Genomic DNA, 113,726 nt, shown 5'->3' on the forward strand with positions numbered 1-113,726 from the left:
GCGGGGCCGCGGCGGCCGGGTTCGCGGGCGCCCGGGGCGTGGGGGCCGGGGTGGCGCCCGGGTTGGCCGGCATGTTGAGCCGCAGGGGCTCGCGGGTATAGGCAGGCGGAGGTGGCTGCGCGGGCGGCGGCATGGCCGCGGCCACGCTGGGCGGCAGCGAGGGCGAGCCGAGCGGCGGCGTCTTCTTCGCGTCCAGGGGCAGGGGCTCCGAGGCCACCGAGCGCGCCAGCCGCTCCACCATGGAGGCGGTGAGCGCCGCCTCCTCGTCCATCGCCTCCGCGGGGGGCGGGGGCGGCGCCGGCGCGGCCGAGGCGGGGCGGTTGTTGAGCGAGGCCATCAGCTGCGCGAAGCGCGGGGACAGCGGCTGCTTGTAGACGGCGGAGATCCACTCCCGGACGCGCAGCTCGGTGGCCACCCACAGCTCCAGGGGCTTGCCGAGCAGAAACCCCACCTCGTCCAGCTCCTTGCGGGGAACCGGGTAGCCGCAGGCCACGTGCAGCGAGTTGCCGTCCAGCGACAGGGGCACCACGCACAGCCGGTCGGCGATTTTCGGGGGGATGAAGGTGGCGACGTCCGAGTTGGGCTCGAAGTCCGCCAGGTTCACGGGCCGGTAGCCGGACACCTCACCCAGCAGCTCGAGCAGGCTGGCCTCGTTGCCGACCCCCAGCTCCAGCAGCGCCGTGTCGATCGCGCCGCCCCGGGTTTGCTGCTGACGCAAGGCGGCTTCCGCCGTCTCCTGGGGGAGAAGGCCGCGCGCGACCAGGAATTGAGCGAGTCGGGCTGGCATGGGGGTCGCGGCATCTTACGGCCATGCGCGCAAGGTACAATGCTGCTTTGGGTCAACTCGGTTGAACGACAAACGTCGAAGTGAGTTTGTCATGAAGGGTTTGGCCGCGCTTGTCGAACAGGGCCATCCAGAATCCACCCAGGAACAGTCCAAAAGAGACCGCCGAGAGCATCGCCCGGACGATGGCGCGGCCGGGCGCGGGCGCCAGGCCGTGGGTGTCCACCAGCCGAAGCCCCAGCACGAGCCGCCCCAGGGTGCGTCCGTTCCACAGGAACGCCGCCACCGCGCAGTAGACGAGCGCCAGCACCAAGAGGAGGAAGAAGCCGGGCACCAGCACCGACTGGAGCGCGTGCATCCACGCCGCCAGGGTGTCCATCTCGGTGAGCCCCTGGGACGAGGGGGCCTTCACGCCGGTGATGGAGGAGGCCAGGGTGATGTAGAGCGCGGCCACCCCCACGATGGCGGCCGTGTCGATGCCGAAGGACAGCAGCCGCCGCCAGAGCGACGCGGGACGGGCGTGGATTTCCTGGACGCCCGGCGTGGCCTGAGGCGCGGCCGGGGCGGCCGGGGCCCGGGCGGCGCGCGGGACGGAGGCCTCCGCGGGCGGGGGCATCACCGGCAGACCCGGGGACGCATGGCGCGGCGTCGGCTCCTCGCCAGCGGCGGCGGCCGGAGCAGGGCGGGCCGTGGGCGCGAAGGTGACGACCGAGATGGGCGCCGGGGTGGGCCGCACGGAGGGCATCGCGGGAGTGGAGGGCGGCCGGGCCACCGGGGTGGGCAGGGGCGCGTCCTTGAGCGTCTCCGGCTCCTCGTCCAGGGGGGTGAAGCGGGAGGCGGGGGCCTGCGGGGCGGGGCCTCGCGGCAGATCCGAGAAGCCCGGCACGCTGGGCTGGGAGCCCGACGGGCTGCGCTCGGGGGTGCGGCGGTCAATCCGGATGTCCTTGTCGAGCAACGGAGGACGGGCCGGAGGAGACTGCCTCACCGTCACCGCACAGGCGACACATTCTCCGATGGAGGGCAGATCGTAACCGCATTTCAGGCACTTGGACAACGGAGCCTCCCGGTGGCACAGAGGGGTGCTACATGTAAGGACGTCCTTGCACCGGGAGCAAGAAAAGCGCGAGCCCCCGATGGTTCCTCGCTTGAGGAACCGTCAGGGGCTCGGCACCGGAACCCCTCCGTTTCCGGAAGGTGCCGGTCCCTTCACGGCCGGGTTAGGCGTGAATGCGGCGCCGTCCCGCGGCGCCCACCAGCAAGAGCACCACGATGGAGCCGATGACGGACATCAGGATACCCGTCGGGTGGATGTCAAAGAGCCGCCCGTCCCGCGCGAAGAGCGAGCCGACGAGGCCGCCCACCAGCGAGCCGACCATGCCCAGCAGCGTGGTGGCGATGAGCCCCATGCTCTGGCGGCCCGGAAGGATGGCACGTGCAATGAGACCCGCGATGAGACCGATGATGATGAATGCGATGATTCCCATGGAAAGCGCTCCTCTTGGAGAAGGGGCCCCCTCGGCCCGGATGTGAGGAAAGTAGGATCGCCGATGTAGGTGTGGCACCTCGGGGCCAGAGGTGGCTTGCCTCCCTGGCTGCTACCCGAGCGTGCCGTCCAGGTGGCCCATCACCGCGAGCGCCGCCAGCGCCGCCGTCTCCGTGCGGAGGATGAGCGCCCCGAGCGTCACCCCGCGCGCCCCCAGCGCCCGGAGCGCGGAGACTTCCTCGCGCGTCAGTCCTCCCTCGGGCCCGACGACGAGCGCGACCGGGGCCCCGGCGGGGCACGCGCGAAAGGCCTCGCCCAGCGGCACCGCCGTCTCCTCCTCGTCCAGCACCAGGAGCTGGGTGCCGGGGGCCAGCGCCCGCGCGGCCTCCAGCAGGGGCACGGGCGGGTGGACCCGGGGCACGTCATTGCGCCGGCACTGGCGCGCGGCCTCCTCGACGATTTTCTCCCAGCGCACGGTGCGCTCCCCGGCGCGCTTGGGCTCGAGCTTCACCACGCTGCGCGCGGTGGCCACGGGGTGGAAGGCCGCCGCCCCCAGCTCCGTGCCCTTCTGGAGCACCCACTCCAGCTTGTCCCCCTTGGGCAGCCCCTGCAGCACGCTGAGCGCGCGGCGCGCGGGGGTGCTCCGGGCGGGCCCCAGCGTGAGGCGTGCCTCGCGCGCGTCCACGGCGGCCACGCGCGCGTCGAAGGCGCGGCCCGTGCCGTCGAAGACCTCCAGGGAGGCCCCCTCGCTCAGCCGCAGGACATGAAGCAGGTAGTGGTGGCGGTCTCCGGAGAGCGTCACCTCGGTGGGCGGGTGCTCCGGAAGGGGAACGAAGAGGCGAACCAAGGGCGGGTCTGCTCCGGCAAGGGCGGGAAAAGCGCCCCCGGATTCAACAGGGAGCGCCGCCCCGTGTCTCTAGCCACGCGCGGCCCCGCGCCCCGCGCCCCACGCCCCGGCTCAGGCGCGGGAGGCGGAGGGCGCCGGGTGCCGCGGCTTGACGGCGTAGTCGCCCAGCAGCACGGCCACGAAGAACAGGGGGCCCACCAGGGCGTGCACCAGGTTGGTGAAGAAGGAGGGCGACTTCTTCTCCCACACGGCATGGCCCGCGAGCTGGATGAGCCAGCCGCCAATGGCGATGGCCACCACGGCCCAGACGGGCAGGAGCCGGCCCAGCGGGAAGCACAGCGCGGTGGCCAGCGACACGATGAGGCCCAGCTTCAGGTCGGCCCGCAGGTACCAGAGCGTGGCCAGCGCCCAGGCCACCATGCCCAGCGTCAGCGTGCCTCCGGGCAGCACCGGCACGGCCACCAGCCGCACCCAGTCCAGCATGGCGACGATGTGCAGGACGATGAGGGGGATGGCCACCTTGTGCGTCAGGCGGTTGGTGGGGTGCTGGTGCGACGAGGCGTAGTCGTCGAAGAGGGCCAGGAGGCGAGGGCTGAGCATGTGGGAATCCTCCAAGGGTTCAACCCCGGCAGGCTAAGGAAACTTCACGCCCCTGTCCTGGCCCGGTGCGTCAAGGCACCGGGTGCTCCGGAATTTCCCATCCAGGGGTGAAACCCCGGCCGAAAGAACCGCCGTCACGGTGAGCCGGAAGCGCGGCCGCGGGCGCCGACGAATGGCTTGACTACGGTTGTAGTCAGCCGTACCTTTTGCGCGACTACAGTTGTCGTCACTCGGGTGGTGCATGACGAAGAAGCCGGTGGGAGAGCAGGAGCTGGCGGTGCTGCGGTACGTGGCGGAGCACGGCCCGGCCACGGTGGGGGAGGTGGCCGAGCGCTTCGGCGAGCCGCAGGGGCTGGCGCGCTCCACCATCCTGACGGTGATGGAGCGGCTGCGGCTCAAGGGGTACCTGACGCGGCGCAAGGTGGAGGGGGTGTTCCAGTACGCCTCGCCGGTGGCGCCGGACGAGCTGCTGCGGGGCGTGGTGGATGCCTTCGTGCAGCGGACGCTCTCCGGCTCGCTGTCGCCGTTCGTCACGTACCTGGCCGAGGCGGAGGACGTGTCCGACGAGGAGCTGAAGCAGCTTCAGGATGCCGTGGCGCGGCTGCGCCAGAAGCGGCGGAAGGAGTAAGCGCGATGGGACCGCTGGCGCTGCAGGACATGGGACCGTGGTTGTCCTCGTGGGGAGAGGGGCTGTGGCGGGCCACCTGGCAGGGCGCCCTGGCCACGCTGGCCGTGTGGGCCCTGGTGAAGGCGCTGCCGCGCCTGCCGGCCTCGGTGAAGGCGGGGCTCTGGTGGGCGGTGGCCCTCAAGTGCGTGCTGGCCCTGGGCTGGCCGCGCCCCGTGCCCTTGCCGCTGCTGGCCGCGGAGCCCGCGCGGAGCGTGCTCGCCGTGCCGCCAGCGCCCTTGCCGCGTGCCCAGGTGGCTTTCCCGCCGGAGGACGTCACGCCCGGGGTCCAGGCCCCCGCGCCGGAGGGAGGTGGCTGGGAGGCCGTGCTGGGATGGGGGGCCCTGCTCCTGTTCGCCGGGTGGGCGTCAGGGGTGGCCTGGCAGCTTCACGGCCACGTGCGCTCGTGGCGGCAGATCCGGGGCATGCGCGAGCGCGCGCGTCCGCTCGCCCATCCGGAGCTGGAGGAGGAGCTGGAGTTCCTCGCCGCGGAGGCGGGGCTTCGCCATCCGCCGAAGCTGCTCGTGTCCAGCGAGGTGGCCAGTCCGCTCGCCACGGGCCTGCTGTCCCCGGTGGTGGTGCTGCCCGTGAAGGCGGTGGAGGGGATGCCGGTGGAGGCGCTGCGCATGGCGCTGGCCCACGAGGTGGCCCACCTGCGGCGAGGGGATTTGTGGATGGGCTGGACGCCCGCCTTCGCGGAGACGGTGCTCTTCTTTCATCCCCTCGTGCGCCAGGCCGCGCGCGAGTACGCGCTGGCCCGGGAGGAGGCGTGTGACGCCGAGGCGCTTCGCCTCACCGGCGCCGAGCCCGCGGACTACGGCGAGCTGCTCATCGCCTTCGGAATCATCCGGGCGCCCGGCACGGCCGCGGCCCTGGGCGCATCCGCTCACCTTCACGCACTGCACAGGAGGCTTCGCATGTTGGAATCCGTCGATGTCATGTCCCCCCGTCCCCGCCGGTGGCTGAAGGGCGCGCTGTGCCTGCTCGGGGTGGTGGGCCTCGTTCCCTTCCAGGTCGTCGCGCAGGATGCGCCCCCGGCCCCCGCCGCCAAGGCCGCCGTGCCTGCCACGCCCGCCACCGAAGCGAGCCCCCCGGCGGCGCGCAAGGTCCCGGCCGTGCCGCCCGCGCCGCCTCCATCGGGGGCCTTCAGGGCGCCGCCCATGCCGCCCATGCCGCCCATGCCGCCCATGCCGCCCATGCCGCCCGTGGGGGGGCCCCGGGTGCCGCCCATGCCGCCCATGCCGCCCATGCCTCTTGTGCCCCCCGTGGACGATGGGGACAGCTTCGTGCTGGTCACGGATGGCTCGGTCACGATGTCGGGCAGCTCGGGGGATCTGCACCTGGCGCGCACCCTCAAGCAGAAGGGCAAGGACCTGCTGTACGTGCGCCGGGGAGACAAGCCCTTCCTCATCCGTGACGCGAAGACCCTGGAGCAGATCCGCGCGCTGATGAAGGAGCCCCAGTCCATGGGCAACGCGCAGCGGGAGCTGGGCATGAAGCAGGGCGAACTGGGAAAGAAGCAGGGGGAGCTGGGCGTGAAGCAGGGGGAGCTGGGCATGAAGCAGGCCCAACTCGGGATGAAGCACGCGGAGCTGGCGCAGAAGCGCGCCATGCTGGCGATGGAGCACTCCCGGCTGGAGTCCGTCCGGGACGAGGCGGAGCGGGCCCGGCTCGAGGCGGAGGTGGAGAAGAAGGAGGCGCAGCTCGAGAAGGAGGAGTCCGGGATGGAGAAGGAGCAGGAGGCCCTCAGCCGCCAGCAGGAGGCCCTCGGCGAGCAGCAGGAGGCCCTCGGCGAGCAGCAGGAGAAGCTGGGCGAGGAGCAGGAGAAGCTGAGCCATCAGCACGAGAAGCAGATGCGCGAGGTGAACACGAAGGTGCGCTCCGTCATCGACAGCGCGCTGAAGCAGGGGCTGGGCGAGCCGCTGCCGTCCTGAGCCCCCCGCCGGGCGCTACGGCTGGGGCGGCGGGGTGACGCGCACGGTGAGGGTCCGCTCCTCGGGAGGGCTCGAATCGTCCGTCACCCAGACGTGGAGCAGGAACAGGGTCTCCTCGCTCACGGTGGGCGCCGTCCAGGACATCGTGGCGTGCTCCTCCTCCTCGGGCCCCCCGAGGGGGGCGAAGTGCCCCAGCGGAGCGGCCGGCAGGAGCTGGCCCCAGGTGAACCAGAGCACGTCCTCCTCGGGATCCTCCGCCTCCACCGTGTAGAGCCCCTGCTGTCCGGACTCCAGCGTGGTGGGCCCCGTGAGCTCGCCCACGACGGGGGCGCCATCCCGCCAGAAGACGATGACGTAGATGGCCCCCTTGGCGATGGCGCCCCGTCCGTCCGAGACGGTGACGCTGAGCATGTACTCCCGGTCCCACCGGTGGATGTCAGGGGCGGTCCAGGTGGGGTTGGGCACCCCGGTGTCACTGAAGGTGCCTGGCATGGCCTGGCCCATGTCCGTCAGGTCCTTCCACTCCCAGGTATAGGTGAGCCGGTCATTGTCGGGATCCGAGGCCTCGACGGACAGGCGGATGGAGGTCTGTTCGTCCAGGTCCGTGGCGGAGGCCGTGGGGACGGCGGTGAAGACGGGCGGCCGGTTGGCCACCCCCGGGGTCTCCGCCGCCGTTCCCAACAGTCCCATGAACGCCAACGGCACAAGGGATGACAGAAGGTAAGGGCGCACGGGAGAACCTCGGGAAGGGGAGAGACGGAGGTTCAGAGAAGATAAGAAGCGGCGATTTCCGGGCGCGGGGGCCTCCAGTCGGAGCGCACTGTTCAGCGGTGGAAGTCCAGCCGCACCCATTCGCCCTGGGCCGCGCCGGGCTCCGCGATGAGCCCCTGGGCGCGGTAGGCCGCCTCCACCTCCTCCTTCTGATGGGCGAGGACTCCCGCCAGCACGAGCCGCTCCTTCACCTTGGGCGCGATGAGCGGGGCCAGAGCGATGAGCGTGTTGGCCAGGATGTTGGCCACCACCAGGTCGAACGCGCCCGGCACCTGCTCCAGCCCCTTGCCGGACAGCTCCACGTCCGGCGTGCCGTTGACGGCGGCGTTCTCCAGGGAGAGCTCCACCGAGGTGGGATCATTGTCGGTGCCCACCACGCGCCCGGCGCCCAGCTTCTTCGCCGCGATGGCGAGCACGCCCGTGCCCGTGCCCACGTCCAGCACGCTCGCCCCGGGGTGCGTGGCCATGTACGTGTCGATGGCGGCCAGGCACAGGGAGGTGGTCGGGTGGTCTCCGGTGCCGAAGGCCATCTTCGGCTCGATGACGATGCGCGTGCGGTCCTGGGGCGCGTTGGCGGCTTCCCACGGCGGGCCGACCCACAGGCGCCCCACCTGCACGGACTTGATGAGCGCCTTCCACTCGTTGCTCCAGTCCTGCTGGGGCTTCTCCTCCAGGAGGAGGCGGGCCTCGGAGAAGTCCTCGGCCACCTGGTCGCGGGCGGCCTCGGCGGTCTCCGCGTCCTCGAAGTAGGCGATGACGATGGCCTCGCCGGGGTTGGGGCCGCGCACGCCGGGCATGGGAGAGTCCTCCCGGTCTCGCACCTCGAGGCCCGTGGCCCCCGCCTCGTGGAGCACATCCTGGACGGACTCGGACTGGGCCTCCGGCAACTCCACGGTGAGCGACAAATAGGTCTGGGACATGGGGGCCCTTTATCCCTGGTGTGGCTATGGTGGAAGGGCCATGAGATTGCTCGCCCTGGGGGCGCTTGCCCTGGTGTTCGCCTGCGGGGGGCCGCCCGCGCCCGATGCCGCGCTCTGCCGGGATGTGCTCGCCCGGGTGTGCCTGGCGCGGAGCTGTCCTGCCGTGGGCGAGCCGCTCGGGCTCGGCACCGGGGTGTGCCAGGCCACGCTGGAGGCGCGCACCGGGTGTGGCGAGGAGGCGTTCGTCCTCTCGGAGCCCTCGCGCGAGCGGCTCCTGTTCTGCCGCCAGCCCCTGGTCCGGCGCGGCACGGATCCCGGCAAGGCGCCCACCTGCGGCGAGGTGGCAGAAGCCTTCCGGGACTGTCCGGACCTGGCCGCCTTCCTCCAGGGGGCGCCTCCATGAGGTGGAAGGGTGGGGTGGCCGTGGGGCTGGCGCTGATGGCGGGGTGCGCGCCGATTCCGTTGGAGCGCCGGGTGGAGCGGGGGCCTCTGCTGCGCACCTATACACAGGAGGTGGAACTCGGGGAGCGGACGCTGGCGGCGGAGGTGGAGGCGCGCTGGCCCCAGCTCACCTTCCGGTTTCTCGCCGCGGAGGTGTGCCGCACCGAGCAGCACGAGGAGTTCATCGAGAACGTCATCACCGAGCAGTACGACGCCTCCGCGGCCCCCGCCCTCAGTGCTGGGGCAGTGAACACGGCGGTGGGCGGCATCCTGTTGCTGGCCCGGCCGCTGTTCTCGAATGCACCGGACCGGGAGGAGATCGACCGGGAGGGCCGCTATGGGCCCTCGGCCCGGAAGAAGGCCACGATGTGGGGCGGGGCCTTGGTGGTGCTCGGGGTGCCGTCACTGGTGACGGGCATCGTCCAGACCCTGCGCTCTGGGTCGCGGACGGAGACGCGCAAGGGCGACACCGTGGTGAGCCTGCGCGAGGCCCCGTGCCGCGTGACGCCCGCGAATGGCACGGTGGAGTTCGCGGGCGGGGTGGGGGCGCCACCGGCTCCCCGGGAGACGGCGGACGGGGCCCTGACGCTCACGGCGGAGGAGTTCCGGGGCATGCACTTCGCGGGAATGCTTCTCGACGGGGTGCCCGCGCTCCTCTCCAGCGAGGCACAGGAACGGGTGACGAACTTCCGGGTCTGTGCCCGTTTGTTGACGGAACCGGTGCCTGCGGCGGAGTGGGCACGCGCGGGTGTGGGGCAGCTTCACGCCCTGCGCCAGCAGGTGGCGGGCTGTGAAGGGATTCCCGAAGCCCCAGTGGCCGAGCGGCTGCGCGCACTCGACGAAGCGCTCGCGGCGCAGGCATACCGTGCGGAGGAGCCGGGAACGCCTCGTGTGGGCTCGTTCGAGGACGCGCTGGCAGCCTACAGGCCCTCGCTGCACCTGACACCGGACAGCGCGGCGCTGTCGCGGCTGGAGGAGCCGGAAGCGCTCCAGGGCCAGTCGCTGGTGCTGCGCGGCGTGCTGGAGCGCTACGAGGGGCAGAACATCGCAGTGGTGCAGGTGGGGCCCACGCGCGTGCTGGTCTTCCTGGAGGAGAACCCACCCTGGGGCACGGGCGTGCCCCGGGGCTCACGGGTGGAACTGGTCGGCGTGGTGATGGGCCGCCAGCGGCTCGGGACACTGGAGTCTCCCCTGGTGCGCGCGGTGTGGATGCGCACCGCGCTCTGAACTCAGCAGTTATAGTGGGATTGCACTCAGGCCGTGCATTGCGGACAAATACGAACAAGGCGATAGGTTTATACGAACAAGGCGATAGGTTTATACGAACAAGGCGATAGGTTTAATTGAAATTTACGGTTCTGGTTTCGTATGAAAATTCAGCTAGACACTAGCAGCGTTAGTGAAGTGATGAAGACAGATGAGGCGCTTGACTTGTTCGTTGCAATGGTAAGGAAAAAGCGCTGGAAAGTCTCGATATCAAGACTTGTCTTGGAAGAGCTGCTTAGTTGTTCTGCAGAGAAGCAAATAGCGGCATGTGGACAGCTTTTTAGGCTGGCCGAACGCTTGAGGGACGTATTCTTGGTTGCATGTTCGGCACGGCAGTTGTGGCCGCTTGAGTTAGATCAATGCATTTCAGCAGTTCTTCCTGCTCCAGATTTCTCAACGGCTATGTCGCAGATTCAGCACGTAGCGTTAACGGGCAAAATTGAGGGAACAGACCTGTCCCAGATTGCGCATACCGTGAAGGGGTGGAAGCAGGATAGGGAAGAGAAATCTGTACTGGAACGAGTTCAAGGGCGTGCGTTTTTTGAACAGCAGGGGATGTCTGCACGTGGCCTTGGAATTGAGCTTGGGAAGTATGGGCCTAGGAGTATTCCTGAGTGGTTTCTTGAAAGTGCACTCAGAGAATTGGCAGGCCGTCCTAGTTTCTTTGTGAAACGCTTCTATCGAGAGCGAGATAGATTCCTATCGCTCCGTGCATGGGCCGCCCTGAGCCATATGGTGATGTTTTCTGACTCGATTCCCCCTGATTGGCGAAATCAACATCCGATCACAAGCTGGATGAAGTCCGATCGCAATAACTGGTTTGATGCAGGGGTAGCAGCATCCGCTGCTTACGTGGACGCATTTGTCACGCAGGATGCTAATTTGACAAAGCGCTGCCGGTGGCTCCGCAAGCGCGAGTGTCTGACGTTCGAAACACTGACACTTGAGCAGCTTTACGCTCGGCGAGGATGACTGGGTTTTTGTATGCTGCTGTAGGTGTTGGGGCGTTCCCTTCCCTTCTATGGGGACTATCCTGAGCCCGGCAACCAGCAGGTGGGTGGCCATCACCACGGAGAACTCCCATGAATCAGGCGGGAATGGCGGTTCTATTGGTGCTCCTCACCGGATGCGCCACAACTCCAGGGACGGGAGGCTCTGGCCCTTTGTCTTCGTCAGGAGGCCAGCCTGCGGCGAAGAAAGAACTCCCCTGGCTCTCAGTGCCGGGCGGGCGGATGAAGACGACCCTCTTCTATGGTCCCTGGCAATGCCGCCAAGAATTCATGAACGGGTGCCGGAAGAAGTGCGTCAGTGAAGGCTTCACCCTCATGGGTTGTATCTGGCTGGCCGACCTCAAATTTGATTGGGAGGGAAGCCTTCTCTTTTTGCCTGTGCCAGTGAAGGCCGGGAGCCGCTACGGCGTTCATCACTGCTGCTGCAACTATTCCACGTTGGCGAAGGCGGAGAACGATGCTGCGCGCCAGGAATGGAAGAGCGCGATGAAGTCCTTTCGAAAAGATTGGAGTCAGCGGTTTGGAGAGTGGCCCTCAGCCGATGGCGTGTCATGGCCGGGGCACCACATCTGGGACCTTTGGCATGGGGGTGATCCCGTGGATCCCAACAATGTCTTCCCCGCGCAACCGGGCGTTCACGATCTCTACACCCGAGCTTACCCTGCCTGCTACGCAGGTCAGCCGCCCTGGAATACAGTGGGACCTGCTCTGCCCTACATGGACAATTGAAAATGGCCACATCTATGAGCAACCTGCTCGAAGAGGTCTCCCGTAGCCACTTTCCGTACCCGCCCTCCTCAATCGAGGAAATTGAGGCGTTCGAGCAGCGGGTGGGCTGGCGGTTGGATCCTGACCTGAGGGCTTTTTATCTGCACTGCAATGGGGCGGAGTTGATTGAGCGGTTACCGGATACCCCTTACCGTATCCTTCCTTTGTCGAAGATTGTCCGGGCGCGGATTGCCATCTACGGCGAGGATGACGACAAGTGGGGGCCACCCGCAGTGTATACCCTCTGCGACGTACAGGACGGGGACTTCGTCCTGATAGATGTGAGTCGACAAGAGAATGGCCGGTATCCTTTGATGGATGGCTACCACGAGGCGTGGCCGAACCCGGAATACTGCGGGCCTATCGCCAATTCCTTCGCGGAGTTTTTGGAGGCGGCGATGCTCGCTCGCCGCCCTGTGTATTGGTTGGGGAAAAGGTGATTCAACCCATGGTTCTGAGTTCGCGTTTCGCACTTTTTAGGTGACTCCGGCCGCAGCGACCCGAAGGGTATCGGGGAGCAGGACCAAGAGGTTTTGACGCCCCTGGTGCGCCGCCGGGGTCGCCGAAAGTGCAGGCTTCAAACAAGCCAGACGAAGCGTGGCCAACATGTCGGCAAAGGAAGGGCGGACCTTGTGGCGGTACCAAGGGCGAGCCACGGGGGTGTAGAGCCGATGGCCGTGCTGGGCAAACCAGAGCACCGTGAGACTGTAGAGGAGCATGGCCAAGGGAGCGGTTCTTCGGACCGCCAGGCGGCTCCAGCCCTGGGGCTCCTCGAAGCCCAAGTGGCTCTTGCTGCCTTGAAAGGCTTCCTCAATCGACCAGCGGCCCGCGTACTCGGCCAGCACCTGCTCCGCGGACAGCGCGAGGTCCGTGGAATAGAAGGCCTGAAGAGGACGCCCTCCCGTCAAGGGCTCCACGACCACGATTTTGAGAGGACGGTGAGGGACGCCATACCAATAGGCCACGGTTTCCACCCAACGCACCGTGTCCTGTCGGCCGTAGAGGTGGAGCGTCACTCGGCGGGCGCGTTGCTGCGCGAGCATTTGCTGCGGGGAAGGCAGGCGCAGGCCACGCTTGCGAGGCCGCCCTTGGGTTCCTGGCTTGCGCGCGGGAGGTGGGGCGAACAAGCGCGCATCCAAAGGCAATCGGCTGAGCAAATCACAATTCTCTGGCAGGTGCCCCAAGACGCTCTGGCCCCCGTAGGTGGAGTCCGCCGCGACGCGAAAGCGGCGCTCCGTCAACGCCGTGCAGAGGAACTGGAGCAACTCCACCGCCAACTCCGGCCGTGTGCGGTACTTCAGGTGCCATCGGGCAGCGGCCTTCTGGTTGAGGTAGAGCCGGAAGAGCACCGGCAGGCTGAAGAATCGGTCTGGACAGCAGGGTACCTGCACCCGTACCGCCAGCACCACCCAGCTATGGCCCCAACTCGTCACCGCATACCGGCGGCTGCTGGCCAACGGGTCATGGTGCATGCCCGCGCCGAATACCTTCAGGCCTCGCTTGCGCGCCAGCGTGTCATCCAACGTCAACGGCACGGGCCCTTCGCCCAGCAGCGGCAGCGCCAGGCGCACCACTGCCAATCCCACCTGGTCCAAGCTCCAGCGCGCCGTCGCAAACAGCCGGTAGTAGGCCGAGAAGTGCTTCGAGGTGCTGCCTGCGGCGGCCACCAACACCCCGGTGAGGGTCCGCCGTCCAGCGAACACCCAGCCCTGCACCACCGTGACCAGTGAGAGCAGGCTCGGCAGCGTCATGCTGGCCCCCATCGAGGCGAGCAATTGAAGAAACGTGCTTGGCAGTCCCATGACATCCCCCGTTGGCAGGAGGACGCTTCGCACGGAGTTCTTCTCTGGGCCGTCCTCCCCGCCGGATAGGCTCTCTGCTAAGAGACCTAACAGGTCCGACGTCCTCATGCAGAGAGCTTCTGTCCCCTGGCCCACCTCCAAGCAGCCCGCTCAGCCCTGCGGCGCATGCCTCCCCTCGGACGAGCCCCCTCTCAAAAGTGCGAAACTCGAACTGAGAAGGCGCTCACATGAAGGAGCGCTTTCATGGACTCCCATTGGTTAATGGAAAGAGAAAGCTACCAACCCGGATGGCATGCAAAGGGGGATTCTGGCCATGGCTGCTGGCACTGGAAGCCCTCTGCGCAGACGGGGGTAGTCTGTGGATCGCAAGCGGGTATGCATTTCCAGCCATCGCAGACCTTCCCAGCGGAGCAATGAGAATCCTTGCCGCACCGCTCGATGATCATCCGTGGCGCACTGGCTGTCGGTGCAGTACGAGTGCCGATACCGGGAGGCATATAACATCGGGCTCATGCGTCCCCCGTAGGAGCCCCAGGACCGGTTTCGGGTTGAATCAGTCGCCCCAGTATCAGCACGAGCGGCAGTGGCAGGAGCACAGCTGCACAGAGACTGAAGAGCGTGCGCCACGTCATCCACCGCAGTCGCGACATTTCTTGGCATCGAGGAGGGGCGCGCCCGGCCGTGTCCTGGCTCCGGGCGGCCCTTCCGTTCAGTTGTTACGGCCCGACGATGGCGAGCGCGCTCCGGTCGAAGTTGATGACCCGGCGCGCAGCCTCCCGGACATCCTCGGCCGTCACCGCCGCCACCCGCTCCGCGTAGTGCAGGAAGTTCTCCTGGCCCAGGCCGTAGCAGGCATCCAGGGCGATGATCGCCGCGCGGGCCCCGTTGCGCTGCAGGCCGATCTCGTGCGTGCCGATGAGGTGCTGCTTGGCGCTCGCCAGCTCCGCCTCGGGCACGGGCTCATCCCGCACACGCTCCAGCTCCGTGCGGATGCCCGCCAGCGCCGCGTCCAGCTTCTCGGGGCTCGTGCCCATGTAGACCGCGAAGTAGCCCGGATCCACGCCCTCCACCGAGAAGCTGCTAACGCTGTACGCCATGGAGCGCTTGTCGCGCAGCTCGATGAAGAGCCGCCCGCCCTGGCCCGACAGCAGCGTGGAGAGCACCTCCAGCGAGTGCCGCCACGGATCCGTGATGCGCGCTCCCGGGAAGCCCAGCACGAGGTGCGCCTGCGCCCGCGCCAGCACCCGCTTGTCCTGGCGTGCCGACTCGGGCGCCGCCTCCAAGGGCACCTGTGGCGCCGCGGCCGCCCGGCCCTTCGAGGTGCCGAAGCACTCCCGCGCCAGCGCCACCACCTCGTCCGCCTTCACGTCGCCCACCACGCTCAGCGTGAGCTGGGACGGATCCATGTGCGCCGCGTGCCAGGCGCTCAGCGCCTCGGGCCCCAGCTTCTCCACCGAACCCGTCTCGCCCTGCGAGGGCATGCGGTAGGGGTGCGTGCGGAACAGCGTCTTATTGAAGAGCTCGAAGGCCAGGCTCGACGGCTTGTCCTCGCGCGTGAGGATGTCCTGCAAGAGCAGGCCGCGCTCGCGCTTCACCTCGGCCTCCGGGAAGGCCGGGTTCAGCAAGCAGTCGGCGAAGAGCCGGAACGCAGGCTCGAAGTGCTTCGACAGGAACTCGCCCCGCAGGCCCACCGAGTTGCGCCCGCCCTGTCCGGAGAGCGAGCCCGCGTACGCGTCGATGAGGTGGGAAATCTCCTCCGCGTCATGGGTGGGCGTGCCCCGGGTGAGGGTGCGTCCCAGGAGCGTGGTGATGCCGTTGTCCGCTGCCGTCTCGTAGCGCAAGCCGCCCGGGAACACCGCGCGCACGGCGAACAGGGGCACGGCGCGCTCCTCGCGGATGAGCAGGCGCGCCCCCGAGGGCAGCCGCTCCTCCACCACCTTCGCCGCGCTCACCGCCGAGGCCCGTCCCAGCCGCATGGGCTGCTCGGACACCGCCGCCTTGGGCGTGCGGCGCTCCGTTCTCGGCGCGGGCGCTTCGTGCTGCGCCCGGTCGAGAATGGCCTGGGCCTGGGCCTCATCGAAGGCCGTGCCTTGTGGCAACAGCCCCGTGAGCACCGCGTTCTCGAAGCGCAGGTAGCGCTCGGCCACGGCCCGGATGTCCTCCGGGGTGAGCCGGGCCACCGCCTCGTAGTAGCGCGCCTCCGCTTCCAGCCCGTCCATGCTGGACTGGTAGTAGCCCAGCTTGCGCGCCAGGCCCTGCACCGTCTCGCGCTGGTAGACGGCCTCCGCCTCGATGAGCGCCTTCACCGTGGCGAGCTCCTCCGCGGCCACCGGCTGCGTGCGAAGTCCGGCCAGCACCCGCGCCGTCTCCTCCAGGGCGCCGGCCAGGTTCGCAGGCGGCAGGGTGAGCGACGCGGTGAACAGGCCCGCGTCCCGCGGCGTGTACGCCGAGGCGTGGATGTCGTTGACGAGGCTCCGCTTGCGTTTGACTTCCAGCGCCAGCCGGGACGAGTCCCCCTGGCCCGCCAGCATCGCCAGCACGTCCAGGGCGGGCACATCCGGGTGGCTCGCCTGGGGGATGGCGAAGCCCAGGTGCAGGTAGGCCTCCTTCACCTCATCCTGGCGCAGCAGCAGGCGTCGGCCGGTGGCGGCGGGCTCGGCCGCCCGGGGCTTGAGCCCCTCGAAGGGCCGGCCCCAGTCCCCGCCGAAAATCTCGTCCACCCACTGCCGCAGCTCCGCTTCCTTCATGTCTCCCACCACCGAGAGCACCAGGTTCTTCGGCGAGTAGTACCGGTTGTAGAACTCCAGCACCTTCTCGCGCGTGAAGCTGCGCACGCTCTCCTCGGTACCGATGACGGGGTGCCGGTACGGGTGGACCGCATAGGCGGTGGAGAACAAGTCCCGCGAGGCGCGCCGGGACGGGGTGTCCTGGCTGCGCTTGATTTCCTCGCACACCACCTCGCGCTCGCGCGACAGCTCCTCCGCGTCGAACGCGGAGCTGCGCACCGCGTCCCCCAGGATGTCCAACCCCATCCGGGCGAACTGGCTGGCGATGACGATGTGGTAGACCGTCTGGTCGAAGGACGTCCAGGCGTTGATTTCGCCGCCATGGGCCTCCACGTCCCGGGCAATCTCCCCCGGCCCCCGGCGCGCCGTGCCCTTGAAGAGCATGTGCTCATGCAGGTGGGCGAGGCCCGCCTGGTCCGGCCGCTCGTCAGCGCTGCCGACCTTCACCCAAACCTGGAAGGCCGCGACCTTGGCGGCATGCTGCTCCTCGAAGACGACGGTGAGCCCGTTGGGGAGGGTGTAGCGCAGGGGCATGGAAAGCGTCCAAAGCGGGACCCCACCTGTACGGAACCCAGGCAGGGTGTGGGTTTTGCCTTACTGAGTAACGCTTGGGCCGCCCCCTGGCGAGCCCGAAGCACGTCTGGAACCCCTCCAGCAGGCCATGCGTCCGATATCGGCCTGTGTAGTTGGAGAACACCCCGGACGGGGGCTAACCTGTGATTCTCATGGCGTCACCCATGGAAGAGGGGGATCCCCTCGCGGATCTGCGCGAAAGCCTGCTGGAGGGGGAAGTGTCCCTGGCGGCCTCTCCTTCCATGCACCCAGCGCCGCCCTCCATGACCCCTCCTCCTCTGCCTCCCAAGAAGGCGGTCCCCGTCTCCGCGTCCGTCCCCGCCACCTCCCCGGCCAGCCGGGCTTCGGGCAGCGTGCCCTCGGTGGCCCCGGCCAAGGCCCCCCGCCCCACGGGAACGGATCCCTTTGGCGAGCCCCCCGAGCCCCGGATGACCATGGGCGCGGCGCCCGAGGAGAAGCTCGAGTTCTTCCGCCAGGTGCTCAAGCAGAAGACCGAGACGCTGGCGCGTGCCCGCTCCCTCTATGAGGAGAAGGAGACGGAGCTGTTCTCGCTGCGCCAGTCGGTGAACCTCCTCCAGAAGGACGTCACCACCGCCAAGAAGGAGGCCCTGGACACCAAGGGCCAGCTGGGCGGCCTCAAGGACTTGCCGCAGAAGCTCACCGAGGCGAAGGAGTCCCTGGCCAAGCAGGAGAAGCGCGCCATCACGGCGGAGCTGCGCGTGGCGGAGCTGGAGATGGAGCTCCAGGGGGTGGAGGCGGACCGGAAGGACCTGTCGCGGGCCCTGGCGGACGTCGAGTCGGACATGCCCACCCTCCAGGACGAGCTGCGCCTGGAGCGCGAGGCCCGCGCGTCCCTCGCCGAGGAGCTCATCGGCGCCAAGGAGGCCCTGTCGCTGGCGCAGGACCGGGTGGCGGACCTGGCCGCGGAGAAGTCCGAGGCCCAGGGCACCATGGAGGCCGTGCAGGAGCAGTACCAGGCGGCCCTCGCGGACCTGGAGCGGATGACGGGCGAGCTGCAGGTGGCCACCGCCGAGCGCGAGGAGCTGTCGCTGCGCACCGGGCAGCTGGAGGCGGCGCTGGCCGAGGCCACCGGCTCGCTGAGCGCGCTGGAGAGCGAGAGCGAGTGGTCCCGCAGCTCGCTGGAGGAGGCCCAGGGGCGCGCCCAGCTCTCGGAGGTGGAGCGGGACGAGGCCCGGGCGGAGGCCACCGCGCTGCGCCAGCAGCTGGAGGCGGCGGAGGCGGCCCAGGCCACGCTCCAGAAGCGCGTCGCCGAGCTGGAGCGCAACCTCGCCTTCAAGGACGCGGACCTGGTGGGGGTGCGCGCGGCGCTGTCGGCCCGCACGGCGGAGGCGGGCTCGCTCATTGGCCGGGCGGAGACGGCCGAGTCCCAGATCGCTTCGCTCAAGGAGCAGAAGCAGGCGCTGGAGGCCGAGGTGAGCGCGGCCACCGAGCGGGCGCAGGCGGCCGAGGTGGAGGTGGCCTCGCTCAAGGGCGCGCTGGAGGCCAGCGAAGTAGAGCAGGCGATGCTGCGCGACCGGATGGATTCGGAAGGCGCGGCCCTGACCGACGCGGCGCAGGCCGCCGAGCAGCAGGTGGAGGAGCTGTCCACCGCGCTGGAGGAGGTCCGCGCCGAGCGCGAGGCCTCCGCGGCCCAGGTGGCCGCGCTCCAGGCGGAGCGGGATGCGCTGAGCGAGCGGGTGGCCACGCTGGAGGCGGGCGGGGCCGAGCAGGGCTCGCAGGTGGAGGCGCTCAACACGGCGCTGGAGGTGGTGCGGGCGCAGTCCGAGGACTCGGTGCAGCGGCTGAACCAGCGGGTGAAGATGCTGGAAGGGGCGCTGGAGGCGGCCCGGGGCGAGGCGGCGGCGGCGGCGAAGAAGGCCTCCTCCGAGAGCCAGGCCTTCGAGAACACGGCGCGCACGCTCCGCAAGAAGGAGGAGGAGGCCACGAGGGCCCGCGCGGAGCTGGAGAAGAAGCTGGCCCAGGCGGAGGCGAAGCTCCAGGGCACCAAGTCCGAGAGCACCGGGCTGGAGTTGAAGGTGGCCGAGCTGGAGCAGGCGCTCCAGGCGGAGCAGTCGGGCCGCGCGGCGCTGGAGCAGCAGCTCGTCGAGGCGCAGAGCGTCGCCCCGGCGGCGGGCCCAGCGTCCGAGGAGCTGCTGGCCGAGCGCGACAAGCTCAAGGCGGACCTCGCGGCGATGAAGCGCAAGCTGGTACAGGCGGAGTCCGCGCTGGAGATGGCGGCCAGCTACAAGGCGAAGGTGGCCCGGCTGGAAGCGCAGCTGAAGGCAGCCGGTAAATAGACGACGGATGCCGTTCACCTCTCCGATCGACGTGTACACCGGGATGCCGGCGGCCCGCTTCGGGCTGTACCTGCACTTCCCGTACTGCCTGGCGAAGTGCCCGTACTGCGACTTCGCGGTGGCGGTGGCGCGCCAGGTGCCAGAGGAGCGCTACGCGCACGCGGTGCTCGCGGAGCTGGAGGCGCGGCTGGCGGCCACGCCGTCGCTGCGCGAGCGGCCCCTGGAGTCGATCTTCCTGGGCGGAGGCACCCCCTCGCTGTGGCACCCGCGGTGGGTGGCGCACGTGCTGGAGGGCATCGCGGCGAGGATGAAGGTGGTGCCCGGGGCGGAGGTGTCCCTGGAGGCCAACCCGGAGGCGGCGGACGCGGAGCGCTTCGCGGGCTTCCAGGCAGCGGGGGTGAACCGGCTGTCGCTCGGGGTGCAGTCCTTCCAGCCGGAGACGCTGAAGGCGCTGGGCCGCGCCCACGACGCGGCGGCGGTGGAGGCGGCCTTCCGGGCGGCACGGCGGGCGCGGTTCACGGGGGTGTCCATGGACTTCATCTATGGGGCCCACGGCCAGACGCGGGCCCAGGTGGAGGCGGACGCACGGCAGGCGGTGGCGCTGGAGCCCGAGCACCTGTCCACCTACGCGCTGACGCTGGAGCGCGAGGAGCTGGCGGAGGACACGCCGCTGGCCAAGCGCCTGGCGCGAGGCGAGGTGGCACTGCCCCCGGACGAGGAGGTGGTGGGCATGGCCGCCACGGTGCGCGAGGTGTACGGGGCGCACGGCCTGCACCGCTATGAAATCTCCAACCACGCGCGGGCGGGGCACAGCTCCCGGCACAACACCCTGTACTGGACGGGGGGCGAGTACCTGGCGCTCGGCGTGGGGGCCACGGGCATGCTGCATGCGCCCTCGCCGCACCGCTACGTGAACCTCCGGAGCACGGAGGCCTACCTGCGCGCGGCGGAGCAGGGCGCCCTGCCGGAGGCGAGCCGCGAGCCCCTGTCCCCGGAGGATCTCTTCGCGGAGCGGCTGTCCATGGGCCTGCGGTTGCGCTCGGGTGTGGACTGGGAGGCCCTGTGCCAGGCCTACGGCCAGGACGCGGCCCCCCGCCGCACGGAAGTGGCGCGGCTGGTGAAGCATGGGCTGGCCGAACTCCGGGAGCAGCGGCTGGTGCTCACGGACGCGGGCGCGGACCTGCACAGCGCCATCTGCGCGAAGCTCCTCTGAAGACCACGAAGACTGTTCACTCGCGGAAGCGTCTGCTTGGCTGGCCCCTCCCTGATTTCACGGCGCGGACTCACCTACGGAGCATTGCCGGAGGGGAGGGGTCATGCGAACCGCAGGTTGGTGGATGCTGGGTTGGACGCTCGTGGCGTGTACCGATACGTCTTCCTTTGAGACCGTGACAGCACAGCGGCTCGAAGCCCTGCAGGAGCGTCCCTCCTGGCTTCCCGAGGGGAGACTGTGTGGCATGCCCCAGGCCTGCCGGGCTTGGGTGGGCGATTCATGCGGCTTGGCCACTGCCCCGGAGGGCATGGCCTGCTCCGTGTCCTCCTCGCTGCCCGCGGGCACGTGCGACGCGCAAGGCACGTGCGTCATTCCCCATGCGCCCTCCTTCTCCTGGGGCTGGCGGCCCCCTCGGCATCTCTCCCGGCTCGTGGGCCTCACCTCCCGGGGGAACCTGCTGATCGCGGGCGAGGCCTCCCCTGAAGATGAGCAGCTCGATGCGCCCTACACGGGCTGTCTGCTCACGGACTTCTCCATGAAAGGAGGCTCTCCGAGGCAGTTCCGGATGAACGCGGGCGAGGCCCCCTGTCAGCCCTGGGTGCTTCACCGGCGCTTCGTGGTGGGCAAGCGCAGCGTGCCAGAGTGGAACCCCTGGGAGGACAACCTCGGGCCCGTCCAGCACGTCTGGAGTGTGTTGGACCTGATGGGCGACACGCTTCCCCAGGACTTTGATCTGGATCAATTGATGACCGCCCGGCTCACGGCGGAGGGCGTCTCGGCGGCCCCTGCCCCGCTGCAGTGGGTCCAGGGCGCTCCCGGTCAGCTCGTCATCGTGCAGCGGCTGGAGGGCGGCAAGGTGTGGCTCGGAGGGCTGCTGCTTGAACAGCGCGTGTTCAAGTGGACGCGCCAGCTCGAGGGAACCCTGGCGGCCCCCGCCATCGCTGACGAACTCGGGCGGCTGTATGTGGCCCTGGCCCCCTCGACGGAGGAGCCGGGCCGCGTGGTGGCGCTCTCCCCGGAAGGCGCCAGCCGGTGGACGCAGCCCGGCACCGGCAAGCCCCTGGCCGTCTTCCAGGAGACGCTCTTCCTGGATGACACGAGCGTCCTCTCCACGGAGGACGGCCAGTCCCGGTACACGGGCACGGGTACGGCCCCACAGTCGTATGTCCTGCTGAGCCAGACGCATGCCGCGACGGTGACGCCCTGCCCGGGCATGGCCGCCTGCACACGGGTGGTGCTGATGAAGCGCGATACGGGCCAGGTGCTCGCCAGTGAGTCGCTGCTGGGCGTGGCTCCGTGGCTGGGCCAGGAGCCCGCGGCCTCGCTGACTGCCCAGGGCTCGGTGCTCCTGGTGCAGCGCGTGCCCTATCCGGACCTGGCCTCCCCCCTCTTCTCCCCGGTGGAGGGGTTGCGAAGCCACCTGGTGGAAGCCGGGCAGAGCCCACGCGTGCTGGGAGAGGCGCTGCTGCCGGGCGGAGAGTCCATCCAGGGCAGCCTCCTGTGGCGGGACGCCTGGGTGGGGCTCAAGCGGGACGCCTTCAACAGCGCCCCCTCGCCCGGCCTGTCCTTCGTGGGGCTGTCCCACGAGGCGCTGTCGGCTCCCGAGCGAGGGTGGCTGAGGCCCCGGGGCAACCTGGCGGGAGGCTACTCGCCGGAGTAGGCCGCTGGGGCGGCCGGGGCGGGGAAGTTGCGGCAGGCCGCCTCGTAATCGGCCCACCAGCTCTCCAGGGACTTCATGTCCGTGGCCCGGGGCTCATCCCCCGGGCCCGCCATCTTCAGGTACGCGTGCAGGAGCGGCCGGAAGTGCGGGTGCGCGCAGCGGTCGATGATGTCGATGGCCCGCCGCTTCGGCGAGCGGATGTCCATGTTGAGCGCGTAGCCCTGCTCGGTGACGACGCACTTGATGTCATGCTCCGTGTGGTCGATGTGCCGCACGTACGGCATGACGCAGCTCACCGTCCGCCCATCCCGCAGCCGCCGGGTGGAGGGCGTGTGGACGATGCTCAGGTAGGCATTGCGGAAGAAGTCTCCCGAGCCGCCCAGGCCGTTGACGATGCGCGAGCCGTCGATGTGGGTGGAGTTGACGTGCCCATACATGTCCACCTCGATGGGCGTGTTCATCGCGATGACGAACAGGCGGGAGATGATCTCGGGGCTGTTGGACAGCCACATGGGCCGGAGCACCAGCCGGTCCCGGCACCGGTCGAACAGGTGCTGGAAGCGCTGGCGCCCCTCGGCCGAGAAGGACACGGCGGTGGACGAGGCACACTCGAACTTCGCGTCGTCCTCGATGTAGCGCAGCATTCCGTCCTGGAACACCTCGGTCCAGAAGCGGATTTTCTGGAAGGGCGAGTCATACAGCTCGCCGATGATGGCGTTGGCCACGTTGCCCACCCCCGACTGGATGGGCGGCAGGCGCTTGCCCCAGTCGAACTGCTCCTTGCACTGGAGCAGGAAGGCGATGACGTTCTGCGCGATGCGCTTGTCCGTGGCGTCCGCGGCCTTGAAGGGCACCGGGTGGTCCGGCGTGCGGGACTCCACCACCGCCACCACCTTCTGGATGTCGAACTCCACGTAGGGCGTGCCGATGCGGTCGCGCACGTTCACCAGCGGCAGCGGCCAGCCCACCTTCGGGTGCACCGTGGGCAGGACGATGTCGTGGAAGCCCGTGTAGTTGGGCACCGCGGTGTTGACCTCCAGGATGATCTTCTTGGCGCGCGCGAGCGCCTCCACGCTCACGCCCACCGAGGAGGTGAGGATGATGCTGCCATCCGGCCGGATGCGCGACACCTCCACCACCGCCACGTCGATCTCCCCATAAAAGCCATACATGAGGTTGCGCGCGAAGGCGGACAGGTGCACGTCCGTGAAGTCCATCTCCCCGGTGTGGATGCGCTTGCGCGACGCGGCGGAGGACATGTACGGCCCGCGCTTGCTGATGTAGGGGGCGAGCGGCCCCTCCACGTCCTCCGACAGGGAGGCGCCCGACAGCAGGGTGATGCGCGAGTCCGGAGCCGTCTGGGAGAAGTGGTAGGCCAGGGCGGGGAGCACCGTCTTGGGCTCACCCGACTTGGTGAAACCGCTGATGGCGATGGTGTGGCCATCGGCGATGTGCTTCACCGCCTCTTCCACCGGAACCACCTTCGAGCGGAGAAAGGGGTTCTCGATGCGCTCCTGGAGCGTGCTCGTCACGGGCGGGGCCTCCTGAAAAAGAAAACGGCGGGGAAGGTCCGGTCGCCGGACCCGCCCCGCCGTGAAAACTCACCCTACTACTGCCACTGGTAGACGCGCACCCAGTCGATCTCGAACACCTGCGGCGTGCGGGTGATGAGGTCCGCCGTGGCCTGCGGCACGCCGTAGAACGGCGTGGTCGCCCCGTTGACGCCGGCCGGGTAGCCGCCGCCCACCGCCAGGTTCAGGATGATGTACTGGGGCTTGTCGTACTGCCACGCGCCGTAGCGGGTGACCTCCGCCTTCGTCACCGTGCGGTAGAGGTTGCCGTCCACGAACCACTTGATGTCGTTGGGCGAGTACTCGACGCGGTAGTTGTGCCAGCCGGCGACCGACTGCCCCGACGGGAAGGTGTAGCGCCCGTTGATGGGGGTGTTGCCCGAGTAGCCCGGGCCGTGCAGCGCCATGGAGACCCAGTCGCCGTAGCCGACGTTCTCCATGATGTCGAGCTCGCCGCAGTTGGGCCAGCCCACCGAGCCGATGTCATGGCCCAGCATCCAGAAGGCCGGCCACAGGCCCGGGCCCACCGGCATCTTCAGCCGCGCCTCGACGGCGCCATGGGTGAACTGACGCTTGCCTGCGGTCTCCAGACGGCCGGAGGTGAAGGGGTAGCCGTTGTTGTTCTCGCGGCGGGCGATGAGCTTCAGCGTGCCGTTGCTCACCTGCACGTTGTTGGCGGAGGTGGTGTACTGCTGCTGCTCGTTGTTGACGTGGATGTCGGTGATGTAGCTCCAGTTGGCGGTGTTCACGCTGGTGCCATCGAACTCCTCGCTCCAGATCTGCTTCCAGCTGCCCGTGCCGCCACCGCCGCCCACCACGCCGATGGAGAACGCCTCCCAGCAGCCCGTGGTGGTGCGGTCCGCGAACAGGGGCGCGTTGGCACCGCGGTTCGTGTCGGCCGCCACGTACTTGCCCGTGCTCTTGGCCAGCAGGCCGATGTTGCCGTCGGCGAACTCCACCCACGTGAAGCGCTCCCAGTCACCGACGCTGGTGCGGTCCGCGACGAGCCGGCCGCCCAGGTTCGTGTCGGCCGAGACATACTTGCCCGTCTCGGAGACGCGCAGCGCGATGGTGCCGCTGCCGGCGTCCACCACCTGGAAGTGCTCCCAGCCGGCCGTGGCGGCGCGGTCGGCGACCAGCGGCGCGTTGGCGCCGAGGTTGCCATCCGCCGAGACGTACTTCCCGGTGAGGCAGGACTTGAGCCAAATCGTCTGCCCGATGGGGGCCTTGATGCCTTGCTGCGCCTCCGCCGTGGGGGCGGGAGCAACTTCCGCCTCGGGCGTGCAAGCAGGGGCGCCCATCAGCAGCCCCCCGACGCCCATCATCATCACCCAACGGCTTCCCATCGCCTTCTTGAAGTTCAAAGCCATCCGACTCTCCTGAGGTGCAGTGCGCGCCCAGCCCGATACATGTGCCGTGACACATGCGCGGATACACCATGAAGGGCGTTTTTTCCAGCTTTTCGTGTTGTCTGATTTTGGCGGGTTTTGCCGCACCTCGCCATGGAGACTCACTTCAGTTTTTCGCCAGTCTTCTTCTCGTACCAACGTGTCGGCTGAAGAATCTGAATGTCGGTGCCCTGGGCTCCCGCCTCCACGCCCACGGCGAGCAGCCCCATCTTCACGAGCAGCACCGCCTGGGGCGGGCCGCCGGTGCTCTCGGCCTGGCCGCGCAGCTCCAGGCCCTCTCCGCGGGCATGCATCTGGTGCAGCTTCGCGCTGCGCTCTCCCAGGTCCACGGCCCCCGAGAGCTCCAGGTTCTTCGCGGTGAGCAGCGGCGAGAGCCAGCCGGGCAGGGCGCCCTGGTGGGTGAGCAGCGCCACGAAGGGCGAGGCATTGGAGAACTTGCCGGCGAAGCGGCCCTCGAAGGCGGGCGGGGCCAGGGTGAGGGTGGCCTCGGGAAAGGCCAGGGTGCCCTCCCAGTCCCGCGTCTGGTCTTCCTTCGTGTGCACGGAGATGTCTTGCAATTGCAGCTCACTGCCGTGGAACACGAGCGTGTCCCGGCGGCGGAAGGCCAGCTTGCGCGCGTCGACATTCAAGAGGACACGTCCCCGCATCGTCGCGCCAGCCCACTCGGCGTGCAGGGGCGCGGTGCGGACATCCAGGTGCACATCCGGCAGCGGCTCGTCCAGCCGGGGGGAGCGGGCGCCCAGCAGGACGAGCACCTCCGGCGTCTTCATGGACAGGGCTTTGCCCGCTTCGACTTGCACGGGGGCCAGCGTGAGCTTCAACCCGAACCGGTCCGCGCCGCCCTCCCGGGGGTACACGTCCGCGTGGAGCGTCCACGGGGCCGTCACGTTCACGGGGCCCGAGCTGACGGTGACGGGCTTGCCCGCGCCCTTCAGCAGGGTTCCCGGGGCCAGGCGGCCCTCCTTCACCTGGACCTTGGCCTCCAGGCTGCCCGCGCCCCCGCGCAGCCGCACGTCGGTGATGCGCGAGAGCAGGGGCTGTAGCTCCTCCAGGGCGCGCACCGTGGCGTTGAATTGGAGGTGGCCTTCGCGCATGCCGCCGGTGAGATCAAACCCGCCTTCCGGCTCCTGGCGGGGCGCTTCGATGCCAAAGCCCGCCGAGCCCTGCTGCACGTCCGCCACGGCCTCGCCCTGCAGGCGCAGCTGGCCAGGGCCCAGGCGCACCTTCACGTCCCGGGCGGAGACACGGTGGCCGGGCACCAGCTCCAGGTTCCCGGTGGCCTCCTGGATGCCGGTGAGCTGCACGCTCTTCCAGTTCAGCTCCCGCACGTCCTGGATGTGCACGTCATACAGCAGCACCTGCCACGGGTCTGGCGAGGGCGGGCGCGCGGGCTTCCGGGCCTCTTCCGGCACGGGAGGGGCGGGCGCGATGCGCACGTGCAGCCCGCGGACCTCCAGGGACTCCGCCTCCAGGCGCCGCCGCAGGAGCGACACGAGCGACAGGTCCACCGTCACATCCTCCAGGTCGAGCTGCCAGAAGCCGCCCCGGTCATCCTCTTTCCGCAGCGTCAGGTTCCGGACGTAGACATCCCCCGGCACCAGGCTCCAGGCGCGGGTCCAGCCGATGGTGGGGCTCCCGTGCGTCGCATGGTTGAGGAACGTGGCCAGCAGGCCCGTGAGGAGCACGCCGTTGTAGAGCAGCTCCAGGAGGACGAGCCCTCCGAGCCCCCACAGCCACGGGCGGTGCCATCGTCCCCTGGGACGGGAGGGCTGTGGAGAGGGCGTCATACAGGGCTTCTGGCAGGAGGCCCCCCACGCTCGCAAGCCGGGTGGGGACAGAACCCCCCGGTGGGGTGGGCGAGTGTTGCCACGCTGACCTTCCTGCACGGTGCCCTGGACAACGGACGGAGGCCATCTACCTTCCGGCGCGCAACCGGCTCCTGCGATGGACGGAGCCACTCGACACGGAGAAGCACATGACGAACAAGGCACTGCTGGCCGCTGCGCTGCTGGGCACCCTGGTGATGGGCGCGGGCTGCCACCGCAACACCAAGGAGAGCGCGAAGAACGACGTGGAGAAGGCTGCGGACAAGACCGAGGAGGCCGCGGACGACGCCGGCGACAAGATCAAGGACACCGCCGAGGACGCAGGCGACAAGATCGAGGACGCGACCGACAAGTAGCCGCCGGTGCATGCACCGCCTGGGGGGAGCGTGGCTCCCCTGGGCGGTGGTGCGGGCCCCTGGAAAGGCCCGCCAGAAGCTCAGCTCACGGGCGGAATGCGTGACAGGGGCAGCTCGCGCACGCGCGTGCCGGTGAGCGCGAAGAGGGCGTTGGCGATGGCGGGGGCCACGGGTGGCACCCCAGGCTCGCCGATGCCGCCGGGCAAGCCCTCGCTGGGGACGATCTCCACGTGAATCTTGCGCGGCGCTTCCCCGATGCGCACCAGCCGGTAGTCGTGGAAGTTGGACTGCTCCACGGCCCCGTCCTTCATCGTGATGGCGCCATACATCGCCACGCTCATGCCGAAGATGATGGAGCCCTCCATCTGCGCGCGCGCGCGGTCCGGGTTGATGACCGTGCCGGCGTCGACGACGAGCCAGGCCTCATCCACCGCGGGCTTTCCGCCCGGGCCCCGGACCAGCGACACCACCACCGCCACGTAGCTGAGGAAGCTGCGGTGCGCGGCGAGCCCCAGCGCCCGGCCGTCCTGCTTGCGCGCCTTCCACCGGGACAGCTCCGTGACGCGCTCGATGACGTGGCGCATGCGGCCCACGTCGATGGGATGCTCCTCCAGGGACCGGCCGTAGTTGCGCAGGCTCTTGACGCCCAGCGCCTCCACGGTGTTCACCACGCGCGGCGGGCCGTACAGCTCCAGCAGCACGTCCCGGGTGTCCTCGCCCCGGGCGTGGGCGATCTCGTCGATGAACGAGTTGACCGAGAACGCGTGGAAGATGTTGTACACGGACCGCATCCAGCCGATGCGCACGTGGGGGTTGGCCTCGCACGCCTCCGCGCGCAGGTTGGGCACCGCCAGCGCCAGGTCCAGCACGCCCTGCTGGAGGTCTCCCTCGGCCGGACGGTTGACGGGCCCGAAGATGGAGCCGATGGGCGGGAACGCCGTGCGGTGCCGCCAGGCGATGACCTTGCCCTGCGCGTCCATCCCCGCGCTCAGGCGCTGGGTGCTGACGGCGTGGTAGTAGTCGTGGCGGAGGTCGTCCTCGCGCGTCCACTGCACGCGCACGGGCACCCCGGCCTCCCGGGCGATCAGCACCGCCTCGGAGATGAAGTCCGCCTTGGACTTGCGCCCAAAGCCGCCGCCCAGGAACGTCACGTGGACGGTGACCTTCTCCTCGGGCAGCCCCAGCGCGCGCGCTGCTTCCGTGCGCGCCGCCTGCGGGTGCTGCGTGGGCGCCCACACCTCGCAGGTGCCGTTCTCGACGCGCGCCACGACGACGGGCGGCTCCATCGGCGCGTGGCACAAGTGGGGCACGTGGTACTCGGCCTCCAGCACACGCGCGGCCCCGGCGAGCGCACCCTCGGCATCGCCCACGTTGCGCACCACGGTGCCCGGGGCCCGCACGGACGCGAGCAGCTCCTCGCGGTACTTCGTGGAGTCGTACGTGACGTTCTCCCCGTGCTCCCAGGTGATGTCGAGCGCGCCGCGGCCCTTCATCGCCGCCCAGGTGTTCTCCGCCAGCACGGCCACCCCGCCCCAGGACTGGAAATGGTAGGGCTTCTTGGGCTCGGGCAGCTCGAGGACGCGCTTCACCCCGGGCACCTCGAGCGCGCGCGCGGCGTCGTACCGCACCACCCGGCCCCCCACCACGGGCGGACGGGCCACCATCGCGGTGAGCATGCCGGGCAGCCGCAGGTCGGCGCCGAACACCGCCGTGCCGTTGACATAGGCGGGCCCATCGAGGAGCGGCAGGTGCTTGCCCACCCGGCGCAGCTCGTTCCTCGGCCGCAGCGGCACCTGCTCGCCCTTGGGCACGCGCTGCTTGCCCGCCTCGAGCGCCAGCTCGCCGAAGCCCAGGGTGCGGTTGCTGCCCCGGTGGAACACCGCGTGGTCCCTCGCCTCGCACGCGTCCGGGGACACCTTCCAGCGCTTGGCCGCGGTGGCGATGAGCATCACCCGCGCGGTGGCTCCCACGCGGCGCATGTCCGTGTAGAGGCCGCGCACGCTGTTGGAGCCGTCGGTGTTCTGGTCGCCGTAGATCTTGTCGCCATCGGCCTGGACGATCTTCACCCGGGCCATGTCGGCCCCCAGCTCGTCGGCGATGAGCACGGGCAGCGAGCTGCGGATGCCCTGGCCCATCTCGGAGCGGTGGCAGACGATGGTGACCTGGCCGTCGGGGGCCACGTGAACGAAGGCGTTCGGGTTCAGGCCCGGGGCGGACTTCTCCTGGGCCTCGGAGCCCGTCTTGGGCTTGGCGCCCAGCTTGCCCGAGGGCTCGGCCGCGAGGGCCTCGTCGGGAAACAGGCCCAGGGCCAGGCCGCCCACGGACAGGTTCAGCGCCGCCAGGAAGGACCGGCGGGTGATGATCTGCGGCTGCTTGCTCATCGTGTCCTCACCCTTCCTCGGGCAGGCCCGCGGCCTTCTTCACGGCCGCGCGGATGCGCGTGTACGTGCCGCACCGGCACAGGTTGCCCGCCAGCGACTGGTCGATCTCCGCGTCGGTGGGCTTGGGCTTCGCGGCGAGCAGCGCCGCCGCGGTCATGATCTGCCCTGCCTGGCAGAAGCCACACTGGGGGACGCCCAGGTCCACCCAGGCGCGCTGCAGCGGGTGGCTGCCGTCCTGGGAGAGCCCTTCGATGGTGGTGACCGAGCGGCCCTCCGCGCGGCGCGCGGGCGTCACGCAGGCGCGCACCACCTGGCCGTCCAGGTGGATGGTGCACGCGCCGCACAGCGCCTGGCCGCAGCCGTACTTGGTGCCGGTGAGGCCCAGCACATCGCGCAGGGCCCAGAGCAGGGGCATCTCGGGATCGACGTCCAGTTCCTTCTCGACACCGTTGATACGGACTCGAATGCTCATGGCCTTGCCTCTTCGCTCGGGCACTCCGCGCCCGTGTTGACCCACGCCTCGATGATGGCCCCGAAACGCTCCTGGGTGCCCGGGGCGGGCTCGCGCCCCGAGCCCGGGCGCCAGCCCCAGCCCACGAGCTCGTCGTGCTTGTTGTGCTCGATGAGCTGCGCGAGCGTCTTGCCGCCGTTGCGGTCCTTGTCCTTCATCTGCTCGCAGATGGCGTGCGGGCTGCGGCCCACCCACGCCATCTCCTTGGGCGCCACGTGCCAGTTGGGCGCGCCGGGCACCCGCGAGAACTCCAGGTTCCGGTCCTGGTGGCACCCGGTGCACTGCAGGCCCACCACGCCCTTGTCCTCCGGGCCCCGCGTGACGGGCGGGTAGTGCGGCTGGCCCTGCATGCCCTGCAGGGGCGTGTCCCCGGCGGGGTGGCAGTTGGCGCACCGGGGGTGGAGCAGCACGCGGCTCGCCTCCAGGAAGAGCGCCCGGGAGCGCTCCTTCTCGTCCGGGATGACGCCGAACGCCTCGGGCGCCCGCAGTTCGCTGGGCGCCACCGGCGGAAGGGCATCGGTGGGGCGGGTGCCCGCCTCGGGTTGGCGCCGGCCACACCCGGCCGCCAGCAGCACCAGGACGGCCGTCCGCAGGGGGGCCGTGAACAGATAATGGGATGTCCAACGAACCATGGTTCCCCCTATACGCCGTCCGCGGGGGGCATGGGGGCCTTCCCAAAGGCGCTGCCCAGAAGTGGACCGATGGGGGCGCAAGGAATTTTTCCAACGCTTCCGGGGGTTTGAGAGGACCAGGGGAAAGCCCCCCTGCTTGCCCTTGGGGGGCGAGAGGCCGCATGCGAGAACCCCGGACATGAGCAAGGTGTTGCTGTGGATGATGCTGACCGCCTTCACGGGAAGGCCGCTGCTGTCGCTGGGGCTGCTCGTGGTGGGCATCTGGGTGCTGGACCGGTTCACCCTCCGCTTCCTGCCGAGCCCCGCGCGGTGGCTGGCCCGCTGGCACCGGGGCGGCGAGCTGGCACGCACCATCCTCGTCAACCCGCATGACCGGCGCGCGCGTGCGGAGCTGGCCGAGATGCGGATCAGCCAGGGGCGCCACGCGGAGGCGGTGGATCTGCTCACGCCCAACCTGGAGGCGGGAGACGAGGACGTGGACACGCTCTTCCTGCTGGGCGTGGCGTACCTGGGCATGGGGGAGCGGGCCAAGGGGGAGCTGCTCCTGGACGAGGCGGCGAAGCTCGACGAGGACTTCCGCATGGGCGCCATCGACCTGGAGCGCGGGCGGCTGCGGCTGAAGCACGGGGATGCGAAGGGCGCGCTGGCGGCGCTGGAGCGCTTCGTGAAGGGCCGGCACGGCACGGTGGAGGGGCGGGTGCTGCTGGCCCGGGCGCTGCGCCAGTCCGGCCGGGACGCGGACGCGGCGCTGATGCGCGACGAGGCCTGGGCGGAGTACGTGTCGGCGCCGCGGTTCCAGCGCCGGCGTGAGCGGATGTGGGCCTGGCGGGCCCGGCCCAGCCGCCCGCTGGCCTACGCGGCGATCGCGCTGGTGGCCATGGCGCTCGGCTTCCAGGTGATGCGCCAGTTGCCCGGGGCGCTGGGCGGCCCCGAGCACATGTATCCCCCCGATGCGTACACCGCGGGCGAGGACGAGACGTTCGAGTAGAAGCCTCGGATTTCGCGCCTCGCGGATTGTTTCATTCCAGTCAGGTTTCATACACTCCCGGTCTCCATCCCCGACGAGGCCCCGCGATGTTCCCCGCCCCATCCCACGTGCTGCGTCAGCGAGAGGGAACACTGGCCGACGTGCCGTTTCCGCTGCTCTTGAATGCGCTGGCGGCGGAGGAGCGCACGTGCACGCTGGAGCTGAAGGTGCGCCAGCGCGAGAAGCGCATCACCTTCGAGGATGGGGCCCCGGTGGCCTGTGTCTCGAACCTGCTGCACGAGACGCTGGGCAAGTTCCTCGTGGAGAAGGGCAAGCTTGGCGAGGCGGACTACCAGAAGGCGCTCTCCGAGAGCATCCAGACGGGGCAGGCCATCGGGACGTTGCTTGTGCAGAAGGGGCTGTTGAGCCCCTTCGACTTGTACAAGCAGCTCCAGGCGAACCTGGGGCTGAGCCTGCTGGACTGCTTCCGGTGGACGGACGCGCGCTACCGGCTCATCGCCGACGCGGAGCCGCCGGACACCAGCGTGCGGACGAACACCTCGCAGCTCATCCTCACCGGGGTGGCCAGCGTGATGCCCTCCGAGTCCGTGGCCACGCACTTCAAGTTCACGGAGACGCAGCGCTTTGCCCAGGTGCCCGGCGGCGAGGGGCCCAAGCTGTCGGCGAAGGACGCGCGGCTGCTGCAGGCGCTGCGGCTGCGGCCCACGTTCCCGGAGCTGGTGGAGCGCACGGGCCTGGACATGGACTCGGCGATGCGCCGGCTCTTCGCGCTGTGTGTCATCGGCGTGGCGGACTTCGCGGAGGCGGTGGATTCGCGGCCTGCCCCCGCCGTGGCCGTGGCGCCGGTGGTGGTGGAGCCCGAGCCGGTGGTGCCTGCGGGCCCCACGGGCACGCCCTTCTCGGATGAGGACGAGGCGGTGCGCGACGGGCTGATCAGCGCCTTCCTGGCGCACCGCAGCCAGGATCCGTTCACGCTCCTGGGGGTGCCCGAGGACGCGCAGCCGCTGACGCTGCGCAAGGCGTTCCTGACGCTGGCGGACCGCTTCAACCCGCTGCGCTTCCAGACGGTGGAGCTGAAGGAGAAGGCGGAGGTGCTGCTGGCCGCCTACGCCCGGGCGTTCGGCGTGCTGTCGGAGCCGGACCTGGCGGCGCTGTGGCGCAAGCGCCGGGCGGCCTCGCGCGAGAAGGAGCGGGCCTCGGCGCGGCCGACGACGGCGGAGCAATTCCGCATCAAGACGGACATGCTGGATGGGCGCACGCAGTTCGCCCAGGGCAAGGCGCGGCTGGAGGCGCAGAACTTCCCCGGGGCCTTCGAGTACTTCGAGTACGCGTGTGACATCGAGCCCCGGCCGCTGCACCTGGCCTACCGGGCCTGGGCGCGCTACCTGATGAAGCCGGAGGCCCACGGCGCGCAGGTGCTGCAGGAGCTCCGGGACGTGCTGCGCCAGGAGCCAGGGCTTGAGGAGGCCTGGTACTTCCTGGGCGAGGTGAGCCGGGGCGAGGCCCAGTGGGAGCAGGCGGAGGATGCCTACCGCAAGGCCTTCAAGCTCAACCCGAAGAACCGGCGCTACGCGGACCTCGTGCAGGAAACCATGAAGCGCACGAAGCGCTGAGGGGGAGCCCCGCCCCCGCGCCCTGCCGGCGCGAGGACGGGCCCCTGGCAGGCTTTAGCCGACGTAGCCGACGAGCTCGTCGCGATCGAGGAACTCACCCTTGGAGGTGTAGGGCGAGTACCACGAGGTGTTCTTGGTGCCGGCCTTGTCGTACTGCATGTGGGTGTGCGCGCCCGTGGCGTTGCCCGTGCCGCCCTCGTTGCCCACCTGGCAGCGGTTACAGGTCCGGTCGTACGAGTCGCTGGTCTTGATGAAGTGCCACTGCCGGAACGTGTAGCCGTTGGAGAAGGTGTGCTTGGCCTCGTTCTGGTTGCCGCTGCCGTTGCCGTTGCAGACGACGCCCGAGGTGTTGATGGTCACGTTCCAGGACAGCGAGGCCTGGACGGCCGTCTCGACGCCCCAGTAGTTGCACCGGCCGCTGGAGATGTCCACCGCGCCGTGGAACGTGCCGCTCGAGTAGTTGGTGGTGGCCGTCACCGTGCCGGGGAAGGGCGAGCCGACCGTGTAGGCGGCCGCGGCCGCGGGGATGAGCGCCAGGGACGCCAGCGCCGTCAGGGTGGTCTTCAGGGGGGTACGCATCGTTGTTCCTCGTTGTTCGTGTCGGACCGGTGAACCGGCCTCCGGGTGAACCGCTTCTCATCGAGCCTGCTGCAGCCGCTGCTTCTCCCTCAGGATCAGGCTCCACTCCTGGTGGTCCATGCCGAGCACGTGAATCCACGCGTCGATTTCGGGAGCGAGGCTGGGGTCCACGCCTCGCAACCGTTGGAGTTCGGGCACCGCGCTGGAGAAACCCAGCCGGGCGATGCTCTGGAGGATGGCCTTGCGCACGGTGGGCTCCGGCTCGCCGCGGTACATGCCGAGCAGGGCCTCGCGCGCGCTGCCCATCTCCGCGGCGGGGACACCGCCCAGGGCCTTGGCCGCCGCCCCGCGCACCTCGGAGGTGTCATGGCGTAAGAGCTGCTCCATCGAGCGCGCGGAGCCGGCGCTGATCGCCTGGGTCTCCAGCTGGCCCAGGATGTGCGCGGCCACCTTGGGGTCCGAGGTGGTGGAGGCCGCCGTCACCGCGGCATCCGCCGCCCGGCCGTCCCGTCCCCCGTACACCGCGTGGTTGTCCTCCACGAGGTTGCGCGCGGCCTCCAGGCGGACCTCGGGGGCGCCGTCCCGGACCAGGCGCTCGTACATGTCTCCGGTCCGCTCCAGCGCGCCGGTGCGCCGCAGGGCCCGCACCGTGGCGGCGCGCACCTCCGGGTTCGCATCTCCCAGGGCCCGCCGCGTCACCGCCTCCATCGCGGAGGGCTCCAGCCCCCGCTCGGTCCGCGCCACGAGCGCCGCCGCCAGGTGCTCGGCCATGACGGGGTTCGTCTCCCGCTCGAAGGCTGCCTGGAGCTCGGCCGCGGGCAGGAGCACGGCGGACTCGCTCAGGAGCTCGCGCAGGTAGCTCTTGTACGCCTCGGACGTCGAGCCGAGACCGCGGCGGATCTGCGTCATCAGTCCTTCCACCGAGCAGCTCTCGCCCAGGAGCCGGGGGGCGGCGCCCGGTGCCGTGGGCCCTGCCACGGCCGGCACCGCCGGTCCGAGGAGGCACAGGGTGAGCAGCCAGGAGGAGAACGGTTTCATTCGCGGGAAGCGGGTGCGGTTCATGGAGGGCTCCGGGCTTCAGTCCGTGTGCTCGAGACAGCCGTGGGGATTGTCGGTAGGCAGGCTGGCCCAGATCCGCTCGAAGTCGACGATGCCGCTGGCGTAGAGGCGCTCGAAGTCGCGGTAGTCCGCGAGGAAGCGGGAGTCCTGCTGGGCCATGTGCGCCATGACGGGCAGCGCGTTGCGGCCCGCGGTGCGCGCGGCGAAGCGGAAGAGGGCCCAGCGCACGCACAGCTCCGTCTCGGTGGTGAACGCCTGGGCGTAGATGTCGAGCGCCCGCGTCTTGTCCTCGGCCAGGGACAGCTCGTGGGCGGCGATCTGCCGCACATCCCCACTGCCCTCGGTGGCGAGGATCTTCTCCAGCCGGGCGGTGGCCTGGGCGTCGATGGGTGCGTCGGCGTGCATCCCCATCTCCAGGGCGAGGTAGCGCACGGGCATCTCCAGCGACTCGGCGCCCAGGGAGAGGAGGCGGTCGACATAGGGCTTGGCGTTGCCGGTGCGGGAGAGGTCCTCCTTCATCACCCGGCCCAGGGTCCGGGTGGCGATCCATCCTGCCTCGCCCGAGGCGGGGTCCTGGGCGAAGCGGGCGAGCCGGTCCATCGCGGCGGGCTCGAACCGGTGCTGCGTCTCCAGCGCGGCCAGCAGGCCCGCGCGCCGCCCGAGCTCCAGCTCCCCGTCGAGCCCCATCTCCAGGAGCTGCGCGGCGACCTGGGGCCGGTGGAGGGCCTGCGAACCCTTGAGCCCGCCCATGAAGACCTTGAACTCCTTGGCGGGGGCTCCGCGCACCCAGCCGAGCACCTCGCTGGCCCGCGCGGGGTCATCCCCGATGAGCTCGGCCAGCCGGCCCCGGAGGTAGTCCAGGACGAGCGGATCTCCCGAGGCCAGCAGCGGGGCCGCCCAATCCCGGAAGGTCTCGAAGGTCACCGCCTCGTTGAAGCGCTCCAGGTCCTGCCAGCAGGTGGTGCCCTCGAAGTGGCGCTGGCCCGGGGAGGCTTCCTCGGGCGGGGCCGGCTGGGCGGGGCCGGAGGGGCCTCCTCGCCGCACGGAGCCGCCTGGGGCGCTCCCGGAGGGGGCGTGCGCGTGCCCGGACGAAGCCTCTTCCTCGGCGTGTCCCTGGGCGAGAGAGCCCCGCGCGAGCAGGGCGAGCAGGGTCAGGACGCCAAGGGCGGCGGCCACCTGCGCCACGCGGCGGCGGGGGGACGGGGGCGGGGGAGCAGCGGGGCGCGGAGCAGGATCAGAGGTCATGTCGGGTGGCACCAGGCGGAGGTCCCACTGAGAAGAGGGCCCGGGCGCGCTGCCATCCCAAAAAAATCTGCGGGACGCGTAACCCCTGGAAATCACGAAGCTCTCCTGGGGGTTCCTGCTGGATTCTCCAAATTGTGATAAAGCTGTAAAATGGGCAAGATCGCTCCTGGGATGGCATGTCCGAGCGAGACGACCCTGAGCGACCTTCTCGGGGGGGGACTCCCAGAGGGACGCAGGGAGCAGGTGCTGGCCCACGTGGAGCAGTGTGTGGGCTGCCAGCGCGCCCTGGCCGCGGGCGCCAGCTCCCGGCCGGACCTTTTGACGGAGGCGGAGCCCGGGGAGGAGTTGATGCCCGGGGCCACGGTGTCGCGCTACGTGGTGCTGGAGCGGATTGGCCAGGGCGCCATGGGCGTCGTGTACGCGGCGAGGGATCCGCACCTGGCCCGGCGCGTGGCCCTCAAGGTGCTGCGCCCGGAAGGGCACCGGGTGGAGGCGCTGCAGCGGCGGCTCCTGCGGGAGGCGCAGGCGCTGGCCCGGCTCTCGGATCCCCATGTCATCGCGGTGCATGACGTGGGCACGAGCGGGGACCGCGTCTTCCTGGCGATGGATCTGGTGGAGGGCTGCACGCTGGCGGAGTGGCTGCGGGAGCCCCGCGACTGGAGGGAGGTGCTGCGCGTCTTCCGGGAGGCGGGGCAGGGGCTGGCCGCCGCGCACGCCGCGGGGCTGGTGCACCGGGACTTCAAGCCCGCCAACGTCCTCATCGGGCGGGATGGGCGCGTGCGGGTGACCGACTTCGGCCTGGCCCTCTGCCAGGAGGCGCCGGGGCCGTGGGAGGGGGGCGGGTCCGGGGAGGACTCGGGCCTGGCGCTCACCCGCACGGGGGCGCTGCTGGGCACGCCGGCCTACATGGCCCCGGAGCTGCTGGAGGGCCGGTTCGCGGATGCCCTCTCGGATCAATTCGGCTTCTGCGTGGCCCTGTACGAGGCCCTCTACGGCCAGCGGCCCTTCGAAGGGCACAGTCTGGAGGAGCTGGGCCAGTCCGCCCGCGCGGGCCGGGTGGGGCGGAGCGTGCGGGGCTCGCAGGTGCCCGCCTGGGTCCGGCGCGTGGTGCTCCAGGGGCTGAGCCCCCAGCCCGGGCAGCGCTTCGCCTCCATGGAGGCCTTGCTGGAGGCGTTGCGGAAAGGGCGCTCCCGGCACACGCGGCTCTGGGCGATGGGGGCGCTCACGCTGGCGGGCCTGCTGGGCATGGGGGTGGAGCACAAGGTGCACCAGCGGGAGGCGCGCTGCCGCCAGGAGGTGGAGCGGCTTGGCGCGGCGTGGAACCCCGAGCGGCGGGCGCGGGCGCGCGAGGCCTTCCTGGCGGTGGGCACGCCCTATGCCCTCGCGGCCTGGCAACACGCGTCCACGCAACTGGAGGCCTATGCCTCGCGCTGGCGCACGCTGCGTGCCGAGGCGTGCCTCCAGGAGGAGCGTGGCGCCACGGGCCCGTCCCAGTCCGCCGTGTGCCTCGATGCCCGGCTCTGGCGGCTCGCCTCCGTGACGGGGGTGCTGGAGCGGGCGGACGCGCGGACGGCGCAGAACGCGCAGCAACTGGTGGCCTCGCTGGAGGACCTCTCGGAGTGCGCGGACGCACCGGCGCGGCCCGGGCCCCCCCTGCCCCCGGAGGGAATCCGGCCCCAGGTGGACGCGGCGCGGCGGACGCTGACCGAAGCCCAGGCGCTGCTGGACGCGGGCCGGTACGCCGAAGGGCTCGCGGTGACGGAGGCCCTGCTTCAGCTCCTGCCTGGGCTGGACTACCGCCCGCTGGAGGCGGAGGTACGCCTTGTTCACGGCCGGCTTCAGGGCCTGGAGGGCGCGCTCCCGAAGGCCGAGGAGAGCCTCTACCGGGCCCTGTGGGCCGCCGAGGCCGGCCGGGACGAGGTGCTGGCCGCGCGCGCGTGGATCTTCCTCCTCTGGACGGTGGGAGAGCAGGGCGGGCGGACGGGCGACGCGGAGAAGCTGGTACAGCATGCGCGCGCTGCGGTGGAGGGGCTGGGGCGCGAGCGCTTCCCGGCCATCGCCACGGACCTGAACCTGCGCCTGGGCATCCTGCGGCTGAACCAGGGGTTGCTGGAGCAGGCGGACAAGGAGCTCCACCAGGGGCTGACGCTCTCGCGGGAAGCGCTGGGCTCGGACAACCTGCTCACCTCCTATCTGGTCTCCAGCCTGGGCCGGGTCCGCTCCCGCCAGGGCCGCCACGCGGAAGCCCTGGCGCTGTACCGGGAGGCCTGGGAGATGCGGGAGCGCCTCTGGGGGAGCGAGCACCCCGTCCTGGCCCTCCACCTCAACAACATCGCCATCGCGCTGCTGGCGCTGGGGCAGCGCGAGGAGGCGGTTGCCACCTGGCGCCGCTCCTTGAGGCTCCTGGAGGCGAACCGTCCGCCTGGGCACCCCAGCTTCGTGGCGCCGCTGACGAACCTCGCCTCGGTGCAGCGGAGCCTGGGACAGCTCGAAGAGGCGCGGCAGAGCCTGGAACGGGCGCTGCACATCGCCGAGCGCAGCAAGGGGCAGGACCATCCGCTCACGGCGAGCGTGCTCAGCGAGCTGGGCAAGGTGGCCCAGGACTCCCACCGCCTGGACGAGGCGCTGACTTATCACCAGGATGCCGTGCGGCGCGTTCAGCGGGCGCTGGGACCGGACACGCCCCGCGCCGCGGCGCCGCAGACGGCCCTGGGCGAGGCGTACCTCCAGGCGGGCAATCCCCGGGAGGCGCGGCGGGAACTCACGCGCGCCTTGCGGCTCTGGGAAGCGGAGACCGGCACGGAAGGGGCCTCCGTCTCCGTCGCGCTGCGGCCCCTGGCGGAGCTGGAGCGGGGCCAGGGGGCGTTTCGCCGGGCGCTCGAACACTGTGCGCGGGCGCTGGAGGTGGATGAGCGGGTGCAGGGCCGTGAGGCGCCGGATGTGGCGTTGGACCTCGCCTGTCTGGCGGAAGTGCATCTAGCCGAAGGGGAGTCCGCACGGGCCCTGCCGCTGTTGGAGCGGGCCCTCATGCTTCACACGCGCGCGCCGAAGGATCCCTTGGAGGAGGGCTGGACTTCCTTCCTGCTGGCCCGCGCCCTCTGGGCGCAGCGCGGGGAGGCGGAGCGGGCCCGGGCCCGCGCACTGGCGGAAGCGGCCCGGAGCCAGATGGAAGGGTTGGGCCTCCGGGCCCGGGAGCGAGCCCGCCAGGTCGTGGCCTGGCAGCGGCAGGTGGAGGCACGGTGAGCGAGGCAAGCAACGTGGGTTCTTTCTCGGCGCTGTTGATGGCGCATGCGGTGCCGCAGCGGCGCGCCGCGCTGGAGCAGGTGCCCGCGCTGGAGGCGCTGCTGGCGCCGCACTGCGCGGCGGCACGGGCCCAGTGGCCCGGCTTCTCCTGGAGCGCGGAGCGCTTTCTGCGCCACCTGGCCCGCCATCTGCCGGAGCAGCCCGGCGAGATGCTGCGCCAGCTCCACGCGGCGGACCTGTACCTGGCATGCGCGTGCGCGGAAGGGGAGCGGCTGGCGCTCCACGCCTTCGAGCAGCACATCCTCCAGCGGGTGCCCTCGCGGCTGGGCGCGCTGCCGGCGGCCACCGTGGATGAGGTGTTGCAGGTGCTCCGGGCGCGGCTGCTGCTGGGGCGTGGGGAGGCCCCAGCCCGCATCGCCGACTACTCGGGACGGGGGCCGCTCCTGGCGTGGGTGCGCATCATCGCCACCCGCGTGGCCGCCGAGCTGGTGAGCCAGCAGGGCCGCCAGGAGCTCTTCGATGAGCCGCCCGAGACGCTGGCCCGGATGCTGGCGGCGGATGATCCGGAGCGCGCGTTGCTCCGGGAGGACTCGCGCCGCGTGCTCCTGGAGGCCCTGCGGCAGGCCCTGGGGGCCCTGCCAGAGCGCGAGCGGACCCTGCTGCGCCTGCACCACCTGCATGGCCTCACCATGGACCGGCTCTCGGCGATGTATGGCGAGTCCCGCTCGGGCGTGGCCCGCCGCGTGGCCCATGCGCGGGAGCGGCTGTTGGCCCTCACGCACGCGGAGCTGGCGGGGCGGTTGAAATTGGCGGGTTCCGAACTGCAGAGCCTGCTGGGCCTGGTGCGGAGCCGGTTGGACTTCAACCTGCACCACCTGATGGAAGGGGTCTGAAGCGGAGGGCGGGGTGTCTTTCAGCGGATAGCCCCCCGGCGCTCCGGGAGGATGGTCCGTGTCTCCTCCTGCCGGCTACGTGCTGCGCCTCTTCAATGGGGGGAGACGCCATGGCAGTACCCGGAACGCAGGGCCGCCGCATCCGTCGGACGCACACTTCGCAAACCTTCATCCACCCCGGACCGGACCCTTTGGAAGGGGTCCGAGGGCTTTGCTTCCTGCTGCTGATAGGCCTGATGCCGGTCCCTGCCTGGGCACAGGAGCAGGCCGGAGTGTCCCCGCCTCCCGCGGAGCCCGAGGAGCAACTGGTCTTTCTGGTTCCGGTGGAGCCTGCGGCGGCGCCGGAGGAACCTGCGGCGGTGCCAGCAGAGCCCGCGGCCGTGCCGGCCGAAGCCCCGGTCATGCCCGCGGAACCTCCGGCTCCGGCCGTGGAGCCGCAGCCTCCTGTCCTGGCCCGGGGAACCCCGCTCCTGACGTGTGAGGCGGGCAGTCAGCAGGGGGTCTACAACCCGCCCCTGAAGCTGTCGCTCCAGGAGACTGTCCTCAGCGCGACAGGCCAGTTCCCGTCCTGTGTGTCATGGGACGCGGGCGGACCGGTCTCGGGCCAGTACACCGTGAGCGGCACGGGCCCGGCGAGTTGTTTGAGTGCCAGCCTTGCCACCCGGTCCCACATTACCTGGAGCGATGGGAGCACCAGCACGCTCGAGTTTGGCAAGGGCATGGATGCGAAGCAGGGCGGTGAGGCCATCACCGTCCTCGTCGGGCTCGTCATCGAGGGCCGCTACGCGGGCTCCCTGGCGGTGGGAGGCTTTGTGCTGGAGGCGGCCCCGAGCGCGCTGCACTGCCTGAGCGAAGGGGTCTCCAGCGCCAGCGGACTGTCCTTCCTCAAGATCGTCCAGCAGTGAGGAGGGGCGGAGGGCGGAATCCCTCACGTCTGGAGAATGGGGGCGGCCTGTGTTTCTCTGCGCCGCCATGTTCACTCGACCCCTGAGACGCATGGAATCCGCCCGGCGGTTTGGACTTCTGGGCGTGCTGGTCCTTCTGCTCGCGTGCCTGGGCTGGCCCTCCGAGGCCCAGGCGCAGGCCTGGTCGCTGAGCCAGGACCAACGCCGGGCCTTTCTCCATTACTACGCTCCAATTGTCTTCAAGCGGGCCAACGGCAACAAGGACCGCCATGGCTACGATTGGATCACGAACTTCAACTTCGATCAGGACAACGACTTTTCGAACAACAAGCTCCACTGGAAGAACATCCACCAGTATGTGAATGCGGCGGCCAGCGGCTCGGGCGCCTACGGCCATTGGCGCATCCGTCCCACCCTCTACACCTCGATCATCGAGTTCATGGACGGTGGGAAGAACCTCGTCCTGATCTATCACATCTATCACGCGCTCGATAAGAACGCCGCGGGCGACTACCAGCTCCATGACTGGGAGCGCGTGGAGATGCTCGTCAAGAACGTGACGGGCTCGCCCAGGGGCGGTGAGTACGTCGCGTATGCCGTGGTGACCCAGCACAAGCGCAACGTGGTCCGGCAGTATGGCAGCCCGGATCTCAACTTCATGCCCACCGCCACCGGCCAGCACCTGATGATCTGGCAAGCGGAGTGGTCCGACAAGCTGCTGGCGGCCCACGGCCAGGAACTGCGGTTCGTGACGAATCCGGCCGCCTGGGTTTCAAGTCAGATGAGCGCCGGGAGCGCCAAGGCCGAGGTGGGCGTGAACAACGACGGCAAGAAGAACGTGCACTACGCGTTCGTGCCCGAAGGCTCGCCCGGCGCGGTGTCCCAGTTCGCCGCTCAGTCCATCTCCTACTCGACGGCCTCCCAGCTCGCGAGCCGCTCCGACAACGGCAGCTCCGTCACCTGGCCCTCCGTCAAGCGCGTGACGTACGAGCTTCAAGACATCGCGGACATCTGGCCGTCGCACTGGCAATACGGTGGCTATCAGACGCACTGGCTGAGCGAGTCGCCCCGTGACTTCCTGCTGGAGAGCCCCATCGTCAACGAGGCCGGCCAGGTCGAGGTCAGCCCGGGCTTGCAGCGCTTCTATGCGAAGACCCGGGACATCGAGAACGAGGACGACCGCGACGGGTATCCCACGAAGAAGTGGCTCCTCGGTACCTACGAGCTGAACGCCAGCGCTTCGGACACGGGGGGCGGGGGCTCCAGCGAGTTCCATGACAACGCATGGGCCAGCACGGGGGTGGACTCCCGCGGCCGGACGCGCGCCAGCGCGAGTGGGTACACCGGCTCGCCCAACGCCTACTGGTGGCAGCACGACTACTTCGTCCACGCGGGCTCCACCGATTCGAACGATGGGGTGGAGGCGGGCTTCTGGCTGCCGGGGCCCTGGTACCTGGAAGCGAACGGCGGCTTCGACGGACGGTGGGTGCAACTGTTCGACGACAAGCCGGGACAGTAGTCCGGCCGCTCAGTCCAGCAGCTCCATCAGATCCGCCCGGGTGATGGCGGTGGCCCCCGAGGCCCCGCCAAGCGCTGCCTCGAAGAGGGCCCGCTTCTTCTCCTGCAGGGTCAGGATCTTCTCCTCCACCGTGCCCTGGGACACCAGCCGGTACACCATGACGGGCCGCTGCTGGCCAATGCGGTGCGCGCGGTCGGCGGCCTGCGCCTCCACGGACGGGTTCCACCACGGGTCCACGAGGAAGACGTGGTCCGCCGCCGTGAGGTTGAGCCCCGTGGCGCCCGCCTTGAGCGAGATCAGCATCACCGGTGGACCCTCCGGGGCCTGGAAGGAGGCGGCCACGCCGCCACGGTTCGCCGTGCTCCCATCCAGCCGGATGAAGGCGATGCCCGCCTCCCGCAGCGCAGGCTCGATGAGATCCAACAGCGAGGTCCACTGTGAGAAGACGAGCGCCTTGTGCCCGTCCTCCACGGCGGTGCCGAGCGCCTCCACCAGCGCCTGCACCTTGGAGGACGTCTTCGCCTGCTGGCCCGGCACGAGCGCGGGATGGCACGCCGCCTGGCGCAGCCGCAGGAGCGCCTCCAGCGCCTTCAGCACGCTGCCGCCCTCTTCGAGCTGGGAGACCACCTCCTCGCGCGTGGCGGCATACACCGTGTCGTAGACGGCCCGCTCCTGCTCGGTGAGGGTGACGTGCCGCACGGACTCGGTGCGCGGCGGAAGCTCGGGGGCCACGTCCCGCTTGAGCCGGCGCAGCACGAAGGGGCGGATGCGTGCGCGCAGTTGCTCGGCGGCGCCCTTCTGGTTGTCCGCGACGGGCCGCGCCCACCGCTCCTCGAACTCCTTCCGCCCCCCGAGCAGCCCCTGGTTGGTGAAGTGCATGAGGCTCCAGAGCTCCTCCAGCCGGTTCTCGATGGGGGTGCCGCTCAGGGCCACCCGGAAGGCGGCCTGTAGCCCGTAGGCTGCGCGCGCCACCTGGCTGTCCGGGTTCTTGATGGCTTGGGCCTCGTCCAGCACCACCGTGTCCCACGCCTTTGCTCCGAGCACCTCCGCGTCCAGACGCAGCAGCGCATAGGTGGTGAGCGTCACGTCGGCCGCCTCATCCAGCGAGCGCCCGGGGCCGTGGTAGACGGAGACCTTCAGCGAGGGACGGAAGCGCTTCAGCTCCGCCTCCCAGTTGGGCAGTACGCTCGTGGGCGCCACCACCAATGTGCCAGGCCCCAGCGTGCAGATGGTCTGCAGCGTCTTGCCCAGGCCCATGTCGTCGGCGAGCACGCCTCCGAGGCCTGCCTGCCGCAGGAAGGTGAGCCAGCTCACGCCCTGCACCTGGTAGGGGCGCAGCGAGGCGGTGAGGTCCTCCGGCAGCCGCGCCTCCGGCAGCCTCTCGAAGCCCTTCACCAGCGGCGCCAGCCGTTCGAGCCCGGGCGGAGGCGGATGCTCCAGCGCGTCACACAGGCCGGTGAGCTGGGGGAGTGCGTGGTTGGCGAGCCGTCCGTCCTTCCCGCGTGCCGACAGCAGGTCCGCCACGCGCTGGCCGTGTGTCTTCAGCCATGCGGTGGGCAGGGGGGCCCACCCACCTCCTTCCAGCGGCACCAGCCCCAGCCCTTCCTCCCAGGCGCGCATCACCGCGCCCGCGTCCACGGTGCGCGGCGCTCCGGGGTCGGCCCCCTCCACCTGGAAGTCGAAGGAGAAACCCACCTGGGGCACACCGGACGGGGAAGCGCCGGATTCCACCGAGAGGGTGGGGCGTAGCTGCACATGGGGGCTCACCACGCGCGCCGCGTCTCCGGTGAGGCCGCCGCGCCAGCGCCGCAGCTTGTCGGCGAGCTGCACGGCCTCCTTGCCCTGCACCGTCACGCGCCGGCCGGGCACCATGTTCAGCTCGTCGCGCAGCTCGTGGATGAGCTTCTGCTCGGCGGCCTCGTCGCGCACGGGCACCGCGCCCTTCAGGTACACCATGCGCCCGTTGTCGATGCGCACCGTGGGCGGCGAGCCGTACACCAGCGTTGGCAGCACCGAGAGGCCGGAGTCGAGCTGGTTGAGTTCCACGGAGATGCGGGGCTTGAGCGTGCGGTCGATGGGCGGCAGCCGCTGGCTCTTCACATCCACCGGCATGCGCCGCGCGAAGTCCGGCAGCACCTTGCCGGTGAGGTCTCCCATCTGCGCGGGCGAGAAGACGCGCTCCTGGGGCAGGTGCTCCAACCGGGCCCCCGTGAGGGGTTGCTCGCCGAGCCGGCACAGCGCGCCGCCGCACACCACCACCCCGGGGCACACCACCTCGGTGATGCGCGGATCCTTCTCCACCTTGAGCACCGTCTGCTCGCCCCGGTCCTCCACGGTGACACGCGGCAGCAGGGGCTCGCTGGAGACGGACACCAGCGCCCCCTCGAAGAGCACAGTGCGCGCCGGCTCCAGCACACGCAGCAGCGCCTCCAGGCGTTCGGGAGGGAGCGCGCCCCTCGTGGGCCGCGCGAGCAGCTTGTCCGCGAGCAGGTCGCACTTCTCCACCTGAATCCGCGCCGCCTCCACGGGGTTCTGCAGCAGCGAGGCCAGGCTGCGCGCCAGCAGCCGCGCCGTGTTGTCGGGGCGCACCAACAGGCGTTCGAGCTGCAACCCGCCGTCCATGCGCTTGAAGCGGTACACCATGCGCTCCGGCTTGGGCGCGGCTCCCGGGCGGGCCGGGGCCGCAGGTGCCGCAGGCCGTGACGCGGCGGGGGCACGGGGGGCACGCTGGGAGACGGAGTGGTGGAGCACGAGGGCCGCCGCCACCACGTGCTCGCACGGGTCTACCCGGCCCTTGCAGTCACACTCCCAGATGTCGTCCTCCGGGTAGAGCACGGTGGTGACGGGGGCAGGGCGGCCCGCGGCGCGCACCTTCAGGACGGCCTCTTCCGCGCCGATGGCCTGCACCGAGACGGCGCCCGAGCGGGCCAGGGCCATTCCAGCAGACCAGGTGTCCGGGCGGGCTTCTTCCCGGACGGCTTCGAGTAGCTCCGCGGTCACAGACATGCGCGGCCCACCCCTAGCCCCGCGGCGGCTGCCGCGCAACCACACCGCTGGGTTTTGAACGGGAGGTCCGGGCTGAGAATGTCCGCCCGTGTGGTCCGTGCTAGACCGCGCCGCATGCACTTCCGCCACCTGGGCAGCAGTGGTCTGATGGTCAGTGAAATCTCCTACGGCAACTGGTTGACCCATGGGTCCCAGGTCGAGGAGGCCGCGGCGGTCGCCTGTGTGCGGGCCGCGCTGGATGAAGGCATCACCACCTTCGATACCGCGGACGTCTACGCGGGGACCCGTGCCGAGGAGGTACTGGGCCGCGCCCTCCAAGGCCAGCGCCGGGAGGGGCTGGAGATCTTCACCAAGGTGTACTGGCCCACGGGGCCGGGCCCCAATGACCGCGGCCTGTCGCGCAAGCATATCCTGGAGTCCATCCACGGCTCGCTGCGGCGGCTGAAGACGGACTACGTGGATCTCTACCAGGCGCACCGCTACGACACGGAGACGCCGCTGGAGGAGACGATGCAGGCCTTCGCCGATGTGGTGCGTCAGGGCAAGGCGCACTACATCGGGGTGTCCGAGTGGACGGCGGACCAGATACGGGAGGGCGTGAAGCTGGCCCGGCAGCTGGGCTTTCAGCTCGTCTCCAGCCAGCCGCAATACTCCATGTTGTGGCGCATCATCGAGGCCGAGGTGGTGCCCACCTCCCAGGAGCTGGGCGTGGGGCAGATCGTCTGGTCTCCCATCGCGCAGGGCGTGCTTACCGGCAAGTACCGTCCGGGGCAGAAGCCGCCCGAGGGCAGCCGCGCCACGGACGAGAAGGGCGGGGCCAACTTCATCCAGCGCTTCCTCAACGACGACGTGCTCACGCGCGTGCAGCAGCTCACCCCCGTGGCCCAGGAGGCCGGGCTGTCGCTGGCCCAGCTCGCCGTGGCGTGGGTGCTGCAGAACCCCAATGTCTCCTCGGCCATCATCGGCGCCTCGCGGCCCGAGCAGGTGAAGGAGAACGTCAAGGCCGCGGGCGTGAAGCTGAGCCAGGACGCGATGCGCCGCATCGACGCCATCCTCGGCCCCGTCGTCGAGCGCGACCCGAAGAAAACCCTGGAGAACAGTCCCAAGAAGCGGCCGTGAGTCACTTCCAGCCGCTGAGGGCCACCAGCAGCGGGTTGTCCTGGTAGTCCTTCCAGAAGTCTGCGCCGAACTTCGTCAGCGCTTCGGGAGGAATCTCGAAGTGCCGCCATTCCAGGCGCTGGAAACCGGCTTGCTTCATCGCCTCCTTATAGGTGGCGGCGGACCAGCGGAAATATTCGAGCGCCGCGGGCGGGTCGGTGAGGAAGCGCGCCTGGGCCACGTGGCGTCCGTCCTCGAAGCGCTCGCTCACCACCTCGAAGCCGTATTTCGCCCAGTTCGACTTCGCTAGCTCGAAGCCCGGCTCGATGGTGAAGGCGATGAAGCGTCCGCCCGCCACCAGGTTGCGGTGGGCGCTCTGGCACATGCTCGTGAGTTCCTCCCGGGTCCGCGCGTAGTTGAGCAGGTAGATGGCTGTCACCAGGTCGAACGCCCCCAATTCGGGCAGGTGCGTGGCGTCGGACACCTGGTAGCGGATGCCCCGGGGCTGCTCCTGCTCGCGCTTCTGGGCCACGGCCACCATCTCCGGGGAGATGTCCACGCCCAGCACCTCGCTGGCGCCCTGCTGCTTCAGCAGCCGCGAGTAGTGGCCTCCGCCGCACGCCAGGTCCAGCACCCGCTTGCCCTGCAAGGTGCCCACCATCTTCAAGAACGTGTGCTGCTCCGGGACGGGCAGGGCCGCCGTGTTCTTGAACTGCTCGTACTTGCCGCCGATGTTGTCGTACTGCGCCATGGCTCGCTCTCCCAGGGAGCACCCCGGCAAGGGGCGTCTCCGTGGGCGGCATTGTGCGCCGGAAACGCCCGGCCCGGGGGAGGGCATGTCACAGCCTTTTCCGGTGATTCGTCTGGAGGGGGAAGTCTTTCCCGATGCCCCGAATGGAGCCCCGCCATGAAGCCCAGACTCGACCCCTACGCCGCCGCACCGCAAGTCCTCCAGGCCATGCTCGAGCTGAGCAAGAAGGTCCATGACAGTGGTCTCGAAGCGAGCCTGATGGAGCTGGTGAAGATTCGTGCCTCGCAGCTCAACGGCTGTGCCTTCTGCCTCCACATGCACACACGGGAGGCCCGTGCGCAGGGGGAGACCGAGGAGCGCCTCTACTTGCTGAGCGCCTGGCACGAGTCGCCGCTCTACACCGGCCGGGAGCGCGCGGCGCTGGCGTGGACCGAGGCGCTGACGCTCGTGGCCCAGACACATGCGCCGGATGCGGACTACGCTGTGCTACGGGAGCACTTCTCCGAGGCGGAATGCGTGAACCTGACGTTGCTCATTGGGGTGATCAACACCTGGAACCGGATCGCCGTGGGCTTCCGGTCCGTCCATCCGGTGGCGCAGCGCCGTGATGCCGCCTGAGGGCCCTCCCGAGGACGTGTTCAACCTCCTCCGCCCGCGCCTGCTCCGCATCGCTTACCGGATGCTGGGCACGATGGCGGAGGCGGAGGACGTGGTGCAGGAGGCTTATCTGCGCTGGCACCAGACGGACCCCGCCACCGTGCGCAATGCCGAGGCGTTCCTGGTGAGGACGGTGACACGGCTGTGTCTGGATGTCCTCAAGTCCGCCCGGGTCCAGCGCGTGGAGTACGTGGGGACCTGGCTGCCGGAGCCCATCGTCGAGCAGGTGGAGGGAGACGACTTGACGCTGACCTTGATGATGGCCCTGGAGCGCCTGTCCCCGCTGGAGCGGGCCGCGTTCCTGCTGCATGACGTGTTCGGCATGGACTTCGACGAGGTGGCGAAGGCCATCGGCCGGGAGCCCGCCGCGTGCCGGCAACTCGCCAGCCGGGCGCGGGCCCACGTGCGCGAGGCCCGGCCCCGCTTCCCGGTGCCGGAGGAGCAGGGGCGTGAGATTGCCTCTGCGTTCTACGCGGCGTCTCGCAGCGGGGACATGCATGCACTCCAGGAACTGCTCGCCCAGGACGTCGTCACGTACTCCGATGGCGGCGGCCGGGTCCGCGCGGCCCTCAACCCCATTCAGGGGCGCGAGAAGACCGTGCGCTTCTTCGACGGCTTGCACCGGCGTGGGTGGATGGAGGGGGCCCAGCAGGTGTACGCGGGGCTCATCGACGGGCTGCCGGCGTTCGTCACCGTCGATGCCGACGGCACGTGGCAGACCATGTCGTTCGCCCTGGAGGCGGGCCGCATCGTGGCCGTCTACATCACGCGCAATCCCGACAAGCTGCAAGCCCTCCGCCAGAAGCTGAGTTAGGGAGGCCCCCTATGACCAGGGTCCCAAACGTACTCCTCGGTGGGGACGGCCTTCATGTTCGTGAAGCCGTGCCGCTTGACGAATTGGGCGAATCGTTCAGAGACGAGGATGCGGCCTTGGAGACCACGGGGGCGGAAGACATCCTCGCCCTTCCAGGTGCCTGCCTCTAGGACGAAGCCGTGAATGGTGTCCCTTCCGGGGTTGCGGCACTCGGGACAGGTCACCGGTTCGTCGCGGCGGACACGGCTGCGGGTGTCATCGATAGCCCCGTGACTGAAACAGACGTTCATCGCCAAGTAGCGGGGCACGGCGTGGGGCTTGGGGCCCTTGTGCTTTCTCCGCACACGTAACACTTCGACGGTGTGAAAACCGCTCAGTCCGGTCAGCGCTTCCGCGCGAAGTGCGTCCGCCACGCGTTCTGAGAGGAGAACCTCATAGCCGGGGCCTTCGACGAAGTCGCCCAAGTCTTGGCCGTGAAGTTCCAACTCCACGCGGTAGGGGGGGCGCCATGTCAGCATGCCGGTTGCCTCATGGCACCGTGGGCAATGGGGCGCATCACCCCGGTTGACAGGCTCTTGCGGATTGAAGTGGGTATCGTGCGGCCCCCATTCATCAGCCTCAAGCACGAAGAACCGCGCGTCAGTGGGCAGGTTCGAAGCCATTGGGAAACCTCTTGAGCATGTCCTGACGGGCGTAGATCTCGCGCAACTTCGCCATGAACTGCTTCCGTCTGCCGACTCGCAGCACTTGCCCGGTTCGCCGTGGAGTGCGTTCCCGTGGAACACCCCACGATGAGGCTCATGAGCGTGGCTGACAGGAAGACAAGGCGCGCGTGGCCCGTCTGGTTCGTTGGACTCATGAGGGAACCTCTCGCTTCACGGGCTCTGGTCTGGCTTCTGAGCGGTCCATCCCGTTCGCGGCCCGGGCCAGGCGCTCGGACAGGCGGCGCAGGTGCTCGGCGAGTTCCTTCGGCTCATGCACCTCGAAATCGAACCCCATCCACCCCAGATGGAAGGCGAGGGTTTCGAGGCTGTCGCCGCCGGTGTGGACAAGGCAGCGCTCGCCCTCCAACGGCTCGATGCGGGCGGCCACGCCCGACAGCTGCTCGGAGACGGTGTGGGCGGGGGCATGCACCGTCACGCGGGCGCGGAAGCGGTAGGCCTCCGTCGAGACGGCTTGAGAGACGTAGGCGGCCACGTCTTCGGCGGGCAGCGGCCGGGCTTTGAACGCGCGTCCCGTCTCCAGCCCCTCGCGGATGCGGTCGATGCGGAACGTGCGCCATCCTTCCCGTTCCATGTCATACGCCAGGAGGTACCACCGGTGGCTGGTGTGTACGAGGCGGTAGGGCTCGACCGAGCGTTGGCTGGCCGTTCCATCGCGGCTGCCGTAGCCGAACCGGAGAAGCTCGCCATCGCGGCAGGCGTTGGCGATCAACGCCAGCATCCCGGCATCGACCGTGGGCCCCGCATCGCCGAGCCGCACGCTCACGGCCTGGAGCGCGTTCACCCGGCGCCGCAGCCGCTTCGGGAGCACCTGCTCCAGCTTGCCGAGGGCCCGCACTGCGGCCTCCTCCAGGCCCTTCACCGGTCCGGCCGCCGCCGTGCGCAAGCCCACCGCGACGGCCACCGCCTCGTCGTCTTCCAAGGGCAGCGGGGGCAACTCCTTTCCGGCACCGAGCTGGTAGCCGCCCCCGACGCCCGCCGTCGCGTGGACCGGATAGCCGAGGGTCCTCAGCCGGTCCATGTCCCGGCGGACGCTGCGCTCGGTGACGCCCAATTCCTGCGCCAGGTCTCCGCCCGCCCAGAAGCGCCGGGACTGCAACAGGGACAGCACCCGGAGCAGCCGGGCCGAGGTCTGGACCATGGGAAGGCGCCTCTCGATCGCCGGTCAGCCGGCCTTCCGGGCCCAGGCCCCGAACACCATCTCCCAGAGGCAGGTGCCGTTCGTCTCCCGCCGCTCCGTGGTGAGCCGCTCGTCGAGCGTGCCGGCTGCGAGCTCTTCCACCGTCGCGACCCCTTTCTCGACGATGCGGCCCTGCATCGCGCGGACAATCATGCCGATGTGATGCGTCTGGTCCGGCGTCAACACGGTCGCCTCGGCGCGGACCCGCTCCACCGTGAACCCGGCCTGTACCAGCGCCGGGGCAAGGTGAAGGCCCATGTGGATGTCGGCGCCCTCGCGCGCGACCGTCTTCCACATCCAGCCACTCACCTGCTCGTGCAGTGGCATCGCGGGCCGGCAGATGGGCATCGCGGTCGAGTCGTGCTCCTGGAGGACGATCAGGCCGCCGGGCACCAGCAGGCTGGCAAGACGCCTGAGGCAGGCGACGGCATCCGGCTGGTACATCAGCACGCGCCGGCAGGTGATGGCGTCGAAGGGGCCCAGCTCCGCGGGCGGTGAGGCCAGATCGGCTTGCACGAAGCGGACATTCGCCAGGCCGAGCTCACGGGCGCGCTCACGTCCGGCCTGGAGCGGCGCCTCCTCTCGGTCAACGCCTGTGACGTGTCCCTGTGCGCCCACGAGCTGAGCCGCCAGGAAGGCCACATCGCCGCGCCCACAGCCGATGTCGAGCACGCGCATGCCCTCGCGCACGCCTGCGTCGGTGAGCAGCCGCCGCGTCCATTCTTCCGGATGGTTCATAGGTTGTCGCGCTCTTTATCGAGGACCGAACCTGTCCGCAATCGCTCCTACGGTGGCTGCATCCACCGGGCAGGCCCCCAAGGGGACCGCCCTCACCCTGGAGTGCTCACCATGAACGCCTCTTCCTCTTCTCGCGCGGGTCTTCAGACGTACAAGGGCAGCTGTCACTGTGGGGCCGTGCGCCTGGAGGTCACCTTCGATGCGAGCGCCGGGACGAGCCGGTGCAACTGTACCTTCTGCACCAAGGGTGCGTGGTGGGGCATCCACGTGAAGCCGGATGCCTTCCGCTTGCTGTCAGGTCAGGAGGTGTTGCGTACCTACTCGCGCTCGGCGCAAGGGGTGAGCCCCCGGTTCTGCGGGGTCTGCGGCAACGGGCTCTTCGGGTACGGCGACGTTCCAGAGCTGGGAGGGGCGTTCTGCGCGGTGAACCTCCACTGTCTGGATGACGTGGATTTCACCGGCATCCAGGTGACGTACCTGGACGGACGCCATGACACCTGGGCGACGCTCGCCGTGGCGCCCTACGTGAGCCCATTCTCCGCATGAAAAGCAGGGGGCTCCCCCGGGAAGAGGCCCGGGGGACGCCACCGTCCGGAATCAGAGATCCCAGAGATACGCTTCGAGCGCCTTGCGGTCGGCCAGGGACAGGCCCTTGTAGAGGTTCACCGCGGTTTGCGCCTCCCCGCCGTGCCAGAGGATGGCCTCGGCGAGGCTCTCGGCGCGCCCATCGTGCAGGAACTGGATGCGGTTCTGATCCGCCGCGGCGTGAGCGTTCTGCCAGAGCAGGTTGATGTTGCCCGGAGGGAAGTCCCGGACGTGCGAGTCCGTGGCATGCTTCACGTTCTTCAGGCCCCAGAGTGCGGGGGTCCGCCACTTCTGGCCAAAGCCGTCCGGGGAACCATCCGAGAGCCCCGTGCCCATGTCATGCAGCAGCAGGTCCGTGAACGGCTGGATGGTTTGCTGCGACAGCTCGGGGAACGGCGCGGTTCCGGTGACCATGCTCTTCACGTGGCAGCGCTGGCAGCCGAGCCGGTCGAACACGGCCTCGCCCTTGACCACCTCTGGGCCCTTCGTTCCGGACGCGCTCGTGGGGTACATGCGCGGAGGGACGCCGAGCAGCGAGAGGTACGCTTCCATGTCCGCGATGGCCTGAGCGGACAGCTGGCCCTTGCCGGCCGTGCAGCGCCCGCCGCAGTCGTTCGACGGGAAGCGCGAGCTGAGGACGCCTAGGTCGTTGTTGAGCGCGGCCTGAATCTGGTGGGAGAGGGTCGCCTGGTCGGCCTTCCAGCCGAAGCGGCCCATCTTCCCGTCGATGGTCCGGTAGGTGCCGCCGTTCTGCTGCGCGAACTGCTTGAGGGTCGCCTCGGGAACGGCCGCGAGCAGGCCGAGCCCGATCATCGCCTGGGGACGGCGAGGGGAAAGGCCCAGGTAGCTCTGGGAGAGGGAAGAGTTCACGGCGAAGCGCGGCTTCTTCAGCACCACCTCGGTCCCGTCGGCCAGGCGCTCCACGCGGGTCTCATACGAGGCGACGGTGAGGGTGCCCTCGGAGTGGGCGCCCTGGGTCTGGAGCTGCTTGCCAAAGACTCCGTGGGGACTGCCGGTGCGGGTGTCGAAGGTCCGGGCGACGGTGTGGTGGACGGGCGTATTGGTGCCGGGAAGCAGGCTCGTGCCATTGTTGATGTGGCAGGCGCTGCAGCTCCGGACGTTGTAGGCGCTTGACGCGTGGTTGCTGCGGCTCACGCGGTCCGCATCGAAGAAGATGGTGGGCTTGTCATCCGCCTCGTCGGTCGCGTGCTCGCCCGAGACAAAGTCGGTGTGGAACCAGGTGCGGCCCGTCATGAACCGTTGCGAGTTCGAGGGCAGTATGTTGTTCGCTTGTTGCTGGAGGGCCCGCCAGGGCTCCACGCGGGTGGTGGGCGTCGTCGTCCAGCCACCGGCGTAACGCTGGGTCGCGGGAACCGCGTTGGGGTTGAGCGGGTCATCGATGAAGAGCCCCCCCTGGCCGATGCGGATCCGGAGGAACTCCGAGTAGTAGGCCGAGATGTTGTGCGGGTTCTTGGCCTTTTGCGCCGCCCACCCGCTGAAGCTCTCGCTCAGGAAGAAGCGGAACTCGAAGGTGAGGATCTGCCCGGGCTGCATCTGGTTCGCGAACGCCGCGAACTCGCCGGGGCCCAGGGTGGCCTCGAAGACGCGGGCATCCCGCACGTGGGTCATGCGGATGTTGAGCGCGAACTTGCTGCGCTCCGTCTCGGAGGAGGCGCTGGGGTTGCCAATGTAGATGGCGGAGAAGTCGGGGCCGCGCGTGGGGATGTAGTCCTGCGGCCACTCGGTGGTGAGGGTGAACTTGATGCGCTTCTCGCCGGTGGGCGTGAAGTCCTCCACCTTGAAGCTCGACTGGCGGCCTTCCCAATAGAAGGGATTGTACTTGGAGAAGTCCTGATCGTTTTCGTGGCGGCGGCGAGGGCGGCTCGACCCTTCCGTGACGATGACGGAGCCGAGCGATTGGGTATTCGCGCGGACGCCCACTTCATCGAACTCCGCGTCCGCGGAGTCCTGGGAGAAGGGGGCGTCCGAACACGCCAGAAGGCCAGACGTGAAGAAACACAGGGCATACGTCCGAAGCAAAGCCACCTCCAGGGGATGGGAAGGCGGCAAGCTTAGGTAAGGACGTGTTTATTGCAATCCAGGGGAGACAACAAAAACAGTCGAAACGTTACTTCTGCTGTGCGTCAAAGAGATCCGCGTCCGGGCCCTCACCGCCCGGGAGTCCGTCGGCACCCCGGCTCCAGACCACGGGACGTTCTCCGCGGAGCTCATACCCGTAGGGGTTGCCCCAGGGGTCGCGCGGAAGCTGCTCCAGGTGCTGGTTGTCCACCAGTGGGCGGAGGCCCTCCTCCGTGGAGGGAAAGCGCTGATGCTCCGCGTGATAGGCCCTCAAGGCCCGGTGGATGGCCGCCAGGTCCAGGCGTGCGACGTCTGGCTTCCGTCCGGCCTCTTGCCTGTGCGCGCTCAGCAACTGGCAGCCAGCGGTCAGCAGGCCCGAGCCCAGGACGATGCCCAGGCAGGTCAGGGTCCAGAGCAGCAAATCGCGCAGCAAAGCCTTGGCGTTCAGCTTCGGATGCGGCGGGGGAGGAGCGGACATGCGCGGGGACCTTTCAAACCGCGGGCCTGCTCCGATCGCCGGGCAAGTCCTCATCTCCACAGGCTCGGGCCGGCGCTGCTCGTCTCATCTGTCCGCAGGGCCTTGTGCCCAAGAGACATTCTGACAGCGCTTCGGTCACGGCCCAGGGAGTCGAACCCCATCGAGGAATCGTCTACGCTGTCGTCACGTGCTGTAGGGGCTCTGGGGGGAGCAGCCGGGCAGTCAAGAGTCTCCCGAGGCCCAGGAGATTTCCGCCATGCAACCTGTCTCGTGGACATGCGTTGTTCTCGCTGTGCTGCTCCTGGCTCTTCCTGCTTCGGCACAACGGCCACCGTTGCCCTGGACGGAAGGGGAGGACACCGCCGTGGGCGAGTTGTTCACCTACGCCTCGGGCCAACTGGTGCGCGCAGGCCTCCCTGTCCGCAAGGGCTCGGGCGCCCTCACTCCGGACTCCGGACGCTCCTGGGCCCCGGCGGCCGAGCCCGTGGATGGCTATGACTTCGCCGTGATTTCAGGCCGAGGCCCCGTTCCGGCATCACCCTTCGCGTGTGTCCTCACCACGTCACCCGCATCGCTGACGGTTCATTTTGGGATCCTGGGCTGCTTCAGTCCTCCCATGGGCCTGCTCTCCGTGCGCATGTCTCCGGACGGAGCCGAGTTCTCGGGAACGCTTCCGTCACGGCGGCCAGGCGTACCCGAAACCTTGAAGTTCGGGCCGAGGGTCTACTCGCCCGAGGAGGGCGAGCGCCTCGTCCGTGCGCTTTGGGAGGCGGCAACCCGTCAGAAGACGCAGATCGATTGCGGCTCGACGTCCGCACACACGGTCATCATCGAGTGGTCCTGTCCTTCAGGGCCCATCCAGGAGGGAAAGATGAGCCTGCGGTCATCTGTCTGTTCGCCGTTCGGGCACGAGGGCTACGCGCGTGCCCGGGGCGTCCATGACACTGCCTTGGAGGCGCTCAAGGCTACGGCGTCACCGTGGTGACGAACTTCGTCTTGCCGCCCTCGACCTTGAGCACCACCGCCTGCTTCTCCGCGTCGCGCTGGGCGTTGAGGGTGATTTTGCCCGCCACGCCCGGGAAGTCCTTCGTCGCGGCGATGGCATCGCGCAGCGCCGGGCCGGACAGGTCCGGTGCCCGCTTCATCGCATCCACCGCCACCAGGGTCGCGTCGTAGGCCAGCGCCGCCACGGTGTCCGGAACGGAGCCATAGGCCTTCTGGTACTTCTCGATGAACACCTTGAGCACCGGGTCCGGGTTGTCCGCCGCGTAGTGGTTGGAGAAGTAGCTGCCTTCCACCGCCGAGCCGCCCAGCTCGAAGAGCTTGTCGGAATCCCAGCCATCTCCGCCCAGCAGCGGCACCTTCATGCCCAGCTCCCGCGCCTGGCGCGCGATGATGCCCACGTCCGTGTAGTACCCCGGCACGAACACCGCATCGGGCTTGCTGCGCTTCATGGCCGTGAGCTGTGCCCGGAAGTCCGTGTCCCCCTTCGAGTAGCTCTCCGTGCCGGTAATCTCGCCGCCCATCTCCTTGAACTTCGCGGAGAACACATCGGCCAGGCCCAGCGAGTATGCGCTCTTGTTGTCCGTGAGGATGGCCACCTTGGACACCTTCAGGTTCTCCTTGGCGAACTTCGCCATCACCAGCCCCTGGAACGGATCGATGAAGCACACGCGGAAGATGTAGTCGCCCTTCTGCGTCACCTCGGGCGCCGTGGAGGAGTAGGAGATCATCGGCACCTGGGCCGGCTGGGCCTTCTCCGCCATGGCCAGCGACACGGAGGACGCCGCCTCGCCGATGATGACCGCCACCTTGTCCTGGGCGATGAGCCGGGTGACGGCCTGGGCGGCCTCCTCGGGCTTGCCCTGGCTGTCGTACACCCGCACCGCCAGCTTCTTGCCCTTCACCCCACCCGCGGCGTTCGCCTCCTGGATGGCCATCTCGATGCCGCTCCGGGCCGAGATGCCGAAGGTGGCCTCGTTGCCAGTGAGGCTGCCCACCCCGCCGATGAGAATGGTGTCGGACGTGGACGGGGGAGCCTCCGGGGCCTTGGCCGCCGCGCCGCCTTCAGAGGGGGAGGGGGTGGGCTGGCTCTTCTTCTCGCACGCGATGAACGCGAGGGCGAGGGTTGCGAGGAGCAGCGGGAGTTGCCTGCGCATGGTCGGTCTTCCTCCAAGGGGAAGCCCCCTCTTCACCACGTCATCCGGACCGCTTCAACCCTGGACTCCTTGGAGAGGGAGCCAGCAGACAGGGGATGTTGGCGATATAATGTGGACCGTTTTAGTCCTGTTTAGATAAAGAGTCCCCCCAGCGAGGGAACCGATGTTTCGAATGAGCAAGATGACCGATTACGGCCTGGTGTTGCTGACCGAGCTGGCGCGCGAGGCCGGTACGTGCACGGCACGCGAGCTGGCCGAGCGCACGCGCGTGCCGCTGCCGTCGGTGAGCAAGGTGCTCAAGGGGTTGCAGAGCGCCGGCGTGCTGGTGTCTCACCGGGGCGCCATGGGCGGCTACGGTCTGGCGCGGCCCGCGGCGGCCATCCCGCTGACGCAGGTCATCTCCGCGCTGGAGGGGCCGGTGGCCGTCACCGCCTGCGTGCAGCACACGGACGGGGAGCCCTCGTGCGAGCTGGAGTCGGTGTGCCGCATCCGCGGCCACTGGCGCGTCATCAACCAGGCCATCCAGGAGGCGCTCGGGCGGTTGACGCTCGCGGACCTGTGCGCCCCGGAGCTGCGCGTCGAGCGGCTGGTGGGGCTGAACCTGCCGGTGCGCACGGACGCGGGAGGAGCGTCATGAGCACTGAAGCCCTTCAGGAACTCACCCGCCGCCCCTACGAGGCGGGCTTCATCACCGCCGTGGAGTCGGACACGCTGCCCCCGGGGCTCAATGAGGACGTCATTCGCCTCATCTCCTCGAAGAAGGGCGAGCCGGCGTTCCTGCTCGAGTGGCGGCTCAAGGCGTACCGGCACTGGCTCACCCTGAAAGAGCCCACCTGGCAGAGCGTGCGCTACCACCCCATCGACTACCAGGCCATCCGCTACTACTCGGCGCCCCGGCAGAAGCCGAAGCTCGACAACCTGGACCAGGTGGATCCGGAGATCCTGCGCACCTACGAGAAGCTGGGGATTCCCCTGGAGGAGCAGAAGCGCCTGCAGAACGTGGCGGTGGACGCCGTGTTCGACTCCGTCTCGGTGGCCACCACCTTCAAGGACAAGCTGGCCAAGGCGGGCGTCATCTTCTGCTCGTTCTCGGAGGCCGTGCGCGAGCACCCGGAGCTCATCCAGCGCTACCTGGGCTCGGTGGTGCCGTACTCGGACAACTACTTCGCGGCGCTCAACTCCGCGGTCTTCAGCGACGGCTCGTTCTGCTACGTGCCCAAGGGCGTGCGCTGCCCCATGGAGCTGTCCACCTACTTCCGCATCAACGCGGCGGAGACGGGCCAGTTCGAGCGCACCCTCATCGTCGCGGACGAGGGCAGCACGGTGAGCTACCTGGAGGGGTGTACCGCGCCCATGCGCGACACCAACCAGCTGCACGCCGCCGTGGTGGAGCTGGTGGCGCTGGAGGGCGCCTCCATCAAGTACTCCACGGTGCAGAACTGGTACCCGGGTGATGCCGAGGGGCGCGGGGGCATCTACAACTTCGTCACCAAGCGGGGCATCGCCCACCGGGGCTCGAAGATCTCCTGGACGCAGGTGGAGACGGGCTCTGCCATCACCTGGAAGTACCCCAGCGTCATCCTGCGCGGGGATGATTCGGTGGGCGAGTTCTACTCGGTGGCGCTCACCAACCACCGCCAGCAGGCGGACACGGGCACGAAGATGGTGCACATGGGCCGCAACACCCGGAGCACCATCATCTCCAAGGGCATCTCCGCCGGGCACGGGCAGAACACGTACCGGGGGCTGGTGCGCGTGCTGAAGAACGCGGAAGGGGCGCGCAACTACACGCAGTGCGACTCGCTGCTGCTGGGCAGCCAGTGCGGCGCGCACACGCTGCCCTATATCGAAGTGAAGAACGCGTCGGCGCAGGTGGAGCACGAGGCGTCCACGTCGAAGATCGGCGAGGACCAGCTCTTCTACTGCCAGCAGCGCGGGATTTCGCGCGAGGACGCGGTGTCGATGATCGTCAACGGTTTCTGCCGGCAGGTCTTCAAGGAGCTTCCCATGGAGTTCGCCGTGGAAGCGCAGAAGCTGCTCGGGCTGAGTCTCGAAGGAAGTGTGGGTTAATCATGTTGCTGAGCGTCCGGAACCTTCACGCCCGCGTCGGGGACAAGGACATCCTCAAGGGCATCGATCTGGAGCTGCGGCCCGGCGAGGTCCACGCCATCATGGGCCCGAACGGCTCGGGCAAGAGCACGCTCTCGCAGGTGCTGGCGGGGCGCCAGACGTACCAGGTGACGCAGGGCGAGGTGCGCTTCGACGGCAAGGACCTGCTCGCCCTGTCCCCAGAGGACCGCGCCACCGCGGGCGTGTTCCTCGGCTTCCAGTACCCGGTGGAGATTCCGGGCGTGGGCAACCTGCACTTCCTGCGCACCGCGCTCAACGCCCAGCGGCGCGCCCAGGGGCTGGAGGCGCTGGATGCCATGGACTTCCTGTCGCTCGCCAAGGAGCGCATGAAGCTCGTGCAGATGGATGCGAGCTTCCTCAACCGCTCGGTGAACGAGGGATTCTCCGGCGGCGAGAAGAAGCGCAACGAGGTGTTCCAGATGGCGGTGCTCCAGCCGCGCCTGGCCATCCTCGACGAGACGGACTCCGGCCTGGACATCGACGCGCTGCGCATCGTCGCGGGCGGGGTGAACGCGCTGCGCTCGAAGGAGCGGGGCCTGCTCGTCATCACCCACTACCAGCGGCTGCTCGACTACATCGTCCCGGACCATGTGCACGTCATGTCGGCGGGGCGCATCGTCCTGTCGGGGGACAAGGAGCTGGCGCGGGAGCTGGAGAGCAAGGGCTACGCGTGGGTGGACAAGCTGGGCGCCCCGGCGGCGCGGCAGGTGCGCCCATGAGCGGAGGGCTCCAGCACTACCTGGACGTGGCCCAGCGCTTCCAGGCGGAGCGGGGCGCGGATCCGGTGTGGCTGCGGACGCTCCGGCATGAGGGGCTCGCGCAGCTCTCCCAGGCAGGCTTTCCGACGACGCGCCATGAGGCGTGGAAGTACACGGACGTGGCGCCCATCGTGTCGCGGCCATTCGTGCCGGCGTGGCCCGGCAAGCGCGTCCACCTGGAGGCGTGGGTCGAGCAGCTCGTGCTGCCGGGGCCCCGGCTCGTCTTCGTGGACGGCCGGTTCGCGCCCGAGCTGTCCTCGCTGGAGGGGCTGCCCGCCGGGGTGTGGGTGAAGTCCCTGCGGGAGGCCATTCAGGAGGACGGCGAGGCGCTGGAGGCCGTGCTGGGGCAGCATGCCCGCGCGGAGGCCCATCCTTTCGTCGCGCTCAACGCGGCGCTCCTGGAGGAAGGTGTCTTCCTGCGCGTGGCGCCGGGCACGGTGGCGGCCCTGCCCGTGCAGTTGCTCTTCCTGGTGTCCGGGGATGGGGTGGCGCAGGTGCTCGCCGCCCCGCGCATCGTGGTGGATGTGGGGGCCAACGCCGAGGCGGCGCTGGTGGAGTGCTACGGCGGGGAGGAGGGGGGCGGCTCGTTCACCAACGCGGTGACGGAGGTGGTGCTCGGGGAGAACGCCCGCCTGCACCACTACAAGCTCCAGGCGGAGACGGAAGGTGCGTTCCACCTGGCGAGCCTCCACGCCCGGCAGGCGCGCGACAGCCGCCTGGCCTCTCATGCTTTTTCGCTGGGCGGCGCCCTGGCGCGCAACGAGGTGTCCTCGGTGTTCGGAGGCGAGGGCGGGGAGTGTGTCCTGAATGGCCTGTACGTGGGCCGGGGCACCCAGCACCTGGACCACCGGACGGACCTGGACCACGCGGTGCCGCGCTGCACGAGCCGGGAGCTGTACAAGGGCGTGCTGGATGGGCGCTCGCGGGGCACCTTCCATGGGCGGGTGCTGGTGCGGCCCGATGCGCAGCGCACGGATGCCACCCAGTCCAACCGCAACCTCCTGCTCTCGGAGGAGGCGCTGGTGGACACGCGCCCCCAGCTGGAGATTCTCGCGGATGACGTGAAGTGCGCGCACGGCGCCGTGGTGGGGCGCCTGGACGAGCAGGCGCTCTTCTACCTCCGGTCGCGGGGCATTCCGCGGCCCGAGGCGGAGCAACTGCTCACGTATGCCTTCGCCAGCGAGGTGATTGGCGCGGTGCACCTGGAGCCCCTGCGGGCCCGGGTGGAGCGGCTCGTGGCGGGGCGATTGCTGGGGGTAGCCCGGCGGGAGGCAGACGCATGAGCCAGCAGGGATTGGATGTGGCCCGGGTCCGGGCGGACTTTCCCATCCTCCTCCAGGAGGTCCGGGGCCGGCCGCTGGTGTACCTGGACAGTGCCGCCTCGGCGCAGAAGCCTCAGGCGGTCATCGACGCGCTGGTGCGCTTCTACACGCACGACAACGCCAACGTGCACCGGGGCGTGCACCTGCTGTCCGAGCGTGCCACGGAGGCCTTCGAGGAGGCGCGCGAGAAGGTGCGGCGGTTCCTCAAGGCCCGGGAGTCGAAGGAGATCGTCTTCGTGCGCGGCACCACCGAGGCCATCAACCTCGTGGCGCAGACGTTTGGCCGCAAGCATGTAGGCCCCGGCGACGAGGTGCTCATCACCGGGCTGGAGCACCACGCGAACATCGTCCCCTGGCAGCTCCTGTGCGAGCAGCAGGGCGCCACGCTGAAGTCCGTGCCGGTGAATGAGCACGGGGAGCTGGTGTTGGATGCGCTGGACGCGCTGCTCACCCCGCGCACGCGCATCCTCGCCCTCACGCACGTCTCCAATGCCCTGGGCACGGTGGTGCCGGTGAAGGAGCTGATTCGCCGGGCGCACGCGAAGGGGGTGCCGGTGCTGGTGGATGGGGCGCAGGCGGTGACGCACTTCCCGGTGGACGTGCAGGACCTGGACTGTGACTTCTACGCCTTCTCCGGCCACAAGCTCTTCGGGCCCATGGGCATTGGCGTGCTGTACGGGAAGAAGGAGCTGCTGGAGGCGATGCCGCCGTACCAGGGCGGCGGGGACATGATCCTCTCGGTCACCCTGGAGAAGACGGTCTACAACCGCATTCCCTACCGGTTCGAGGCGGGCACCCCGGACGTGGCGGGCGCGGTGGGGCTGGGGGCGGCCATCGACTACCTGGAGGCGCTGGGGCTGGAGGCCATCGCGGCGCACGACCGGGAGCTGCTGGCCTATGCCGAAGAGGCGCTGGGCGCCGTGCCCGGCATCCGCATCCTGGGGCGCGCCCAGGAGCGCTCGGGCGTGGTGTCCTTCGTGATGCAGGACATCCACCCGCATGACATCGGCACCATCCTGGACCGTGAGGGCGTGGCCATCCGGACGGGGCACCACTGCGCGCAGCCGTTGATGAAGTGCTTCGGGGTGGCGGCCACCGCGCGGGCCTCGCTGGCGCTCTACAACACCCGGGCGGACGTGGATGCGCTCGTCCGGGGGCTCCACAAGGTACGGGAGGTGTTCGCATGAGCTCGGAACTGAGAGACCTCTATCAGGAGGTGGTGCTCGACCATGGCAAGCGGCCCCGCAACTTCCGCGACGTGGAGGGGGCCAACCACCGGGCGGAGGGCTTCAATCCGCTGTGTGGGGACCAGCTCACCGTGGCGCTGAAGCTCGAAGGGGACGTCATCCAGGACATCGGCTTCCAGGGACAGGGGTGCGCCATCTCCCGCGCCTCGGCGTCGCTGATGACGGGGGCGGTGAAGGACAAGACGCGCGAGGAGGCCGAGCAGCTCTTCGCGCAGGTGCACCGGCTGGTGACGGAAGGGCCCGAAGGGGTGGATATGGATGTGCTGGGCAAGCTGACGGTGCTCTCCGGGGTGAGCGAGTTTCCGGCGCGGGTGAAGTGCGCGAGCCTCGCCTGGCACACGCTGCGCGCGGCGCTTCACGGGCAGGCCGAGCCCGTCTCGACGGAGTAGGAGGAGCGCATGCGAGGGTTGGTGGTGCTGGAGCGCGAGTGCGAGGCGACGCTGATTCCCAGCGGCGAGCGGGTGAAGGTGCCCGAGGGCACGGACCTGCGCGTGGTGCAGACGCTGGGCGGCAACGTCACCGTGCAGTCCATCTCGGACGGTCAGCTGCTGCGCATCGACGCGAAGGACGCGGCCCTGCTGGGCGAGGAGTTCGCCGCGAAGTCCGAGGCGCCGCCGGCCGGGGAGGGCACCTCCCGCGAGGGGCCCTTCGACGAGGCGAACGTCTGGGAGCAGCTGCGCACGGTGTATGACCCGGAGATTCCCGTGAACATCGTGGAGCTGGGGCTGGTGTACCAGTGCCAGGCCGCGCCATTGCCGGAAGGGGGGCAGCGGGTGGACATCCAGATGACGGTGACGGCGCCCGGCTGCGGCATGGGGCCGGTGCTTCAGGAGGACGTGCGGCGCAAGGTGCTCAGCGTGCCGGGGGTGAAGGAGGCCCACGTGGACCTGGTCTTCGAGCCGCCCTGGGACCAGAGCCGCATGTCGGAGGTGGCGCGGCTGGAGCTGGGGTGGATGTAAGGCCGCCTCAGTGGCCGGTGCCGCGCGAGTCCGGGCTCAGCTCGAAGTCCCCGAGCCCCCGGGGCAGCTGCACCCGGAACATGGTGCCCTGGCCCAGGGTGCTCTCCACGGTGATGTCCCCGCCCAGCCCGGCCACGATGCCGTAGCAGACCGACAGGCCCAGCCCCGCGCTCTTGCCCACCCGCTTCGTGGTGAAGAACGGCTCGAAGATGCGGCTCAGGTGCTCCGGCGCGATGCCCTGCCCGTTGTCCTGGACCTCCACCACCACCCGGCCATCCTCCTGGAGCCGCGTGGCCACCCGGAGCACGGGCTCCGGCCCAGCGTCCTTCAGCGCGTAGGCGGCGTTCACCAGCAGCCCGAAGAACACCTGCTGCAGGCCCGTCTCGCTGGCGGACACCATGGGCACCGTCTCCAGCTCCCGCACCAGCCGGGTGCCGGGCTCCAGGAGCTCCCGCACCTCGGCGAGCGCCTGCTCCAGGACTTCATGCAGATCCACCTGCGTCCTCGGCGCCTGGTCCAGGCGTGAGAAGAGCTTGATGTTCTGGATGATGCGCCGGATGCGCTCGGCCCCCTCGAGCGACTCGTCACACGCTTCCCGCAGCTCCTGCACCTCCGCCTGCTGCAACTGCGCGGGGTCCGTCTCCAGCGTGGAGCGCAGGTGCCCCAGGTTGGCCAGGATGAAGCTCAGCGGGTTGTTGATTTCATGCGCGAGCCCCGCGGACAGCCGTCCGAGCGCCTCCAGCCGCTGCGCCTGCGCCAGCCGCGTGTTGGCCGCCTCCAACTGCCGCGTCCGCTCCTCGATGGCGCGCGCCAGGTCCTCCATGCGCAGCCGGCTGCGCAGGAGCAGCTCCCACTTCTCGGTGAGCGAGTACGCCAGCTGGCGCACCTCGATGCCATCGAAGGGCTTGCGCAGGATGAGCAGCCGCTGGCTGAGCCCCAGCCGCTGCATCATTTCTTCCCACGAGTAGTCCGCGTAGGCCGAGCAGATGACGACCTGCAGATCATTGTCCTCCGCCCACAGCCGGTACGTTGTCTCCACCCCGTCGATGCCCGGCGGCATGCGGATGTCCACGAAGGCCACCGCGTACGGGCGGTGCTGCTCGCGCGCGGCGCGCGCCATCCGGATGCCCTCCTCGCCCTGCGTGGCGGTGTCCACCTCGAAGCCGGGCAGCGGCGTGGGGCGCTCGTCGGCGCCGAACAGCTCCGTCTCCATCGCGTTCAGCGAGCCGTCCTCCGAGGGAGGACACAGAATCTTGCGGAAGTCCTCGTGGATGGTCCGGTTGTCATCGATCACCAGGATGCGGCGATTGGTGGATGCGGATGTGCTCAAGACCGGCTCTCCTAGCCCACCCTCATGGAGTCTTCGTACGGGGGGGACGGCGGTTGCCAGGGGGCGCCTGGTCGGCTTCCGCACGTCGGGGAGTATTGTGTTCAGATGTTGGCGCTTTGTTCAAAGCACTTGAATGCAGGGTGTAGACCTACCCAGGCGGTAAGACACCCCGGTTGCCCTGCACGCCCGCTGTGAGCGGGCGCACACCGTGCAGAAGCCCCGCGCCCATTGGACGCGGGGCGTCAGCCCGGGCTCAGAGGGCCAGGAGCGGGCGCTCCCGGAGCCCCTCGCGCAGGCCGAAGCCCAGCGCGGCGAGCGCCAGCCCTCCCAGCACCCAGCGCGGCCAGCGCCGGGACTGCTTCGCCGCCTGCGGCTGGCGCAGGGCCAGGTGCTCGGCGAAGAGGGCCGTCATGGCCGCATCGAAGGCGGGCAGGTCCTGCGGCCCCCGGCTGGAGACCCAGGTGCCGTCGCGCACCACGGGCGCGTCCTCCCAGAGGCCGCCCGCGTTGCGGACGTCGTCCTGGATGCCTGGCCACGAGGTGAGGCGGCGGCCGCTGACGAGGCCCGCGGAGATGAGCAGCCAGGGGCCGTGGCAGATGACGGCCACCGGGCGGTCCAACCGGTCGAAGTCGGTGACGAACTCCCGGGCCAGCTCGCTCTGGCGCAGGGTGTCGGGGTTCGCCAGCCCGCCCGGCAGCAGCAGGGCGTCATAGTCGGCGGCCTTCACCTTCTTGAGCACGGTGTCCACGGACACCTTCTTCCCGGGGACCAGGTGGTTCATGCCCCGGATGGAACCCGGGTGCAGCGAGAGAATCTCCACGCACGCACCCTGTTGACGGAGCTTCTTGACGGGCTGGGTCAGCTCCACCTGCTCGAACCCATCCACCGCCAACACGGCGACCCGTAGCCCCTTGAGCTTCTTTCCCATCGTCTCTCCCAGTGGTTTGGCTCCGCTCGCGCTGGAGTCTCTCCGCACGGTGTGTACGCTCCCCCGTGAGGTGAATGGCCTGAAGAGGCCAGGCAGCCAGGCGGATGCCGCGCTGCCGTCTGGGCGCTCCAGCAGCGCGCGAGGTTCTCCATGCACCGCAGAAGCCCCTTGTTCCCCCTGTCCTCCCCCTTGCGCGGCACCTTGGCCGCCGCCACCGCGCTCCCCGGGCTGCTGCTCTTGCCGCTGGGCTGCGCCTCCTCTCCGGGCGCGGCCCCCCGGGAGGAGGCCGGCTCCCCCCCGCTCCAGGCCCGGCGCAAGTGGGGCCTCGTCATTCACGGCGGCGCGGGCGTCATGTCCCGCGACACCCTCACCCCGGAGCGGGAGGCGGAAGTGCGGGCCCGGCTCACCGAGTCCCTCCAAGCGGGCCATGCCATCCTGGCCAAGGGGGGCACGAGCCTGGATGCCGTGGGGGCGGCGATCCGCGTCCTGGAGGACTCGCCCCTGTTCAACGCGGGCAAGGGGGCGGTGTTCACCCACGATGGGCGCAACGAGCTGGATGCCTCCCTCATGGATGGGCGGACGCTGGCGGCGGGGGCCGTGGCGGGGCTGCGCCACGTGAAGAACCCCATCGACCTGGCGCGGCGGGTGATGGAGCGCTCGCCGCACGTGATGATGGTGGGCGAGGGGGCCGAGGCGTTCGCACGCGAGCAGGGCCTGGAGCTGGTGCCCCCGGAGTACTTCCGCACCGAGGAGCGCTGGGAGCAGCTCCAGCGGGCCCTGGAGAAGGAGAAGGCCGCGGGGGGAAAGGCGCCCGCCACGGGCGTGTCCCCCCGGCCGGAGGATGGGAAGTTCAGCACCGTGGGCGCCGTGGCGCTCGACCAGGCGGGGAACCTGGCGGCGGGCACCTCCACGGGGGGCATGACGAACAAGCGGTACGGGCGCGTGGGGGACTCGCCCCTCATCGGCGCGGGCACCTACGCCAACGCGCACTGCGCCGTGTCGGGCACGGGCCATGGGGAGTTCTTCATCCGCCACACCGTGGCCCGGGACATCTGCGCCCGCGTGGAGTACCTGAAGGTGCCCCTCCAGGAGGCCGCGGACACCGTCGTGCGCGACGTGCTGGTGAAGGCCGGGGGCGAGGGGGGCGTCATCGCCCTGGATGCGCAGGGGGCGGTGGCCATGCCCTTCAACTCCCCCGGCATGTACCGCGGCTACATGGGGGAAGATGGCCAGCCCTTCGTGGCCATCTTCCAGGAGTGAGGCGCCGCGCCTATTTGACGAGGACGAGATCCCGCGTCTGGAGCAGGTCCACGTCCCCGGCGAACTGCGAGAAGGCCTCGTAGCCCTTCACGGGAATGCGGTTGCGCGGCAGGCGCAGGGACTCGGTGATGGTGAGCACGCGCCCCTCCTGCTTCTCTGAGCGGGTGAGCTGGCCAAAGGCGCTCTCCACCTTCAGCGACGCCTGAGGGTCCGACAGCCGCCAGCCCTCGGGCAGGGTCGTCTTCACCTCGGTGTCGCTCGCCTCGGAGGCGTCGATGAACAGCGGGGTGTCGCGGGAGCTGAGCTGCACGAAGCGCCGGCCGAGCAGCGCCGGGAAGCTCACGGGCCCCATCACGAGCCGGTTGGGGCCCTCGGCCCGGGCGAAGCGCGGCACCTTGAACTCGTAGCGCAGGGTGAGCGGCGCGCCCACCTCCTCGGCGTGCTCCAGCTTCACGGAGGTGAGCTCCGCGCCGCCGAAGTAGCGCGCCACGGCGCCCTGGAGCGCCTGCTGGCGGTTCTCCGCCGACAGCGCCTCGAAGGCATCGGCGAGCTGGGCCGCCTCGAAGTCCGAGTACACCTCCTCGCCCCGGCCGGTGAGCAGGCCATCCTCCTTCACCTCCAGCCACAGCTTCACTTGCTTGGAGGGCGTCTGGCGCAGGGGCGGCGTCTTCACCTTCTCCGCGGCGCGGCCGGGCTCGGGCAGCAGGTACGCCTCGCGCTCGCCCATGGACGGCTCGGGCAGGGCGCCGAAGGGGCCGAAGCGCACCGAGGTGTCCAGCCACACCGGGGCCTCCCCGGGCAGGTCCACCCGCAGGGCCACGAAGGTGAGCAGCGCGTCGGCGGGGAAGAGGTAGGGCGCTGGGTCCGTGTAGAAGGTGCGCACCATGGCCAGCCGCACGGGGATGCCCAGCACGTCCAGGCTCGCCTTGAGGAGCATCAGCCGGCTGCCCCGGTCCTGCGCCACCGTGGTGGCCGCCGACTGGGCGAGGCCCGTGTCCCGTCCCGGAATCTGCTTCATCACCGCCGCGTGCAGCGCCTTCACCGCCTCCAGGCCCGTCTTCTTCCCGGCCACCCGGCGGGCGAACGCCTCCACCTCCGAGTTGCGCGCGGCCCGGTCGAGGAAGCTGTCCGCGTAGTTGGCCGCGGTGCTCTCGCTGCCCAGGGTGCCCGCGCCCACCATCACGAAGGGCAGGTACTCGTTGGCCGACTGGGGCGCGTCCGGCTCGGGGATGAAGGGCGGCACGCGCCGGGCCTCGTAGGTGAAGATTTCCCGGTCCCCCTTCACCTCGGGGGCGGGCGCCTTCATGCCGTGCGCGTCCACGCGCATGCCCGTGCCCTTGGGCGCCACCACCGTGTACGTGGCCCAGTTGTTCGGCATGCCCGAAATCTGGAAGTAGAAGGCCGAGGCGGTGAAGCCCGGCTGCGCGGGGCCGCGCGAGGGCTCCGCGAGCAGGTACTCCACCTCGATGTAGTCACCCACCTGCACGCCGGGGAGGCTGATGGCGTCCTTGCCCGCGATGGCCTCGGGCTCCAGCACCGTGCCGTCCGCTTTGAGCGTGCGCAGCGCCAGCACCTGGGCGCCCTGGGGAATGTTCACCTCGGCGATCTCCTGGATGCCGCTCTGCTCCAGCGCCTTCTGGATGATGTGGATGCGGTTGATGAGCGTGCCGTCGGGGAACACCTGGACGGCGGCGGCATCCAGCACGTACGCGGCGGCGCTGTCCTCCGTGCCGCGGGAGGCCTCGTACGCCGCGATGGCCTGCTTGCCGTCGATGGCGAACTCCTGGAGCAGCTCCTTGCCCGTCTTCGCCCGGGCCACGGCGCGGTGCAGGGACAAGTCATTGCCGTCCAGCGCCAGGGCCTGCTCGCGCAGGGCCAGGGCCTCGGCGGCCGCCCCCGCGTACTCGCGCACATCCGCCAGCTGCTTCAGGATGAAGGCGCTCCGGGGCCACTGCGCGGACAGCGCCCGCAGGGTGGCGGTGGCCTCGTCGTAGCGGCGCTGGGACACGTACAGGTGCGCCAGCGTGACGCCGAGGCTCGGGTTGCCCGGGTCCCGCGTCAGCAGCTCCGTGTAGCCCTGGATGGCGCGGGCGGTGTCCCCGCGCAGGCGCGCGTGCTCGGCGGCGCGGCTCAGGGCGCCCGAGCAGCCCGCGGAGTCCGCGACGAGCTTCTCCATCAGCTCCACCGCGTCCCGGCGCCGGGCCAGGGTGTAGCGCAGCCCCAGCGCGTCACACAGGTTCGGCCAGGCCGTGAGCGCCGCGGCGAGGGACTCCTCGGCCTGGGCCTCCACGCCCAGCGCGAGCGCGGCCCGGGCGCGCAGCAGGTGCACGGGGAAGGCGGTGGGGCCCGCGGCCTCCCGCGCGCGCTGGAGCGTCTCGAGCGCCACGGCGGGCTGCTCGTCCCCGAGCGACAGCTCCGCGCGCAGCAGCAGCGCGGCCACGTCCTTGGGGTCCTTCGCGAGCGCCGTCTCCAGCTCCCGCGTGGCACGCCCGCGCGACACCTTGGTGGGCACCGTGCGGTCCTGCGCGGCCAGCTCCGCGCGCAGCGTGAGCAGCGCGGGCGTGGCCGCCTCGGCCGCCAGCCCCTGCATCAGCACCCGGGCGCCATCGGCGTCCCGGCCCATGCCGTCGCGCACCGCGAGGAAGGTGGACAAGAGCCCTCCGGCCTCCTTCTCCAGCGCCGCGGCGAACTGCCGCGCGCCCGGGTAGAACAGGGGCGCCTCGGTGAAGGCGGGAGGGGCAGCGCTCCACGCGGGCGCGGGGCCGGTGGCCGCCGTGAGCCGCGCGGTGGTGGGGCGGCCATCGGCACGCGGCAGGGTGAAGGAGAAGTTACCGGTGGTGTTGTTCCGGGTGAGCGTCGCCACGAAGCGGTAGCGCCCCGGGGAGAGCGTCATGGCGCGGCCCAGCACGGTGGGCTCGGCGCGGGCAAAGGGCCGCCGCTCGAAGAGCAGCGTGCCGTTCATCCACAGCTTGTGCGCGGAGGACGAGACGGTGCGGGCCAGGTACACGCCGCCCTCGGCCACCTCCGCGTCGAAGGCCAGCACGTACACATCCCCCTCGTTGGGCTCCCCATCCAGGCGGTGCCGTCCATCCGGGGCGTGCAGGGGGCGCGGGGTGAGGGGGCCCCGGAGGCCCTGGAAGGGGCCCGCGAGCGAGCCGTCCTTCTCGGGCGGGGTGAGCGTGTCGAAGCCCAGCAGGCGGTGGGGCGAGAAGGGGCCCACCACCGTCACGTGGGTGGCCGAGCCCGCCTCCCGCAGCGCGGCCTCGGTGGCCTTCATGTCCCCGCGGATGTAGGCAATGGCCATCTGCGCGCCGCGCAGAATCTGGGCAGCCTCGCCGAGGGCGCCCGCCTCGAGCGCCTGGCGCGCCCCCTGGAGGATGCGCTCATCGGACTCGGGCGAGGTGCCCGTCTGGTCCAGCACGTAGCGGGCGGCGGCCGTCGCGAGCGGATGGGTGGGCGCGCGCACGCACAGCTGCAGCGCGGTCTCCAGGGCCCGGTCCACCGCGGCGGTGCGGCGCGCCAGCAGGTGCTGGCCCATGAGGGCGTAGGGCTCGGCGGGCGCCTTGGCAGCCGCGGCGTCGAAGTGGCCCTGCGCGGCGGCCACATCCCCCTTCACGAGGTAGGCGTGAAAGCCCGCGAGCGCGAGCGTGCGCGCCTCGCTGGTGCCCTTCTGGGCCTGCTGGGCGGCATTCTCCAGCAGCTGGGCGGACGGAACGGAGGAGTGAGCGCAGCCGGACAGGCCGGCGGCGAGGGCGAGCAGCGCGAGAAGACCGCGAAAGGTTCCCATAAGGCCCGAAGGGATAATGCAATCCCCGGGGCAGGGCTACATCCGCATGCAATCCATGTCGGCCGGTGGCCGCTGTTACCGCCGCTTGCCGCCCTTGGGAGGGGGCGCCTTGGGGGCGGGCCGCTTCACCGGCGCGGGCTTGGCCACCGGTTTGACGGCGACTGGGGCGGGCCGGGGCACCGGCGCCGGGGTGGCCACGGGGGCAGGGGGGGCCTGGCGCAGGCTGTAGCTGAGCGCCTCGATGCGGCAGGTGCCCTCGATGCAGCCGGCGGCCGGCCGGGGCTCATCTCCCAGTTGCTTCTGCCAGGCCGGGCCAATGATGAGCGGCTCGGCGATGGCCCGGCGGTCCTTGCCGGTGCCCACGAAGGCGCGCAGCACGCCCTCGGCGTCGATCTCCATCTCCAGGTGGGCTTTGCCCGAGGGGGAGAACAGCCCCAGCATGGTGCCGCGGCGCTCGCCCAGGGCCCACTCCAGCGCCAGCGGCGCGCCGGCCCCGTGCTGGATGAGGGCGACGTAGCGCCCCGTGGAGCCCACCAGCATGAGCGCGGCCTGGGCATCGGGCGGCGGGCCGTAGAGCACCGAGCGCAGGCGCGCCGACAGGGTACGGGGGGGCGGCTCGGCGAGCACGTCCGCCTTGAGCACGGCGATGTCCCCGTCCAGGTCCACCACGTCCACCACGGCCCGGCCCACGCGCGACTGGCCCTCCACCGCGGGGAACACCAGCGCCTTGGGCTCGGACACCACGGGCCTGCCCGCGGTGAGCAGCGACAGGGCGTCGGGGCCCTCGCCGGCCACCACCAGGCGCTCGGCGCCCTTCGTCAGCCGCCCGGGCAGCGAGCGGGTGGAGTGGGGGCCCAGGTCCGCGGTGAGCGCGGCGCCGGGCATGATGCGGGGGCGCTTCTCGCCGCTGCGCAGCCACGCCACCCCCAGCACGCCCACCGCCGAGAGCACCAGCAGCACGGCCACCCCCTGGGCGGCCACCCGCGCCGCGCGCCGCGCCCCGCGCTTCACCCGCCCCCAGAACGTGAGCGGCTTGGAAATCTGCGACAGGGTGAGGGGCGCCAGCGGCTCCAGGTCCGCCATGAGCGCGCTCACCGTGGGGTAGCGCTCCTCGGGGTCCGGCTTCAGGCACCGGGTGACGATGCCATCCAGCCGCCCGTCGATCTCCGGCTTGTGCTTGGAGGGCGGATCGAACGTGCCCAGGGGCACCTCGCCCGTGAGCAGCTCATAGAGGATGACGCCCAGGGAGAAGATGTCCGCGCGCGCGTCCGCCGTCTTCGCGTCCACGCGCTGCTCGGGCGCCATGTAGGACAACGTGCCCATGGAGACATGGGTGCTGGTGAGGTTGAAGCGGGTGTTGGCGTCGTCCACGAAGGAGGCCAGCCCGAAGTCCGTCACCTTGGCGATGTTGCCGGCCTGCTGGTCGAAGAGGATGTTCTCCGGCTTCAGGTCCCGGTGGACGACGTTGCGGGTGTGCGCGTACTGCACCCCCCGGCAGATCTCCATCATCATCCGCAGGGACTCGGGGATGGTGAGCAGCGGCGAGCGCATCAGCTCGCGCAGCGACGGCCCATCCACGAACTCCATGACCAGGTAGTACGTGTTGTCCGTCTTCCCCTTGTCGACGATGTCGACGATGTTGGGGTGGGACAAGGTGGCCAGCGCGGCGGCTTCCTTCTGGAAGCGCGCGACGAAGTCGGCCTCCTTGGCCAGCTCCGGGTTCAACAGCTTCACCGCCACGGTGCGGTTGAGGGACAGCTGGGTGGCCTTGTGCACCTCGCCCATGCCCCCCATGCCCACGAGCTTCTCGAGGCGGTAACCGGGGAGGGAGTCAGCGTTGCGCGGCCGGCTGATCGCCGTGGTGTCCAAAGAAGGCATGTGCAGAGGGCGGAGGCTAGCAGACCTGGGGATTTTGAGGATCCCCTTGGTGAGAAGCCCAGCTTCGCCCTCTTCCGGCCTAGGCCGGGGTTACCGGTTCACGCTCAGCGCCATCATCTCGCGCAGCTGCGAGCGCGTCTGGGACAGCGAGGAGCGCATCTGCCGGTGGCGCAGCGCCGAGCTTAGCCCGCTCGCCAGGGACTTGAGCAGGATGACTTCCTCGGCGCTCCACACCCGGCCCTGCTGGCAGTCATCGAAGCCCACGAAGCCCCACCACTCCTTGGAGGGCCGCAGGGGCGCCAGCATCAGCGAGCGCGTCTTGTGGTCATCCAGGAGGAACTTCATGCGCGGGGGCGCGTCCTTGGCCAGGCAGTTGACCAGGTGGCCCTGGGAGAGCAGCTCCGACCACTGCGGCGCCAGTTCGCGCAGGCACAGGCTTTGAAGCGTGGAGGACTCCAGCGGCGAGGTGAGCCCAGGCACCGTCCACGCGTAGCGCGCATCCGTCAACATCCGCCCGCGGATGGGGTAGGGCTGGTTCTCGTAGATGTAGACGCGGTCCACCTTCAGCGCGCTTCCCACCATGGACAGCGCCGAGCTGGCGTGGAGCGGCGTGAAGCCCTTCTCCAGGAGCAGCTTCGTCGCATCGGAAATCTTCGTGAAGAGTTCGATCATGGGGCGTCGCTCCGGTGGGGAAGGGAAGGAGGTCCAGACCGGCTGGGGAACCTCATGTATCCCTTGAGACCCGAATAAACCTGATTTCGTTCATCCTGTCAAATAGCATTTATGCTGTAAGAGGCAGGCGCTGGAGCTGGGGTTTCCCTGGAAAGGCGGCCCAGACATCTCCGGAGAGGTGGGACGGTGCCCGGGAGAAACCTCCACGCGCCCTCCTTCTTGCCGGGGCCACCGGCCTGGGAGGACAGGGCTTGCGACAGGCATTCACAACTTGGGGTGCCAATCGTGTGGAAGGCTTCCCCGGCGGGGGGCAGGGGCTTTGACGACTCGCCCTGTCTTCTGCAATCTGTGGGCATGCGGTTCCTCTTCATTGGCGCGGTGGCCTGGGGCGTAGTGGGATGTGCCCAGGGCATCCCCCCCGCGCGCCTTCAGGCCCACATGGTGGCCGCGGAGCAATGGCAGCGCCGTTACCAGGAGGAGCGGGCCCACACGGACGCGCTGGCGGAGCGGCTGGCGGCGGCCGAGGCGGCCCTGGAGCGCGTGGCGTCGGAGCTGGCGGAGGTGGATCAAGCCCGGCTGGTGCTCAACGAGGAGCTGGAGCGCTCCGAGGTGGAGCGGCACACGCTGGAGGACTTCGTCACCCACCTGCAGGCCCAGAAGCGCGAGCTGTCCGTGATGCACGAGGAGCTCTCCGAGATGCACGAGGAGGTGACCGACGTGTGGTACGAGTCGGCGCTCTCCCGGGCGCGGCGCTACAGCCCGCCCCCGCCTCCGCCCCCGGCGGCCCCCACCGTCGAGGGGACGCGGGAGACACTGCCCTGAGCGCGCTGTGAGCGTTCGCGTTCCCCTGCGAGGCTACAGGGCGGGGTTTCTGTTCGCGGTGGCGCTCCTGTCCGCCGTGGCGGCCTTCTCCCTGTGGACCGAGGTGCGCACCGGCCAGCAGGTGGACCACCTGGTGAAGGAGGCGCTGGAGCGGGCCAGCCTGATCGGGCGGATCCGCGTGGAGACGTTCTCGCTGGAGAGCGCCATCGAGGCCCACGTGCGCGCCATGGACGACCGGCAGCGCCAGGCGGCCAACGCGGTGATGGAGGACATCCTGGGCGGCATCCGCCGCTCCACCGAGGCGTACACCAAGGACTTGCCGCCCGGGGAGACCGTCACCTGGCAGCGCTTCAACGCGGCCTGCCAGGCGCTGGCGGACCAGGTGCGCGCCACCGCCGTCTTCTCCCACCGCCGCGAGGCAGAGCGCGCCCGGGTGCACCTGACGGAGCGCATCCGCCCGCTGGTGCTGGAGGTGGACGAGCTGGCCACGCAGCTGGCGCAGGAGAACGCGGAGGAGGCGCGCGAGCTGGCCGCCCACACCGCCTCGCTGCGCATGCGCAACACGGCGCTGGGGGCAGGGGCCACGCTGGTGGCGGTGCTCATCTCGCTGCTGGTGGGCTGGCACATCACCTCCGTGCTGCGGCGCCAGGAGACGACGATTCAGCGGCAGCTGGAGGACCTGGGGCGCGCCAACGCGGAGCTGGACTCCTTCACCCACCGGGTGGCGCACGACTTGATGGGGCCACTGGCGCCGCTCAAGGGCTACCTGACGCTCATCCGCCGCACGGGCGGGGTGGTGGACCCCGGGGCGCTGGAGATGCTGTCCCAGTGCGAGTCGAGCGCGGGGCGCATGGGCGAACTCATTGAAGCGCTCTTGCGCTTCTGCCGGGCCGGGCGCCGGGGGGAGCACACGGCCAGCGAGCTGGACACGGCGGTGAGCACGGTGCTGCTGGAGTTGTCGCAGACGGCCACGGCGCTGGGCGTCACGCTGGAGCGGGAGCTGGCGCCGGGCCTCGCGGTGGACTGCCCCAACCAGCTGCTCCAGGTGGTGGCGCGCAACCTGGTGTCCAACGCGGTGAAGTACACGGCGGGCCAGCCGCAGCCCCGCGTCACCGTGCGAGTCTTCGCGCACGGGGACGCGGCGGTGCTGGAGGTGGGAGACAACGGCATGGGGATGAGCGCGGAGACGCGGGCCTCGCTCTTCCAGCCGTTCTTCCGCGCGCCCGAGGCGCGGGACAGGCCGGGGCATGGCCTGGGCCTGGCCACCGTGAAGCGGCTGGTGGAGGCGCACGGGGGCCAGCTCGCCGTGACGTCCGAGCCGGGCAAGGGCACCACGATGGAAGCCCGCCTGCCCCGGGTGAAGCCGCCCCTGCTGGATGTTGAACCCCTTCCTTCCCGCCGTCAGGTCTCCTCATGAGCCCCGCTCGCATTCTCGCCGTCGATGATGATCCGCATGCCCGGGACCTGCTGCGGCGGCTGCTCGGCACGCTGGGCGAGGTGATGCAGGCCGCGCACCCCGAGGGCGCCGTCGAGCGGCTGACGGAGGACGGGCCGTTCGACCTGGTGCTCACGGACATGGCGATGCCCAACCCGGGCGATGGCCTCCGGGTGCTGAAGGAGGTGAAGACGCGGCTGCCGGACACGCCGGTCATCGTGGTGACGGCGTTCGGCAACGTGGAGGGGGCGCTCGACAGCATCCAGCAGGGGGCGTTCGACTACCTGGCCAAGCCGTTCGACGTGGACGCCATCATGCGGGTGGCGCGGCGGGCGCTGGAGCAGAAGCGGCTGGTGGAGGAGAACCGCTCGCTGCGCAAGCAGGTGGAGCGCAGCACGCTGGTGGGCCGCAGCCCCGCGCTGCTGGAGGTGTACAAGCAGGTGGCGCGGGCGGCCACGAGCAACGTGCCGGTGCTGATTACGGGCGAGACGGGGACGGGCAAGGAGATGGTGGCGCGCTCGCTGCACAAGCGCTCGCCGCGCGCCTCGGGGCCCTTCATCCCGGTGGACTGTGGCGCCATCGCCGAGTCGCTGATGGAGAGCGAGCTGTTTGGCCACTCGCGCGGGGCCTTCACGGGGGCCACGGGGGCGCGGCGCGGGCTGTTCGAGGAGGCCAGCGGCGGCACGCTGTTCCTGGACGAGATTGGCGACGTGGGGCTGAAGGTGCAGTCGCAGCTCTTGCGCGTGCTCCAGGAGGGGGAGATCCGCCGGGTGGGGGAGAGCGCGCCGGTGAAGGTGGACGTGCGGGTGGTGGCGGCGACGAACAAGGAACTGCAGGCGCGGGTGGCGGAGGGGCTGTTCCGGGAGGACCTGCTGTACCGGCTGGACGTGGTGCACCTGCGGCTGCCGCCGCTGCGCGAGCGGCGGGAAGACATCACCGCGATGGTGGAGCACTTCGCGGCACTGCACGCGCGGGGCGGGGTGCGGCCGGTGGTGACGCCGGAGGCGGTGGCGCGGCTGACGGCATATGAGTGGCCGGGCAACGTGCGGCAGCTGGAGAACGTGGTGGCGCGGGCGCTGGCGCTCAACGTGACGGGGGTACTGGGGCCCCAGGACTTCCCGGAGCCCATTGGGGATGCGCCCAAGAAGCTGACGGGGCTGGCGGAAGACATGCCGAGCCTGGCGGAGCTCTCGCGGCGGTACGCGGCGCAGGTGCTCCAGCACGTGGGCGGCAACAAGAGCGAGGCGGCGCGGCTGCTGGGCGTGGACCGTAAGACGCTCTACAAGCTGCTGGAAGCGGCCGAACCCGAGGCGACCTGAGGGCCCGGCCGCGGTGGCTCACTCCGCGAAGTGAACCACAAGGCCATTGTCGCCCACGGCCCAGATGTCATTCATCGCCTTGGCCGCGATGTCTCGGAGAGGCTGGGGACCGTCATAAAGTGGGTCAGGGGCCCAGCCACTCGACTTGAGAAGACGGATGCGCCCATCCATGTCGGTGACGTAGACGGAAGCCGCGTCCAGCGCCACCACGCTCGTGTAGTCGGCAACGGGAGTACCGGCAGGAAAGTTCACGCGGGACCAAGTTTTATCTCCATCCCATTTCAGGACGAGCCCCTTGTCTCCCACGGCATAGGCCACGCTGGGCGACGCCATCCACACCGCAGTCAGATAGCCGCCATACCCGCTGGGAACACCTGCCACGGTATGCTCTATGAGTGCGGTTTCGTTGCCGGTGCCAGGGTGGCCTGAAATGATTGGGTTGGAGCGAGCCCGGTCGTGCTCGTTGGAGCCGCCTACGAACAGAAGGGGCCCCGAGCCGTCGAGCGTGTGGACCCCAAAGTAAGTCGGAGACAAGTCGAAGAGTCGACTGACCTGACCGCTCTCTTCCGTCCACGAATAGAGTTCTCCCCATGCACTCACGGCGTAGAACTGTGTAATCCCGCCTTGGGAACGTCCAATCACACTGGTCAGAGGGGTGTTTTCTCTGACAGTCCGCTGGTCATGGCAGATGGTGCCGTCATGCCATGCGACCTGTCCGTCATTGCCTGCCAAGACGACGATGCCGTTCGTGGTGGCCCAAGTGGCCTTCCAATGCGCGCTGCCGCACGCTCCGTCCAGGGAGGAGAAGTTCCCGCCAGCGCTCTTGCGGACCGCGAGCTTGCCTCCATCGCCCGCCACCCACACCCAGCCATTGGAGGCAATCGAGACGCTCTTCCAGTTGCGGTCCTTGAGGGCGGGATCATCCGGGAAGGTCTTCCAACCCTTCCCCAGGCAGGCATCGTCCTCATCCACGGTGCCATTGCAGTTGTTGTCCCGGGCGTCACAGGCCTCGAAGTTCCCCCGTGCGTTGAGGGGATCCTGATCGTCGCAGTCGTTCCTGTTGGCGACGTTTCCCGTGGGGTAGGGGTCCGCGGGGCACTTCAAGCCTGCGCCGGTGCTGCGTTCATCCCCTGTTCCGTCGCCATCGGCGTCCGGGTAGTAAGGCTGCTCCTTGGGCGGCGCACCCGCACAGGCCAGTCCATTCTTGCCGCCGTTGCAGACCCACGTTCCACTGGGACACGGATCCGAGCAGGTCTTCCCTTTCAGAGGAAAGCCTTCGTCCACGGTGCCGTCGCAGTCGTCATCCACCTCGTCGCACGTCGTCTCGGTGAAGTTCTGGCGGGGATAGACATTCGGATTCGAGTCCAGGCAGTCCGAGTGGTCCTGAACATGCTTCGCGGGCTGCGTGCACCGGACGAGGGGGGCGGCGCTCAGGTCTCCGAAGGTGTCTCCATCCTGGTCGGGGTACCAGTTCGTGGCCACGCCTTCATCGGTGTCGCCATCGCAGTCATTGTCCTGGTCGTCACAGATCTCGGTGGCGCCGGGATGGGTATTGGGCGCCGTATCGGTGCAGTCCGTGCCGCCTTCGTCGGTGGAAATGTAGCCATCCCCATCCGCGTCTGGTCTCGCCAGGTCGAACTCTTGCTCGATGACCTGGGTCTCCGGAAGGATCACAGTGAGGTTCTTCTTCGCCAGCATGGAGTCCTGGCACGACGGGCTTCCGTAAGCGGTAGCCGTAAGGTTCAACGTCCGGCTCCAGCCATCCTTGCGGAACACCGCGAGGACTGCGCTTCGGGGGTCCTTCTCAAGGTCCTTCAGCTCCGCCGTCGTTTCGCCTTCGCCGTTGCTGTCCCGGGCGGTGACCACGATGCACTGGGCCTTGAAGTTGTACGTCACCGTCAGCTTGACGGCGGCCTCACGTGCACCGGGGGAGCGGCTGCAGCCGCTCAGGAGCACCAGGGACATCAACGAAAACAGGGCGAACCGGAACATGGGGCCCATCCTACCCCGTGCCCGCCACGAGGCGAGCGCGCACGCACTTGTCGCGTGCGAACGGTCCGGCACGGCTCCCGGTGCCCGCCGCGCCGGGCTGCCGGTAAGGTGGTCGCCCCATGTCTCCATGCCTGGAACGAGGAAGCCCGCATGCCCCAGTATGACTTCGACCTGCTGACGATCGGCGGTGGCTCGGGCGGCACGGCCGTGAGCCGCCGGGCGGGCACTCTGGGCGCGCGGGTGGCCCTCTGCGAGGAGGACCGGGTGGGAGGCACCTGCGTGCTCCGGGGCTGTGTCCCCAAGAAGCTGCTCGTCTACGGCTCCCACTTCCGCGAGGAGTTCGAGGACGCGGCGGGCTACGGCTGGTCCGTGCCGGAGCCCACGCTGGACTGGAAGAAGCTCCAGGCGGCCAAGGACCGGGAGATGGACCGGCTCCACCATGTGTACAAGCGGCTGCTCCGGGACGCCGGCGTGCGGCTCATCGACGGGCGTGCGCGCATCCTGGATGCCCACACCGTGGAGGCTGGGGGCCACCGCTACACGGCGGCCCACTTGGTCATCGCCACGGGCTCACGCCCCTCCATCCCCGGCATGCCGGGCAGCGAGCACGTGCTCTCCTCGGACGGCGTGCTGAGCCTGCCGGAGCTGCCGCGCCGGATGATCATCGTCGGCGGGGGCTACATCGGCGTGGAGTTCGCCAGCATCTTCAACGGCCTGGGGGTGCAGGTGACGCTGCTCGTCCGGGAGGACACCGTGCTGAAGGGCTTCGACGAGGACGTGCGCTCGGTGCTCTCCCAGGAACTGCGCAAGAAGGGCATCGACCTGCGGTGTGGCGTCTCCGTGCGGGATGTGGAGAAGAGCCCGGACGGAACCCGGAGCGTGCTGACGAAGACGGGGGAGACGCTGGAGGCGGAGGTGGTGCTGTTCGCCACGGGCCGTGTCCCCAACACGCGGGGGTTCGGCCTGGAAGAGGTGGGGGTGAAGCTGGACGAGCACGGGGCCGTGGTGGTGGATGAGTGGTCCCACTCCTCGGTGAAGAACATCCACGCGGTGGGGGATGTGACGAACCGGCTCAACCTCACCCCGGTGGCCATCGCGGAGGGGCGGGCGCTGGCGGAGACGCTCTTTCACGGCAACCCCTCGCGGGTGGACCACGGGGTCATCCCTTCGGCGGTGTTCACCCAGCCTCCCGTGGGCACGGTGGGGCTCACCGAGAAGGAAGCGCGTGAGAAGCACGGCGCGGTGGACGTGTACGTCTCCAGCTTCCGGCCCATGAAACACACCCTGAGTGGGCGCAACGAGGGCGCGATGATGAAGGTGGTGGCGGAGCGGGATTCCGGCCGGGTGCTGGGCTTCCACATGGTGGGGATGGACGCCCCCGAGATTCTCCAGGGGCTGGCGGTGGCGTTTCACTGTGGTGTTACCAAGAAACAGCTCGATGCGACGGTGGGCATCCACCCCACGGCGGCCGAGGAGTTCGTCACCCTGAGCGACAAGCGCTCCGAGCCATAGGGGAACGCCACGTTGCTGGAGCCGGTCCGTCCCATCTATTTTGCACGCCTCGAAGCGCAACCCGAGTACCGCCGCACCCTTACGCGTGAGCAAGAAAGCAGCTTCCCTCTCAGACCTGAAGGCTGCCCCGTCGCGCGCCGCGCCTTCCTCGAGCGTGTGGCTGGTGGATGACAGCCCCACGCAACTGGAGCGGGCCCGCGAGGTGCTCTCGAAGCACCACGTGCTCGAGACCTTCAGCGACGCCGAGCAGATGCTGGAGCGGCTTTCCCTGGGGCAGCCCCCCGATGTGCTTCTGCTGGATTGGCAGTTGCCGGGCATTTCGGGCCTGGAAACGTGCCGCTACGTGCGCGAGCACTACGACGACGTCACCCTCCCCATCCTGATGCTCTCCACCCGGGGAACCCACGATGACTTCACGGAAGGGTTGCAGGCGGGAGCCAACGACTACGTCGCCAAGCCCTTCCACGACGCGGAGCTACTCGCTCGGGTGGCCAGCCTCCTGCGTGTCCGTGCCCAGGGCGAGCGGCTGAAGGAACGCGAAGCGTACCTGGCCACGACGCTCTCCAGCATCAGCGATGCCATCGTCACCACGGACCGCGCCGGACGCGTCGTCTTCCTCAACCCCGTGGCCGAGCGCATCACCGGCTGGAGCACCTCGGAGGCCCAGCAGCGGCCCGTGGCCGAGGTCTTTCGCATCATCGACGCTGTCACGCGAGAGCCCGTCGAGAGCCCTGTCGAGCGAGCGCTCGCGCTGGGAACGGTTCAGGGACTCGCGGGGCCGACGCTGCTCATCCGCAAGGACGGGACGGAAGTCCCCATCGAGGACAGCGCCGCGCCGATTCGCACGGGGCCGAATGACCTCTCCGGCGCCGTGCTCATCTTCCGCGATGTCTCCGGACAGGTCCAGGTGCGTCAGCGCAACGAAGCCCTGGCGGAGCGGCTGCGAGCCAGTGAGGCGGAGCAAGCCACGCTGCTCGACGCGATTCCCGTCCTCGTCTCGTTCGTCGGCGCGGACGAGCGTTACGGCCGCGTCAACAAGGCGTATGAGGACTGGTTCGGGCTTTCGCAGGAATACCTCCGGGGTCAGAAGGTCCGGGACGTCATCGGGGAGGCGGCCTACGCCGTGCTGGGCCCCTTCGTGAAGCGAGGGTTGGCGGGAGAGAGCTTCTCCTTCGAGCAGCATGACGTGCCCTATCGCCTGGGAGGCACGCGGGACGTGAAGGTGTCCTTCATCGCGCACCGCGAGCAGGGGCAACCCGTGGCTGGCTACGTGGCGCTCCTCCAGGACATCACGGTGCAAAGGAAACTGGAGCAGGAGCATGCGCTGCACGCGCGAAGGCTCCAGCAGCAGGCGGAGTTCGAACAGCAGCTTATCGGCATCGTGAGCCACGACCTGCGCAACCCCCTGTCCGCCATCCTCCTGGGGACTGAACGGCTGAAGCGCCTGGAAGGACTGGAGCCAAACGCCATCCGGACCGTGGACCGAATCCACGCGTCGGCCTCCCGTGCGGTGCGGCTGGTGAATGAACTCCTCGACTTCACCCAGGCCCGTCTGGGCGGTGGCATCCGGATCGAGCGCACCCCCATGGACCTCCATGCGCTCACCCGGAGCGTCGTGGAGGAAGTGGAAGAAGCCCACCCTACCGCCCAGCTGACGGTGGTGACGAGCGGCGACGGGCAGGGCTCGTGGGACGCGGACCGGCTCTCCCAGGTGATTCAGAACCTGGTGACGAACGCCGTGAAGTACGGCCAGCCTGGATCACCGATCCAGGTGTCGCTCCACGGAGACGGCAACCAGGTGACGCTGCGTGTCCACAACGAAGGCGCCCCCATTCCCCCCGAGCGCCTTCCGGGCCTCTTCCAGCCCCTGGAGCGGGGCACCGATGCGGTGGACATCGCGAGCCGCAGCGTGGGGCTTGGCCTCTTCATCGTGAAGGCGATCGTCGACGCGCACCAGGGACACATCGAAGTGACGTCCGAGACGGGAGCGGGCACCACCTTCACGGTGACCCTGCCGCGGAGGGTGGTAGGCTAGGGGCTCCCCTTCCGCCCGTTCAGAGAGCGACTTCATGGTCTCAGCCATCTTCAACCCGGCCCGTTGGAAGGCCGTGGACGGCATCAACTTCAAGGACATCACCTTCCACCGCGCGGTGGACCAGGGCACGGTGCGCATTGCCTTCAACCGCCCCGAGGTGCGCAACGCCTTCCGTCCGCGCACGGTGGACGAGCTGGCCCGGGCGCTGGAGGCCACCCGGTTCATGACGGACGTGGGCTGTGTGCTCATCACCGGCAACGGGCCTTCGCCGAAGGATGGCGGGTGGGCGTTCTGCTCGGGGGGAGACCAGCGCATCCGCGGCAAGGATGGCTACAAGTACGAGGGCGACGAGAGCGCGGCGGACCCCGCGCGCCTGGGCCGGCTGCACATCCTCGAGGTGCAGCGGCAGATCCGCTTCCTGCCCAAGGTCGTCATCGCCGTGGTGCCCGGCTGGGCGGTGGGCGGTGGCCACAGCCTGCACGTGGTGTGCGACCTGACGCTCGCGAGCAAGGAGCACGCCGTGTTCAAGCAGACGGACCCGGACGTGGCCAGCTTCGACAGCGGCTACGGCTCGGCGCTGCTGGCGCGGCAGATTGGCCAGAAGCGGGCGCGGGAGATCTTCTTCGTCGGCAGCAACTACTCGGCGGAAGAGGCCTTCCAGATGGGCATGGTGAATGCCGTGGTGCCCCACGCGCAGCTGGAGGAGTTCGCGCTGGAGTGGGGCGCGGAGATCAACACCAAGAGCCCCACGGCCATCAAGATGCTCAAGTACGGCTTCAACCTCCCGGACGAGGGGCTCGTGGGCCAGCAGCTCTTCGCGGGCGAGGCCACGCGCCTGGCGTACGGCACCGAGGAGGCGCAGGAGGGCCGCGACGCCTTCGTGCAGAAGCGCAAGCGCGACTTCAAGCGCTTCCCCTGGACGTACTGAGCCAGGCCCCGGCGGGCCGACGCGGAGTTCAGCGCGGGCCCGCGTGGACCTTCACGACCTTGGTGTCGGCGATCATGTCGTGGAGGCAACGGCGGTTGTCCTGGAAGATGAACAGGACATCCACCAGGTTGAACAGGCCACACGCGGTGTTGATGGCGCTGGGGATGACGTTGCGCAGGAAGAGGAGCCGGCCGAGGGAAACGGGACTGCCATCGGAGCGCACCACCCGGATGTTGCGCATCCGCTTGCCGAGGCTCTGGCCGGACTGGGAAATCAGCACGAGCTGATACGCGCTCACGGCGAGGGTGCCGCCCACGGCGATCAGCAGGGCCAGGCCTATGGCCCGGTCCGCGGAGCCCCCGCCCGAAGCCAGGAGCATGACCACCATGGAGGCCAGCAAGGGGATGCCCAGGACGAAGGTGTCCACGAGGTTTGCCCAGAAGCGGTCGCTGCGCTCCGCCAGGAAGTCCAGCTTGGACACGCACAGGGCGCAGTACTCCAGCCCATCCTCGCCCACGCGCTGGCACTGCCCACACGCGTAACTGCCACAGCGCGAGCACACGGTGCGGGCCGTGCGCGTGGGGTGCTGGGCACACTGGGCACCCGAGGGCTGGACAGGGGGCTCGGTCCACGAAGGTTCCATGGGGACCGCATCCTTCCGCACCGCGCGGGGGGCCGTCCATCCCATCCGGGGCGAAGGGCCTCAGCCCAGCACGGAGACGGTGACGCGGCGGCGGTGAGGGGCCGTGCGGTGCTCCCACACGTAGAGCCCCTGCCAGGTGCCCAGCTTCGCCGCCCCGTCCTGAATGGGGATGCTCAGCGAGTTCTGCGTGAGCACCGTGCGCACGTGCGCGGGCATGTCGTCGGGCCCCTCCGCGTCGTGCTGGAACATCGGGTCCCCGTCCTTCACCAGCCGGGCGAAGAAGGCCTCCAGGTCCTTGCGCACGTCCGGGTCCGCGTTCTCGCAGAGGATGAGCGAGGCGCTGGTGTGGTGCAGGAACACCGTGCACAGCCCCTGGCGGGCCCCGCTGGCGGCCACCGCCTGCTGCACCTCGGGGGTGATGTCGTGAAACCCTCGCCCCCGGGTGGACACCGTCAGCTCTTGCGCGTGGTACACGGCGGCTCCTTCCGCTAGCGGGGCGGCAGCCTCGCCACGAGGAAGTCCGCCAGCTTCTCGAGCTCCTCGGGGTCGATGGTGTGCGGCCCATCGAAAGGTAGGAACTCCACCGCCAGCCCCGCCTGGGTCAGCATGTCGCGCAGGCGCTCGGCCGCCTGGAAGGGCAGCACCGTGTCGGACCGGCCATGGGCCTGGAAGACGGGCAGACCTTTGCGGCCCGCCGCCTTGGCTTTCCACTCGCTGGTCGCGATGAGCGTCCCGGACAGGATGCACAGGCCCGCGGGGGCCTCCTCCAGCCGGAGCGTCACGTCCGTCGTCACCATGCCGCCCTGGCTGAAGCCGCCCAGGACGATGCGGCCATAGGGCAGCTTCGCCGCGGCCGACACGGCGGACACCAACCCCATCAACGCCCGGCGGGCCGCGGGCAGCCCCTCGGGCACGGTGAGCGCGTAGGTGTCCCAGTCACGCTGCTGGCCCATGAGCACTTCCTGGGGCAGGTGGAACCAGGCGCGGCCCGAGGGCATGCCCAGCGCGGCCAGAGACAGCGGCGCGCCGGGGAAGATGAAGCGCACGTGCTGCGCCAGCGCGGGGCGCAGGTTCATCAGCTCCGGTGCCAGGGGCACCAGGTCCGTGGCGGGCGCCCCGAACCCATGGCAGAGGATGACGGCGAGCTCCGGGGGACTGCCCTCCGGCAGGGCCTCCACCACCTGGCAGTCCAGCTCGCCCAGCCGTGTCGAGATGCGTCGCAGGGCCATGGGGGCTTACGGCTTCTTGCCGGTGATGGTGACCTTCTTCACGGTCACGTCCTTGAGCGGCCGGTCGCGCGGGTCCTTCTGGACCTTGGAGATCTTCTCCACGACGGGGTAGCCGTCGATGACCTCTCCGAAGATGGTGTGCCGGTTGTTGAGCCACTGTGGGTTGGTGGTGGTGATGAAGAACTGGCTGCCGTTGGTGCCGGGGCCCGCGTTGGCCATGGCCAGCAGGCCCGGCTTGTCGAACTTGCGGCCGCTCAGGAACTCGTCCTCGAAGGTGTAGCCGGGCCGGCCCGTGCCGTTGCCCAGCGGGTCTCCGCCCTGAATCATGAAGTCCGGGATGACGCGGTGGAACTTCGTCCCGTCATACAGGGGGCGGTTCGTCTTCTGCAGGTTGGAGGGGTCCTGCCACTCCTTCTGGCCGCTGGCCAGGCCCACGAAGTTGGCGACCGTGAGGGGCGCGTCCTTCGAGAAGAGCCGCAGGGTGATTTTCCCCTCGCTCGTGTCCATGACGGCGAAGAGCTCCTTGCCCTCCAGCGCGTCCTTCTGCCAGCCGGTGGCCTGGGCGGCCTGGGCGGCCACCTTCTCGCTGTGGGCCTTGGCGGCGGCCTCCTGCGGATTGACGGCGGGCTCAGGGGGCGCGGGGGGCGGCGCGGCGGGCGCCGGAGGCGGCGGGGTGGCCGCGGGAGGAGGCTTGGCGGCGGGCGTCTCCTTGTCGCAAGCGGTGAAGGCGAGCAGCAGTCCAAAGGTCAGGAATCGGGTGCGCATGGCGGGCGCATACTACCGCTCCCTGGCCGGGATGGGAGGTTCCTCACTCCAGGGCGAGCGCCACCAGGGCCTCGGTCAGGTCCCCCGGGTGGTAGGGGGTGAGGCCAGGAATGCCCAGCATCGCCGCCTGCGCGTGGTCCAAATCGTCCAGGCGCACCACCCGGGAGCCGGGAATCTCCGCGTCCACCGTGGCCACCAGCCCATCGCTGGCCAGCCCGTAGCGCTGGCGCAGGTAGTGGGCCACGGGCCACAGCGGCGAGCGCTGCGAGTCGCGCGAGGTGGCCAGGGACACCGTGGGGAGGTCCGCCGGGTACGGGTGGCGGCGCACGAAGTCCATCCGCGCGGGGTAGCACAGGTCCTCCACGCACCGGGACACGCCGTAGAAGAGCAGCGGCAGGGCGATGTCCACCACCCGGCGCATCTCGGGCGAGGCCATCAGGTCATGCGCCACGGGCGAGCCGCCATAGGGCGCTTGCAGGGCCACCACCGCGCGCACGTGGGCGCGCAGGTGCGGGTACAGGGCCAGCGCCGAGAGGCTCTCCACGGCCCCCTTGCTGTGGCCCACCAGCACCACCGAGCGCCCGAAGAAGGCCGCGTCCTCCAGGGCCTTGCGCACCTGGGCGAGGTTCGCCTCCAGCGGGGCCTCCGTGTCCACGGAGACCGAGTGGGTCTCCAGCCCCCGGCGCTCCAGGCGCAGCTGGTTGGCCTCCAGGTAGCCGAACAGCTCGTCCCCGAGCATGCCCTTCACGAACAGGTACAGGTGGCGGCCCGCCTCGGCCGGCAGCACGCGCTCGCCCCGGCGGACCCGGGCGTACAGCTCCCGGAAGCGGGGCGTCGCCTCGGTGGTGGGCGCGGACTCGGCGTGAAACCAGCCGGGCAGTCCCGCGCAGCCCTCCCCCCACCAGTCCTGCGCGGGGGGCAACCCCCGGAGCGAGCGCACCAGCCGGGCCACCGCGCTGGCGGGCGGGACAGGGGGGGCCCGGGGCCCGGGGAAGGGCAGGGTGGAACGGGGAGGGGTCTCCATGGGCAAAGCGTACCGGCCGGGCCCCACATCCACCACGGTCCCCCCCTGGAAGGCATGGCCCTTCTGGGCGGTCCCCGTGTTAGAAAGCAGAGGGTCAGGGGAGGACTGGACGCTGACGACGGGACAAGAATGGCTGGTGGATGTGAGCGGCTGCTCGCCCGAGCAGCTCAAGAGCCTCGCCGTGCTCGCTGCCCTCTTCGAGGAGCTCATCGTCCAGATGGAACTCAAGGTGGTGGGACAGCCGCAGTGGCACGTGTTCCCGGAGCCGGGAGGAATTACGGGGTTGACCTTGCTGGCCGAGAGCCACCTGTCCATCCACACCTTCCCCGAGCATGGCTTCGCGGCGCTCAACGTCTACTGCTGCCGGATGCGGGTCAGCCCGGACTTTCCGGCGCTGCTGGCCCGGCACCTGGGTGCTCAGTCCTGCCATGTGCGTGAACTGGCGCGGGGGGTGAAGGCGTGACGCAAGGGCAATGTCCCTCGTGTGGGGCGCCCGTGGAGTTCACCGCGGGCTCGGCACAGGTGCTCATCTGCGGCTACTGCCAGACGGTGGTGGCCAAGAAGGGCTTCAACCTCGAGGCGCACGGGAAGATCGGCGCCATCGTGGACACGGACTCGCCCCTGCGGCTGGGGCTGGAGGGCCGCTATGACCGGGCGCCGTACCGGCTGGTGGGCCACCTCCAGAAGGACCACGGCGCGGGCCCCTGGGACGAGTGGTACGTGGAGTTCGACAACGGCCGCACCGCCTGGCTCAGCGAGGCCGAGGGGTTCTTCTACCTCCTGTTCGAGTCGGGTGTGGAGGAGGGGATCGCGCTGGACGAGCTGCATCCCGGGGAGCGCTTCTCCCTGCGCGGCCGCTCCTACGTGGTGGAGGAGCGGGGCCATGGGCGCGTGGTGGCCGCCGCGGGCCAGCTGCCCAGCGACGTGGATCCCACCGAGGACAGCTACTACGTGGACGCCACGGGCCCCAGGGGGGCCCTCATCACCCTGGACTTCGGCACCCGCGCGAGGGAGCCCGAGGTCTTCGTGGGCCAGCGGCTGAAGCTGGAGCAGCTGGGCATCCCCATGGACCAGGTGCGCCCCAAGGCGCGCAAGGTGTCCCTGGAGCACGCGCGGTGTCCCCAGTGCAATGGCGCCCTGGCGCTCCGGGCCCCGGACAGCACCAAGCGCGTGGCGTGCCCGTACTGCGGCGCGCTCCTGGATGCCAGCAAGGGGCGGCTGGCCTTTTTGCAGCTGCTGGAGAAGCCGGACCACCCGCCGCTGATTCCCCTGGGCGCCAAGGGCAAGCTCGACGGCGTGGAGTGGATCTGCATCGGCTTCCTCATCCGCTCGTGCACGGTGGAGGGCACGCGCTACCCGTGGGAGGAGTACCTCCTGTTCAACCGGGCGCGCGGCTTCACCTGGCTGATGCAGTCCAACGGCCACTGGGTGTACCTCAAGCCGCTGGATGCCGGGGCGGTGTCCCTGGCGCCGGGCAGCTCCGCGTACCACGAGGGCCGGCGCTACAAGTCCTTCCAGACCGTCACCGCCGTCACGGAGACGGTGCTGGGTGAGTTCTACTGGGAGGTGTCGGCCGGGGAGACGGCGCAGGCCTCCGAGTACGTGGCGCCGCCCTACTCGGTGAACGTGGACGCCACGGAATCGGAGGTGTCCTACACCTTCGGGGAGTACCTGGCGCCCGCCGTCATCCAGGAGGCCTTCCAGCTCAAGGAGCCCCTGCCCCCGCTGCAGGGCATTGCCCCCAGCCAGCCCAACCCGCACAGCTCCGCGTCCACGTGGAAGTGGTCCGCGCTCTGGATGGTGGCGCTGGTGCTGCTCTTCCTGGGGGTGAACCTCCTGGCCGCCAACGAGCTGGTGCTCGACACGACGGTGCGGCTGGAGCCGGAGGCGGTGTCCGGCCAGCCCAGCGCCATGCACTTCAGCGAGCCGTTCACCATCCCCAAGCGGGGCAACGTGCGCGCGGAGGTGTTCTCGTCGGTGAGCAACAACTGGATCGGCATCCAGGGGGACCTGGTGAACCAGGAGACGGGCGAGGTGCGCAGCTTCTACCAGGAGCTGAGCTTCTACTCGGGGCAGGACTCGGAAGGGGCCTGGTCCGAAGGCAACCGGGACAACACCGAGTACCTGTCCGCGGTCACGCCGGGGACCTACGTGCTGCGCACCACGGCGGCCTTCCCCTCGGCGCTCCTGCCCCAGCAGCGCGCTTACAAGGTGAAGCTCACGAGCGATGTGCCGCGCGGCACCTGGTTCTGTTTCGCGCTGGTGCTGCTGCTGCTGGGGCCGGTGTTCGCGTACCTGCGCTCGTCGAGCTTCGAGTCCGCCCGCTGGGCGGACAGCAACTAGGGTGGATGCAATGCGGAGGGGCTCAAGGCGATGAAATACTTCGGTGGGTTGGTGCTGCTGCTGTACGGGGCCATGGCCTTCTCGGGCTGGGAGCCCTTCACCAACGAAGAGCGCGGCAAGGTGTCCGGAGACGTGCGGCGGGGCCCGGGTGGCGTGCTGCTGTGGACCGGCGGATTCCAGGGAGGGAAGTGATGTTGCTATTGGGTGCGGTGGTGAGCGTGCAGGGGCTGCTGGCGAGCGTCATCTACTCGCTCATCGGGCTGGCGGTGTTCGTGGCGGGCTTCTACGTCATCAAGCTCATCCTCCCGTTCGACGTGAACAAGGAGATCGAAGCGGACCAGAACACGGCGCTGGGCATCGTCATCGGCTCCTTCATCATCGGGCTGGCCATCATCGTGGCCTCGGCCATCTCGGGGTGAGCGGTGCCCCCCATGCCGTGCCGCGAAGTGACGTGAAGACGTGAACAAGACGCTGCTGTTCGTCACCGTGCTGGTCATCGCCACGTGTGGGCTCATCTACGAGCTCATCGTGGGGGCGCTGGCCAGCTATCTGCTGGGTGACTCCATCACCCAGTTCTCCACCGTCATCGGCGGCTACCTGTTCGCCATGGGCATCGGCAGCTACCTGTCGCGCTTCATCGACAAGGGGCTGGCGCAGCGCTTCGTGGAGATTGAGCTGGGCGTGGCGCTGGTGGGCGGGCTGTGTGCCCCGCTGTTGTTCCTCACCTTCACGCTGACGGATGTGTTCCACGTCGCGCTGTATGGCAGCGTGCTGGTGATTGGCACGCTGGTGGGGCTGGAGATTCCCCTGCTGCTGCGCATCCTCAAGGACCAGGTGCAGTTCAAGGACCTGGTCAGCCAGGTGCTGACGTTCGACTACCTGGGCGCGCTGGCGGCGAGCGTCTCCTTCCCGCTGCTGTTCGTGCCCAAGCTGGGGCTGGTGCGCACCTCGCTGCTCTTCGGGCTGCTCAACGCGCTGGTGGGGCTGTGGAGCACGTGGCTCCTGGCGCCAGTGCTCGGCAACCCCACGCGGCTACGGGTGAAGGCGGTGGGGCTGTCGCTGTTCCTGGTGGTGGGGCTGGCGCTGGGCGACCGGCTGACCACCTTCTACGAGGACCAGCTCTACGCGGACGAGGTGGTGCACGCCTCCAACTCCCCGTACCAGCGCATCATCCTCACCCGGGGCAAGCGGGGCTTCTCGCTGTTTCTCAACGGCAACCTGCAGTTCGCGAGCATCGACGAGTACCGCTACCACGAGTCCCTGGTGCACCCGGCCCTGGTGCGCGCGGGCTCGGTGGAGCGGGTGCTCATCCTGGGAGGCGGGGACGGGCTGGCGGCGCGCGAGGCGCTGCGCTACCCGGAGGTGAAGTCCGTCACGCTGGTGGACCTGGACCCGGCCATCACCGGGCTGGCCACGGGCTACGCAGAGCTGGCGGCGCTCAATGGCCACGCGCTCTCGCATCCGAAGGTACGGGTCATCAACACGGACGCGATGAAGTTCCTGGCGGAAGGCGAGGGGCTCTTCGATGCCGTCATCGTGGACTTCCCGGATCCGAACAACTTCTCGCTGGGCAAGCTGTACACCACGGGCTTCTACAAGCTCCTGAAGCGCCGGCTGGCGCCGGAAGGCGTGGCCGTCATCCAGAGCACGAGCCCCCTGTTCGCGCGCCGCTCGTTCTGGTGCGTGAACGAGACGCTGAAGGCCGCGGGCTTCTGGACGGAGCCGTACCACGCGCTGGTGCCCTCCTTTGGCGAGTGGGGGTACGTGCTGGTCTCCCATGGGCCGGTGCCGCGCCGCCGCGCGCTGCCCCAGGGGCTGTCCTTCCTCAATGACGCCACGCTGGTCTCGCTCACCCAGTTCTCCCCCGACATGGGCCCGCTGCCCGCGGAGGTGAACCGGCTGAACAACCAGGTGCTGGTGCACTACTACGAGGAGGAGTGGAGCCGGTGGAACTGACGCGGCGGGAGCTGATTGCCGCATTCCTGGGCTCGGCGGTGGCGGCGGGCGCGTGCCAGCGCTCGCGCCCCCGGGCCCCCGTGCCCGGCGCGCTGGTGGACCGGGCGATGGAGACGGGCCACCGCCTGCGCGGCGGGCCGTTGCCGCGCGCGGAAGGGGCGGAGCCTGTCGAGGTCCTCATCGTCGGCGCGGGGATCGCGGGCCTGTCCGCGGCCTGGCGGCTCGCGGCGGCGGGCGTGAAGGACGTGCGGGTGGTGGAGCTGGAGGACGAGGCCGGGGGCACCTCCCGCTCGGGGAAGAACGCGGTATCCGCCTTCCCGTGGGGCGCCCATTACCTGCCCGCGCCGCTGACGGAGCAGGGGGCGGTGCTGCGGCTCCTGCGGGAGCTGGGCGTCGTGTCCGGGATGGACGCGGAGGGCTACCCGGTGTTCCCGGAGGAGCTGCTCATCCGCGAGCCGGACGAGCGGCTCTTCTACAAGGGCGCCTGGTACGAGGGGCTGTACCTGCGCGCGGGCGCGAGCGGGGCGGACCTGGCGGAGCTGGCCCGCTTCGAGGCCCGGATGAACACGTTCGCCGCGGCGCGGGACGCGAAGGGGCGCAAGGCGTTCGCCGTGCCCACGGCGCTCAGCAGCGATGATGCGGAGTGGACGGCGCTCGACGCGGTGACCATGGCCCAGTGGCTGGAGGCCGAGGGCTTCCGCTCGCCCCGGCTGAAGTGGCTGGTGGACTACGCGTGCCGGGACGACTACGGCACCACGGCGGAGGGCGTGTCCGCCTGGGCGGGCATCTGGTACTTCGCCGCGCGCCAGGACGGGCAGGGGGAGCGCAGCGAGGGCTTCCTGAGCTGGCCCGAGGGCAATGGCCGGCTGGTGCGGCACCTGCTGGGGGCGGTGGCGCCGCGGCAGGTGGAGCGCCAGGTGCTGGTGCACACCGTGGAGCCGGGCGTGGACGGGTGCCGGGTGGAGGCGCTGGAGGCGGGGACGGGCAAGCCCCGGGCGTTCCAGGCGCGCCAGGTGGTGTTCGCCGGGCCGCGCTTCGTGGCGGCGCACGTGGTGGCGCCGTGGCGCCAGCGGCGCCCGGAGTGGATGGGAGCCTTCGCCTACGGGCCGTGGGTGGTGGCCAACCTCACGCTGTCGAGCCCGCCCCAGTCGCACGGCTTTCCGCTGGCCTGGGACAACGTCTTCTACGAGAGCCGCAGCCTGGGCTACGTGGCGGCCACGCACCAGATGCTGCGCCAGGACGACTCGGGGCCCACGGTGCTCACCTGGTACCTGCCGCTGGCGGGGTTGGACGTGAAGGCCGAGCGGGAGCGGGTGCTGGCGGCGGGCTACTCGGACTGGGAGGGGCTGGTGATGGCGGACATGCTCCCGGCACACCCGGGCATTGCCGCCCAGGCGCAGCGCCTGGAGGTGATGCGCTGGGGCCACGCGATGATCCGGCCCACCCCCGGCTTCATGTGGGGGCCGGCGCGCTTCGCGGCGCAGGAGAGCCTGGGCCGGACGCTCCACTTCGCGCACACGGACTTGGGGGGCATGGCCCTGTTCGAGGAGGCGAACTGGTTCGGGGTGAAGGCGGCGGAGCGCGTGCTCGCGGAGCTGGGCCGCCCGCAGGCCAGTTGGCTGTAGCCCTTACCCGCTCGCGGCCACGTGCCGCAGCTCGGCGTACAGCCGCGCCAGGTCCTCCAGCCGGTAGTGGGCGTTGAGCCCGCTCGGGTTGGGGAGCACCCAGAGCCGGGCCTCTCCCAGGGGCTCGGGCTGGAGCCCCAGGACGGCCTCGGGGCGGTTGAACGCGGCCCGGTAGGCGCTCACGCCCAGCACGGCGATGAAGCGGGGCCGGTAGCGCCGCACCTTGTCCACGAGCTGGCGGCCGCCCTGCACCAGCTCCCCTGCGGACAACTCGGCGGCGGTGGCCGTCGCACGGTCCACCACGTTGGTGATGCCGTAGCCGAGCCCCACCAATTCGAGTTGCTCGGCGGGCTTCAACCGGCGAGGGGTGAAGCCCGCCGCATGGAGGGTGGGCCAGAAGCGGTTGCCCGGACGGGCGAAGTGGTGGCCCACCACCACGGAGTACAGGCTGGGGTTGATGCCGCAGAAGAGGACGCGCAGCCCTGGGGCGATGACATCCGGCATCGTCCGCCCCACGGCCGCGTTGAGTTCCGCCCTCGTGGGTCTTCGAGGAGGCTCCATGGACAGACAACCTAATGGGTTGCCAGGGGGCCTGTCTACCGGGTCCGTCCCCCGCCCCGCGCGGTCAGTTCTCCATGAGGCACTGGAGGCCGTCTTGGTTGTTCGTGAAGGTGTTCTTGTACATGGAGGCGACGATGTTCGTCTTCACGGGCGTCGTTCCGGGGATCGCGCCCACGTTGACGCTCACGCCGCAGGCCCTTGAGTCGCTGATCGTGGAGTTGGTGATGAAGGGGCCAATCTCGTTGTACACGTTCAGGTTGCTGGCCTTGGTCTCGACGTTGGTCCCGGCGTGGGAGACGACGACGTAATCGAGCTTGGTGCCCGAGGCGAACCAGAGCTGCAAGCCGCGCCACAGCCCAGGGACGGGCGGGGTCTGCTCGGGGACGAAGCGGATCATCGAGGTGGCGGTGCCCACCGCGATCAGGGCGCCCGGCTTCGTGGCACCGACTGAAATCTCGAGCCCTGCGCCCACGCGAACCTCGGTCCCGGCGAGCAGGGTCAGCTTCGGGGTGGAGTCCCCACCGATGTGAATGCTCGCGGTGGCCACGTAGGGGATGCCCAGCGCGGGCCACGTCTGGGTGGCCGTGACCGCTCCCGAGAAGAGCTCGACCGCATTGTTCGTGTTCCCGGAGAACGTTCCGCCCACGGGGAGGGTTCCCGCGGTGTTGGCGGCGATGCGCACCGCGTACCCCTTGCTTCCAGAGACGCTGAGCGCCTCCGAGCCCGCCCCGAAGGCGCTGCCATCATCGGCCACCAGGACACCGATGGTGGCGCTGTCCCGCACCGACACGTGCTTGAGCACGGGGACGGCCTGGTTGACCAGCGTGAGGCACGCGCCCCGGCCGCCCGCATGTCCGCAGCCGCTCAGCGTCACGTGGCTCATGGACGAGCCGCCCTGGCTCGAACCGAGGACCAGACCGTTCCACGAGCCAGCAGCCGCTCCCGGGGAGGCAGTGAGCTGAATGGGCTGGGCCTCGGTGCCCACGGCCTGCAGGACGCCATCGATGTAAAGCGCGGTGCCCGCTTGAAACTGGACCTGGACCCCGGCCTCCAGGGTCAGCGTGCTGCCCCCAGAAACCTGGATATACTTGCTCACCACATGGGGATTGTTCTCGGCGCGCCACGTCTCGTTCGAGGTGATGTCCCGGTCGTGCGAGGACAGGGAGGCCGTGACCATCACGGGCGCCTGGCCCTGCTGGGTGACACCTTTCGCTGTGGCACTGGCCTGAATGGTGACGTCACCCTGGACGAGCGCCGTGACCTTGCCCACCCCATCCACCGTGGCCACGGCCGTGTTGGTGGACGTCCAGGTGAAGCCAGCGACCGTGAAAGGCTGTCCCTTTTGATCCTTGGCGGCGGCCGCGCATTGCGTGGATTGGCCGGCCGTTACCGACGCGGGCGCACAGGTGACCGTGACCGAGCTGAGCTTGGGATCTTCCGCGGGATTCGGGGGACTCGGGTCGTCATCGCCACACCCACTGAGGACCAGCAGGGCGGACAGACAGAGGGCGGCTTTGGGGAGGGACATGGCGTGTGAACTCACTTTCAGGAAGAAGCTGAGGAGGCGGGAATCTACCGTCGGCGGAGGAGTTCCAGGAAGAACCGGGGGGCCTGCGTTGCGGCACCGTGGAAGGCTTTGTACCCTGCTGGCATGAGCGAGGATGTTGTCGGCAGGCCTTCTGACGTCCGGGCCCAGGAATCCACGGTCCTCTCGGAGCTGGAGAGCATCAGCTCACAGACGGCTTACGACGGATTTCTTGCCGCCGCCAACGCCCTGGAGCCCCACCTCCTGGAGGAGTGCGGTGCCGACATCGTCCTGGCATATCACAACGTGGTGCGAGGGGTCGAAGCGGTGCTGGGCAGAGGGGCCATGCTCATTGGCCGCCTACCCGATGTGAATGCCGTGGAGCTGTCGCGGATTCCTCTGCTGGTCCAGGGGCTGGCCTACGCTGCCCTCCAGGTGGAACGGGAGCGCCATGCGTCCCAGTTCGCAGCCCTGTTCGAACAAGCGCAGCGGTGGCGCCGGAAGCTGCGCAAGGCCGCGGAGGCGCTGGCCGAAGCGGAGCTGTTCACCGCCGCTGACATCGACGAAGTCCGCTTGTCTGGTCGGCGGAGCACGTTGGAGGACGGGCTGGCGCTCGCGGCGCTGTTCCGGCGCAACGAGCAGAAGACCGCAGGCCGCTCACCCCTCACGGGCGCCGATGTGCTGGACGCCGAGAGCACCTTCGGCCAGCTGCGAATGCTCCTCGCCCCACAGGGCGAAGGCCCCGGGGAGAACAGCACCGCCGCCTTGCTGAAGGCCATCGAGATGCGTGACCGGTTCTGGACCTTGTTGCTCGGTCGGCATGACATGCTCTGGCGGTGCGGTGCCTGGCTCTTCGGGCAAAACGTGGATGACACGGTTCTGCCACTTCCCTCCCGGCATGCGGCCGTTCCAAGACCCCGGCCCGAGCTTCCGGTGCGCGCGCGACAGGGCTCCGCGGCGGAGACGCGGCGAACCAGCGAGCCTGCGGCCCTCGCGCCCGCCCGGGAGGCGCCGCCGGGGCGTGACACCACGCGGCATCTGCGCGACCTTCAGAACGAGCTGGAGCGCAAGGCCCGGTTCTTCGTCCGGATGGGCGTCCTACCCCGCTCCCGCTGACGGGGTTCAGGGACTGGGGACCCGGGTCGTCGCTTCCTCTTCGGTCTTCGTGATGACGAGCACCTCGGCCCGGCGGTTGAGCTGGTGCTCCTGCTCGGTCGCGGGGCGGGAGCTGATGGGCCAGTCCGAGCCCATGCCCCGGATGCGCACCCGCGTTCCCGGAATGCCCTGGTCGACCAGGTACCGCCGGACCGCCTGCGCGCGCTGCAGGGACATGAACATGTCCGAGGTCTCGGCCTTCTCCGTGTCCGCATGCCCTTCGACGATGATGAGCCCTTGTCCCGGGTGCTCGGACCACTGCAAGACGACCTGATCCAGCAGGGGCACCACGCCCGTCAGGGCGGAGCTACCTTGGGTGAAGCGGACCTCACCTCGCAACACGAGCCGCTCCTGGGCCGTCGGCTGATAGGGCCGTAGCGGCTCCTGCGCAGGCTCGTTCCCGGCGGCTCCATCCTGGCGCTCGCCCCGGGTGAGGGAGTTGAACTCCCAGGTGCTGACAGGACGCAGGGTGTTCTCCACTGGGGGGGACGTCGGCTTGGCCATGGAGAGCTGAAGCTCGTGGTCCCTGGCCTCGTCGATGAAAGAGATCGGAGGAGGGGGCTCTTGGCGGAAGGACACGCCCGCGAGCATGCGGAACTGCGCGGCGCCAGGGGCGGCGCCCAGGCCGGGGCCGCCGAGCAAGAAGGCATCCAGGCCGACCAGAAGGGGGAAGCGCAGGCCGCCCAGCACTTCCACGGAGGTCTGGCGCGCGACGATGGCCCGGAGGCCGAGCTCACCCCGCGTGCCCTTGCCCGTGGTGGCCAGAGAGGCGCCCAGGTGGATCTCCGAGCGCGCGCCAGGTTTGGCAACCCCTTCCGTGGTGGTCAAGAGGATGGAGGGCCGGAACAACACACCCGCCTCGAAGGAGGGGTTCAGTCCCCGAACCACCGCCCCCACCACCATGCGCGCATGGAAGCGCGGCTTGTTATCCCCCGCCAGGGCCTGCTCCGAGCCGAAGGGCAGCCCGACGCCCAGGTCCGCCGAGAGGTCCACCGGTTGCCGGTAGCGGCGAGACAGCAGCCCGAGCCGGGCTTGCAACACCGGGGTGCTCAGCCCCTGAGCAGTCAACCGTTCGAGTCCTATCTCGTTTGGATCATCGCCTTGCTGCCAGAGGACGAAGGGCACCTGCGCGCTGACTTCGAGCCATGGCAGGAGGCCATAGCTGGCGGAGAGCAAGGCCGTGGCCCTGTCACGGACAACCTGGAGGGTCCGCTCGCCGTCGTCCAGTTCCAGGGGCATGCGCTGGTAGTGACCCAGCAGGCTCACGCTCAGTCCGCCTGGGACCATGAGCTCACCGTTACCGATGAGCACCGTGCCGCGGCCTGTATTCGTCTGGAGACGTTCCAGGTTGAAGCCAGGCAGCTGGGCTCCGGCTTGAGCCGAAGCTTGAGTGCCTACCAGCAGGGCTACGGCCATTGCCCCCCTGAGAGATGGTATGCTCATGTCCAGTTTCAAGCTTACCGCTCTTTATGCAGGGAGATGCAAGTGCTCCGACTCAGCGTCCTGGCCGTGATGGGGTTGGGGTTACTGGTCTCTTGTGGGCCAGCCGAGCTGCCGTCAGCCGAGTCACAGCACGCGCAGTCCGAAGCCTTCGCGGCCCTGCTGGCGGACGCGGGTGAGGACGGGGGAGACGCGGGCGACGACGGGGGAGACGCGGGACTGGACGATGCAGGCGCTGATGCTGGGAGCCCAGATGCGGGCCCTCAGGATGCAGGGCCTCAGGATGCGGGCCCCCAAGACGCAGGACCTCAGGACGCGGGCCCTCAGGACGCGGGCCCTCAGGACGCGGGCCCTCAGGACGCGGGCCCTCAGGACGCGGGCCCTCAGGACGCGGGCCCTCAAGATGCAGGCCCTGACGCTGGGAGCCCGGATGGAGGAGGGGCCTGCGCTGTCGGCAATGCGGTCGATGGGGGGCATCCGCTTCGCTTCGAGCACGCCACGCTGAACTTCGCGGACATCCCTGTCGGGCAGCCCAAGACGGAGACGATCCAGTTGTTCAATGACAGTTCAGCGATGATCAACGGTGAGTTGAGCTTCAGTGGCCTGGCGGCGGGGAATCCCTTCGTCACGGCTCCAGGTGTCGACTTAACGTTCAAGGTCGAGCACCCGTCCCTCATCAAGGTCACCTTCAAGCCTGATGTGAGAGGAAGCTTTGCGCGCAACCTCACGGTGACAAGCGTCGAGGGCTGCTCGTGGTCTGCCACGATCGCGATCACGGGCAGGGGCGTGGCGCCGGTGCTCGCTCCCACTCCGTTGACCGTGGATCTGCCAGACACCCCCGTCAATGATAGCAAGTCATCGACTGTGACGGTGAAGAACGAAGGGACCGCCACACTCGAAGTAAGAGGCGTGAACAAGACAGGACTCCACCAGTCGCTCTTCCAGATAACCCCGCATGATTTCGATGTGCTCGCGGGCCAGAGCCGAGCCGTGAACGTGAAGTTCGTGCCAGGCGCCAATGAGGTCACCGCCACCACACAGCTCACCTTCGTGAGCAATGATCCCGAGAGCGAGCAACAGGCGGTCACCCTCAATGCCCGGGGCGTGAATCCCCGATTGGCGGTGCTGCCCGGCAACCTCTCGTTTGGCGAGCGGGTCCTTCATGACGCGGGCGTCCTGAGCCTGACGGCCACCAAGAGCGGCTTGGGGACGCTCCGGGTGACCGATGTCTCGATTGTCGGCACCGGAACGGACCAGTTCACCGTCAATCCCAAGGTCTTCTCCATCGGAGAGGGCGCTGACGGGGGCGTGAACCTCACCGTGACGTTCAATCCCAGCGCTCCGGGAGACGCGGGGGTGACCTTGTCCTTCATCAGCAACCAGACCACGGGAACCTCGCCCACGGTCAGGGCCACGGGCCGGGGCATCTCGCCCGAGCTCGAGCTGTCCGCCTCGGCGATTGCCTTCGAAGAGCAGCAAGTCAACACGGGCAGGTCGGAGCTGCTGACGGTGACAAACCACGGAACGGGAACCCTGGTTCTCAATGCCTCGTTCAGCAGCAACCCATTGGGTGTCTTCGAACTCCCGCCGACAAGGCTGGAGGTTCCAGAGAAGCAATCCCGGACGCTGGAGGTGAAGTTCCGTCCCACGGCCGAGGGCCCGGCCACAGCCCAGGTGACCTACTCGACGAACGAGGTGGGAAGCCCCACGGGAACGATTTCGCTCAGTGGCAGAGGGGTCAATCCCGTCCTCGCGTTCAACCCCAGTGATGCGGGGTTCCCCGAGCAACTGGTGGGCTCCGACGGCGGCACGTTGACGATCATGGCCACCAACAACGGCTCGGGCACCATCCGGGTCTCGAAGGTGGTGATGACGGGGGATGCGGAGCACTTCAAGGTGTCTCCCTCGGCATTCAATGTGCCATCTGGCGGCGACGCAGGCACTCCGCTCACGGTGCAGTTCGCGCCCAAGTTCAAGGTAGATGCCGGGGTGGTCCTGACCTTCGAAAGCAACCAGGCCGCGGGGCCGATGGCCGCGGTCAACCTGCATGGACGGGGCGTGGAGCCCAACTACACCGTGCCTGGGCAGTTGGACTTCGAAGAGCAACTGGAGAACGTCCAGGTTCAAAAGACGCTGCGCTTCGCGAACACGGGGACTGGCACCCTCCAGATCTCCGGGATCACCCTTCAGGGCGCAGACAAGCCCTACTTCGATGTCCTACAACGCTCCCTCTCGATTCCGGAGAATGACTACAGGGACCTCGGTGTGACGTTCAGGCCGGACTTTGCGCGCCTGTTCGATGCGCAGCTCGTCTTTGCCAGCAATCAGCCGAACAGGACTTCGGGAAGCGTCATCCTCAAGGGCAAAGGCGTCTCGCTGGGGTACTCGCTGTCGGCTTCGTCCTTGGATTTCGGATCCATCTGGCGGGGAACCAGCAGCAGTCTGCCGATCGAAGGGGTCTTGACGGCCACGAACACAGGGACGGGAAGCCTCACCCTCACCGTTCGCGTCGATGGCGGTGGCTCGGCTTTCACGGTGAGTCCGCTCCCCATCACCGTGCCGCCGGGGCAGCTCCGAAACATTCCGATCACGTTCGCCCCTTCCGAGGAAGGCCTGGCTCAAGCCAGCCTGAAGATCGAAAGCAATATCTACGGAAGGGTGGACACCGTCTTGTTGAAGGGCACAGGGGCCCTGCCGAAGTTCCAGGTGGAGCCGACTTCCCTGGAGTTCGGGCCTATGTACGCGGGGGGCACGGCCACGGTGCCGGTGACCATCCGGAACCAGGGAAACGTGCCGCTCCGGCTGGCCGCGAACGGGATTTCCATCTCCTCGGCGGCCACCTCGATCTTCAACCACACGGCCAGCCTGCCTCGGGATATCGCCGTGGGGCCCTCGGGGGTTTACACCTTCAATGTCCGGTTCGCGCCCAAGACTGCGGACGCCTTCACCACCCACACGGGCTCTCTGACGATCGAAGTGACCCCCGTGACCCCCGCGACCGGGCAAGGCCCGGCACCGTCCGATTCCAAGACGGTGCAAATGTCGGGAACCAAGGCCGTCCTACCGGAGCTGAGCATGAACTTGCCGGGAGCCAAGCATAACTTTGGCTCGGTTCAGGTCGGAGCCGAGTCGAGGTTGACGATCACGCTGAGCAACTCGAGCCCCGCCCCCGTCTATGTGGCAGGCATCACCGAGGCGCTGCCCAACTTCCACGTGGTGCTCGTGGATCCCCTGACCCAGCCCATCACGAATACCTCTCCCTGGACCTTCCAGGTGCTCTTCGCGCCGACCCAGGAGGCCTCTACGGGGGAGCGGACGCTCAACGTCAACTTCCTGGGGTTCGAGGCGAAGCCGTTCATCGTGCAGGGCTCGGGCGTCGCCGCGAAGATGAGCTTCGACCCGCTGGTGCTCGACTTCAAGAACCAGCGGGTGGCGACGACCAGCGGTGCCAAGCTGGTGTTGATCAAGAACGAAGGGTCCACGGATCTGGTGATCTCGCAGATCCTTCCCTCGGACCCGGTCTTCAGTTTCACGGCGGTCGAAACGCTCACGGAGGAGGGGGAGCGTCCTCTCGCGGCGCTCGATGGCGGCACGCCCAACCCACCCGATGGCGGCTGGATCGTGGGACCGCAGAAGCACCTGGCCGTGTTCGTGCAATTCACCCCCAAGGAGCTGGTGGCCAAGGAGGAGCAGCTCATCGTCCTCAGCAAATACTTCTCCGCCGGAGATGGAGGCTTCCCGGCCTTGAAGGGGAACGGCGTGGATGGCCGTCTGGTGCTGGCCTCCGATGGTGGCCTCGTGTTCGATGGGGTGGAGGTGGGCACGTCCGGCACCCAGTTCGCGCGGCTCGTCAACGTCGGCAACTACCCGCTCCGGCTCGAGAGCATCGATGCGTCGGTGGGCTCCGCCTTCAACATCTCCCGGGAGTGTGAAGGGGTGGTGCTGGAGCAGGATGGCGGGAGCTGTCCGGTGGGCGTCACCTTCACGCCGCCCTACCGGGGAGGCTTCGTGGAAGACGCCGTGGTGACGAGCGATTCACCGACCAATCCCGAGCTGCGGATCCAGTTGTCGGGCAAGGCCGTGGCCGCGGACATGAAGCTGCTGCCGGGCGAGCTTCGCTTTGGCCCGTCCAACCTGGGAGAGGCGATCATCAAGGAGTTCTCCGTCGTCAATGATGGAGAGCGGGATCTGCTCGTGTCGCGTGTCGCCATCGAGGGCAATGCTGCGGATGCCGGCACGGAAGGCAGCTTCCTGGTCGATGAGTCGGATGGCGGCTCGCAATTCCGCGTGGACGCGGGAGGCAGCGCGTCGGTGCGGATCAGCTTCACGCCTCGGACAGGGGGCAGTCACGTGGGCCGCGCCGTGGTCTACAGCAACGGGGTGAGGGGAGATGGGGGGACGAAGGCCGTGCAGTTGGAAGGCAGCGGCGTCGCGCCCGCGCTGGAGGTGAACCCCGATGGGGGACTGCTGTTCGCCAACACGCCCGTGGGTGGGCATGCCGTGCTGCCCCTGATCGTGACGAACAAGGGTGAGGGACAGCTCAAGCTGAGCAACATCGTCGTGAGTGGGCTGGACAAGGGCACCTTCGAGGTGTCGCCCTCCAGCCTGAAGCCACTGGCGGCGAATGCCTCCGCCACGCTGACGGTCACGATGAGCCCGCAGGCGGAGCGGCAGTTCTTCGCCCAGGTCGACCTCACCTCGAATGAGCTCAGTCGGCCATTGGTGAGCCTGCCCCTGTCGGGAGCGGGGGGGAGCCGGAAGATCCAGATTCCCCCGCTGCTGAGCTTCGGCTTGCAACTGGTCAACAAGGCGTCGGCCAAGCGCACCGTGACCCTGGTAAACCGCGATCAGCAGCCCGTGGTCATCAAGCGGCTGGAGATCGAACAGGAAACGGTGGGTCAGTTCGTCCACGACGAAATCCCTTCCGATTACATCCTGGCGCCCTATCCCCTCGGGGGCGCCGACGCGGGGACGTCCTATCACCAGCTCGACCTGAAATTGGTGTTCACGCCCACGGCGGAAGCCAAGGTGAGCGGCAAGCTGAAGATCTACATGGACGATTCTCCGGAGCCTCGGGTGGTGGAGCTGCGGGGGGAGGGCACCTCCTCGGTGTTCTCGATGTCTCCCCCCGTGTTGGAGTTCGGGGTGGTGCGCAGTGGACGCATCGAGGACAAGTCGCTCACCATCACGAACATGAGCGATGAGCCCGTGACGCTCTACGGGCCCTCTGTGTCCTACAGGACGGGCGAGGGCTTTCTGGTCCCGGACTGGAGCCAGGGGACCCCCCGGAGCTTGGACGGGGGCGCGTCCACCTCCGTGAAGGTCTCCTACGATGCCAGGAAGCAGATGTTGTCGGATGCGACGCTCATCTTTGGCTCCGAGCCCCTCCAGCGTAAGGGCGTGGAGGTGGCGATGAAGGGCCAGGTCATCGACCTCACGGTCGAGGTGAATCCGTCCAGCCTGGACTTCGAGCGGGTGGACGTCGGGGCTCCGGCCGAATCCCGGGAGGTCGTCATCACCAACAAATCGTCCTCGGCCCAGAAGGTGGATGTCACGCAGCACGAGGGCTCGCCCTTCGAATTGGACAAGGCCGCCCTGGCCAGTCCGATTCCGCCCAACGGGACTGCTTCCTTCACGGTGACGTTCGCCCCCAAGACGACCGCCTTGGCGGAGAGTGAGCTGTTTGTCTCTGTCCAGGATGTGAAGCAGCCCGAGGTGCGGCTGTCCGTGCGAGGACAGGGCCGCAGCCTGACGGGACAGGGCGGTGGGTGTTCCTTCGGCAGCACCGGGGTGGGGAGCGCCAGCCTGCTGGCGTTGATGGCCCTGTGGGTCTGGGCCTCCCGTCGGAGGAACGGATAAGCGGATGGCCTTCGATGTGAAAAAGATCCTCGAACAGCTGGAGGCGGGCGCGCCCGCGGGCGCCGGGGTGCCCTCCTGGCAGCAGGAGAGCTGGGAGGATCCCGAAGGGTTCATCGCGGCCCTGGCGGCCGCCCACACCGGTAAGGGCGCCCCCCTGAAGAGCCTGACGGGCCAGCACTACGATTTCTTCCATGATCTCGTGGTCCGCCATGGCACCGTGGACCGGGCGGCGCTGCGCGTCTACGACAGGCGCGCCGGCTGGCAGGTGCTCAGCTACCGGCAGCTTCACGAGCAGTCCGCGCGGCGGGCCACGGAGTGGGCCCGGCAGGGCGTCAAGGCCGGGGCCAAGGTCTGCCTGGTCTACCCGGTGGGCAGTGAACTGCTCGTGTCCTTCGCCGCGGCCCTGTGCCTGGGCGCCTGCATCAGCTTCCTGCCCGCCCACGGCAAACGCTTCCTGTCACGCCGGTTGGCCGCGCTCGGGCCTGACCACCTCGCCGCGGAGCCCCACCAGGCGGCGCTGCTGGAGGGCTTCGAGAAGAAGCTGCTTCAGAGCCGGGGCCAGGATGCCCCCGCATTCACCTCGCATACCTACAAGCCCGCCGAGCCCGTGGGGCTGCTCTTCTCCCCGCTGGTGGAACCGCCGGACACGCCCGCGTTGCTCCTCGCGGCGGATGCCTGGGGGGGAGCGCTGGTGGATGGCCTGCTCACCCTGGGGCTGGGGGCTGGCGAGCACCTGGCGGCGCCGGGCTATTACCTGCTGCAGCACCTGCCAGCCTTTCTGTTCGCCACGCTGCTGCGCGGGGCCACCTATCTTCACTTGGAACTGGCGGACCTCGAGGCCCAGCCAACGCTGCTCGTGGAGCACCCGCTGCGCGCGCTGGGGGTGACGCCGGCCCTGCGCGACGTGACACTGCGGGCCCGGACGCCGCTGAAGAACGTGGCCCACTGGTTCCGCAACCCCGAGGAGCCGCTCGATTGGCAGTCCTGGCGCGCCTGGGTTCAGCAGTGCGGCCTGGGCGCGGTGCCTTCTTCCAACGTGCTCGTGGACCCTTCCGCGGGAGGCGCCGTGCTGGCCTCGCCCCGGAGGGTGCGAGACGTCCATACCGAGACCCCGCCGGCCGCTGGGCGCCGCTGGGCGTTGCACGATGTCAACATGAGCGGTCAACAGGCCCCAGGGGATGTGGGCATCTTCACCCTGGTGCCGAATGACGAGCGTCCGCCCCCCTACGTGGTGCTCACGCGCTCCTATGGCCTGTACCACTACGGAGGCCCCCGCCTGGCCAGACGGGAAGGCCGGGTGTACCTGTCCGCCGAAGTCGCGGAGGTGGTGAGGACCTTGCCCTTCGTGCGGGGCGCCACGGTGGTGACAGCCCCGACGGGTGGGGTCGCGGGACATTACCGTTATGTCTTACTTGTTTTCACGGGCTCACAAGTAGAACAGCGAGGGACCTGGTCGCAAGAGATCCGGCGCCTCCTGGAGCTTCAGTTCGGGGGGGAGCACCTTCCCGATCGGATCGAGTTCGCGCCCCTTTATGCTCGCCAGGTCGATGGGCAGGTAGATGAGCGATGGTGTCACGCCCAATTTCTCACGGGCGCCCTTCATCGGAAGAGCCTGGACTCGCTCTTCCAGGCACTGACCAAGCTCAGGGGGCGCCTGCTGGAAAAAGAAGAGCGGGGTATGTGAGGATGGTGCCTCCCGTGAGCTTCTAGCCAGGGAGGATTCCATGGGTGTCCAGGTCGTGACAGGGGCGATGTTGCAGTGCAGCTTCGGGGTGGCCCCCTCCTCACTGATGGTGCTTCCCACCAACAAGGTGATGGCCACGACACCGGCGGCCAACATCATGGACAACAAGCCCCTGGCGAACATCCTGCCATTCGGGATGTGTACGTCGATGGCGAACCCCATGGTGGCCGCGGCCACCGCGGCGGCCCTGGGGGTGTTGACGCCCATGCCGTGTGTGCCCGCGACGGCGGCGCCTTGGGTCCCTGGGTGTCCCAAGGTGCTGATCGGCAACATGCCGGCCGTGGACAGTAACTGCAAGCTGATGTGCAACTGGGGCGGAGTCATCCAGGTCGTCTCCCCCGGACAGGTCACGGTGCAAGATGGGTGAACCCGCGAAGGTGGTAGCCCCGTTGGCGCAGGGGCTTCTGAACAGGACGCTGGAGGCCGAGGCCCCCGACCTGGAGAGCTCGGATGAGCGGCTGGAGAAGGTCAACGGCCTGGTGTCCCGAGGGGACTACCTGGGGGCGGCCCGGGCCGCCGAGGCGATGCTGCGCGAGGAACTCTACGACGTGAGGCTCGTGGGGCCGTACCTGCTCGGTCTCTTCCTCGAAGGCGGGCTCCAGGCGCTGCCGGAGATGTTTCACTCGCTCTCCAGCACCCTGCTGCGCAACTGGCAGTTCTTCGGCCCCAGTAAGCGCAAGGACCTCTTTGCGGACGGGGGCCTGCGCTGGCTGCTCAAGGTGCTCAACAAGCACATCGAGCACCACGAGCGAAGCAAGGATGAGGCGTGGCAGCGCTGGAGCACGGCCTCCAACCGCGAGCCCCTGGAGCAGGCGCTCGCGCTCAGCGAGGAAATCTTCTCCTCGTTTGGCCAGGCGATGCCCCGCAACGGGTGTGAGGCGCCTTTCCGCCGCCTGACGCAATGGATGGAGGGGCACCTCATCACCCTGCCTTCCGAGCGGCCTCCACCGGAGCCAGAGATGGAAGAGGAGTTGGAACCGGAGCCCGAGGCTCCCGCCCGCAGGGAGGCCGCGACGCGCCCGGTGGTCCGCGAGGCCGGGCCCACGATGCCCGTGTCGCCCGCGATGGCGGAGCTGATGCGCAAGCTGGCCGCGTTCGACACGCTCGTTCAGCGCGGGGATTTCCAGCGGGCCAGCGTGGTGGCCGCGGACGTGATGGCGGTGATGGAGCGCTTCGATCCGCGCGTGTACCTGCCTGCTTTGTTCTCCCGGTTCTTCGCCGGGCTGAGCACGCATGCCGAGCAGGTAGAGTCGCTGCTGCAAGGCACCGAGTCCCTGTCCTTCCGCGCGCTCGATCAGCTCTACCGGGTGGATCTCGAGACCTTCCTGGCGTCCGCGTCAGGGCAGGACACTCGCGAGGCGGAGGAGTAGGGGCGTGGAGCAGTCCGTCGAGGCTCGCATTCGCGAGCGCATCCGCAGCTTCGACATTCCAGCGTTGCTGGAGGTGCTGCGCGCCTCCGGCTATGGCGGTGCGGAGATCGAATACCGCAGCCACCGCACCACGTTGCACCAGGCGCACCTGGTGCACGACATCCAGTTCCACCGGCAGCCGCGTCCGCGCATCATCATCACGGTGAACGTCGGCCTGCTCAGCGCGCAGTCGCCCTTGCCGTCCTTCCTCATGCGGACGATGGATCAGCTCGACCACGAGCGGCTCGAGCGCTTCGTGGGATTCTTTGATCACCGGCTGCTCCAGGACTGCTTCGCGGGGCTTCATCCCGAGCGCGAGGGGGCGTTGTTGCCCGGGTGGCCGGAGACGGCCCGGGATCGGCTGCGCCTGCTACGCCCCACGTGCCCGAGCACCCTGCACTGGCTCTTCAGCAAGAGCTTTCCAGAAGCGGAACTCTCGGTGCGCCGTGAGACGCGCAAGCAGCGGCTCCCCGCGCGCGCGATGCGGCTGGGGGCCAGCGCGCTGGGCGAAGGGGACACGATGGGTGGGTTCGCCTCCGTGGCCACCGGGGGCATGGAGGTGAGGGTCCACTGCAACGAGCCCCTGTCCAGCAGCGGGGTGCCCTGGGCGGTGGAGGCTCGCCGACGGTTCGAGTCGGAGGTGTTGCCGCTGCTCTCCGATAAAATGCTGATGCTCACCGTCATCCTCGTGCTGCGCGATCAGGAGGGGTTCCTGCGCATCGAGCGTGACAGCCACCTGGGATATGATCCGTTGAAGGGCGTTCCTGCCCAGGCCCAGCACGTCCTGCTTTTCTCGGGAGACACAGCGGGTTCTCAAGCGGGGAACGCCATGAGGCCCTCTTGACCCTTCGATACCACTTGTCCTTAAATGACCACTTAGAACATGGCGGGCCATGTCCTGTAAGGGCGGGTAAGGGCGGCGGGCTTTCTGGAAATGTGAACCGCTTTGTGTAAGGAGAACCCGTGCCGATTCAGGACAGTCTGCCCAAGTCTCGCATTACCCTCACCTATCGCACCAACCTCAACGGAAAAGAGGAGGACGTCAAGCTTCCCTTCCGTGTCGTGGTGATGGGTGACTTCTCGAGTGGGAGTTCCACGGATCGCCAGACAGACCTGGAAGAGCGCAAGCTGCGGTCGGTCACGGGCTCCAACATCAACGAGCTGATGAAGGACATGGGCATGTCCCTCTCGTTCGATGTGCAGGACAAGCTCAGCGCTGATGGCAATGGCCAGATGGCGATCAACCTGCCCATCGACCGGATGAAGTCTTTTCACCCGGATGAGATTGTCCACCACGTGCCCAAGCTCAAGTCGCTGCTGCTGCTGCGCAAGCTGCTGCTGGAGATGCAGGCGGATATCGACAACCGCAAGGATTTGCGGCGCAAGCTTTACGAGCTGTTCTCCAACAAGGAAGAGCTGCAGAAGTTGCTGCAGAGCGACCAGCTCAAGAGCTACGCGAGCATGCGCCTGCCTGACTCGGCCAAGCCTGCCGCGCCGTCGGCAGTTCCGGGTGCCCCTCCCGCGCTCGCCGCCGACACCGTCTCCGCTGTGGCTCCCGCCAAGGTCACCTGATTTTCTATCTTTTTTTCTTCGTGCCGAGGAGCCCCTAGCTCATGGCTGACAATAAGAATTATCTCAAAGAGTTGTTCCAGGTTCGCGGCTTCGAGGTCCCCCTCCAAGCCCAGCCCATCGTGGGAACGGGGCTGGTGCCCGCCGCGCAGAGTGACCTGCAGATGGCTGGGGATGAGCGGTTCATGTCCTCTCTGGCCGCGTTGCTCTACAACGTCGACCCCATCGAGGATGAGTCCGGGGAGGTCCGCTTCGACAAGGGCGAGGTGATGAAGGCCATCGCGCGCATCGATGGCCTCATAGAGTCACAGATGAACGAGATTCTCCACGCCGAGGAGTTCCAGGCGATGGAGTCTTCTTGGCGTGGCCTGGATGATCTGGTCAACAACACCAACTTCCAGGCGGACGTCACCATCGACATCCTGGATGTCGCCAAGGAAGAGCTGAGCGAGGATTTCGAGAAGAACTCAAGCAACATCTTCTCCAGCGCGCTGTTCGACAAGATCTACATCAAGGAGTACGACCAGTTCGGCGGCAAGCCCTATGGGGTGATGCTGGGTCTGTACGAGTTCTCCGCCTCCCGCGCGGACCTGACCTGGCTGGAGCGCATGGGCAAGGTGGCCAACGCCGCGCACTGTCCCTTTGTCTCGGCGGCCAGCCCCAAGTTCTTCGACTGTGAGAGCGTCGAGCAGCTTGAGTCGCTCAAGAACCTGGACGGCGTGCTGAACCACCCGCGTTACAGCAAGTGGATGGAACTGCGCGACAAGGAAGAGGCGGCCTACATCGGGCTGACGCTGCCTCGTTACGTGGTGCGGCTGCCGTGGGATCCCGACCGTAACCCCTGCGACGTGCTCAACTTCAAGGAGGACGCGGAGGGTGACTCGAAGAAGTACCTCTGGGGCAATGCGTCCTTCCTGATGGCGCGCAACCTCGTGAAGGCCTTCGAGCAGTCGGGCTGGTGCCAGTCCATCCGCGGCCCCAAGGGGGGCGGCTTGGTCACCGGTCTGCCGGTGGACTCCTTCACCCTGCGGGGTCAGAAGATGATCCAGGCGCCGGTGGAGATCGCCATTCCCGACTATCGCGAGTACGAATTCGCCCGGAACGGCTTCATTCCGTTGGTGCACCGCAAGGGCTCCAGCGAGGCGACGTTCTTCAGCACCCAGTCCATCAAGCGGGCCAAGAAGTTCAAGGACCCGAAGGACTCGGAGAACGCGCAGCTCGTCACCAACCTGGCCTACACCTTCTCCATCACCCGGTTGGCGCACTACATCAAGAGCATCGCGCGCGACAACATCGGCAGCACAGCCGACGCGGGCTACGTCCAGCGGCAGCTCGACGCCTGGCTGTCGGGATACATCACCACGGTGGTGAATCCGGACGACATGACGTTGCGGCGCTTCCCTTTCAAGGCCACTCAGGTCATTGTGGATTCCCGGCCTGGGGAGCTGGGCTGGTATGATTGCAAGGTAGCGGTCCTGCCGCACATCCAGTTCGAAGGCCTCAACGTGGAGTTGATGTTGGAGTCCCGCCTCGGGTAGCCAGGTTTCCTCGCAGTCTTCACGCCGCAGTCAAGTCATAGGAGGGGAGCAATGCCTCAGTTCTCGCGTTCCCTGGATGTGTACCAGGGCTTCAACTTCAAGAAGGACAAGCAGGCGTCAATCGGTTTCGTCACCGAGATGAAGATCGGCGATGTGCCCCTGGTCGCGGACCAGACGACGCTGCTGGACCCGGAGCAGCCGGGCAAGAACCTGGCGGCGGTGGTCGGTGTGCTCAACCATTACCTGTGGGAGACGGGCAACACCGACGCCATGTACCTGTCCATGCAGGTGTCCACCAACAACAAGCAGGTGGTGGCTGCGGCGCTGCTGGGGACCCTGTCCAACGTCGAGGTGTCGTTCAAGTACACCATCTACGAGTACGACCCGCTCGTGAAGAAGTACTACAAGTCGAATTACATCGACAAGGCGCTGACGGGCATCCTGGAGAAGAACGGGGATGACCTGAACCTGTCGGTGGCGGATGATCCGTCCTCCGAGGTCCAGGCGCCCAAGAACTTCACCCTCCAGGTCGGCATCAAGCCCCACACGACGGAGCAGGCGATCAACCTGGCCACGGGTTCGAGCAAGAACATCGTCAAGAAGTGGGGCATCACCGAGGCGGCCTAACCGCCGCACCACGTCAGGAAAGCCTCCCATGCAGCGCCACAAGCTCGCGCGGGTCCGCTGGCAAGTTGGCCAGACGCTCCTTCCCGAGCACTTCCGTGCCCAGGACGAAGCGCTCTCGTCCGAGACGCGGCTGCATGCGGAGCTGTCCGGGCTGCCCCAGGTCGGCATCGCCTCGTTCTCCTGGAGCGAGGCGCTGCTGGCCGAGGGCAGCCTTTCCGTTTCCGCCCTGACCGCGGTCCTTCCAGGAGGCTTCCTGGTGGACGTGCCGGGCAATGCCGTCCTCGCGCCCCTGTCCCTAGAGGCCACGGGCCGGGCGGAGGTCTCCGTCCACCTGCACCTGCTGGAGGAAACGCGGGGCGCGGAAGGGGTGCCGCTCTACGCGGATGAGCCTGCCGGTGTGCAGCGCTACGTGCGCCGGTTGCTGCTCTCCAGCGAGCAGTCCATGGACCGCGCGCTCTCCTCGATGGAGCTGGTGGTCTTCTCGAAGAATCTCGAGGGGGCCTGGAGCCCCGCCTCCCGGAAGATTCCCCCCCTGTTGCTGGTGGGGGCCAACCCGTTTCTCAATGAGCTGCTGGGCGAGCTCGACATGTTGATGGAGAAGGCCCACGGCCAGCTCCGCACCCTGTTGCTCGACAGCTACCAGCGCACGGAGCGGCTGGCGAGCGCCCGCAGGACGCTCCTGGAGGTGCGCCGGTTGCAGTCCATGCGCGCGGACATGCGCGGCGGCATCTGCCCCCACCCCTACGTCTTCTTCGATGCCCTGCGCCGGTTCTACGTCGAGGTCTGCTGCTACCTGGAGTTGGATCCGGATGGGGTCTGGCCCGCGTACCGCCACGATGACCTGGGGGCAGGGCTGTGGGGGTGGATGGAGCTGCTCAACCGGGCCTTCCGCCCCGAGGACACACGGCTCACCTACAAGCCGTTCGAGAGCAAGGAGGGGCAGTTCGTGCTGAACCCGCTGCCCGCCATGGAGGAGGGCGTGCAGAGCGAGCTCTACCTGCTGGTGCGGAGCGAGGACCCCAGCCAGCCCCCGTCCATGGAGGGGGTGAAGGTGGCGAGCCCCTCCCGCCTGTCCGCGGTGCGTCGGCTGGCGCTCCGGGGCATTCCCTTCCAGCACGTGGCGCACCCGGCGTTTCCCCACGCCTTCGGTCCTGAGATTTCCTGGTACAAGCTGTCGCTGGGGGAGGAGTGGCAGTACGCCGTGCGCGACAATGGCATGGCCTTCTATGCCACCCCCTCTTTGCAGAGGACCCAGGTTTTTCTCTTCTGGCGCAGGGCGTGAGCCATGGCGCGCCCGTCCTTTCTCGACAAGTTCACCAGCCCCTGGCAGCGCTCGGGAGACGAGGGTGAGCTGCACCAGGTGTGTCAAAACATCGAGGCCGTCCTCAACACGAAGGAGGGCTATGGGTACTTCGTCGAGGGCTTCGGGCTGGGGCGCTACACGGAGAAGTTCGGCACCCGGGACCTGATGAAGACGTTGACCGAGGAGATGCTGCGCTCGGTGGCGTGCCATGAGCCTCGCCTGCAAGGCGTGGAGCTGAAGCTGCGGGGCCAGGACTCTGGCCTGTGGTTGCACTTCGTCTTGACTGGCTCCCTGCAGGGCTCTGCCTGTACGCTGCGAGTTCTCTTCCACACCATCAGTGGCCAGGTTCGGGTGGAAGCCGTCGAGGAGGAGTGATGGAGAGCGAGCTCGGTGAACGGCTGTCCATGTCGCTCACCCTGACCGTGGGCGGCAACACCCACAAGGTCACGGCTGGCCACATCAAGCGCTTCTCGCTCCAGCTCTGGAGCTGGGGGTGGGAAGGCGAAATCGAGTTCCTGCTGACGGACACGAAGGGCCGTGGCGGCACGCAGAAGGATGCGCTGCTCGCGGACTTCATCAAGCAGGACCTCATCGCGGTCACGCTCGAGCTGAAGGCCGCCCTGCCGGAGACGTCCGGCCGCCCCAGCCAGACGGCCCTCAAGGTCCAGGGCTTCGTGAGCGAGAAGACGCTCGCCGAGGAGGCCGTCTCCACGGGGGAGAGCAGCCTCATCCTCCACCGCCGGTACGGCATCCGTTTCCAGGATGCCGCGCGGCTGCTGTGGCGGCAGCACTACCCCTGTGCCCTGTACACCGCGAAGACGGTCAAGGACGTGCTGGAGGAGCACAAGGGCGAGAAGATCGCCCTGACCTACGACTGGGACGCGGGCCTGGGCACCTCGCACCCCCTGCTCTTCGTGGGGTTGGATCCCCAGGGGGGCGCCAGCTTCTATGACTGGGTGCTCTGGTACGTGCAGTCCCACTCGGGCGTCTTCACCTACGACTACACGGCGCAGGGCTACGCGTTCGCCGGGGCCAAGGTCGCCACGGGGACGCCGATGCGGTTTCACGAGGACAACCTGGAGCGGCTGGAGGTCCTGCTGCCCGAAGTCATTCGCCACGACGTGACGGTGCTCAACGCCGTGGCCGAGGGGCCTCAGCGCCAGCCGGTGACGCAGACGCAGGCCGTCTCCGTCTCTGGCATCCGTCAGGATGTGCTGCTGTGCACCTCCATCGCGGACGAGGTGCAGGCGCGGGTGGATCTGGAGACGGCTCGGCTGAAGGCCCGGGGCCCGGAGCTGGAGCTGACCTGGCGCTCCTTCCCCGAGAAGGCGTTCGCGCCGGGCGCGCTGGTGAAGTTGCCGGCCGATGACGCCTGGGGTGCCGCGGGGATCGCCAAGGATGCGGTCCTGCGCGTGCGCAGCATGTCGCTGTCCGGCGAGGGCACGCCCGAGATGGAGAGCGAAGTCTACGGCGACGACTACGCGCTCTTCGCGTCGTTCCGGATGAGCACCCGGCTGGAGCCCAAGGAGGAGCCTTCCGTGGATCTGCCCGCCTGGCAGGCCCCGCTCTATCCCCGCTACGTGGAGGGGCTCATCGTCAGCGAGCAGGGCGAGGACGCGCACGAGACGTGGCAGGCCTATACGGATCCAGACACGTCACTGGATGACTACAAGGTGAAGGTGCCGCTCTTCGCGAATCAGATCATCCCGGCGCCCTTCAACCCCAACCTGTTGCCGGGCCACTTCTACTTCCCCGCGTACAAGGGGGAGCGCGTGTTGGTGGCGCTCGACTGGAAGCGTGCGTGGATCAAACGCTTCCTGGACTGGCGCACCGGGGTGCGCATGCCGCAGGAAGGGCAGGGCGTGCAGCTGATGGTGGGCAAGACGCCCGAGAGCGGCACCGCGCTCAAGCACTTCTACACGGACGACAAGCCCGTGTTCCTGATGCAGCGCACGAACGCGAAGGACACGCAGAAAATCCAGCTGAACGAGGGCACGCTGCTCATCCAGGTCAAGGAAGAGCCGGCGTGAGGGCCGGGAGCCCTGGGCTCCCCCACCGAGAAGGCGAGGAGCCATGGGCAAGCTTGTCTGCACCGTCGAACTGGACAAGGAGAAAGGCGTCACCGTAAAGGTGGAGAATGCCGACGCCCAAATCACGCAGACCCTGGTGATGGACGGCGAGAGCATCACCATCACGGTGAAGGGCTCCTCGGAGACGAGCACCGTCGTCCAGAAGCAGGACAGCGTCACCATCACCTGTAAGGACTTCACCGTGGATGCCA

96 protein-coding genes (1 of these 96 running past the window's edge) are annotated in these 113,726 nt (G+C 69.0%); 55 read left to right on the forward strand and 41 right to left on the reverse strand.

From position 1 onward, the window contains the following. The 5 genes from KY661_RS19655 to KY661_RS19675 form a co-directional block, all read right to left on the reverse strand. A partial coding sequence (locus KY661_RS19655; RefSeq protein ID WP_450097574.1) for a GspE/PulE/PilB domain-containing protein occupies positions 1–718 on the reverse strand: 718 nt, incomplete at its 3' end. A gap of 121 nt (positions 719–839) precedes the next feature. Continuing rightward, a complete protein-coding gene (locus KY661_RS19660) occupies positions 840–1,838 on the reverse strand; it encodes an RDD family protein (RefSeq protein ID WP_225411670.1) in 999 nt (332 codons plus the stop codon). A 163-nt stretch (positions 1,839–2,001) separates the two neighbouring features. Then, complete coding sequence (locus KY661_RS19665) at positions 2,002–2,268, reverse strand: GlsB/YeaQ/YmgE family stress response membrane protein (RefSeq protein WP_075007807.1); 267 nt, start codon at positions 2,266–2,268, stop codon at positions 2,002–2,004. 111 nt (positions 2,269–2,379) lie between these two features. Further along, positions 2,380–3,114 (reverse strand): 16S rRNA (uracil(1498)-N(3))-methyltransferase, encoded by a 735-nt coding sequence (locus tag KY661_RS19670; protein WP_075007808.1) that lies wholly within the window; start codon positions 3,112–3,114, stop codon positions 2,380–2,382. 111 nt (positions 3,115–3,225) lie between these two features. Further along, positions 3,226–3,714: an Mpo1 family 2-hydroxy fatty acid dioxygenase gene (locus tag KY661_RS19675; protein ID WP_225411671.1), complete on the reverse strand. Its 489-nt coding sequence runs from the start codon at positions 3,712–3,714 to the stop codon at positions 3,226–3,228. A 241-nt stretch (positions 3,715–3,955) separates the two neighbouring features. On the opposite strand from KY661_RS19675, the gene KY661_RS19680 reads away from it, so the two are divergent. Both KY661_RS19680 and KY661_RS19685 read left to right on the forward strand, forming a co-directional pair. Continuing rightward, a complete protein-coding gene (locus KY661_RS19680; protein ID WP_075007810.1) occupies positions 3,956–4,342 on the forward strand; it encodes a BlaI/MecI/CopY family transcriptional regulator in 387 nt (128 codons plus the stop codon). A gap of 5 nt (positions 4,343–4,347) precedes the next feature. Further along, a complete protein-coding gene (locus tag KY661_RS19685; RefSeq protein ID WP_225411672.1) occupies positions 4,348–6,312 on the forward strand; it encodes a M56 family metallopeptidase in 1,965 nt (654 codons plus the stop codon). Positions 6,313–6,327: 15 nt separating this feature from the next. Here the strand turns inward: KY661_RS19685 and KY661_RS19690 are convergent, their stop codons facing one another. Beyond that, positions 6,328–7,002, reverse strand: coding sequence for a PKD domain-containing protein (locus tag KY661_RS19690; RefSeq protein ID WP_225411673.1), 675 nt, complete (start codon positions 7,000–7,002; stop codon positions 6,328–6,330). A gap of 134 nt (positions 7,003–7,136) precedes the next feature. Continuing rightward, positions 7,137–8,003 carry a 50S ribosomal protein L11 methyltransferase gene (gene prmA / locus KY661_RS19695; RefSeq protein ID WP_225411674.1) on the reverse strand — a complete coding sequence of 289 codons (867 nt, stop codon included), beginning with the start codon at positions 8,001–8,003 and terminating at the stop codon, positions 7,137–7,139. Between the two features lie 40 nt (positions 8,004–8,043). Here prmA and KY661_RS19700 point away from each other — a divergent pair, with 40 nt between their 5' ends. From KY661_RS19700 to KY661_RS19720, 5 genes are all read left to right on the forward strand, one after another. After that, the gene (locus tag KY661_RS19700; RefSeq protein WP_225411675.1) at positions 8,044–8,406 is read left to right on the forward strand and encodes a hypothetical protein; all 363 of its coding nucleotides are present in this window, start codon (positions 8,044–8,046) and stop codon (positions 8,404–8,406) included. Next, entirely contained in the window at positions 8,403–9,671 is a 1,269-nt protein-coding gene (locus KY661_RS19705) for a hypothetical protein (RefSeq protein WP_225411676.1), read from the forward strand. Before KY661_RS19700 ends, KY661_RS19705 begins: the two co-directional genes overlap by 4 nt. 180 nt (positions 9,672–9,851) lie before the next feature. Then, entirely contained in the window at positions 9,852–10,682 is an 831-nt protein-coding gene (locus KY661_RS19710) for a hypothetical protein (protein ID WP_225411677.1), read from the forward strand. A gap of 260 nt (positions 10,683–10,942) precedes the next feature. Then, complete coding sequence (locus KY661_RS19715) at positions 10,943–11,449, forward strand: hypothetical protein (protein ID WP_225411678.1); 507 nt, start codon at positions 10,943–10,945, stop codon at positions 11,447–11,449. 2 nt (positions 11,450–11,451) lie between these two features. Then, positions 11,452–11,928, forward strand: a complete 477-nt coding sequence (locus KY661_RS19720) for an SMI1/KNR4 family protein (RefSeq protein ID WP_225411679.1) — start codon at positions 11,452–11,454, stop codon at positions 11,926–11,928. Positions 11,929–11,964: 36 nt separating this feature from the next. Here KY661_RS19720 and KY661_RS19725 read toward each other — a convergent pair whose 3' ends face one another. Next, the gene (locus tag KY661_RS19725) at positions 11,965–13,290 is read right to left on the reverse strand and encodes an IS701 family transposase (RefSeq protein WP_225411680.1); all 1,326 of its coding nucleotides are present in this window, start codon (positions 13,288–13,290) and stop codon (positions 11,965–11,967) included. A 716-nt stretch (positions 13,291–14,006) separates the two neighbouring features. Continuing rightward, positions 14,007–16,610 (reverse strand): M16 family metallopeptidase, encoded by a 2,604-nt coding sequence (locus KY661_RS19730; RefSeq protein WP_225411681.1) that lies wholly within the window; start codon positions 16,608–16,610, stop codon positions 14,007–14,009. A gap of 203 nt (positions 16,611–16,813) precedes the next feature. Between KY661_RS19730 and KY661_RS19735 the strand changes: the two genes are divergently transcribed. The 3 genes from KY661_RS19735 (at position 16,814) to KY661_RS19745 (ending at position 21,819) form a co-directional block, all read left to right on the forward strand. Next, positions 16,814–18,946 (forward strand): coiled-coil domain-containing protein, encoded by a 2,133-nt coding sequence (locus tag KY661_RS19735; RefSeq protein WP_225411682.1) that lies wholly within the window; start codon positions 16,814–16,816, stop codon positions 18,944–18,946. Positions 18,947–18,953: 7 nt separating this feature from the next. After that, entirely contained in the window at positions 18,954–20,159 is a 1,206-nt protein-coding gene (gene hemW / locus KY661_RS19740) for a radical SAM family heme chaperone HemW (protein WP_225411683.1), read from the forward strand. Positions 20,160–20,466: 307 nt separating this feature from the next. Then, the gene (locus KY661_RS19745) at positions 20,467–21,819 is read left to right on the forward strand and encodes a hypothetical protein (RefSeq protein ID WP_225411684.1); all 1,353 of its coding nucleotides are present in this window, start codon (positions 20,467–20,469) and stop codon (positions 21,817–21,819) included. On the opposite strand, the gene KY661_RS37595 is transcribed toward KY661_RS19745, so the two are convergent. From KY661_RS37595 to KY661_RS19760, 3 genes are all read right to left on the reverse strand, one after another. Next, positions 21,804–23,351, reverse strand: a complete 1,548-nt coding sequence (locus KY661_RS37595) for an acetyl-CoA hydrolase/transferase C-terminal domain-containing protein (protein ID WP_225411685.1) — start codon at positions 23,349–23,351, stop codon at positions 21,804–21,806. The two genes, KY661_RS19745 and KY661_RS37595, sit on opposite strands and share 16 nt — an antisense overlap. A 77-nt stretch (positions 23,352–23,428) precedes the next feature. Next, entirely contained in the window at positions 23,429–24,760 is a 1,332-nt protein-coding gene (locus KY661_RS19755) for a family 16 glycosylhydrolase (RefSeq protein WP_225411686.1), read from the reverse strand. 140 nt (positions 24,761–24,900) lie between these two features. After that, positions 24,901–26,586 (reverse strand): AsmA family protein, encoded by a 1,686-nt coding sequence (locus KY661_RS19760; RefSeq protein ID WP_225411687.1) that lies wholly within the window; start codon positions 26,584–26,586, stop codon positions 24,901–24,903. A gap of 188 nt (positions 26,587–26,774) precedes the next feature. Here KY661_RS19760 and KY661_RS19765 point away from each other — a divergent pair, with 188 nt between their 5' ends. Further along, positions 26,775–26,981 (forward strand): YtxH domain-containing protein, encoded by a 207-nt coding sequence (locus KY661_RS19765; RefSeq protein WP_225411688.1) that lies wholly within the window; start codon positions 26,775–26,777, stop codon positions 26,979–26,981. Between the two features lie 80 nt (positions 26,982–27,061). On the opposite strand, the gene KY661_RS19770 is transcribed toward KY661_RS19765, so the two are convergent. From KY661_RS19770 to KY661_RS19780, 3 genes are read right to left on the reverse strand one after another with little or no spacing between them, the layout of a single operon-like run. Beyond that, a complete protein-coding gene (locus KY661_RS19770) occupies positions 27,062–29,362 on the reverse strand; it encodes a xanthine dehydrogenase family protein molybdopterin-binding subunit (protein ID WP_225411689.1) in 2,301 nt (766 codons plus the stop codon). 7 nt (positions 29,363–29,369) lie between these two features. Continuing rightward, positions 29,370–29,834 carry a (2Fe-2S)-binding protein gene (locus tag KY661_RS19775; protein ID WP_075007825.1) on the reverse strand — a complete coding sequence of 155 codons (465 nt, stop codon included), beginning with the start codon at positions 29,832–29,834 and terminating at the stop codon, positions 29,370–29,372. Then, positions 29,831–30,505: an Isoquinoline 1-oxidoreductase subunit gene (locus tag KY661_RS19780; RefSeq protein ID WP_225411690.1), complete on the reverse strand. Its 675-nt coding sequence runs from the start codon at positions 30,503–30,505 to the stop codon at positions 29,831–29,833. The genes KY661_RS19775 and KY661_RS19780 overlap by 4 nt, the downstream gene beginning before the upstream one ends. A 178-nt stretch (positions 30,506–30,683) precedes the next feature. Here KY661_RS19780 and KY661_RS19785 point away from each other — a divergent pair, with 178 nt between their 5' ends. Further along, positions 30,684–31,493: a tetratricopeptide repeat protein gene (locus tag KY661_RS19785; RefSeq protein ID WP_225411691.1), complete on the forward strand. Its 810-nt coding sequence runs from the start codon at positions 30,684–30,686 to the stop codon at positions 31,491–31,493. A gap of 86 nt (positions 31,494–31,579) precedes the next feature. Then, positions 31,580–33,106 carry a DUF4388 domain-containing protein gene (locus tag KY661_RS19790; RefSeq protein ID WP_225411692.1) on the forward strand — a complete coding sequence of 509 codons (1,527 nt, stop codon included), beginning with the start codon at positions 31,580–31,582 and terminating at the stop codon, positions 33,104–33,106. 54 nt (positions 33,107–33,160) lie between these two features. Here KY661_RS19790 and KY661_RS19795 read toward each other — a convergent pair whose 3' ends face one another. From KY661_RS19795 to KY661_RS19805, 3 genes are read right to left on the reverse strand one after another with little or no spacing between them, the layout of a single operon-like run. Beyond that, the gene (locus KY661_RS19795; RefSeq protein ID WP_225411693.1) at positions 33,161–33,685 is read right to left on the reverse strand and encodes a hypothetical protein; all 525 of its coding nucleotides are present in this window, start codon (positions 33,683–33,685) and stop codon (positions 33,161–33,163) included. A gap of 57 nt (positions 33,686–33,742) precedes the next feature. After that, complete coding sequence (locus KY661_RS19800; protein WP_225411694.1) at positions 33,743–34,747, reverse strand: HEAT repeat domain-containing protein; 1,005 nt, start codon at positions 34,745–34,747, stop codon at positions 33,743–33,745. Between the two features lie 15 nt (positions 34,748–34,762). After that, the gene (locus KY661_RS19805; protein WP_225411695.1) at positions 34,763–35,989 is read right to left on the reverse strand and encodes a hypothetical protein; all 1,227 of its coding nucleotides are present in this window, start codon (positions 35,987–35,989) and stop codon (positions 34,763–34,765) included. A 255-nt stretch (positions 35,990–36,244) separates the two neighbouring features. On the opposite strand from KY661_RS19805, the gene KY661_RS19810 reads away from it, so the two are divergent. The 4 genes from KY661_RS19810 (at position 36,245) to KY661_RS19825 (ending at position 42,549) form a co-directional block, all read left to right on the forward strand. Further along, complete coding sequence (locus KY661_RS19810) at positions 36,245–39,232, forward strand: serine/threonine-protein kinase (protein WP_317987285.1); 2,988 nt, start codon at positions 36,245–36,247, stop codon at positions 39,230–39,232. Further along, the gene (locus KY661_RS19815) at positions 39,229–40,125 is read left to right on the forward strand and encodes a sigma-70 family RNA polymerase sigma factor (RefSeq protein WP_398577214.1); all 897 of its coding nucleotides are present in this window, start codon (positions 39,229–39,231) and stop codon (positions 40,123–40,125) included. Before KY661_RS19810 ends, KY661_RS19815 begins: the two co-directional genes overlap by 4 nt. 272 nt (positions 40,126–40,397) lie before the next feature. Continuing rightward, positions 40,398–41,030, forward strand: coding sequence for a hypothetical protein (locus KY661_RS19820; RefSeq protein ID WP_225411817.1), 633 nt, complete (start codon positions 40,398–40,400; stop codon positions 41,028–41,030). A 124-nt stretch (positions 41,031–41,154) separates the two neighbouring features. Next, entirely contained in the window at positions 41,155–42,549 is a 1,395-nt protein-coding gene (locus KY661_RS19825) for a hypothetical protein (RefSeq protein ID WP_225411697.1), read from the forward strand. Between the two features lie 9 nt (positions 42,550–42,558). Here KY661_RS19825 and KY661_RS19830 read toward each other — a convergent pair whose 3' ends face one another. Continuing rightward, positions 42,559–45,555 carry a DEAD/DEAH box helicase gene (locus KY661_RS19830; protein WP_225411698.1) on the reverse strand — a complete coding sequence of 999 codons (2,997 nt, stop codon included), beginning with the start codon at positions 45,553–45,555 and terminating at the stop codon, positions 42,559–42,561. A 114-nt stretch (positions 45,556–45,669) separates the two neighbouring features. Here KY661_RS19830 and KY661_RS19835 point away from each other — a divergent pair, with 114 nt between their 5' ends. Further along, positions 45,670–46,674: an aldo/keto reductase family protein gene (locus tag KY661_RS19835; RefSeq protein WP_225411699.1), complete on the forward strand. Its 1,005-nt coding sequence runs from the start codon at positions 45,670–45,672 to the stop codon at positions 46,672–46,674. A 1-nt stretch (position 46,675) separates the two neighbouring features. Here KY661_RS19835 and KY661_RS19840 read toward each other — a convergent pair whose 3' ends face one another. After that, positions 46,676–47,404 carry a class I SAM-dependent methyltransferase gene (locus KY661_RS19840; RefSeq protein ID WP_225411700.1) on the reverse strand — a complete coding sequence of 243 codons (729 nt, stop codon included), beginning with the start codon at positions 47,402–47,404 and terminating at the stop codon, positions 46,676–46,678. A 156-nt stretch (positions 47,405–47,560) separates the two neighbouring features. On the opposite strand from KY661_RS19840, the gene KY661_RS19845 reads away from it, so the two are divergent. Together KY661_RS19845 and KY661_RS19850 are read left to right on the forward strand one after the other, a co-directional pair. After that, positions 47,561–48,022 (forward strand): carboxymuconolactone decarboxylase family protein, encoded by a 462-nt coding sequence (locus KY661_RS19845; protein ID WP_225411701.1) that lies wholly within the window; start codon positions 47,561–47,563, stop codon positions 48,020–48,022. After that, on the forward strand, positions 48,012–48,875 hold the full coding sequence (locus KY661_RS19850; protein ID WP_225411811.1) for a sigma-70 family RNA polymerase sigma factor: 864 nt from the start codon (positions 48,012–48,014) through the stop codon (positions 48,873–48,875). The genes KY661_RS19845 and KY661_RS19850 overlap by 11 nt, the downstream gene beginning before the upstream one ends. Here the strand turns inward: KY661_RS19850 and KY661_RS19855 are convergent. The 3 genes from KY661_RS19855 to KY661_RS19865 all read right to left on the reverse strand — a co-directional run bounded on the left by KY661_RS19855 (position 48,872) and on the right by KY661_RS19865 (position 51,515). Then, complete coding sequence (locus KY661_RS19855) at positions 48,872–49,393, reverse strand: hypothetical protein (protein ID WP_225411702.1); 522 nt, start codon at positions 49,391–49,393, stop codon at positions 48,872–48,874. The genes KY661_RS19850 and KY661_RS19855 overlap by 4 nt on opposite strands. 337 nt (positions 49,394–49,730) lie before the next feature. Continuing rightward, a complete protein-coding gene (locus KY661_RS19860; RefSeq protein ID WP_225411703.1) occupies positions 49,731–50,738 on the reverse strand; it encodes a helix-turn-helix transcriptional regulator in 1,008 nt (335 codons plus the stop codon). A 24-nt stretch (positions 50,739–50,762) separates the two neighbouring features. Then, on the reverse strand, positions 50,763–51,515 hold the full coding sequence (locus KY661_RS19865; protein ID WP_225411704.1) for a methyltransferase domain-containing protein: 753 nt from the start codon (positions 51,513–51,515) through the stop codon (positions 50,763–50,765). A gap of 111 nt (positions 51,516–51,626) precedes the next feature. Here KY661_RS19865 and KY661_RS19870 point away from each other — a divergent pair, with 111 nt between their 5' ends. Continuing rightward, the gene (locus KY661_RS19870) at positions 51,627–52,061 is read left to right on the forward strand and encodes a GFA family protein (protein WP_225411705.1); all 435 of its coding nucleotides are present in this window, start codon (positions 51,627–51,629) and stop codon (positions 52,059–52,061) included. A 51-nt stretch (positions 52,062–52,112) separates the two neighbouring features. Here the strand turns inward: KY661_RS19870 and KY661_RS19875 are convergent, their stop codons facing one another. Together KY661_RS19875 and KY661_RS19880 are read right to left on the reverse strand one after the other, a co-directional pair. Next, a complete protein-coding gene (locus KY661_RS19875; RefSeq protein ID WP_225411706.1) occupies positions 52,113–54,140 on the reverse strand; it encodes a di-heme oxidoredictase family protein in 2,028 nt (675 codons plus the stop codon). An 88-nt stretch (positions 54,141–54,228) separates the two neighbouring features. Continuing rightward, positions 54,229–54,657 carry a type II secretion system protein GspG gene (locus KY661_RS19880; protein WP_225411707.1) on the reverse strand — a complete coding sequence of 143 codons (429 nt, stop codon included), beginning with the start codon at positions 54,655–54,657 and terminating at the stop codon, positions 54,229–54,231. A 364-nt stretch (positions 54,658–55,021) separates the two neighbouring features. Here KY661_RS19880 and KY661_RS19885 point away from each other — a divergent pair, with 364 nt between their 5' ends. After that, positions 55,022–55,642: a hypothetical protein gene (locus KY661_RS19885; protein WP_225411708.1), complete on the forward strand. Its 621-nt coding sequence runs from the start codon at positions 55,022–55,024 to the stop codon at positions 55,640–55,642. Here KY661_RS19885 and KY661_RS19890 read toward each other — a convergent pair. Next, positions 55,623–56,816, reverse strand: a complete 1,194-nt coding sequence (locus tag KY661_RS19890) for an ABC transporter substrate-binding protein (protein ID WP_225411709.1) — start codon at positions 56,814–56,816, stop codon at positions 55,623–55,625. The genes KY661_RS19885 and KY661_RS19890 overlap by 20 nt on opposite strands. Before the next feature lie 163 nt (positions 56,817–56,979). Here KY661_RS19890 and KY661_RS19895 point away from each other — a divergent pair, with 163 nt between their 5' ends. Genes KY661_RS19895 through sufT form a run of 7 tightly spaced genes read left to right on the forward strand, consistent with a single transcriptional unit; the run spans position 56,980 to position 63,232 of the window. Continuing rightward, the gene (locus KY661_RS19895; RefSeq protein WP_075007847.1) at positions 56,980–57,453 is read left to right on the forward strand and encodes an SUF system Fe-S cluster assembly regulator; all 474 of its coding nucleotides are present in this window, start codon (positions 56,980–56,982) and stop codon (positions 57,451–57,453) included. Further along, the gene (gene sufB / locus KY661_RS19900) at positions 57,450–58,886 is read left to right on the forward strand and encodes a Fe-S cluster assembly protein SufB (protein ID WP_075007848.1); all 1,437 of its coding nucleotides are present in this window, start codon (positions 57,450–57,452) and stop codon (positions 58,884–58,886) included. The genes KY661_RS19895 and sufB overlap by 4 nt, the downstream gene beginning before the upstream one ends. Before the next feature lie 2 nt (positions 58,887–58,888). Continuing rightward, positions 58,889–59,665 carry a Fe-S cluster assembly ATPase SufC gene (gene sufC, locus KY661_RS19905; RefSeq protein ID WP_225411710.1) on the forward strand — a complete coding sequence of 259 codons (777 nt, stop codon included), beginning with the start codon at positions 58,889–58,891 and terminating at the stop codon, positions 59,663–59,665. After that, entirely contained in the window at positions 59,662–60,987 is a 1,326-nt protein-coding gene (sufD, locus tag KY661_RS19910; protein ID WP_225411711.1) for a Fe-S cluster assembly protein SufD, read from the forward strand. Before sufC ends, sufD begins: the two co-directional genes overlap by 4 nt. Continuing rightward, a complete protein-coding gene (locus KY661_RS19915) occupies positions 60,984–62,213 on the forward strand; it encodes a cysteine desulfurase (protein ID WP_317987286.1) in 1,230 nt (409 codons plus the stop codon). The genes sufD and KY661_RS19915 overlap by 4 nt, the downstream gene beginning before the upstream one ends. After that, positions 62,210–62,662 (forward strand): Fe-S cluster assembly sulfur transfer protein SufU, encoded by a 453-nt coding sequence (sufU, locus tag KY661_RS19920; protein ID WP_225411712.1) that lies wholly within the window; start codon positions 62,210–62,212, stop codon positions 62,660–62,662. The genes KY661_RS19915 and sufU overlap by 4 nt, the downstream gene beginning before the upstream one ends. A 9-nt stretch (positions 62,663–62,671) precedes the next feature. After that, complete coding sequence (gene sufT / locus KY661_RS19925) at positions 62,672–63,232, forward strand: putative Fe-S cluster assembly protein SufT (protein WP_225411713.1); 561 nt, start codon at positions 62,672–62,674, stop codon at positions 63,230–63,232. A 7-nt stretch (positions 63,233–63,239) separates the two neighbouring features. Here the strand turns inward: sufT and KY661_RS19930 are convergent, their stop codons facing one another. Both KY661_RS19930 and KY661_RS19935 read right to left on the reverse strand, forming a co-directional pair. Beyond that, on the reverse strand, positions 63,240–64,562 hold the full coding sequence (locus KY661_RS19930) for a hybrid sensor histidine kinase/response regulator (RefSeq protein WP_225411714.1): 1,323 nt from the start codon (positions 64,560–64,562) through the stop codon (positions 63,240–63,242). A gap of 253 nt (positions 64,563–64,815) precedes the next feature. Continuing rightward, on the reverse strand, positions 64,816–65,490 hold the full coding sequence (locus tag KY661_RS19935; RefSeq protein ID WP_225411715.1) for a type 1 glutamine amidotransferase domain-containing protein: 675 nt from the start codon (positions 65,488–65,490) through the stop codon (positions 64,816–64,818). 150 nt (positions 65,491–65,640) lie between these two features. Between KY661_RS19935 and KY661_RS19940 the strand changes: the two genes are divergently transcribed. Further along, positions 65,641–66,750, forward strand: a complete 1,110-nt coding sequence (locus KY661_RS19940) for an isoaspartyl peptidase/L-asparaginase family protein (RefSeq protein WP_225411716.1) — start codon at positions 65,641–65,643, stop codon at positions 66,748–66,750. A gap of 10 nt (positions 66,751–66,760) precedes the next feature. Here KY661_RS19940 and KY661_RS19945 read toward each other — a convergent pair whose 3' ends face one another. The 3 genes from KY661_RS19945 to KY661_RS19955 form a co-directional block, all read right to left on the reverse strand. Further along, entirely contained in the window at positions 66,761–70,537 is a 3,777-nt protein-coding gene (locus tag KY661_RS19945) for a tetratricopeptide repeat protein (protein WP_225411717.1), read from the reverse strand. A gap of 75 nt (positions 70,538–70,612) precedes the next feature. Further along, positions 70,613–72,415, reverse strand: a complete 1,803-nt coding sequence (locus tag KY661_RS19950; RefSeq protein ID WP_225411718.1) for a serine/threonine-protein kinase — start codon at positions 72,413–72,415, stop codon at positions 70,613–70,615. 90 nt (positions 72,416–72,505) lie between these two features. After that, a complete protein-coding gene (locus KY661_RS19955) occupies positions 72,506–73,087 on the reverse strand; it encodes a GAF domain-containing protein (protein ID WP_075007858.1) in 582 nt (193 codons plus the stop codon). Positions 73,088–73,441: 354 nt separating this feature from the next. Between KY661_RS19955 and KY661_RS19960 the strand changes: the two genes are divergently transcribed. From KY661_RS19960 to KY661_RS19970, 3 genes are read left to right on the forward strand one after another with little or no spacing between them, the layout of a single operon-like run. Beyond that, positions 73,442–73,909, forward strand: coding sequence for a hypothetical protein (locus KY661_RS19960; RefSeq protein ID WP_225411719.1), 468 nt, complete (start codon positions 73,442–73,444; stop codon positions 73,907–73,909). Between the two features lie 7 nt (positions 73,910–73,916). Next, entirely contained in the window at positions 73,917–75,326 is a 1,410-nt protein-coding gene (locus KY661_RS19965; protein ID WP_225411720.1) for a sensor histidine kinase, read from the forward strand. Next, entirely contained in the window at positions 75,323–76,663 is a 1,341-nt protein-coding gene (locus KY661_RS19970; protein WP_225411721.1) for a sigma-54-dependent transcriptional regulator, read from the forward strand. Before KY661_RS19965 ends, KY661_RS19970 begins: the two co-directional genes overlap by 4 nt. An 18-nt stretch (positions 76,664–76,681) precedes the next feature. Here the strand turns inward: KY661_RS19970 and KY661_RS19975 are convergent, their stop codons facing one another. Next, positions 76,682–78,655, reverse strand: a complete 1,974-nt coding sequence (locus KY661_RS19975) for a putative metal-binding motif-containing protein (protein WP_225411722.1) — start codon at positions 78,653–78,655, stop codon at positions 76,682–76,684. Between the two features lie 150 nt (positions 78,656–78,805). Here KY661_RS19975 and gor point away from each other — a divergent pair, with 150 nt between their 5' ends. The 3 genes from gor (at position 78,806) to KY661_RS19990 (ending at position 83,130) form a co-directional block, all read left to right on the forward strand. Then, positions 78,806–80,167: a glutathione-disulfide reductase gene (gene gor, locus KY661_RS19980; RefSeq protein ID WP_225411723.1), complete on the forward strand. Its 1,362-nt coding sequence runs from the start codon at positions 78,806–78,808 to the stop codon at positions 80,165–80,167. A gap of 85 nt (positions 80,168–80,252) precedes the next feature. Then, entirely contained in the window at positions 80,253–82,202 is a 1,950-nt protein-coding gene (locus KY661_RS19985; protein ID WP_225411724.1) for a hybrid sensor histidine kinase/response regulator, read from the forward strand. 34 nt (positions 82,203–82,236) lie between these two features. Continuing rightward, the gene (locus tag KY661_RS19990; protein WP_075007865.1) at positions 82,237–83,130 is read left to right on the forward strand and encodes a 1,4-dihydroxy-2-naphthoyl-CoA synthase; all 894 of its coding nucleotides are present in this window, start codon (positions 82,237–82,239) and stop codon (positions 83,128–83,130) included. A gap of 28 nt (positions 83,131–83,158) precedes the next feature. Here the strand turns inward: KY661_RS19990 and KY661_RS19995 are convergent, their stop codons facing one another. From KY661_RS19995 to KY661_RS20015, 5 genes are read right to left on the reverse strand one after another with little or no spacing between them, the layout of a single operon-like run. Continuing rightward, positions 83,159–83,773, reverse strand: a complete 615-nt coding sequence (locus KY661_RS19995; RefSeq protein WP_225411725.1) for an RDD family protein — start codon at positions 83,771–83,773, stop codon at positions 83,159–83,161. Positions 83,774–83,833: 60 nt separating this feature from the next. Next, positions 83,834–84,247, reverse strand: a complete 414-nt coding sequence (locus KY661_RS20000) for a secondary thiamine-phosphate synthase enzyme YjbQ (RefSeq protein ID WP_093519764.1) — start codon at positions 84,245–84,247, stop codon at positions 83,834–83,836. 14 nt (positions 84,248–84,261) lie between these two features. After that, positions 84,262–85,002: an alpha/beta hydrolase gene (locus KY661_RS20005; protein WP_225411726.1), complete on the reverse strand. Its 741-nt coding sequence runs from the start codon at positions 85,000–85,002 to the stop codon at positions 84,262–84,264. 6 nt (positions 85,003–85,008) lie between these two features. Beyond that, on the reverse strand, positions 85,009–85,767 hold the full coding sequence (locus KY661_RS20010) for a peptidylprolyl isomerase (RefSeq protein WP_225411727.1): 759 nt from the start codon (positions 85,765–85,767) through the stop codon (positions 85,009–85,011). Between the two features lie 43 nt (positions 85,768–85,810). Further along, complete coding sequence (locus KY661_RS20015) at positions 85,811–86,791, reverse strand: GPI inositol-deacylase (RefSeq protein ID WP_225411728.1); 981 nt, start codon at positions 86,789–86,791, stop codon at positions 85,811–85,813. A gap of 76 nt (positions 86,792–86,867) precedes the next feature. Here KY661_RS20015 and speD point away from each other — a divergent pair, with 76 nt between their 5' ends. The 6 genes from speD to KY661_RS20045 are packed head-to-tail and all read left to right on the forward strand — an operon-like array spanning position 86,868 to position 92,715. Continuing rightward, the gene (speD, locus tag KY661_RS20020; RefSeq protein WP_225411729.1) at positions 86,868–87,254 is read left to right on the forward strand and encodes an adenosylmethionine decarboxylase; all 387 of its coding nucleotides are present in this window, start codon (positions 86,868–86,870) and stop codon (positions 87,252–87,254) included. Continuing rightward, positions 87,251–89,134 carry a DUF4178 domain-containing protein gene (locus KY661_RS20025; protein ID WP_225411730.1) on the forward strand — a complete coding sequence of 628 codons (1,884 nt, stop codon included), beginning with the start codon at positions 87,251–87,253 and terminating at the stop codon, positions 89,132–89,134. Before speD ends, KY661_RS20025 begins: the two co-directional genes overlap by 4 nt. A 30-nt stretch (positions 89,135–89,164) precedes the next feature. Continuing rightward, complete coding sequence (locus KY661_RS20030; protein ID WP_177233600.1) at positions 89,165–89,326, forward strand: hypothetical protein; 162 nt, start codon at positions 89,165–89,167, stop codon at positions 89,324–89,326. Next, positions 89,326–89,553, forward strand: coding sequence for a DUF350 domain-containing protein (locus KY661_RS20035; protein ID WP_093519773.1), 228 nt, complete (start codon positions 89,326–89,328; stop codon positions 89,551–89,553). The genes KY661_RS20030 and KY661_RS20035 overlap by 1 nt, the downstream gene beginning before the upstream one ends. 40 nt (positions 89,554–89,593) lie before the next feature. Next, complete coding sequence (locus KY661_RS20040; RefSeq protein ID WP_225411731.1) at positions 89,594–91,090, forward strand: polyamine aminopropyltransferase; 1,497 nt, start codon at positions 89,594–89,596, stop codon at positions 91,088–91,090. Continuing rightward, complete coding sequence (locus KY661_RS20045) at positions 91,081–92,715, forward strand: flavin monoamine oxidase family protein (RefSeq protein ID WP_225411732.1); 1,635 nt, start codon at positions 91,081–91,083, stop codon at positions 92,713–92,715. Before KY661_RS20040 ends, KY661_RS20045 begins: the two co-directional genes overlap by 10 nt. Before the next feature lie 3 nt (positions 92,716–92,718). On the opposite strand, the gene mug is transcribed toward KY661_RS20045, so the two are convergent. Continuing rightward, positions 92,719–93,276: a G/U mismatch-specific DNA glycosylase gene (mug, locus tag KY661_RS20050; protein ID WP_450097575.1), complete on the reverse strand. Its 558-nt coding sequence runs from the start codon at positions 93,274–93,276 to the stop codon at positions 92,719–92,721. A gap of 64 nt (positions 93,277–93,340) precedes the next feature. Beyond that, the gene (locus KY661_RS20055) at positions 93,341–94,804 is read right to left on the reverse strand and encodes an Ig-like domain-containing protein (protein ID WP_225411733.1); all 1,464 of its coding nucleotides are present in this window, start codon (positions 94,802–94,804) and stop codon (positions 93,341–93,343) included. Positions 94,805–94,927: 123 nt separating this feature from the next. On the opposite strand from KY661_RS20055, the gene KY661_RS20060 reads away from it, so the two are divergent. Then, positions 94,928–95,917, forward strand: a complete 990-nt coding sequence (locus tag KY661_RS20060) for a hypothetical protein (RefSeq protein WP_225411734.1) — start codon at positions 94,928–94,930, stop codon at positions 95,915–95,917. Positions 95,918–95,923: 6 nt separating this feature from the next. On the opposite strand, the gene KY661_RS20065 is transcribed toward KY661_RS20060, so the two are convergent. Beyond that, positions 95,924–97,222 carry an OmpA family protein gene (locus KY661_RS20065; RefSeq protein ID WP_225411735.1) on the reverse strand — a complete coding sequence of 433 codons (1,299 nt, stop codon included), beginning with the start codon at positions 97,220–97,222 and terminating at the stop codon, positions 95,924–95,926. Positions 97,223–97,522: 300 nt separating this feature from the next. Continuing rightward, the gene (locus KY661_RS20070; RefSeq protein ID WP_225411736.1) at positions 97,523–97,693 is read right to left on the reverse strand and encodes a hypothetical protein; all 171 of its coding nucleotides are present in this window, start codon (positions 97,691–97,693) and stop codon (positions 97,523–97,525) included. Positions 97,694–97,969: 276 nt separating this feature from the next. Between KY661_RS20070 and KY661_RS20075 the strand changes: the two genes are divergently transcribed. From KY661_RS20075 to KY661_RS20130, 12 genes are all read left to right on the forward strand, one after another. Then, positions 97,970–103,255 (forward strand): choice-of-anchor D domain-containing protein, encoded by a 5,286-nt coding sequence (locus tag KY661_RS20075; RefSeq protein WP_225411737.1) that lies wholly within the window; start codon positions 97,970–97,972, stop codon positions 103,253–103,255. 4 nt (positions 103,256–103,259) lie between these two features. Continuing rightward, positions 103,260–104,939 (forward strand): class I adenylate-forming enzyme family protein, encoded by a 1,680-nt coding sequence (locus KY661_RS20080; protein WP_225411738.1) that lies wholly within the window; start codon positions 103,260–103,262, stop codon positions 104,937–104,939. Between the two features lie 40 nt (positions 104,940–104,979). Further along, entirely contained in the window at positions 104,980–105,366 is a 387-nt protein-coding gene (locus KY661_RS20085; protein ID WP_225411739.1) for a DUF4280 domain-containing protein, read from the forward strand. Further along, the gene (locus KY661_RS20090) at positions 105,359–106,369 is read left to right on the forward strand and encodes a type VI secretion system protein IglI family protein (protein ID WP_225411740.1); all 1,011 of its coding nucleotides are present in this window, start codon (positions 105,359–105,361) and stop codon (positions 106,367–106,369) included. Before KY661_RS20085 ends, KY661_RS20090 begins: the two co-directional genes overlap by 8 nt. Positions 106,370–106,373: 4 nt before the next feature. Beyond that, entirely contained in the window at positions 106,374–107,252 is an 879-nt protein-coding gene (locus tag KY661_RS20095; protein WP_225411741.1) for a type VI secretion system baseplate subunit TssG, read from the forward strand. A gap of 119 nt (positions 107,253–107,371) precedes the next feature. Further along, positions 107,372–107,980, forward strand: a complete 609-nt coding sequence (gene tssB / locus KY661_RS20100; protein WP_225411742.1) for a type VI secretion system contractile sheath small subunit — start codon at positions 107,372–107,374, stop codon at positions 107,978–107,980. A 41-nt stretch (positions 107,981–108,021) separates the two neighbouring features. Continuing rightward, complete coding sequence (gene tssC / locus KY661_RS20105) at positions 108,022–109,515, forward strand: type VI secretion system contractile sheath large subunit (RefSeq protein WP_225411743.1); 1,494 nt, start codon at positions 108,022–108,024, stop codon at positions 109,513–109,515. 51 nt (positions 109,516–109,566) lie between these two features. Further along, complete coding sequence (locus tag KY661_RS20110; protein WP_225411744.1) at positions 109,567–110,142, forward strand: hypothetical protein; 576 nt, start codon at positions 109,567–109,569, stop codon at positions 110,140–110,142. 28 nt (positions 110,143–110,170) lie between these two features. Next, positions 110,171–111,424: a type VI secretion system baseplate subunit TssK gene (tssK, locus tag KY661_RS20115; RefSeq protein WP_225411745.1), complete on the forward strand. Its 1,254-nt coding sequence runs from the start codon at positions 110,171–110,173 to the stop codon at positions 111,422–111,424. Positions 111,425–111,427: 3 nt separating this feature from the next. Continuing rightward, complete coding sequence (locus KY661_RS20120; RefSeq protein ID WP_225411746.1) at positions 111,428–111,820, forward strand: GPW/gp25 family protein; 393 nt, start codon at positions 111,428–111,430, stop codon at positions 111,818–111,820. Next, positions 111,820–113,475: a hypothetical protein gene (locus KY661_RS20125; protein WP_225411747.1), complete on the forward strand. Its 1,656-nt coding sequence runs from the start codon at positions 111,820–111,822 to the stop codon at positions 113,473–113,475. The genes KY661_RS20120 and KY661_RS20125 overlap by 1 nt, the downstream gene beginning before the upstream one ends. A gap of 43 nt (positions 113,476–113,518) precedes the next feature. Further along, positions 113,519–113,726: the 5' portion of a hypothetical protein gene (locus tag KY661_RS20130; protein ID WP_225411748.1), read on the forward strand. The gene runs 395 nt beyond the window's last position; 208 of the gene's 603 nt are visible here — the first part of the coding sequence; the start codon lies at positions 113,519–113,521; the stop codon falls past the right edge of the window.

The sequence above is a fragment of the Allostigmatella hybrida genome, from assembly GCF_020103775.1.
GTDB lineage: Bacteria > Myxococcota > Myxococcia > Myxococcales > Myxococcaceae > Hyalangium > Hyalangium aurantiaca.

What these genes read in the sequence shown, in the direction of transcription:
- KY661_RS19775 (WP_075007825.1), bottom strand. Translation starts at nt 29,834, where the DNA reads ATGAGCATTCGAGTCCGTATCAACGGTGTCGAGAAGGAACTGGACGTC.
- KY661_RS19785 (WP_225411691.1), top strand. Translation starts at nt 30,684, where the DNA reads ATGAGCAAGGTGTTGCTGTGGATGATGCTGACCGCCTTCACGGGAAGG.
- sufU (WP_225411712.1), top strand. Translation starts at nt 62,210, where the DNA reads ATGAGCTCGGAACTGAGAGACCTCTATCAGGAGGTGGTGCTCGACCAT.
- KY661_RS19830 (WP_225411698.1), bottom strand. Translation starts at nt 45,555, where the DNA reads ATGTCTGTGACCGCGGAGCTACTCGAAGCCGTCCGGGAAGAAGCCCGC.
- KY661_RS19995 (WP_225411725.1), bottom strand. Translation starts at nt 83,773, where the DNA reads ATGGAACCTTCGTGGACCGAGCCCCCTGTCCAGCCCTCGGGTGCCCAG.
- KY661_RS20010 (WP_225411727.1), bottom strand. Translation starts at nt 85,767, where the DNA reads ATGCGCACCCGATTCCTGACCTTTGGACTGCTGCTCGCCTTCACCGCT.
- gor (WP_225411723.1), top strand. Translation starts at nt 78,806, where the DNA reads ATGCCCCAGTATGACTTCGACCTGCTGACGATCGGCGGTGGCTCGGGC.
- mug (WP_450097575.1), bottom strand. Translation starts at nt 93,276, where the DNA reads ATGGAGCCTCCTCGAAGACCCACGAGGGCGGAACTCAACGCGGCCGTG.
- KY661_RS19970 (WP_225411721.1), top strand. Translation starts at nt 75,323, where the DNA reads ATGAGCCCCGCTCGCATTCTCGCCGTCGATGATGATCCGCATGCCCGG.
- KY661_RS20120 (WP_225411746.1), top strand. Translation starts at nt 111,428, where the DNA reads ATGGCGCGCCCGTCCTTTCTCGACAAGTTCACCAGCCCCTGGCAGCGC.
- sufB (WP_075007848.1), top strand. Translation starts at nt 57,450, where the DNA reads ATGAGCACTGAAGCCCTTCAGGAACTCACCCGCCGCCCCTACGAGGCG.
- KY661_RS19960 (WP_225411719.1), top strand. Translation starts at nt 73,442, where the DNA reads ATGCGGTTCCTCTTCATTGGCGCGGTGGCCTGGGGCGTAGTGGGATGT.
- KY661_RS19690 (WP_225411673.1), bottom strand. Translation starts at nt 7,002, where the DNA reads ATGGGACTGTTGGGAACGGCGGCGGAGACCCCGGGGGTGGCCAACCGG.
- KY661_RS19730 (WP_225411681.1), bottom strand. Translation starts at nt 16,610, where the DNA reads ATGCCCCTGCGCTACACCCTCCCCAACGGGCTCACCGTCGTCTTCGAG.
- KY661_RS19675 (WP_225411671.1), bottom strand. Translation starts at nt 3,714, where the DNA reads ATGCTCAGCCCTCGCCTCCTGGCCCTCTTCGACGACTACGCCTCGTCG.
- KY661_RS19780 (WP_225411690.1), bottom strand. Translation starts at nt 30,505, where the DNA reads ATGGTTCGTTGGACATCCCATTATCTGTTCACGGCCCCCCTGCGGACG.
- KY661_RS19685 (WP_225411672.1), top strand. Translation starts at nt 4,348, where the DNA reads ATGGGACCGCTGGCGCTGCAGGACATGGGACCGTGGTTGTCCTCGTGG.
- KY661_RS19840 (WP_225411700.1), bottom strand. Translation starts at nt 47,404, where the DNA reads ATGGCGCAGTACGACAACATCGGCGGCAAGTACGAGCAGTTCAAGAAC.
- KY661_RS19705 (WP_225411676.1), top strand. Translation starts at nt 8,403, where the DNA reads ATGAGGTGGAAGGGTGGGGTGGCCGTGGGGCTGGCGCTGATGGCGGGG.
- KY661_RS19880 (WP_225411707.1), bottom strand. Translation starts at nt 54,657, where the DNA reads ATGTCCGCTCCTCCCCCGCCGCATCCGAAGCTGAACGCCAAGGCTTTG.
- KY661_RS19895 (WP_075007847.1), top strand. Translation starts at nt 56,980, where the DNA reads ATGTTTCGAATGAGCAAGATGACCGATTACGGCCTGGTGTTGCTGACC.
- KY661_RS19720 (WP_225411679.1), top strand. Translation starts at nt 11,452, where the DNA reads ATGGCCACATCTATGAGCAACCTGCTCGAAGAGGTCTCCCGTAGCCAC.
- KY661_RS19860 (WP_225411703.1), bottom strand. Translation starts at nt 50,738, where the DNA reads ATGGTCCAGACCTCGGCCCGGCTGCTCCGGGTGCTGTCCCTGTTGCAG.
- KY661_RS20110 (WP_225411744.1), top strand. Translation starts at nt 109,567, where the DNA reads ATGCCTCAGTTCTCGCGTTCCCTGGATGTGTACCAGGGCTTCAACTTC.
- KY661_RS19765 (WP_225411688.1), top strand. Translation starts at nt 26,775, where the DNA reads ATGACGAACAAGGCACTGCTGGCCGCTGCGCTGCTGGGCACCCTGGTG.
- KY661_RS20085 (WP_225411739.1), top strand. Translation starts at nt 104,980, where the DNA reads ATGGGTGTCCAGGTCGTGACAGGGGCGATGTTGCAGTGCAGCTTCGGG.
- KY661_RS20005 (WP_225411726.1), bottom strand. Translation starts at nt 85,002, where the DNA reads ATGGCCCTGCGACGCATCTCGACACGGCTGGGCGAGCTGGACTGCCAG.
- KY661_RS19715 (WP_225411678.1), top strand. Translation starts at nt 10,943, where the DNA reads ATGAAGACGACCCTCTTCTATGGTCCCTGGCAATGCCGCCAAGAATTC.
- KY661_RS20060 (WP_225411734.1), top strand. Translation starts at nt 94,928, where the DNA reads ATGAGCGAGGATGTTGTCGGCAGGCCTTCTGACGTCCGGGCCCAGGAA.
- KY661_RS19760 (WP_225411687.1), bottom strand. Translation starts at nt 26,586, where the DNA reads ATGACGCCCTCTCCACAGCCCTCCCGTCCCAGGGGACGATGGCACCGC.
- KY661_RS19770 (WP_225411689.1), bottom strand. Translation starts at nt 29,362, where the DNA reads ATGAGCAAGCAGCCGCAGATCATCACCCGCCGGTCCTTCCTGGCGGCG.
- KY661_RS19835 (WP_225411699.1), top strand. Translation starts at nt 45,670, where the DNA reads ATGCACTTCCGCCACCTGGGCAGCAGTGGTCTGATGGTCAGTGAAATC.
- KY661_RS20075 (WP_225411737.1), top strand. Translation starts at nt 97,970, where the DNA reads ATGATCAACGGTGAGTTGAGCTTCAGTGGCCTGGCGGCGGGGAATCCC.
- KY661_RS19745 (WP_225411684.1), top strand. Translation starts at nt 20,467, where the DNA reads ATGGCCTGCTCCGTGTCCTCCTCGCTGCCCGCGGGCACGTGCGACGCG.
- KY661_RS20015 (WP_225411728.1), bottom strand. Translation starts at nt 86,791, where the DNA reads ATGGAGACCCCTCCCCGTTCCACCCTGCCCTTCCCCGGGCCCCGGGCC.
- KY661_RS19800 (WP_225411694.1), bottom strand. Translation starts at nt 34,747, where the DNA reads ATGAACCGCACCCGCTTCCCGCGAATGAAACCGTTCTCCTCCTGGCTG.
- KY661_RS19845 (WP_225411701.1), top strand. Translation starts at nt 47,561, where the DNA reads ATGAAGCCCAGACTCGACCCCTACGCCGCCGCACCGCAAGTCCTCCAG.
- KY661_RS19975 (WP_225411722.1), bottom strand. Translation starts at nt 78,655, where the DNA reads ATGTTCCGGTTCGCCCTGTTTTCGTTGATGTCCCTGGTGCTCCTGAGC.
- KY661_RS19915 (WP_317987286.1), top strand. Translation starts at nt 60,984, where the DNA reads ATGAGCCAGCAGGGATTGGATGTGGCCCGGGTCCGGGCGGACTTTCCC.
- KY661_RS19805 (WP_225411695.1), bottom strand. Translation starts at nt 35,989, where the DNA reads ATGACCTCTGATCCTGCTCCGCGCCCCGCTGCTCCCCCGCCCCCGTCC.
- KY661_RS19850 (WP_225411811.1), top strand. Translation starts at nt 48,012, where the DNA reads ATGCCGCCTGAGGGCCCTCCCGAGGACGTGTTCAACCTCCTCCGCCCG.
- KY661_RS20125 (WP_225411747.1), top strand. Translation starts at nt 111,820, where the DNA reads ATGGAGAGCGAGCTCGGTGAACGGCTGTCCATGTCGCTCACCCTGACC.
- sufD (WP_225411711.1), top strand. Translation starts at nt 59,662, where the DNA reads ATGAGCGGAGGGCTCCAGCACTACCTGGACGTGGCCCAGCGCTTCCAG.
- KY661_RS19665 (WP_075007807.1), bottom strand. Translation starts at nt 2,268, where the DNA reads ATGGGAATCATCGCATTCATCATCATCGGTCTCATCGCGGGTCTCATT.
- tssK (WP_225411745.1), top strand. Translation starts at nt 110,171, where the DNA reads ATGCAGCGCCACAAGCTCGCGCGGGTCCGCTGGCAAGTTGGCCAGACG.
- KY661_RS20035 (WP_093519773.1), top strand. Translation starts at nt 89,326, where the DNA reads ATGTTGCTATTGGGTGCGGTGGTGAGCGTGCAGGGGCTGCTGGCGAGC.
- KY661_RS19795 (WP_225411693.1), bottom strand. Translation starts at nt 33,685, where the DNA reads ATGCGTACCCCCCTGAAGACCACCCTGACGGCGCTGGCGTCCCTGGCG.
- sufC (WP_225411710.1), top strand. Translation starts at nt 58,889, where the DNA reads ATGTTGCTGAGCGTCCGGAACCTTCACGCCCGCGTCGGGGACAAGGAC.
- KY661_RS20080 (WP_225411738.1), top strand. Translation starts at nt 103,260, where the DNA reads ATGGCCTTCGATGTGAAAAAGATCCTCGAACAGCTGGAGGCGGGCGCG.
- KY661_RS19725 (WP_225411680.1), bottom strand. Translation starts at nt 13,290, where the DNA reads ATGGGACTGCCAAGCACGTTTCTTCAATTGCTCGCCTCGATGGGGGCC.
- KY661_RS19700 (WP_225411675.1), top strand. Translation starts at nt 8,044, where the DNA reads ATGAGATTGCTCGCCCTGGGGGCGCTTGCCCTGGTGTTCGCCTGCGGG.
- KY661_RS19855 (WP_225411702.1), bottom strand. Translation starts at nt 49,393, where the DNA reads ATGCTGACATGGCGCCCCCCCTACCGCGTGGAGTTGGAACTTCACGGC.
- KY661_RS19735 (WP_225411682.1), top strand. Translation starts at nt 16,814, where the DNA reads ATGGAAGAGGGGGATCCCCTCGCGGATCTGCGCGAAAGCCTGCTGGAG.
- KY661_RS19865 (WP_225411704.1), bottom strand. Translation starts at nt 51,515, where the DNA reads ATGAACCATCCGGAAGAATGGACGCGGCGGCTGCTCACCGACGCAGGC.
- KY661_RS19870 (WP_225411705.1), top strand. Translation starts at nt 51,627, where the DNA reads ATGAACGCCTCTTCCTCTTCTCGCGCGGGTCTTCAGACGTACAAGGGC.
- KY661_RS19955 (WP_075007858.1), bottom strand. Translation starts at nt 73,087, where the DNA reads ATGATCGAACTCTTCACGAAGATTTCCGATGCGACGAAGCTGCTCCTG.
- tssC (WP_225411743.1), top strand. Translation starts at nt 108,022, where the DNA reads ATGGCTGACAATAAGAATTATCTCAAAGAGTTGTTCCAGGTTCGCGGC.
- KY661_RS19950 (WP_225411718.1), bottom strand. Translation starts at nt 72,415, where the DNA reads ATGCCTTCTTTGGACACCACGGCGATCAGCCGGCCGCGCAACGCTGAC.
- KY661_RS19940 (WP_225411716.1), top strand. Translation starts at nt 65,641, where the DNA reads ATGCACCGCAGAAGCCCCTTGTTCCCCCTGTCCTCCCCCTTGCGCGGC.
- KY661_RS19945 (WP_225411717.1), bottom strand. Translation starts at nt 70,537, where the DNA reads ATGGGAACCTTTCGCGGTCTTCTCGCGCTGCTCGCCCTCGCCGCCGGC.
- KY661_RS20030 (WP_177233600.1), top strand. Translation starts at nt 89,165, where the DNA reads ATGAAATACTTCGGTGGGTTGGTGCTGCTGCTGTACGGGGCCATGGCC.
- sufT (WP_225411713.1), top strand. Translation starts at nt 62,672, where the DNA reads ATGCGAGGGTTGGTGGTGCTGGAGCGCGAGTGCGAGGCGACGCTGATT.
- hemW (WP_225411683.1), top strand. Translation starts at nt 18,954, where the DNA reads ATGCCGTTCACCTCTCCGATCGACGTGTACACCGGGATGCCGGCGGCC.
- KY661_RS19710 (WP_225411677.1), top strand. Translation starts at nt 9,852, where the DNA reads ATGAAGACAGATGAGGCGCTTGACTTGTTCGTTGCAATGGTAAGGAAA.
- KY661_RS19790 (WP_225411692.1), top strand. Translation starts at nt 31,580, where the DNA reads ATGTTCCCCGCCCCATCCCACGTGCTGCGTCAGCGAGAGGGAACACTG.
- KY661_RS19680 (WP_075007810.1), top strand. Translation starts at nt 3,956, where the DNA reads ATGACGAAGAAGCCGGTGGGAGAGCAGGAGCTGGCGGTGCTGCGGTAC.
- prmA (WP_225411674.1), bottom strand. Translation starts at nt 8,003, where the DNA reads ATGTCCCAGACCTATTTGTCGCTCACCGTGGAGTTGCCGGAGGCCCAG.
- KY661_RS19935 (WP_225411715.1), bottom strand. Translation starts at nt 65,490, where the DNA reads ATGGGAAAGAAGCTCAAGGGGCTACGGGTCGCCGTGTTGGCGGTGGAT.
- KY661_RS19990 (WP_075007865.1), top strand. Translation starts at nt 82,237, where the DNA reads ATGGTCTCAGCCATCTTCAACCCGGCCCGTTGGAAGGCCGTGGACGGC.
- KY661_RS20090 (WP_225411740.1), top strand. Translation starts at nt 105,359, where the DNA reads ATGGGTGAACCCGCGAAGGTGGTAGCCCCGTTGGCGCAGGGGCTTCTG.
- KY661_RS20055 (WP_225411733.1), bottom strand. Translation starts at nt 94,804, where the DNA reads ATGTCCCTCCCCAAAGCCGCCCTCTGTCTGTCCGCCCTGCTGGTCCTC.
- KY661_RS19755 (WP_225411686.1), bottom strand. Translation starts at nt 24,760, where the DNA reads ATGGCTTTGAACTTCAAGAAGGCGATGGGAAGCCGTTGGGTGATGATG.
- KY661_RS19890 (WP_225411709.1), bottom strand. Translation starts at nt 56,816, where the DNA reads ATGCGCAGGCAACTCCCGCTGCTCCTCGCAACCCTCGCCCTCGCGTTC.